Source organism: Methanosarcina sp. UBA289, assembly GCA_002496565.1.
In the GTDB taxonomy this organism is placed as follows: domain Archaea; phylum Halobacteriota; class Methanosarcinia; order Methanosarcinales; family Methanosarcinaceae; genus Methanosarcina.
The window spans coordinates 57,672-173,014 of sequence record DAKJ01000009.1; the positions used below are offsets into that span (position 1 = coordinate 57,672).

Consider the following 115,343-nt stretch of genomic DNA (forward strand, 5'->3'; position numbering starts at 1 on the left):
CTGGTCTTAGACTTCAAAAAATATTTCATCATTCAATCTACATTTCTCCATATTTTTATATTGTCATTTACCTTATTTTCTGCATAATATCTTTAATCATATTTTTTTTCTAGATCACATCTTCAACAATAAATCTTTATAATAAAATGTAATAAGTGTTTTTACTGTATAAAATTTTGTATAGTTGTTGCTTTAAAGTGTTTTATAGTCGTTGATTATAATTTAAACTTCTTCAATCCCGGAAAAGTGTCTTTATTGAACCTAAGATAAAAATGAAAAAATAATCCGCTTTTAAGTAAAATGGCCGAGGATAATCTAATGGCTAAAGAAGAAATATATAAGGCTCTATTTGAGCAGTCCAATGATGCAATTCTTATAACAAATGGGGAGCATATTCTGGAAGTTAACCCTAAAGGCTGTAAACTTCTCGGATATGATAGGGCCCATCTTGAAAAAATTTCCCTCCTTTCTCTGTTTACTGAAGAATCTCTTCCCAGCTTCCAGAATGCATTGAACGCAACTCTGGAGAACAGATCGGCGTTTTTTGAGACGAAGATCAAAAGGTCAGATAATAGTATCCTCGATGTAGAGGTTAATTCCTTAGCCATGTGTGACCAAAGAAAAACTCTCCTGATAATCATCCGGGACATAACTTTGCGTAAAGAATCAGAACGTTTGGTTCAAAAAGAAAGAGAGATATTGAGTGCTTTACTGGAAAAAAGCCTTTGCGGAATATTGTTAATCGAGGCTTCTAGCCATAAAATAGTTGATGTAAACACCATTGCAATTAAAACGATAGGGAGATCAAAAGAAGAGATTGTCGGAAATATATGTCACCAATTTATCTGTCCTGCAGAGGTTGGAAAATGCCCTATCAGTGATCTTGGACTGAGTGTGGATAACTCAGAAAGAAAGATCATCAATGCTCAAAAGGGAGTCATCCCGATACTTAAGAGTGTGGTTCCAGTAACTATAGAGGACAAAGCTTATTTTGTTGAATGTTTCATTGACCTTTCCGAGCGTAAAAGAACCGAAGAGAGACTCCTCCAGGCAAAACTGGAAGCGGAAGCTGCCAGCCGCACAAAGAGTGAGTTCCTTACCAATATGAGTCACGAGCTGAGGACGCCTCTTAACTCCATTATTGGTTTTTCGGATATCCTGCTCGAAAAAGTTTTTGGGGATCTCAACGGAAAGCAGCTAAAATATGTTAATAACATCTCTGTCAGCGGAAAGCATCTCCTTGGACTTATAAACGATATCCTTGACCTATCAAAAGTAGAAGCCGGAAAAATGGAACTTAACTACAGTGAGTTTTCTATTGGCTCGGTTTTCGATGAGGTGAAATCCACTATCTTGCCCCTTGCTCAGGTTAAATCCCTTGAAATGGATTTTAATATGGATCTGGATATTGGAGATATTCAGGCGGATAGAAGCCGCCTTATTCAGATCCTTTATAACCTCGTAAGCAACGCTGTCAAGTTTACCCCGGAAGGAGGAAAAGTCTCTGTCTACTGTAAAAAAAGCGGAAACAGAGCTATATTTTCGGTCACAGATACGGGAATAGGTATATCTTCTGAAGATCAGAAATACCTCTTTGAGCCTTTCAAACAGATCGATTCGGGCATGAACCGGCAGTACGGAGGTACTGGCCTTGGGCTTGTTCTGGTAAAACAGTTTGTTGATTTGCATAAGGGCAGAGTATGGTTTACAAGTGTTCAGGGAAAAGGGTCATCTTTCATATTTGAGCTGCCCGTAAATGGTCTGGATGAAATGGAAAAACCGGATAATATATTCAAAGATAGTGCCACCAAAGTTGGGATATCTGCTAACTTCTCAGGATGAATAATTTCAGATTTTAATACGGTATAGTTATAGGAAGGCTTTTCCCAGCCCCGGCGGTGAATAATGCATCATTTATTCTGAAACCGAGGATTTGAGGAGAGATGATTGGTAATCTTCTCTGCAATTAAGGAGGGTCTATATTTTCTCACCTCGAATACAAAGCTGTTTTTCACATTCCATCTCTGGATCACGGCTTCGAGCAGGCTTTTTCGCACCACCCAGATCATCGGGAAATCCACGAGAGATCTCAACCTGTCCACACTTTCGGCCCAAATTTCCCCATTCAGTTCGAAGCGGCCTATTTCATCGATTACAACAATGTCTTGATCTACTTTTTCCGAGGTTAAAAGGGCATTTTTTCCATGAAACACCCCGTCAGGGTTGAAGTAAAAGGGACCATGCCTAATCCAAGCCCTGTTTTCTTTGTTGCAGAGTTCAACTGATTTTCCTGTCCAGAGATCCTTTACGGAAAAGCCGTATCTTGCACCGTTCTTTATTTTTCCGGGGGCCAGGATTCCTGAATAGCGAATTCCTTTTGCTCCGAGGAAGCAAAGGGTTTGGGTAAGGAGGGTCGTTTTCCCCTCGCCTGGCTCCCCGGTTATTATAAATATCGGTTTATGGGCTTTATGTTCCGGATAATTCCCATTTTCTGAAATCATTTTTTCGGACATTGTTTTTCCTCACATATTGTATTTTTCAATTTAATTTTAGGGACGTTCTATAGGCCTTTTTAGGGACAGTTCTATCTACAGTTCTATTTACTGTTTTATGGGCTGTTCTAGGCTGTTCTATAGCTGCCTCACAGACCATTTTACTGATAATTCTCAAAAAACTATATATATATCGATATGTTTATCTGAACATAACGGTTGCGCAATTCCGGAATATATCGAAAAAGAAAATGCTATTTCACCTTCAGATTTTTCAGGAGCTTAGAATGATACAAAATGAATTTTCATTGTCATTATGCGCGCTCGCACTGGTTTTTTGTGTGCTGCTCTCGACACTCCCGGGCCAGGCTCTTGCAGCCGGAACAGACTCCTCCTGTACGGTCGAGCGAACGCTTCCGCCATCTGTGGCTCCGGGTTCGGAGTTTGAAGTGCAGCTGAATGTTTCGGGTTTTGAGACAGGAGGCATTGTTGAAACACTTCCACAGGGTTTCATCTATCTCAATAGCTCCCTGCCTGAAACCCGGGTGCGGGTTGAGGGGCAACATGTCATTTTTGCTCTTCTTGAAGAGGATAAAGTAAGCTACAGCGTAAAAGCCCCTGCTTCAGGAGATGGAATTTTTAGCGGGGAGTGGGAAGAGGTTCTCGGACAGAAGAAAGGAAAAGTACAGGGTAATTCGGAAGTAGTTGTCTCATCCTCCTCTTATTCCAAATCTGGGGACTCAACCGGCAAAGCCCGGGATATGGTCTCTAATCCCGGGAATGCCTCTGACCAAAAACCCGGCAGGTTGCCTTTTGCAGGCCCAGGACTCCTGGGAGGGGCAATAGGATTTGCGGCTGGGTTCAGGGCTCTGGAAAAATCCCGTAAGGAAAAGAAGGGAGGAATTTTGTGAATCTCAAATCCTTTAAATTCAGAATCTTAAAAGAAAACTCTTTGCAACCTGTACGCTCATGGTTTTGCTTATTATTTATCCTGGGCCTTTTTTTGCCGGCCTGTATCCTGCCTGCAGGAGCAAGCGTAATTCCCGGTGATTCCAGCGGTGACACCTGCGTTTCGGACGAGGAACTTGCAAGCTCCATTTTATCCCACATGGAATACAGCTATCTTGGAAAAGAAAGGCCTCATCTCTCGGCGGAAGAATTATCCCTTTCAGCTCACAACTTCAGGCATATTCCTTACGGCAGAGTAGTAATCCCGGTTTCCTCGGAGAAAGATTTCATCACGCCCAACATCTGGTACAAAATGGGAGTGCCCACAGGCTCTTTGATCTATGAAGGACTTGTAACCCGGAACAGGGACGGCAACTACGACTCCTGGCTTGCAGAAAGCTGGAGCTCCTCAGAAGACGCGAAGGTCTGGACTTTCCGGCTCAAAGAAGCAAAATGGCAGGATGGAGAAACGGTAAACTCCGAAGATGTCAAATTCACCCATGATTACCTCAAGGATAAAAAGCTCAAGCTTGCTTTTGTGCTCAACTCCGTTGAGAGAGTCGAATGCCCTGATGCGCAGACCGCGGTCTTTTATCTTGAAAACCCGGATCCGACCTTCCCGGATAGGCTTTCTCATTCCCCGGGCATTGCCATCTTTCCTAAACACATCTGGGAAAACGTTGAGAATCCCGCAAGCTATGACGAATACGCGTCCGGCGATACCCACTTTATAGGGTCGGGCCCTTTCAGATACAAAGCGGCCGAGAGAGGCCAGTACTTCCTTCTGGAAGCAAGTGAAGCCTACCACGGGGATAGCCCCTATGTAAAAGAGGTGGCCCTGAAACTGATCCCGGATGCTTCAAGCCGGCTCTTTGCGCTTCAAAGTGGGGAAATCGACGTGCTGCCCGAAATAACTCCCGTAGAGGCAGAGAAACTCAAGGGTAAAGATAACATAAAAGTTTACAACATTCCGGATGCTACGGGCTATGAAATCGCCTTTAACTGCGAACAGTTCCCAGCAAATGATCCCCTCTTCAGGCAGGCCTTAAGCCATGCCGTGAACCGGGAAAATGCCGCTAATATGCTGGGGAACGCGGAACCTACTGAGACCGTATTCCTGCTCCCGGATCTTGCGCATGATTTTGTAAACCCGGACTACATCGGGAAATATGACTACGACCTTGGAAAGGCAAGGGACCTTTTTAAGGTCTCAGATAACTTTTCCGTGGATTCCGATGGAAAGGTCCGGTATAAAAACGGGGATCAAATTCACCTGAAAATCCCGCTCGGAGGTAAGGCCCATATGAACAGGGCTGATGAAAAACTCCTGAACGTCATAAAAATGGACTGGGAGGAAAAACTGGGTTTTGATGTGGAATTAGAGGCCGTCCCAGAGGATATCTATCTTGAACAAATAGGAGAGAGTCCAATCTTCATCGATGGCATGCCCGGCACCATGCACGACGATTTGGAAGACCTGAATAATTTCTACAGAAGCCCTGCAGGCAGCAACTACTACCACTACGACAGCCCCGAATATAACCGGCTGATGGAAGAGTTGAAAAACACCGCTGACCGGGACAAAAGGAAAGAAATCGGGTACCGGATGCAGGCCGTCCTGGCCGAAGACGTACCCACCATTCCGGTCTGCAGCACGGGTACGCTCGTGGCTTACCGCACTGACCGTTTTACGGGCTGGGAAAACGTTCTGCCTTTGCAGGCTGGAATCCTGGATAAAAAGGTCTTTTTGAACATCAAACCCGTGAGTTCCCAGGCTTCCTGAATCGAAGTTTGCGGACGCTTAACTCAAAGCTCGTAGATACCTCAATCGATGAGGGCGGTTTAAGCTGAGTTTCCGAATCAAAAGCGTATATCTGAATTGAAAAGGCATGGAGGGAAAAAAAATGGTTTTAGAGATTGGGAACAGGTATATCCTGAGAAGGTTTTTCTCAGGTCTGCTGGCTTTCCTTCTCAGCATTACCCTTACTTTTTTCCTCCTCCGCTCTTTGCCCGGGGATTATATGACCGATTTGCTGCTGGAAATCGGAAGATATGCCCCTCCTGAACTGGTAGCTTCCTTCAAACATGAGGTTGGACTGGATCTGCCCCTGCCAAAGCAATACCTCCTCTACCTTACGGGCATCCTGAAAGGCAACTGGGGACATTCTTTTGAATATGGGCTTCCGGTTTTTTCCCTTATCCGGGAAAAACTATACTGGACTCTTGTGCTGCTTTTACCTTCGACTCTCCTTTCTGCTGGCCTGGGCATAGGGCTCGGAGCCTGTTCGGGCTGGAAAAACGGTTCGAAAACGGATGCTTTCCTCCTCCATTCCTTGGTTTTTGTAGGAGCGGTTCCTTCTTACTGCTGGGGCTTTGCCGGGCTTTTCATATTCAGCTTCCGACTGGGGCTACTGCCTTTTGGGGGCTACGTGAGCCTGCCGAGTACGGAACCTGCCGGGCTTTTCCGGCATGCCCTCCTGCCCGTGTTGACCCTTACCCTCTGCTCGGTTCCGGGGATCTATTACCTTATGCGAAACTCCATGCTCGATACCCTTGGGGAAGATTATATCCTGGCCGCAAGGGCAAGAGGTTTTTCCGAGAGCCGGATTCTTTTTCAGCATGCTCTTCCTAACTCCGTCCTGCCCGTGCTGACCATGACCTCTCTGCACTGCGCCCACATGCTTGCGGGCAGCGTCTTCATAGAGACCGTCTTTGCCTGGCCGGGGCTCGGGCTGCTTACATTTTCCGCTCTCGAAGCCCATGACCTGCCTCTTTTGCAGGGGATTTTCCTAGTTGATACCCTGCTCACAATCATCGCCAATCTCACCGCCGATCTACTCTATCCCCTGATAGACCCGAGAATCAGAAGCCGAATTAGGGGGGAGTAAGCTGGCAGGAGGAAGTAAGCTGTTTCGAGAAAAAGCCTTTCTTGCTGGACTTGCCCTTTTGCTGCTTTATCTGCTCGTAGCCCTCCTGGCTTCCTGGCTTGCTCCTTATGACCCTTTGGAAATAAGCGGCAGCCCCTGTGAAAGCCCGAGCCCGGATCATTTTTTTGGAACCAACGATTTCGGGCAGGATCTTTTTAGCATGCTGCTTTTGGGGAGCCGGGCCACTCTGTTTTTCGGCTTTCTGGGCGCCTGCATCTCCACCGGGCTGGGTACAGGCCTGGGAGTCTTTTCAGGCTTTTTGGGCGGCCGCACTGACAGGGTGATTTCAGGAACTCTTGACGTGCTCATGACCATTCCCCAGCTGCCCTTGCTCCTTGTGTTGAGCATTTACCTGAGGCCGGGACTCTATCTCCTCTGCGGGGTTATGGGGCTGCTCGGGAGCCTGACGCAGGCCAGGATAATCCGAGCAAAAGTACTCTCTCTTTCCACGGAAAATTTCGTATATGCGGCAAAGGGCCTGGGCCTCAGTGATTTTCATATCATGTTCAGGTACATTTTGCCTTCAGTCTTCCCACTTACGCTTGTAAAATTCCTGTTTGGGGCCCAGCACTATATGCTGCTCGGGGTAGGGCTGAGCTTCCTCGGGCTTGGAGACCCGGAAATTGTGGACTGGGGCCAGATGCTACACCAGGTATATTCGGGAGGCGGTTTTGCTCTTGGGTTGTGGAACTGGTTTTTACCTCCCTGTTTTGCAATGGTCGGGCTTTCTTTTTCCCTTTCCCTGCTGGGTTACAGCCTGGAGCCCTGGCTTTCCCCGCAGCTGAGACATGAAAAACAGACCTTCTTTGAATGTGATTGAGGAACTTTCGGATTCATGAGATTTTTCCAAAAGTGTGAGGACTGTTCAAATCAATTAGTAATTTTCAAACTCAGAAGGACTTTCCAAAGCAAAGAGGAATTATTCAGATGGAGCTCATAGAAATAAAAAGCTTGAAAGTAACTTTTCCGACCGAAGCAGGGCCTGTTAGGGCTGTGGATTGCGTAGACCTGCAACTTGGAGTGCGGGAAAAGCTCGGGCTGATCGGGGAGACCGGGTCCGGTAAGTCCGTGCTCACCCATGCGATCCTGCGTCTGCTTCAGCCCGATGCCCTCTGTGAAGGGGAAATTCTTTATCAGGGCAGGAATCTCCTAGGCCTTGCCCCGACCGAAATGCGCAGGCTCAGGGGCAGGGAACTTGCTCTGATCCCGCAAAACCGCGCTTTAAACCCCCTGCAAACGGTTGGAAAACAGCTCCTTGAAACCCTCCGGCAGGCGGGATATTCTAAAAAAGAAGCCGCAGCAAAAATGCCCGAATTGCTTCGCTCGGTCGGGGCGATTGACCCTGATTCCTGGACAAAAGCCTATCCCCACGAATGCAGCGGGGGAATGTGTGAGAGGATTGTGATTGCGCTCTCCCTTGCATTTTCCCCTTCCCTTCTGCTCGCAGACGAGCCTACGAAAGGGCTTGATTCCCTGAACCGGGCCCGGATTATAACCTTGCTTGGCGCAGTAACGAGAAATCAGGCCTTGCTCTTTATCACTCACGACCTGGAGGCTGCGGCTATGCTTTGCACCCGGCTTGCCCTGATGTATGCCGGGGAACTTGTGGAACTTGGAGATAAGGACACAGTTTTTGAAAATCCCCTGCACCCTTATACCCGGGGTCTGCTTTTTGCCCTCCCGGCAAGGGGCATGCAGCCTATTCTAGGTCGGAGCCCTCCTTTAACAGCTTTACCCGATGGTTGCAGGTTTCATTCCCGCTGTCCCGGAGCTATGGCCCGTTGCCGGAGGCAGCATCCTCCCCTGTTTGATACGGGAAACAGACATTTTTGCAGGTGCTGGCTCTATGTTTGAGTTGATTTGTGCATACCAGCGGCAATTTGTGTATGTTCAGGATTGTGCATACCTGAGGTGATTTGAGTATGTCAGTGGTAATTTGTGCATTCTTGAGGTAATTTTATGCTTGAGGTAAAAGATCTGACTGTTAGTTTCATGACCGGTCCCTCGATAGATAAAGATCGAAAACAGAGCTTACGGGCCGTTGACAGAGTGTCATTTTCCCTGAAAAAAGGCGAAGCTCTGGGCCTGGTAGGGGAGAGTGGTTCCGGAAAAACGAGCCTGGGGCTTGCCCTGCTCCAGCTTATCCGGCCAACTTTCGGAAGTGTGTGCTTTTGCGGGATCGAGCTTACGGCTTTGGACGGCAGGGCTTTAAGGGAAATCAGGCCACGGATCCAGCCACTTTTTCAGGATCCGACTTCTTCCCTCAATCCCTGTATGCGGATTGGGACAAGCCTAGAAGAGGCCCTGAGGCTGAAAGCTCCGCTTTCAAAGGAAGAGGCAAGGACCGATGCCCTGAAACTGATGGAACTGGTAGAACTTGAACCGGGCCTTTATTCTCGCTATCCCTTTCAGTTAAGCGGAGGGCAGAACCAGAGGGCTGCTCTTGCAAGAGCCCTTGCGCTGGAGCCGGATTTACTTGTGGCCGACGAACCTACCTCCGCTCTGGATGTCTCGGTGCAGGCCCAGATCCTTGGCCTGCTGCAAAAACTCAGGCAAGAACGGGGGTTGACCCTTCTTTTTATTTCCCATGACCTTGAAGTCGTGAAAAAGATGTGCGACAGGGTAGCGGTTATGCATGCGGGAAAACTTGTTGAACTCGGGAAAACGGAAGAGGTTTTCAAAAACCCCACACATCCCTGCACAAAAAGCCTGCTTTTTCCGGATTTGGAAGTAGGACCGGTTCCGACCAAACGGAGTTTTTCCAAGGCTGCAGCCAGGATTCCGGATGAAAAAGGTTTCTCCGGTCTCGCTGCCTGGACTGCGGCCCGAGGAAAATTAAACTCATGTTTTTCAGGAAACGGGCCAGAAATTTCCGGTTTTTCGCTGTTGTCATTTTTGAAAGAAAAGTTCAAACCCTGCAAAAAAAGAATGCAGCAGGAGCCAAGATGGGAAAATGCAAACAAAAATGAAGAACTGGTTGAAATTTCAAAAGGGCATTGGGTTTTGAGCCCTTCTAGTTTTTCTATCTTAGACTGAAAAAAACAGGCTCAAAACTATCCTTTTTTTCGGTTTTTCAGTTGGTTTTGCAGCCGGGTTTGGTAGTGTGCCAATTTTCTGTAAAGTCAAAAATTAAGAACTTATTATTAAAAAGTTATCATGTAGAAAATTCATATCTAAAAAACGAAATTATATACAGATACAAAAACTTGATTCCAGATTTACAGCGAATTCGCGACATTGACGGATTTCCTAATAACTTCAAACATAGAATATTTAGCAATGTAGATGATTATTTCTATATGAGATCATCGCTTAATGAAATAAGGAATATTTCCCCTAATTTCACTAAAAAGGATTATAACAGGCTGTCTCGAAACTATGCCCGATCGTACATTTGGACTAGAAGCCTCATAATCTTTATATTTTTTACAGAACTTAATCCAGTGTTCTACCACATTTAAAAAGTACGATCAAAAGCAGCAATTTTTACTTCCGTTAAACCTAGAAGAAGCTGGAAATTGGCCTTCTATAGCTTCTCCAGGAATTGAAGTATATTGATTCTTAAATATAGAAGTATTTTTGAGTTAAGCAGTTCTACAGTAACTTCATGGTTGTATTAGCCAATTATTTAAGAATAATGAATTAGAATTATCGCTTTCATTATTATTTTCTTCTTTGTCAATAAGAGAGTTGTGCTGCATAAAATAGTTTATAATAACAATGCTTACTAACGTTCGGCCCAACTTTTAAAACTGTACTTTAATTTTGTTTTAAATTATAATTTAATTTATATATTTGAACACTCATATTGATTTTCACGTTTTTCTGAAGCTCTTCTCTTTCCTATATCTATTTCTCTCGCCCACCTTATCCATGCTTGCATAGAATTATTTATACTGGTGTTGACTAACACAATAATTGAACATCTTAACCAAAAACCGATTACAAAAACATGATATTTCATAACATTTTCAATACCTTTCATCCAAAAATACAGGAAGCTCTCAAAACTCTTGGTTTTACAAAACCCACAGAGCCTCAGGAGAGGTCATTTCCTCACATAATGGATGGAAAGCATACTCTTTTGATAGCTCCTACAGGTTCCGGCAAAACCGAATCAGCCGTGCTGCCTGTTTTTAACAGTATCCTGAAAAAGAAGCGAGAAGCCAGAAAGGGGATATCAGCCCTTTATATAACTCCTTTGAGGGCCCTTAATAGGGATATGCTTTCTCGCATTGAGATCCTCGGGAAGTTACTCGATATCAAGGTTCAGGTTCGGCATGGGGATACTCCACAAAGTGAAAGGCAGCGCCAGTCAAGAAACCCTCCTGATGTACTGATCACAACCCCTGAAACCTTGCAGGCAATGTTTACTGGCTCTCGTCTGCGCCAGAACCTCGAAACTGTAACCCATGTCGTAATAGACGAAATCCATGAGCTTGCAGGTTCAAAACGGGGTGCTCAGCTCGCTGTCGGGCTTGAGAGGCTTGTGGAAATCTCAGGGGAGTTTCAGAGGATCGGACTTTCTGCAACAGTCGGGAACCCCTGGGAAATTGCTAAGTTCCTGGCAGGCAATGGAAGGGATTTCACTGTAATTGAGGTAGCCCTGTTGAAGCTGCTTGAGTTTGATGTGGTCAACCCTCAAGTTTCAGTCGAGGGGGAGATCCAGGATAAAGAAGTCCTGAAAATTGCCAAAACAGTAGGTTGCGAGCCCGAATTTGCATCTCACCTGCTCTGCATCCGGAAAATTATGGAAGATAGCCAGTCAACTCTTGTTTTTGTAAATACTCGGCAGAGTGCCGAGGCTCTGGCTGCCGGTTTCAGGAAACTTGGGACATCCATAGGTGTGCATCATGGGTCGCTTTCTTTTGAAGCCCGGGTGGAAGCTGAGGAAGCTTTCAAATCCGGAGCCCTGAAAGGTCTCATCTGCACCTCGTCAATGGAGCTTGGAATCGACATCGGAAACGTCGATCAGGTGGTCCAGTACGGGTCTCCTCGTCAGGTTTCAAGGCTGCTCCAGAGGGTAGGAAGAGCAGGGCATAAGTTGCATTCGATTTCACGGGGCACGATAATTTCTATGGAAGTTGACGACACTGCAGAAAGTATGGCAATTACAAAAGCTGCACTAGAAGGCAGGGTTGAAGAGGTTTCTCCGCATATAAAATCTCTGGATGTCGTGGCAAACCAGATCGCAGGCATGGTTATGGATTTTGGCGAGGTTGATATTGATAAAATTCTCAGGATTCTTCGGCGGACGTACCCATTCCGGGATCTGCAGCTGGAGGAACTGCAAAGAGTTGTGGGTCAGATAGGAGATTACAAACTTGTCTGGCACGAAAAAGGCTCAAACGTGCTGAAAAAACGGAGGAAAAGCTGGGAATACTATTACGAGAACCTGTCCATGATTCCAGATGAAAAGAAGTACGAGATCTACGATATTGTTAGCGGGAAATCGGTCGGCGTGCTGGATGAAGCTTTTGTCGTGAATTTTGCAGAACCGGGCGCCGTTTTCATAACGAAAGGGTACATGTGGCGGATTGTTGAGATGCCAGACCGCGAGCAGGCAAAAGACAGGATCAAAGTCGAGCCTGTGGAGGGCATGGGAGAGGTTCCAAGCTGGACCGGCGAAGAAATCCCTGTGCCTTTTGAGGTAGCCCAGGATGTAGGAAAGCTTAGAGCGGAAATTGCAGCCTTTATCCGCGCAGAACTTGACGACGAAGCCATTGCTGAAAAGCTCAAGGCAGAATATCCCGTAGCAAGGAACGCCGTGCTCGAACTGATCCGCCTGGTGCGCGAGCATGTAGAAGGAGGCTTCCCCCTGCCTGACGCAGATACAATCGTGATCGAAGACGAAGGAGACGCTGTGACTTTGAACGCTTGTTTCGGCCATAATACAAACGGCACCCTTGCTCGAGTCCTGACCTCGCTCCTTTCAGCCCGTTTTGGGAGCAGTGTCGCCCAGGAGGTAGACCCGTACAGGATTCGGATGACCCTTCCACGCCGGGTAGGCCCTATGCAGATTCGAGATATGCTGCTTTCCCTTCGCCCTGAACATGTTGAACCGATCATAGAAATGACCCTGAAGAACACGACTCTGATGAAATGGAAAATGGTCCACGTGGCCCGAAAATTCGGAGCCCTGTCCCGGGACGTTGACTACGACCGGATAAGCATGAAAAAGCTGCTGGAAATCTACCAGGGTTCCTCGATGTACGATGAGGTCATTCGGGAAATCTTCCACGACCTGCTTGACGTCCCGAGGACAAAAGAAGTCCTTACAAGACTTGCAACCGGCAAGATTTCAGTCGAAGTTTCCCAGCCAACCCCAATCGGTTCAGCTGGCTTTGCAATGAAAAAAGACCTGGTCGCGCCGGAAAAAGCCGACCGTTCAATTGTGCTTGCCCTTAAAGAACGCATTATGAATGACAGAATCGTTTTATTCTGCACGAACTGCAAGAAATGGACCTCCCGCCGGCAGGTCAAGAGTGTACCTGAAGAAATCGTTTGCCCGGTCTGCGAATCCAGGATGATTGCAGCCCTCAAACCCTGGGAAGAAGAGGAAATCAACCTTGTCAAAAAACAGGCAAAAAAGGTCAAAGTCTCCTCCGAAGAAAAGAAACGGATACAGAGAGTTTACAGAAATGCAAGCATAGTCCGCTCGCAGGGAAAAAAGGCAGTTATTGCGCTTGCCAGCCGTGGAATTGGGCCTGATACGGCATCAAGAGTCATTGAAAAAATGAGGGTAGACGAAGAGGCGTTTTACAGGGATATTCTGATTGCGGAGAGGAATTATGTGAAGACGAAGAAGTTTTGGGAATGAAGGGTGAAGGATTGGCTCAGGCAATAAGATATATGTTTGACTTTTCTTCTTCTGTGTATCTGTGAATAACTCCTATCTTTTTTCTAACTAATGTTGATATTGTTTAATTTCTTGATTTATTTTGATCAAGTATTGTATACGATAGTTTCTGATTTCATATTCTATAGATTATATTTGTATATAATTGAATAGATATTAAAAACTCTCTTTCTCCGGTGAGGTCATTTTTATTGGAAAGCTCCGAATTGGGTGTTTGAAGGAGATGAACAATTCTAACAATTCTGCGGATCTATTAGAAGGCTTTGAATCATTGAAAAAAGGGGATTACAGTAAGGCTATTTCAGAGTTTGAAACAGCTATGAAAAGTACAAAAGTTGGTGTTAAATGCAAAGCTAAAATAAACATAGGAATTTGTTTATATGAACTTCAAAAGGAGACTGAAGCTAGAGAATATTTAATGGGTTCGTTAAAAATAGATAAAAACGACAAAAAAGATTTAAACTACAATACAGGCTTAGCATACTTTTATCTCGAAAATTATCTGAAATCTATTCTGTATTTTTGTTTAAGTGATAATCCCCTAAAAGATCTTAAAATTGGGCAATCATATCTTGACTTTTCAAATCTCCTTGATAGGTTGGTACAGAATAAAAAGCAAAATGAGTCCAAGAAAAATAATTTATATGAATCGATTTTAGATGAGTTAAAAGTAAAAGATTCAAACTTAGATAATTTGATCTCGAAAAGTAAAAGCATTGATCCGGCTTATGAATGTAAAGCCGACTATCTTACTTTGCTGAAGTCTATCAAAGGAATAATTTCTGAACTAAAAAGTAAAAGTTTTGATTCTTTGGATAAATCATTTGAAGATCTAATTTTAAGAACACATCATTTGGGTATATAGTATCTAGAAATTGGTAGAAAAAAAATTAATGATGAATTTGTGGAAACTGTTAATAAAAATTTTAATAAAAATTTTTGTAAAAATAAAAATCTTTGCAATTTTGACCAGTTTAAAGTGGATAAAAAATATGTAGAGAATTATATAAAAAAGAACTTAGATAAACTTCTCTACAATCTGGGGATTGCTTATTCCGGTCTCGAAAATAACGAAAAAGCTATAGAAGCCTTTAATCTTTCCACCAAGGTTAACTCAAATTATGCTCTTGCTTACAACAATAAAGGTAATATTTTTGTGAAAATGGGAAAATATGGAAATGCAATAGAAGCATACACAAAAGCCACAGATATAAATAAAAAATATTCTATCGCATATAATAACCGAGGTCAGGTTTATTTTAATATTAAGGACTACAAAAAATCTCTTGAAGACTTTGACAACGCTATTGAATCAAATCCATCAAATTACAACGCCTGGACTAATAAAGGCGCAGTCTTTTTTTATCAAAAAGAGTATGGAAAAGCGAAAGAAGCTTTTGAAAAGGCTCTTAAATTAAAGCCTGATTACGCTTTAGCAAATGTTTATCTTGCTAAGATTTTTCTGTATCTTGGGAGCTCCGAGCTCTCATATGAAAAGATCAACAAAGCACTTGATTTTGATATAAGAAATGCTGATGCATGGAGACTGAAAGGCCAGCTCCAGCTTAAAGATAAAAAGTATGAAGAGGCTGTCGAATCTTTTGACCATGCATTTCAATACTCAAAGGTGGATTTATTTCTTGTACTTTGGAAAGCTTACGCTCATTATCTAGAGGTGCTTGATCAAGAGTCTCTTTCGAGCGAGAATAAAGAAGAAAAACCACAGGTTGTGTGGTCTCGTGAGACTAAATCTATAGATGAAAGAGTTATAGATGTCTCCAAAAAGGTGATTAACTCTCTACCCCTCAAACCAAATAATTCTCAATCTTCAAATAGATCTTCCGACAAAAAGGAGGATGAAAATTCTAAATTTAAAAATGAGCATTATTCAATCATTCGGGAACTGGAAATGTACTCCTCTGTTTGTTGTAAGGGAAAGGAGATTCCCAGTCACGTTGTACTGGATATGTTAGCCGATTTCTTCTTTTGGGTAAAAAAGAATATAGAACTACTTTTTTTACCTATTTTTAGGTATTTTTTAATTAAATCCATCTCTTTCAAGATCATAGAAGAACATTTCAAATTAATAAATTCAACTTTAGTCAAGATTAAAGGAAAATATTTGAAATCAATAAATTCAACCTTAGAAAATTATGAACTTGAGAATGTTAAGTCTTACGTTCTATATCTCTTAGGATGCCTTTACTATAAAGTAGGCGACTATTTCGAGGCTAAAATTTACCTTGAAGAGTGCATAAAACAGGGTCCAAAACATATAAAAAAATCTGCTTCTCCACTGTTTGATTATATTTCAACCAACTATATACGGTCTCCCTGGTGGACATGGTGGTTATCTTCCCCCACTTATCACTGGACAAAAAGAGTTATTTTTACCTTTTCTTCATTTGGATTTATTGTTTTACTGTTATTCCACCCATTTATATATTCGATCTTATTCAAATTTATCTATTTAAGTCAATTTAAGGATTTTTTTATAGAGACAAATATTACTTCCAATATGACCAATAATATTACTTCCAATATGACCAATAATACAACTATTCCAAAAAATCTTACTGAGACTATCACTGAAAATAAATCGGTCTACAATAATACGCTCACTAAATCTAATGAAATTTTCGTGAATTTTGATTCTTTCCCTGTAAACAATATCCTATATTATGTACTTGTTTCGATTCCCATTTTCATTTTGTTTTCTCCTCACATCTCAAAGCTTACCTTCAAAACTCCACCTGTAGAAATGGAGATGAAAAGCCCAAAGGACTTTGAGTTTATTTTATATCCGTGTTTGATGGATGACGTTGTAAGAAAGATAGATGATATCCCTGAAAGCTAATTGTTCTACTACTGTTTTCAAAACTAAAGTACGACCTTCAAGAAATGGACCTCCCGCCGGCAGGTCAAGAGCGTCCCTGAAGAAATCGTCTGCCCTGTCTGCGAATCCAGGATGATTGCAGCCCTCAAGCCCTGGGAAGAAGAGGAAATCAACCTTGTTAAAAAACAGGCAAAAAAGGTCAAAGTCTCCGCCGAAGAAAAGAAGCGGATACAGAGAGTTTACAGAAACGCAAGCATAGTCCGCTCGCAGGGAAAGAAGGCGGTTATTGCGCTTGCCAGCCGGGGAATTGGACCTGAAACGGCGTCAAGGGTGATTGAAAAATGAGATTGGACGAAGAGGCGTTTTACAGGGATATTCTGATTGCGGAGAGGAATTATGTCAAGACGAAGAAGTTCTGGGAATGAAATTAAACTTTATTAGGACTTACGCACTTAAAATACAAAATCAAGCACATTCGGCTTTGTGACTGATTTAGCATTTTATACAGTTGAAGGTCTAATGCTGTTAATTTTTAAGTTCACCGGCGTAGGTCCTATTTATTAATTGTATAAATAAAAATGATTTTAAGCCACTATTTTATGAAACACACTTAATCTCGTAAAAAATGCTAAAGGATATATAACACTGGGCACGTAATTTTTCACGATGTCTGCGGTAAATATTAATCCGAACTTCTTTAATCATGATGCACAAGCTGGAGGTTTTTTTCCCGTCACACACATAAATCCGGGTTTTGACATAGATGCATTCATCTCTGGGCCTGGCAAAAATATGTTAGTCGAAGGTATTAGGGGAACAGGCAAAACCCATGTTCTTAAAATGATTTCTTCAAGATGCATTGATCGTTATCCTGAGAGAAAAATTTTACCTATTTATATTTCTTTAGCCAAAGTTTCTGAATGGCAAGGAAGTGATATCCGTCTCTTCCGTATTCAATTATATGCTAGCATTGTAACAAGTACATTATCTATCATAGAAAAAGAAAAGGCTAGAATTGCGGTTCAAAAAAGAGAAAATGGAACAGCTATTGAAACTATAAAAAGAATGTTTGGGTTAAAAGGCGAAAATGATATCGATGAACTAATGAAGAGAATTAAATCTCTCAATGATACTTTAATTGGGCAATTAACCTATATTCCAGATAAGATTCTGAATAAAACGAAAGCCGAAAGTCAGGTGAAATCTAGTTTTTCAGCTGGTGAAAAAGTTCAGGTAACATTAGAAGACTTTTTCGCAAACCTAAATGAAAAAGAAGTTCAGTATGTCGGCAAAACGTTAGCATACGAAAATGCTGCAGGATTTATTATTGAGTTTTTTAGACAATTAAAACAAATCTTGAATTATAACTATGCTATTCTTTTATTGGACGAATGTTCTGAAGCTTCAGAAGAAGCTCAAATAGAAATATTCAGACTTCTTAAATTGATAAGAGGCGCATTTACTTCTGATATGGAAACTAATTATGTTTACTTTTTTGCTTCAGTTTATCCTCCTTATGCAACGAAGTATCCCTCGAAAACAAAGGGTGTTTCTTTCAATTTTGAGCCCGGACAAGATGCTGGTGTTGAATACTTACAATTAGATGAATTGTCAGATGAATATGAAGCTTTTTTTCATGAGCTTACAAGAAAAAGATTAGAATATGTTTTTGGAAGGTATGTTACAGATCCAATTTCCGAGATATTCGAAAATGAGAAGGCATTTTTATTGGCAGCTTATTGTGCAAACGGGATACCTCGGAGGTATTTAGAGATTTTAAAGCAGGGTTATGACAACTTGTGCCAAAGATCTGGTTCTGAAAAAGAACTTAAAAAGATTTCACAAAAAGACGTGGAGTCTGCAGTTCAGACTATTGCTGCGGGTCAAATCCTTGCTCAAAATAAGCTAGATGATGATGACTTCAAAATAATTGAAGAAATTAGCAAACGAATTCGAACCCGAAATAAGAAGACCGAAACAGAAAATAAAGATAAGCCTGAGCCGATCCCTGCAAATGTGTATTTTACTATTAGTAGATCTCAATTTAGTAAACTGACTAATCTTTTACTTCAGGGTTGCATTCATGATAAGGGAAGAACGAGACTGAGAAAATATTATAAAGAAGAGGGCGCTCACGGTATTTTACTTATGCTTGATTTATCTTTAAGTCTTTATGATGGCGCTGTGGACAAAAGAAGAGCTTTAGATATATTTAAACAGGATCTCAAAGACAACGCAAAAAGTGGATACCTATACTGTCAAGACTTTGATTTAAATCAATTTGATTATTTAAAACACAAATAAGAGAATTATTTAAAAAATTTCTTACAACCTGCGATGAATATTCTATCTGTTTTGGAATCGAGTTTTTTGATGAAATTCCTTGCAGGCGTGTCCAGAAAAAATTCAAACATATTAGAGTCCCAGTTCTTTCTTGAACTCAGAAAGGGATGTCAGTTTTTCTTTTTTCCGGTGCTCATAGCTTTTATCTACGAGCTTTCTTTCCTTGTCAGTGAGTATACAATCTATATCTACCATATGCTCTCTTCCGCCTGTCAGTTGTTTTTTGATAGAATCGAGTTCCTTTATTTCATATCAGTATAACTTTAAATGATCAGAAACAAAATATACTGACATGGAAAATGCTGCCCGGCACAAAGATTTGTTCGAAAAAATCTCTTCATTCCTTGAAAAAGAAGGAGCAACGAAAGTAGCTGTTTTTGGCTCTTATGCAAGAGGAGAAGAAAAGCCGGAAAGCGATATCGATATTCTTGTGGAATTTTCTGAAACTAAAGGTCTGTTAAACCTTGTAAGAATTGAAAGGGAACTCTCAGAGTTAATTGGAGTGAAGATCGATTTGCTCACCGAAGAATCAATAAGTCCATACCTTATTGATGGAATTAAAAAGGAAGCAAAAGTGATCTCGGCATGAAAAAGTGACTTGGTTTACCTCAGCCATATCCTGAATTCAATTGAACGTATTGAAGAATATACTGAATATGGAAAAAGACGATTTTCTATCCAGAAGCCTGGTTCAAGACGGAACGATCAGGCAAATCGAGATTATAGGTGAAGCTACCAAAAACTTATCCAAGAATCTTCGGGACAAATATTCCCACATTCCCTGGAACAATATTGCAGGCATGCGAGATAGATTAATTCACCATTGTTTTGGCGTCGATCTTAAGGCAGTCTGGAGTACTGTGAAAATTGATATTCCTACTTTGAAAGATGAGGTTCTGGCTATACTCGATGATCAGGAGACTGAGAAATAATCAAAGTCTCAACACTTTGCTTTTTAATAACTTTGATCCTTATCCTGTGTCTCATTCTACTAATTTGAGCCATGTTGTGGTGGAAATATAATAAAAAAATGATCAATACACGCTTATTTCTGATTCAGAAGTCTCAATATACACGCTTTCTCAAAAATTTCCCATAAATTATATCGAATATAAAAAATAATGGAAATCTTATAATACATCCATTCCTAATTTATACAGTCATAGTTGGACTTTTAGGGGCGTGTATATGAAGAAATACATCTATATTATATTGTTTATTCTGGTAGTTGCACTGATTGTTAGAGGTTTCGCTGGATCACAAAACGATGAAAACACTTCTCAGATTCGACCAAATTCACCGCTAAATACCTTCAAGTCAGCCTACCAGGACATTGCATGGGGAACTAATGTTCAGAAGCATTTGAAGATACTTAAAACAGACTTGGACGGTGTATCCAACGCTACAAACAATTCTGATTATACCACGCTCGCAGTTTATGCACAACAAATAGTAAATGATACTCAGAACGCCACTCAGGAAAATGATCAATATACCGTATCTCCCAAACTCCAAGATGCGCAGAATGAATGGCGGGAGTCTCTTCAGGACTATAATTCTGCAGGTCAGTTTTTGTTGCAGGGAGCAAATGAAGCGAAAAATGGTACTGGAGGGCTTGAAAATTTTCAAAAGGCCAGTACATTTCGCAATTCCGGTACAGATCATCTTAAGAGAGCTTCTGAGTTAGCAGGAATAACATAACACTTTTCTTTTTGAAGCATGGAAGAGGTATTGAAAAACTGTCGCCCCTACCCGGGGTATAATCATTAAATAAAAGTGTTTTTATATAATACTGTTTTGTTGTAAAAATAGCTTTTTTGCTTGAATCCGACTTTCGGCAGGTAAATTATGTTTTTTCTTAATATTCTGATGATCACGTTTTCGCTGGAGACTTTAGCATATATACTCTTTATTTAATTTCCTGCACGGGCTTCATAAGGCTTAGGTAGAATCTAAGCGCTTCTAATCTGTGCTGATTAATAGAAAGCTCGCAGTTATTATTCCTATAGATAAATAAACTTCAAAACGGCGGCTTAATTGGAGAATTCGAGGAACCTGGGGCGAAAATATAATAAAAAGATATATCTATCCGGGTTCTGTTGATTTACAGGTAGCTTTCGGATACGTTGACAGGTTTAGGCTGCTAAATATCTTTTTTCGTGTATCTTGGAAAAGCCGCGCTTCAGCGCAAAAAACAAACATTTTAAAATAATCGCCTTTTATTAAATATTAATATGCTAATTCTTATATATTTTTGGATATATGTTTTTATCACCATAAATTGCTTGTTTGATAAGCAGTTGGGCTAAAAAACTAACAAAATTGGACAATTAATTGTTTAAGTTCAATTTAGATCCAGCTTCTTATTTTACTTAATGCTGTACCTCAAGTAAATAAGTCTATTAATAAATACTAGGAAAATCCAGGAATCAGGATTTACAAAATAATGGGTTGAGAATAAATGAAGTGGGGGAGTAAATCATACATAGGATTTTTAGCTTTTATAACTCTTCTCTCGCTTATAATTATCTTTTCATATAAGTTCGTATCTACGCCATCATCTATTGACTCCCATACAGAATATGCATATGTACCAAACGGAAAAAGTGACAATTTATCTGTAATTAATACAACCACAAACGAAGTTGAATACTGTGCGGATGTAGGAGATGATCCAGAAGGAGTTGCAATCGCCCCTGACGGAAAAAAGGTATATGTGACGAATAGTTACCTTAATACTGTTTCTATAATTGATACAGCAACAAACAAGGTTGTAGCAAAGGTGCCTGTAGGCGCCAATCCTATGGGAGTTGCAGTTACCCCGGATGGAAAAACGGTGTATGTAGCGAACCATTACAGCAGTAATGTTTCTGTGATTGATACAGCAACAAACAATGCCAAATACCATTTAGATGTACAAATCTATCCTACGGGAATTGTGGTCACGCCTGATGGAACAAAGGTATATGTGGCGAACCTGCGCAGCGGCACAGTTTCAGTGATAGATACAGCATCCCTCAGTGTTTTAAAACATATAGATGTAGGAGTCAATCCTTATGGAGTTGCAGTAACCCCGGATGGATCAAAAGTATACGTGACACATGATGATAGCGATAAAGTATCTGTAATTGATACAACAACCAACGTTGTTGTTGCCCAGGTGGAAATCAATACAGGTAACAATACAGAAAAAAGGGTAGAATTATCTCCTCACGGCGTTGCAGTCAGTCCTGATGGGACAAAGGTATATGTGGCGAACCATAAAAGCCCTAACAGAGGAATTTCTGATACTCCTAGAGGCAGTGTCTCTATAATTGACACAGCAACAAATAAGGTTACAGATATCATACATGTAGATAAATGTCCTTGTGGAATTTCAATCAACAAAAATGGAACAAAGGTATATGTGGCAAATAGTGACAGCGATACTGTCTCCGTGATTGACACCGCAACAAACAAAATTACTGCCACTGTGCCTGTAGGAGATATGCCTTCTGCCTTAGGTCAGTTTATAGGTTCTCCTCCAAAAGTTCCTGAGCATAACCCTATTAGGGAATCTATCAATAGTGTCATTGAATCAATTAGTAGAACCATTTTCAGAATTAATGAAGTCATTAATGGTGTTGAAGGATTGATTATTGGAATCATTAGTACTGTTTCTTATGGGATATTATTAGACTCCATATCTCCGAGCGTAACAGAAATATTAGAGCCTAGAGTCAGAAAGAAATTAAAACCTCTATTAGATAAGATACTTAATAAAAAACAGCTCTAATTACTGAAAGTACAGAAAAAGAAAATAATTATCTATCCATGTTCAGGATGGAACTATCAGAAAAATTTAGACAATAGATGAACAAAATAACTCTCAGTTGCTCATTTTCCAGGCTCTATAATTTTCCAGTTCATCTTTAATAAAATTAAGTGCAAAAGCAAGCACAGCGACATCATCCACAAATCCGATTAAAGGAAAGATATCTGGAGCAATGTCAACTGGACTTATGAGATACAGAAAAGCGAGGATTAGCACTAATGCTGTCTTCTTTGGAAGTGGGTATTTCCCTTTAAAGGAATCTAGTAACATAGAAAACAATAGTCCTAAATAATCCCAAATTTTTCTGAAATCTGCTGAACGATAACGATAGTCTCTTACTTCTTCAGGAAAACCCAGGCTAGTATCAGAAGCTTTGTTTGGACTGATATTAAAATGTTCAAGATTAGCGTCAATCTGCTTCGTTCTGACATTATTGACTTTATCCATAATAATCCTCCAGTTTTATATTGAGTAAAATATAGGGAATTTTTATATTAATTACTCTATTGAACCTCATTTCTCTTTTTTGCATCAGTTAAGGTGATCAATGGTTGTTCCATAAAATTGAGATTTACCTTTCTAAGATGGTACCATTAAATTCAGTATACTTTTCCAAGAAAATATGACCACAGGTTAACAGGTAAAAAACATATTAGGCCGCAGTAAAAATCAAAAATGCTGTCATTATCTGATATACTGTCATTATCTAATATGCTTCATTATCTAATATGCTTCATTATTTAATCCGAAACAATTTAGAAACAATTTAATTATTGAAAACCCGAGATACCGGATTTCTTGATTTCTAGCTTGACAGTCCCGAGACTAAGTGGTTTAACGTGCACCTGATAAATTCCGTTTTCTTTCACGGAAAATTCCGGACGGTAAGGGAGATAGCTTTTTCCGGAATGTGTCAATACAAATGTACTTTGGAACGCAATATCGGAACCTTTGCTTATCTTCACATCTATTTTCTCGGGACCATTAGGATTCTCAATCCAGAGTTTATAATGTACACCTTCATTCAGTTTAACCTGGAAATCCGACTCCTGAGATACGGACTCTGAAATGACAGTATCTTCACGTCCCTGAAATGAAGCAACCGTATAAAATAAAACGATCAATATATAGAGCGGTATAAGACTCCTGGACTTTTTTGGCTGTTCTGGCATTTTTCTCCCCCACTCGACAGCTTAAGTGATCAGATAACTTGCATCAATCGCTTTCATTGAAAGATATTCTTGATGCATTTTTTCTTACCACAATAGAATTGTAGTTTTCCAGGCGAGGCTTTATTTTGGGTCCTCTGCAACGCGCAGGACAATCTTTCCGCGAGCATGGCCAGTTTCACTCATTTCATGTGCTTTTCTAGCATCGGTTAGAGGAAGCACGGTTGTTACGATAGGCTTGATTTTCTGTTCATCTATTATAGCTGCGATTTGAGCTAGTTCTCTTCCGTCAGCCTGAGTCATGAGCCTATCTGCACGTACTCCGTATTTTTCTGGAACTCCTTCGGGAATGCTAGCTACAGTAGTTACCAGGAATCCGCCGGGCTTTAATACACCCCAGGATCTCTCTAACGTATCTCCTCCTATCGTATCCAGAACAACGTCAAGGCTGCTCACGATTTCTTCAAATCGCTGGTTCCTGTAGTCTATTACCTCATCACAGCCTATACTCTTCAAGAACTCAGCGTTTTTACTCGATGCAGTGCCGATAACGTATGCGCCTTTCCACTTTGCGAACTGGACTGCAAAGGTTCCGACCCCTCCCGCGGCGCCGTGAATAAGCACGGTCTGCCCACGCTCAAGTCCTGCAATATCGAAAAGTGACTGCCAGGCAGCCAGGCCAGCAGTAGGAATAGCAGCACTTTCGATAAACCCGATACTGCTGGGTTTTAGCGCTATCTGTGTAGAACTGACAACCGTATATTCAGCATATCCTCCCTGTCCTGCAGATGCTTTTCCAAAAACTTCGTCTTCAGGCCGGAAGGAATCTACTCCCTGCCCTACCATATCTACAATACCTGCAACATCAGATCCCACAGTCATTGGCAAGGGCAGTTCCATATAACCTCTACGTATCTTCCAATCTATTGGATTGACCCCGGCGGCAACAACTCTAATCCGAACCTCACCCGGTCCTGGCTGGGATTCAGGAATTTCCTCATATTTCAGAACGTCGGGCCCCCCAAACTCATGAATCCTTATCGCTTTCAGAATTTCACCTCAAAAAAGAATATTTAACAAGTTATATCTTATTAATTCCATTTTAGCATGCATAATTCCGTTTTAGCATTCATCTAAATGATTTAGCAAGAACTGTAACGAAAGCAAAATTCGCCATGTGCAGTTGGAAATCCTGTATTTGTGAAGTTATCAAAGGGATCAATAATTCCATCCCTATAAACTCCCCCACTGTTGTTGTTGTGTTTAATTTCTCCTTCTCTTACGCTGTCTGATTGATCTACAGTCGCAGAACTCTTATTCCCTGTTCCGGCGTAAAATTGAGTGTTTAGAGTCTGGAATATAAGAATTAAAATAAATATAAAAGAAAGCATAACTCTCCTCAAATTAACCCCCGCCATTTATATTTTCATTATGCTACTTTAATGTTCCCTTTTTTATAAAACAAAGTATAAATTATTAATCCTTACGCTTTCTAACTATACTTACAAATCTAAAAATTCAAGTGAAGCTAGAATTACAAGATCAATAGGGAAGCAGACTTCTGATTTCGATCTAGACAGATTATGAAGACAGATTATAAAGATAGATTAAATTTAGATTTCTATTTTCCTAATTCCTATTCCTTTGAACGCACTTTCTAACTCTTGAGTTAATTTTTTATAACAGTATAATTTTTTTATGTATGCAATCAGTTCCAAAATTTAGACCGTTTCTGATGAAAAATGCTGTCAATATACGTTATAGTAACAGTTACACCGTCAGGAAAAATAAACCGGATAAGAATGAAAAAGGGTAATATTATTTTGAGCGTTTAGTTTTTTCGTCTTATTTTTTAAGACTGACCTCAAAGTTTGGAGTTACTGGAGCTGTGAGCAATCTATACTATCCAATCTAATTAATCTAACCGATTAACCAGTTAAATTGGCCTAACTAATCTTACCGATCTAACTGATATTAATCAGTTCCCTCGGTTCTGAAACATCCTGCGATACTTTACATAAATTCTTTATATCCGGTTATTAACTCCGAAAATTGCTGCAAAAACAAAACCTCACGTTTTCGTGTAAAATTTAATAAGGGATTTACCATGATGCGCGTAAAAGCAATCTTGAAAAATATTTTTGTAGTAGTTCTCACGCTTCACCTAATGACTGCAGGTAGTGCAGCCGCTAATATAATTTCTGTAAATAACGGTGCTGGTCAAACTACAGATTTCACTACTATCCAGGCTGCTGTATCTGCTGCAAATCCAGGTGATGAAATAGTTGTCAAACCCGGTATTTATGAGGAGAATATTGTAATTAACAAAAGAATATCTATTGTTTCCGAATCTGGAAATTTCTCAGATACTATAGTCCGGGCAGCCGATGTTTCTCAAGATATTTTCGGTGTCTGGGCAAACGGCGTAAGCATTAAAGGTTTTGGCATAAGTGGATCCAACTCCGCAGGCATTCATGTTTTTGAATTTACTGATTGCAGCATTGAAAACAACAAATTGTTCAATAACAGCTGCGGTATTGATCTATATATAATGAGTTCAGGAAACACGCTTGATAATAATGAAATTTCAGACTGTGTGACCGGAATCAGTCTTGGTGGCAGCTTGTACAATAATTTGAGTAATAATCTAATATTAAAATGCAGTAATGGAATTTCACTTTTTGACTCCTCCAATAATATCTTGGAGAATAATACAATATCTCAAAATACAGAGGGTATTTATCTCACAGGAGAATCAAATGGGAATACCCTGATAGGTAATACTATAATTCTCAATAAGAAGTCAGGACTGCACATTTACGAAACTTCAAACAATCTAATTTATAATAACTGTTTCAATAATACGGTAAACGTTGAATCCCAAATGGATTCGGACACAAACTTATGGAATATAACTAAGACCAAGGGTATTAACATTGCTGGGGGACCTTACCTCGGAGGCAATCTCTGGGCAAGACCTGATGGAACTGTATATCCAGAAAAAACCAGGGATGTTGATCTTGACGGAATTATTGATTCGCAGTATAATATAGAAAGCAGCCAGTTCATAGATCATCTTCCTCTCAAAGGAGTAGAGTCAGTAGTGCTTACCGTAAATAACAGTACAGGACCAGTTGCGGATTTTACCTCGATCCAGGATGCAATAGAGAACGCATTGCCAGGTGACACGATCCTTATTTATCCGGGAGTCTATGAAGAAAACATCGACATATACGTAACAAATCTGACCCTTACCTCCGAATCTGCTAGTCGTGGGGACACCATTGTCAAGGCAGCTAGCAGTCTAGATGATATATTCTATATTGTTGCGGACGGAGTGACAATTCATGGGCTGAACATAGTAGGGCCTATAGATTCCTACAGTGCAGGCATCCATCTTAATGGAGTTAAGTACTGCAATATCGAAAGTAACCAACTATCCAACAGCAACAACAACACTATTCAAGATATTTTCAGTGGGAACAGTTCCTCACCTTTCAATAACTCAGGTTCGAATGCAGGATTTGGAATCCGACTTGATTCTTCCAGCAGTAATCTCCTGGGCAATAATACAGTCTCAGGGAACGGAACCTCAATTCTCCTGCGTAATTCCACGGAAAATATGCTTCTTAACAACTCGGCATCCGGCGGCAATCATGGTATCTGGATAGATTCTTCAAGCAATAATACGCTGGATGGAAATATTCTGTCAAACAATAAAGTCGGAGCCTTTCTGAAAACTTCAAGCGGAAATGTACTTAACAACAGTAAGGTCTCAAACAATACAGACTCTGGTATCAATCTGTGGTATTCGGTCGGAAACACGTTAAGCAACTCTACGGCCTCGAAAAACAAGAATTCTATCGTTCTAAGGAATTCCAGTGAAAACCTGCTTAATAATAACACGGTGTCGGATAACGACTACGGAGTCTGGATGTACTCTTCGAGTAACGATAATGAACTGAACGATAACAGGGCATCAAATAACCAGATAGGTATCCACGTGAAAGGATCAAGTGGAAATACGCTTACAGGCAATACTGCATTAAACAGCACCGGATCCGGAATCAGTGTATGGGATTCGGTTGAGAACGCAATAATTAACAATGCAGCCTCGAACAACTATGTCTCGATTTATCTGCAGAATGCCAGCAAAAGTACACTTTTTAGTAACGTGGTATCCGGCAGCAATTACGGGATGTGGATTGCCTTTTCCAGTAACAACAACCTGAGTGATAATAGTGTATCGAATAACAAATTCGGTTTCTATTTGAAAAATTCTAGTGATAATAGGCTGTCAAGTAATCAGGCAAATTCGAATTCCAGGTACGGAATCTATCTAGGTTTCTCAAGGAATAATATCCTGAACAGTAATAAGATCATTTCAAATTCGGAATATGGGCTCTACCAGTGGGATTCGGGAAATAGCTCAATCTATAATAATTATTTCAACAACGCAAAGAATATCTTCCTTCAAGGCTCAAACACAGGTACGAGCTTGAATACAACCCTAACACCGGCAAAGAATATTGTTGATGGGGTTTACCTTGGTGGAAACTTCTGGGCTACCCCAAAGGGAGATGGCTTCAGCCAGACCCATGCGGATGAAAACGGTGACGGCATTTGTGATGTAACTTATGCCGTAAATGTAGAGAGTATAGATTACCTGCCTCTTGCAGGCTCTCGTACCACAAATTAATCTTTAGTGCTGCAAAAGAGATATCCCGACTGTCAGCATATAGACAGCAGGATAACTGGCACGACCGAAAATCAAGGCTGTACAGTTTCCTAATTGCTCTCTGAAGAAACTGTACAGTTTCTCAGGAATTCTTCTTTTTAGCATCCTAGAACAGAACGTCCAGCAGATTTGCTCCCAGACCTTTTCGTAGACAGTCTGACAGCGCGAATTATCCACTAAGCTAATCGGCAAGTATTTAGCTTACCGGATTCCAGAGTAAAAAGCTTAAGTAAAATAGAGAAAACATTTAACAAGATTTCATGACCGAGTTTGAACGCATGCTTGTAAACTCATTTAATGCATACATTGAAGAAAACGGGATAAGAGCTATTTCCTATAGGCTTAAACAGCATAGATTCACTCCGCAATTCCTTGATGTTCTTGTAGATTCTCTTAATCCGGACTTATACCTGGGAATCGAATGCAAAAGCATTTCAGTGGAAAAAGGTGCAAACGCACTTTACTTCTCTCAGCACTTTACCGTAGATAAAAATGGTATTCATCAGATAGAAAGGATTTCGGACTACCTGAATAAATCAGGGAGACGTGGGTTTCTTGCAGTGGAACTTCGCCTGGGACCCGGACATGGCAGGGAAGCATACATGGTTCCCTGGAATGAACTGCAAAAAAAATATTATTCTCAAGACCTCAAACTTACATTGCAGGAGATCCGAAGTTTTCCAGAAATCAAAAGAGAAGGAAAAGACTATAGAGTTGATCCGAGAGAATGGGAAAGAAAATAAGGTTGGGAATAGCACTTAAATTTAGGTAAGTAAAAAGTCATGGAGAAAATAATGTCTGAGACAATGAAAGCACTTCATAAAGAAGCAGCAAAGTGTGCCGAAGAGATTAAAAAGTACAAATCAGTCCACGTTGTATCCCATATTGACGCTGACGGGCTGACTTCTGCAGGAATTATTTGTACTGCACTAGAACGGAGTAATTTTGACTATACAACACGCTTCGTCAAACAGCTTGATGAAAAAGCTCTTGATGCCGTCGCAGATGAAAATCATGATATTGTCATTTTTACAGATTTGGGAAGCGGGATGTGCGAACAGATAGAATCTCGCGGAATTCATGCAGTGATCTCAGACCATCACCAGCCCCAGGGAAACCATAAATTTCACCTGAATCCCCATATCTTTGGAGCAAACGGTTCCTATGAACTGAGCGGCTCGGGAACTACTTACCTGCTGGCTTCAGCACTTGGAAGAAATAAGGATCTCTCCTCACTAGCCATAGTAGGAGCAGTGGGGGATATGCAACATCTAAAAATGGGACAGCTTGTTGGGATCAACAAAGAAATTCTTGAAGAAGGAGTTAAAGAAGGCATTCTCCAGTTCAAAAAGGACCTGGCCCTATTTGGAAAGCAAACCCGCCCTATTTACAAATTGATGCAATATTCTTCAGACCCTTATCTTCCTGGGCTTACAGGAAACGAGGAAGCCTGCATTGAGTTTCTTCATTCCCTTAATATTTCCTTCAGCCAGGATGAACACTGGAGACGCTGGATTGACCTTGAAACCCCGGAAAAGCAGAGAATTGTCTCAGGACTTGTCCAGTACTGCCTGAAATCAGGGATGCCTTCGTATAAGATCGAGCGCCTGATAGGTGAGGTGTATGTCCTTCTAGGAGAAAAAGAAGGTACGGAAATGAGGGACGCTTCCGAGTTTTCTACCCTTCTTAATGCCACTGCACGATACGACCATGCCGAGATAGGACTTGCAGTCTGCATGGGAAACAGAGAAGAAGCTTATGAAGATGCCCGCAAATTGCTTGCTGAACATAGACAGAACCTTGTTAACGGGCTCATATATGTTAAAGAAAATGGAGTCGTCCAGCTTGAAAATATTCAGTATTTCGATGCAGGCTCGGAAATAAAAGAAACTATAGTTGGAATTATTGCAGGCATGAGTTCTACGCTAGTTGAAAATAGAAATCTTCCTATTATTGCTTTTGCAAAAGCCGACGGAGGGATCAAAGTCTCAGCCAGAGGAACGCAGGATCTGATCCGCAGGGGAGTTAACCTTTCAGAAGCAATGTCAGTAATCTCGGCTGAAGTTGGAGGTGCAGGCGGCGGACACGATATCGCAGCAGGAGCAACTATTCCCAACGATAAAAAAGAAGAATTTGCAAGAAAACTGGATCTGTTTATCGGAGAACAAATTCGAAGAAAGGCAAATTCAAAGTAAAGAAGCCAGTTTTCAAAAATATACATAGAGAAACTGAATTGAATAGAAAATAAAAGCTCAATAAAAACGAAGAAATTTTAAAATAAGGTCTACCATTGAGCCTTAAACCAGATCTTCAATCCTGCTCATTTCTTTGAACGGAATTAGCTGTGACATTGCACTTGTATCTATGGCAATCCCATATTCCTGTACAACAGCCATAGGATTTGTACCTCCTATGACGACTATTCCGAGATGGTCTCTCTCGATTGGAACGTCCAGAACCCGTGTATTTGGTTCCCCAACTTCCAGAATTCCACTGAAGCCTGCATCCAGAAGATCAGAAAGACAGCTTTCAATTTCATCTCTTGCAACCATAGGAGCTTCCCTGAGATTTGCAAGAACCTTACCTGAGCCTGTCCTGAGCATTTCAGACACAGAAGTAATACCCTGTGACATCAGGATTTCAAGTGGATCTACAGTCGTACTTACATAGGTCAGCACATCAGTAAAACGCACCGGAATTCCGTTTCGAATCTGAACAACTCCTCCAAGTTTGGGGTTTACAGGAATTCCTGCCTTGAGCAATACTCCGTCTATAGTAATGCTGCATACTGTCCCGATGCCTACCTTTCCCTTTTCAATAGTTAGGTCTCCGATAGATTCTCCCTCGGAAACAATTTTAACATAGGGAGTCACCGAAAGCCCGCTTGAGATTACCATCTTAAAGATCCCAAGCACATCATCCAGATCTTTTTTATCAATAAGAGAGAGATTAAGTATAATATCTCCGTCCATTTTTATAGGGTCAAATGTGGTCCTGTACATGAGATCCTTTATTCTGGACGACGTAAATTGAATACGGTATCCACTTTTTTGCATTTCAAACCTCAAGTAATTGAAGGTATTTATACCTATTATAAGTTATGTATTGGTTACCATAATATATTCTTGGGCCTTTATTATTTATTTCCAAGACTATCACCTGCTCTTAGAATCAGGTTCTACTCTAAGGCAGGAAAGATAAAGAAAAGATTTCTGAGAGAACGGTATGGAAAGATAAAAAATAAAAGTCCAGTCTATTTAAACTGGAAAATAGCCTTATTCTCGAAGCACTCCTGTTAAGAATCCTGTAAAATCCTGAGGAGCAGTCAAGAATCTCAGTTTTTCAATTCTATGTACTAGCTCATACATACTTTCTCCAGAGCTAAGTCCTATTTCATTGTGTTCAAGTGGTTTAAGGTGACGGATATGTGGGATATTTCTATAAAGGGGATTTTTGACAAAACCATCTTTAAGCAGGAAATAAGAAGCTCCGGAAAGTCTTTTAATAGGCTCATAAACCGAAGAAAAGTCGCGGCAAACCCAGTTTGCCATTTCAAGAGTTTTATCGGAAGCGTTTATGGTCACATGCCCGTATCCAGGGGGAACAAGCACTAAATCTCCTTTTTCTGCTGTTATGACTACAACATCCAGAACGAGATCTTCCTCTCCGGTTTTCACTTTTTGTAGAAGATAAGTAGCAGAACCTTCAAGTACCTGATAAATTTCAGGATAGTAGATGTTTGTTCCTGGAACACGCGGATGGTAATGACCTACAGTTTTAATATATTCCGATCCAAGCATTGCGGGAGGAATTACAGTGATGTCATATCTCAGGTGATGAGCTTTAATTGTTTCAAGTTCAGAATCGTTTTTCGCAAGGTCCCGGAACATGTAGTACACATCGCGATTTCGTACCTCTGTTTCTTCAAACCACTCCCTATCAAACACTACGTCTTCCATATCATGGAGTTTTCGGACGTCTGCCATTGTGACTTTATCCCCGAACTTCATTGTAACTTCCATTGAATTCCCCTTTCCTACCAGAGCATATAGTTATTCGAATTACAAACAATAAATTGAAATTAAACGCGCCAATACATTACCAAGCTAGACTATCAGAAACAGTACTAAAAGTATAATAAACTAACTGATGTTGATATTATTGGAGCCTGATTTTTTTACTTTTTGTTATTCTGAACCTGAGAGGTTATACCTATTAGATATTCAAAGCTTTCTCAACCATTTTAGGGTAGGTGAGCTCTATAATAGTTTTCAGATTAACTGTATCTTCTATGTTATATTTAATAAGTGTATTCAGAGCTTCACGATCTCCTTTCTCATATTTTTTCCAGAGCCTTACGGCATCAAATCCTGTTATTCCCTCGGTACCATCGCTTCGGGTGATCCCGAGAAGCTTTTCAATGTTTTTTAAACCTCCATTATACCCTATTCGCCTTAAAGGATACATAAGGTCTATGTGGAGCTGATTGAACTCAATTTCTGGAAATTCGGATTTTATGAAAGGTAAATCAAAACGAGCGCCATTGAAGGATACAAGTAGCCTGTATTTTGAGAACTCTTCTACAATGTCATCAAGATTAATATCTTTTATATACGTCTTTGATTCTTTTCCATCATAGATTCCAACAATGGTTATTTTATCCCGAGATTTAGAGAGGCCCGTTGTTTCAATATCTACAAATGCGGCAGAATCGGAAAATAAAGAATAGGCTCTCCAGTGTTCTGCAGAAGGAAGGCATTGTGAAAAAAAACAGTAATCTTTTGCTGCCAAGTGTTCAGAAGATTTTCTTACCTCCTCACAAATTCTGGCCTTTCGCGATGAAGGTATGGAGATCCTATCTTCCATCTCAAGAAATTCTTTCCAGGTGTGTATACCTTGAGCCCAGATTTTTTTTTCAAGGCTCTTTCCTACACCTGGAATATGAATGTATGTATTATTCAGCATGTTTCCCCTGAACCATTTGGGGATAATATTTAATAAAAATACTGCATGAAATCAGTATTCTAAAGAGAAAAACAACAAATTCAAGAACTAATATAGTATAAAGTGCGAACACAGAGACTAATAATAGTATCTGTAGCTGACCGGTAATAAAGAACCATACTACAGAACAAATTTTTAAATATTGAAGTTCCAAAATTAGTCTAAATAAATTGTTTAATACAGGTGTCAGTTAATGACTAAAATTTCCGTGATTGGTGCAGGGAATGTAGGGGCGACTACAGTCCAACGGCTAGCTGAACTTGAGCTTGGCGAAATTGTCATGACAGATATTGTGGAAGGGCTGCCGCAAGGAAAAGCCCTTGACCTTATACAAGCAGGGGCAATAAAAGGTTATGACACGCCAATACTTGGGACTAATGATTATGCAGATATTGCAGACTCTGATCTTGTAATTATTACAGCAGGGATTGCAAGAAAACCCGGAATGACTCGGGAAGATCTGATTAAAACAAATTCGAAAATAATATCTGAAGTTTCTAGGAACATTGCAAAGCATGCTCCAGAATCCATAGTAATTAATGTCACAAATCCGCTTGACATTATAACCTACATAGCTATGAAAGCAACTGGTTTTGAGACAAAGAAAGTATTCGGGATGAGCGGGGTTCTGGATTCGGGACGTTTTGAAAGTTTTATTGCAGAAGAACTAAAGTGCTCGAAAAAAGATGTACAGGCGATGGTTATAGGAGGACACGGGGATCTAATGGTACCTCTTCCTCAATATACAACAGTATCAGGAGTTCCGCTCACAAACCTGCTTCCAGAGGACAAAATTGCCAGAATGGTAGAGAGGACAGTAAATGGAGGAGCCGAGATTGTAGAGCTCCTTAAACAGGGCAGTGCTTTTTATGCCCCATCGGCGGCTATTGTCTCAATGGCTGAAGCTGTGATTAAAGACTCAAAGAGAATTCTGCCTGCTTCGGCTTACCTTGAAGGGCAGTACGGACAGGAAGGCATTTACTTCGGTGTACCTGTAAAGCTTGGAGCATCCGGAGTCGAAGAAATCCTTGAACTCAAGCTCGATGAAAGCCAGTACGATATACTCAGGAAATCCTCAGAATCTATTCGAAATGTCATTTCAAAGCTGGAAATATAAAAGAGAAAACTGGAATAAGAGATTTGAGATTCAAAATGGTTAGATTAGAGTAAAAAGAAAGGTTATAAAACGATAAAGAGTTCTGCTCACAGGTAATTCAGAAATTACTTGTGATTTACCTGTGAACAAGAAAATTATCAAAAGATATCATTCTCAATGTGGGACAGCTATAGGAAAGCAGTAAATAAGCTGTAAATAAGCTGTATACTTTGATAAATAAGAGCAAAAGCAGCTTAACACACATTTAGAACTCCCTCTTCTTAACTCAAACTTTGAACAAAAATTAAAAAACAAGACTATTTTTACCTCTCGCTAGTTTAAATAAGAAGATTTATTATAATAAAACTGAGATTCCATTTTTACCTGGAAATGTGAGATAAAACTGCAATAATATAATCGGCAAAACTGTAAGATATATAAGTATGTTTTTCATATAAGGTTAGGAGAAAGATTTAAATTAATTTACAAAGCAGGGATATAATGCGCGCAGAACTTACATCACTTTTTGGTTTAAATATATACACAAACGCTGGTGTTTATGTAGGGAAGTTGCAAGACTTCGTGATTGATATAGAAGATCAGAAAATTACCGGGCTTGCAATTTCGGATATTAATAGGGAACTTTTTGACCTGACTAGCAGAGGCATAATTATTCCATACCGATGGGTTATAACGGCAGCAGATATCATTATAGTAAGAGACGTTATCCAGAGATACAAAAAGAGAAAAGAAGATTAAACAAATCTGAAAGGGTACATGAAAGACCGGGAAATTTATGCTGAGATGCGCTGTATTCCTCCGGTGGTTGTGCGCGCGGACGGCAGGAATTTTAAAAATACACTTAGGGGCTTGGGCTTTGGAAAACCCTATGACCAAAATTTCGCCAGGGCGATGGCGAATACTGCAGAGCTTTTTATTAAGAAAAGTGGTTTAAGCCCTCTCTTTGCCTATACTTTTTCGGATGAAATTAGTTTTCTTTTTATGGAACTTCCCTTTGAGGGAAGAGTAGAAAAAATTGATTCTGTCACCGCAAGCTTTCTGGGAAGTGCACTTATGATAAATCTGCAGCTTGAAAGCCCTATAGCTTTTGATTCCAGAATAGTAGCTCTTCAAAAAGAAGAGATTCCTGCGTATTTTCACTGGAGGCAGCTTGAAGCCTGGCGCAATTTTGTGGCAGCCTGGGGATATTATACCCTGAGGAATGAAGGAATTGATAAGATTGAGGCTTCAAAATATCTCAGAGGAAAAAAAGAATGGGAGATCCATGAAATGCTTTTTGAGAGAGGAATCAATCTTACAATGCTTCCTGCCTGGCAAAGGAGGGGAGTCATTATTTCAAAAGAAGAATACGAAATCTCTGGCTTTAATCCTGTACTTGACAAAGAGACAAAATCTCTGCGCAGAAAGGTCGTTCAAAACTGGGAAATCCCGAATTTTAAATCCGAAGAAGGTATGATGTTTTTACAGAAACTTATTAATATGAATTAAGGGTTTGAGAATAAGAAAATAAAAGGAACGTAGAGGCAATGGACAGACTCGAACTTATAAAAAGAAATGTTCAGGAAATCGTAACTGAAGGAGAACTTGAAGAGCTTCTTAATAAAAAAGAAACTCCCCGTGCCTATGTTGGATACGAGCCTAGCGGAAAAATCCATATGGGGCACGTTCTCACAGTAAATAAACTAATTGATCTTCAAAAAGCCGGATTTAAAATTACTGTCTTGCTTGCGGACGTGCACGCTTATCTCAATCGGAAAGGCACACTGGAAGAAGTCCGAAAGATTGCAGACTATAACAGGCGCTGCTTTATTGCCCTCGGGCTTGATGAAGAGAAAACCGATTTCGTTTATGGGTCTGACTATCAGCTTGGAGCAGAGTACATGTTAAATGTTCTCAAACTTTCAAGGGCAGTAACTCTGAACAGGGCTCGCAGGAGCATGGATGAAGTAGGGCGTGCTATGGATGATCCAACCGTTTCTCAGATGGTATATCCACTGATGCAGGCTATTGATATTGCCATGCTTGGAGTTGATGTTGCAGTTGGAGGCATTGACCAGAGAAAAATTCATATGCTTGCCCGTGAAAATTTAAAGAACCTCGAATTTGAAACTCCAATCTGCATTCACACGCCAATCCTCTTAGGATTAGATGGAACCAAGATGGCTTCATCAAAGGAGAATTTTATTTCGGTGGATGACACTGAAGAAGAAATTTATAGGAAATTTAAGAAAGCTTACTGCAAGATAGGAGACAAGGAAGAAAACCCGATTCTTGCCCTTTTCCGCTATCATATATTTCCCAGATACGAAACTGTTGTCATAGAGAGACCTGAGAAATTTGGTGGAAATATAACATACACGAGTTACGAAGAAATGGAAAATGCTTTTGTAGCAGAGAGTGTCCATCCAATGGACCTGAAAAATTCAGCCGCAAAGTATATAAATGAGATATTGGACCCTGTCCGAAAAGTTCTGCTCTAAGTTTTGAGATGGCCGAGCTCTCCTCGGCCACTTCAGAGAAAAAAATAGATGCATAGGGTTTATTTCCAGAGTATATGTTCAAAATATGAGAACATATCCACATAAGATTTGTTGCTTAAAAGAAGAGACTTTTTTAGAAAAGGATAAAGCCTCTGGATAAAACGTTATATAGCTAAAGGTCATAGAATATTTTAAGGGTTGCTTAGCTATTCAGGGTGCTTTTATGAAATACATTTACCAGGACTCTACGGAACTGCCTATACAGCGGGATTTCATTGAGGATCTGAAAACTTTTTTAGATATAACTTCTCGAGTAATCCCTCTGGAAAATTCCATAATAGAGATAAAGTGCAAGCAGAAAGAAACTCTTCATGAATTGAAGAGCAGAATAAAAGGAATGAATAATTTTGAAGAGAAACTTGAGACTTTACTCAGAAAATTGGTAAATGAAGTTGATATAGAGGATGTCATACCCTGTACTAACGCTGTCCTGCAAAACTGCAGTGAGAATATAGGGAAAAGAAGAGAAATCCTCAAAGCCGAGTGCACAAAGATAGAAAATGAGACTCCTGATAAATATAGAAAATTTGAAGAAAAAATACTTGAGGTTCTTAGCAGTTTTTTAATCTCAGGGGTTTACGGAGCTGAAAAGAGATTTGAACTTTCAAGCAGTACAAACGGCATTTCAGGAGAGATGGAAGGCTGGGTTTCGGGTTTGCAGTACCATTACAAGCTTGGTTTTACAGAAGAAAACCTGACAGTAGAAAAACTGCTTGGAGGCTTAATACTGCCAGGGCGGACGCGGGCAGGCATCCTGCGAAAAGAAGAAAAAATAAAAATGCAGAACCTTTCCGAATTTATTGTAACTTACCTGGAATATGATACTCAGAAAAACGTACGTATAGGTATAGAAAACAAAAAAGCAAACCGAAAATTCAGGATAGAAGGCGGTGATCACAGGTATTTTGTATATGAAGACGACAAAGAAATCACCGCTGATAAAGAGCTTGGGGCTTTTGTTGATATGGGAAGCCTGGAAAAAACTCCTGAAAAAGTTCAGGCCTATTTCAGGGCAAATATTCGCACTTATACCCTTTCAAAAGTCCTCCTTGATGAAGAGGATGCCATTTCCACGAATCAGATCTTCGACTGCCTGAAAGTGATTGCCGAGCAGTATGGAGTAATCGTTCAGGAGTGCCTGGCAAAAGGACATAATAAAGAAGAGATAACCATTAAAATGGAAGAAGCTGATGGCACACGGACTGAAAAGTATATAACAAGATCTGAAATCTACACTCAACTTGCAGAGGTTGGAAGTGAAGGTATCGAGATTGCAGGGATACTTGGCGTTGATAGCAGAACTCAAATCAAAGACAAAAAATATTTTATTGTTTAAAATTTTCTTGAATTTTATTTTTTTGAAATTTAAGTACTATTTTAAGAGTTAGATCAAATTTTAAATTTTGATAATATAATTCTCTTTTTACTATTTCTTTATCAATTTTACATTGCAATATTTAGCATTTCGGGATTTTTATTTAAAAATTAGACCGAAATGTCTCAAAAATAGAAATATTGTTATAAAAATTTACATATTTATATAAAAATTTATATATTTATATAAAAATATGATGACCTAATCTCGAAGATGAAGAGCATAAATGAAAAATTCTGAATAAAAAATAGAAATCTAATTATAGAGAACTACCGTAGGGAGTGGAATAATAAAGTCTTGCATCTGGAGAATAAACTTTAATATAGAAAGAATATGATAGATTAAATTTTTTATACTTATAAAATAATTTTAGGAAAAATATAAATCAAGAGAATTGAGACCTTTCGACAAGACATAAAAATTTTAGACAACAAGGATTTTGTGTGGAGCAAAAATTTTCAGGACCTGTACAGACGTACCGGGAATTTCGGTTTACGGATGTAGGGTGGAGGCCTATAAAAATGAAAGCTAATTTTTTTAGTTCTGTAATTTCTGTATTAGTTATAATGTTAATAATTTCTGGGATGATCCCAGGCATGGCATTTGCTGCAGATGAAGAGGGAACGGATCCCGGCGATTCTACTAGTGATCTGATAATTGAGGATATTTCATGTGATCCAGGGAATCCAGAATTAGGAGAACCCGTAAATGTTGCAATAAAAGTAACAAACCAGGGAACTGAAGTCTCAGAGCCAACAGAAGCAGTGTGCAAAATAGGAGACGAAGATCTGAAAAATATACCAATACAGGAGATAAAGCCAAAAGACAGCTTAATAGTCTCATTTACTTGGACTCCGAAAAAAGAGGGTACAGTAGATATAAAGGCAACGTTGGAAGATAGCGAGAGAACGATTCAAGTAGTAGTGGGGAAAGAAAAGTCTGCAAATCTAATAATAGAAAGCCTTTCCATTGATCCAGAAAATCCTAAATCTAATAGCGAAGTAACCGTTAATGCATTGGTTAAGAATGTGGGAACTGCAGCCTCGGAGCCAACAGAATTAACGTACGAAATCGGAGAACTAGATCCCAAAACGGAAAAAGTAGATAAAATAGATTCGGAAGCTAGCTCGTCAATCTCATTTAAGTGGACTCCAGATAAAGAAGGCACAGTAAACATAAAAGCAAAAGTTGAAGATAGCGAAAAAACGATTCAAGTGGTAGTGGCGAAAGAGAAATCTTCGAACCTCGCAATAAAAAGCCTATCCATTAACCCTGAAAATCCAAAGACTAATAGCGAAGTAACCGTTAGTGCATCGGTTAAGAATGAGGGAACTGAAGTTTCAGAGCCAACGAACATAATATTTACAATAAATGGAGACGAAAAAAAAGAAGTAGTGTCTGAAATAGAGGCTGGGTCCGAACAATCAATTTCTCACAAATGGACAACTTCTGACAAGGAAGAAACTGTAACAATAAAGGCAGCTTTAGAAAACGTAGAGAATAGTGAGAAGGAAATTACTGTAGAAACTATAGGGGAGCCCACAGAGGATCCTCTTCCGGATCTGATAATTGAAGACTTATATCCAGAGTCATCAACACAACCTGAAGCCGGAAAACCTTTTAACTTTACTGTGAAAATAAAGAATGGGGGAACGGCAACCGCCAGTAGTAGTACTGCAAAATACAGTTTTAACGGAACTTCAGAAGGTGAAATTTCTATCCCTGAACTTTCAGCAGGGTCAAGTACAAGTGCAGGATTTTCTTTTACCCCTGTAAATGAAGAAAACATAAATGTACTCGTGGTTGCAGATTCAGGGAATACTGTTAACGAAAGTAATGAAGAAAATAACGAAATGTCAAAAGTAATAAACATAAAAAATGAGCTTCCGGACCTAAAAATAGAGTCGATTTCTATGAGTCCTGAAGAGCCGCATCCAGGGGAGAATATAACATTTACTGTAACAGTGAAGAATGACGGTTATGCAGCGGCTGGAAGTAGTGAAATTAATTATTATATCAAGGGAAACAATGAAGATTATAAGGGAGTTACATCAGTACCAGCCCTTGCAGCAGGGGAGTCTGGAGTAGGCACTTTTTTCTGGACTCCTGGAAATCAAGGGCAAATAGAAATAAAAACCGTCATAGATCCCGGAAATGCCGTCTCCGAAAGTGATGAAACCAATAATGAACTCAAAAAAACAGAAACCGTATATGAAGAGATGGTTTCAAGCAGTGATGGAGGAAACGAAAGTTCCGAGTCCTCCAGCAGCAGTTCAGGAGGTGGAAAATCCAGTTCCTCCAGCGGTGGTTCAGGAGGAGCAATCGTCTCTAAAGAACCAGCAAGCAATGTAGATGCTAAGGAGCTTTCCACCAAAAACGTTCTAAGTGGTTATCACGTCAAGTTTGATTTTCTGGAAAATGCCACATGCATTGCATATATCGCATTTGATCCAATAAAGACATTAAAGAAGACAACGACAACTGTAGAAATGCTTAAAGATAAATCTGTTTTTGTCTTAGAAGTCCCTCCAGGGAAGATATATAAGTATGTGAATATCTGGGTAGGAAATCATGGAGCAGGAGTTGCCGATTATTTTGAAAATGGAGTTATAGAATTCAAAGTCGAAAAGGACTGGCTTGAAGAAAATAATATTAAGCAGTCACAGATAACTCTTCAATGGTACAATGAAGGCTGGCAGCCTCTGGATACCGAAAAAGTAAAAGAAGATACGAATTATGTTTATTTTAAATCAGAAACACCTGGCTTTTCCTGCTTTGCAATAACCAAATATACAGATGACAAAAACGTATCTGAAACCAGTGGGCAAGAAGAAGAGGGAGTTCTGACAAACTTGGATGATGAAGCAAAAACGGATGTCCACAATGTAAGCTCAGAAAAGAGTAGCAAAATCAAAAACCCAATGGGAAAGGCCAAAATACTTATGGCAATCTCTTTGCCCCTGTTCTTGATTCTTGTAGAATACTTTGTAATGAGGAAAAAGATTTGAAAAACTTTTTCTTCAGAATTTATTTTTTATTAAGTACTATTTTTAGAAACAGATTACTTTTCTAACTTCTCATTAGAGCAAAGTTACCGTCAAACTGCCCCTTTTTCAGCCAGAACAGCCCCGATTACCGAGCCAATTATACCTATCACAGCGGTATGAGCTACGATGACCATAGTAATTATAAATGCAGAGGCAGCGACGAATCCACCAAGAATAGGAGCGTCTCTGAGTAACGATCCAAAAAATCCCCCTAGAAGAAAACCCGGAATAATCATGAAAACGGTCATCAGAACTCCAGTCTTAAGCCCTCCTCCAGAGCCTCCGTCTGCATAATAGCCTCCTAAAAGGCCTCCCAGTAAAGGAGCTATGGAATTCACAAATGGAATAAAATAGAAAATAAAAGTGCATACCATACCTATCAGTGCGCCACCCAAAACTCTAGCTATTATTTTCACCCCCAATAACCAAGTAAGCACAAATCATAGTTATTATAATAACATTGATTTAATTATTCATAAATATATAGTTGATAATTAAATAATTTATTAAAGGTATTTAGCTAATTTATTTTAGATATTTAAGTAATTCATTTTTAAAGGAAGAATTAGTACTTTCCGGATTTTTATGCTTACTACCGAAATTAAGAACAAAACTCGAATAGTCATTTTTAAGCTTCAACCCCAGAAGGAAGAAGGCAAGCACGAAAGAAATACTGTTTGCAACGATCAGAGCTGGATCTTTTACTATGATACCGTGAAACATCCAGAGAAGCATACCTGAAGTAGAGCAAAGCAACATCATAAGAGACACGTCTTTTGTAGACTTAGTAGTCAAAGCTCTTAGAAGCTGTGGAGCAAAAGCTACAGTTGTAAGCGCACCTGCAACATAACCGATCATGGGGATTTCACTTCCCGAATTTAGTTGGGAGCACGATACCCTTTTAACTACCCGAGTTTCCTCTCTAGAGAATGGTGCCCTTTTCGTTCCGCTCAAAAGGGTTGAATTATATGAAGATAATGAGCTGAGCTAAAAAAGGCTAAAGCTCCCAATTTAATAAAATAAAGAACGCCAACACATTAATAAGTTATTATTATAGTTAGGAGTTACGAGAGAAACAGGAAGTTATGGGTTACGAAAAAAACAGAACCCTGATATAAGTGTATTCCCTAAAACTCTAAGGGGATATGGTTATGATGGAAGATTGCCTTTTTTGCAAGATAATAGCGGGGAAAATTCCTTCAGAAAAGATCTATGAAGATGATGCCGTTTTTGCATTTTTAGATGTTTTTCCAGCGAGTGAAGGGCATACTCTAGTGGCTCCTAAAAAGCACTTCATCAGGTTTACGGATATGGATGCGGAAAGTATTGCTTCGCTTTTTGAGGCTGTAAGGAAGATTACAGCTGCAATCGAGAAGGCATTTTCGGCAGAGGGATCAAATATTGGAATCAATAATGGAAAAGTTGCCGGACAAGAGGTTCCCCATGTACATGTACACGTAATTCCTAGGAAAAAAGGAGACGGCGGGAGAGGAATAAAATCAATAGTATGGACTGAGCCTGATACTACCAATCTGAAAGAAATCGCAGAAAAAATCAGGAGAGCGCTCTGAAAAGAAAGACGATTCAGGATAAGAAAAGGAATTTCCATATAGAACTTCTCAGATAGAGTTTTCAATAAGAAACGATAATATATTTTTTGGAATATAACGAATTTGGGGAAAGATGACAGGAAGAACTGTTGTCAACTTCTTCTGTCTCTCTTACTTTGGGGATAAGAATAATGGCAGAAATGGAAATTGATGTTAGGGGGCAAACCTGCCCGATTCCGCTGGTAGAGTGCAGAAAGGCCTTAAAGAAAGCCTCTCCAGGGGATCTTGTTATTGTTAAAGGGACACATCCGGCGTCAAGAAAGGAAATTCCTATGGCATGTGAAGCGATGGGGCTCAAAGTGTTGGGTATTGAAGATAAAGAAGGAGGTAAAGAGTGGGAGATAAAGATCCAAAGATAAGCCGGAAGAGGAATGAAAATGGGAGAAAAGACGGTCATTATCCTGCACAGTGGCGATATGGATAAGGTATACAGCGCACTTATAATTGCTAACGGAGCCTTAGCAATGGGTATGGAAGCCTCCATATACTTTACCTTCTGGGGGCTGATGCGCTTGAAGAAAGGAGAACTTGATAAGGGGCCACTTTCCAAAATGAATATGCTGGGGCTTGGCAGGCAGATGATCAAACGAAGAATGGACAGAGCCAATGTTGCTTCACTTGAAAGACTGATGAATGATTTCAAGGAACTTGGTGGAAAAATAATCGCCTGCGAGATGACAATGGAGATCATGGGATTAAGTAAAGAAGATCTTCGAACGGATTGGATAGATGAATGGGGAGCTGTGGGTTCGTATATTCAGGAAGCAAGGAACGCTAATGTAACTCTCTTTATCTGAGGCTTAAAGAAATTTAGGATCTCATTTAGCCTTGATTTTAGGGTTTAAATTGTCACGAGAATGTAGATTTTTCCATAATTTGACCTGGTTTAGATGTAGTCAGCTAATATTACTATTCAGGAAATTACTACCCAAAGAATTTATTGGATTGAAAACCTTGAAACTTACTGGAGAACCTGAGATTTAACTGAAAAATTCAAACTTAATTATTTCAAATGGGGAGGGAGAAAAAATATTTGAGAATGTAACATATCTTGACAATGCCGCATGCACCCGGTTGGATGAGCGGGTACTTGAAGCAATGAAACCCTATTTTTTTGATATCTATGCAGTAGCAACATCAGAATTTGGCTATTCTATGGGTATAGATGCAAAAGAAGCACTTGAAAGGTCCCGCGAAAATATAGCTTCAAAGCTTGATGCAAATTCGGAAGAGATTATCTTCACTTCAGGATCCACTGAGTCAAGCAACACCGCGCTGAAAGGAGTAACACTGGCTCTTAAAGAAAAGAAAGGAAAGCATGTTATTGTCTCGAAAATCGAAGATTTTCCTGTGCTAAATACTGCAAAAGCCCTCGAAAGACAGGGCTTTGCTGTGACTTTCCTTGATGTTGACTCGGAAGGATTTGTAGATCTTGAAGAGCTTAAAAACGCTATTACAAAGGAGACGGCTCTTGTCTCAATTCAACAGGGGAACCAGGAAATAGGGACAGTGCAGGATTTGAAAGCTATCTCAGAAGTATGTGAAGAAAAAGATGTTCTTCTGCACACAGATGCCACTCATAGTTTTACCCGGCTCCCTCTCAATGTAAAGGAACTGCCCGTAGACCTGATAACTATGTCCGCCCATACCATCCACGGCCCAAGAGGAATAGGTGCTCTTTACATCAGGAAGGACACTCCGATAACTAAGTTCATGGATGGAGGTTTTCAGGAGTTTAACCTCAGGGCAGGGGTAGAAGATATTCCATCAGCCGTCGGTTTTGCAAAGGCTATAGAACTTGTAACCGAAGAGGAAAACAGAAGGCTAAAAGCGATGAGAGATCGCGTAATTGAGAAATCCCTTTCCGAGATTCCGGAAGTTACCCTCAACGGAAGCTGGGAAAAACGCCTGCCTCAAAATGCAAATCTGACTTTCCACTACGTAGAAGGCGAATCCATAACTTTGCATATGGATATGAGGGGTTTTGCAGTAAGCACGGGCTCGGCCTGTTTTAGCCGCTCCCTTGAAGCCAGCCATGTAATCAGGGGTATAGGAGGAGATCACGAGAGAGCACACGGTTCTGTACGCTTTACCTTCGGGCGCTATAACCGTATGGAAGACGCTAATGCAGCAATTGAAGCAATGAGTGAGATCGTAGCAAGACTCAGGGAAATAAGCCCCCTTGCAAGAAAATGAGTGGATCGATGGAAAGAAAGCACACAAGGGGAAGCAGACTATAGGCATTTTAGACGATTTAGGCATTCTAGACGATTAGGAATAAAAATTAGAGAGAAAGAGAGAGTGAGACAATGAAGTTTCCTTACAGTCAAAAAGTGCTGGAACATTTCAAGAACCCACACAATGTTGGGCAGATCGAAAATCCTGACGGAAAAGGCCTTGAAGGAAGCCCGGCTTGCGGAGATATGGTAGCGGTTTACATTAAAGTAAATCCTGATACTAAGGTTATTGAAGATATAAAATTCGAATCTTACGGCTGTGCATCAAATATTGCTACCGCGTCGATTATAACAGATCTTGCACGTGGAAAAACTCTCGACGAAGCAAAGAAAATAACATGGAAACAGGCTTCGGAGGAACTTGGAGGGCTTCCTCCAATCAAAGCCCACTGCTCAGTACTTGCAGTTGAGGGTCTGCGAGCCGCAATCAAGGATTATGAGGAAAAACACGGGCTTGTAACCGAGAAAGAGCCTACAACCGAGGAAGTTATTAAGAAAAGACTAAAGCATGTCATGAACCCTCTGACCGGCCTTGATATAATTCGCACGAATCTAATCCTTAAAACGAGTATCGAGGACGGGGTTGTGAGAGTGGTTGTAGACCTGCCTGCAAACCATCAGTTTGCTCCAGCGATAAAAGAGGATATTATGGAAAAACTGGGGTCTTTGTGGGATGTCGAAAAGGTTGATGTTGTGTTTACAGCCTGATTATCAGGTGAGATCCGATCCGGTTAAAAATGAAGAGAGGAGTCTTTTCTCCTCTCAAATGAAGTTTAGCTCAAATAAGCTCAGAGATGAGAAAGGCTTCATGAATAAATAAAATTTTGGCTATATGAAACAAAAATCAAAGTGTAGAGTGGGAATTCTAAAAAGGAGTTTGATACAAAGCTGGAAACCTGGAGGTTTTAAGACGATAACCCGCAATAAACCTATAATCTTTGCCCTGCTAATAGTGTCACTTCTTGCTATGTAGACGGATTTTGCAACGGCAAAAGAGACAACAATAGTTGTAAAAAGTGCTGATACCCCTGCTAACAGGGTAGTTATTTTCAATGCATTTTCGCCCGAGGAAATTGAGATACACTCAGGAAAAGTGTTACCTGGACTAATTTTAAGAAGCCAAAAGGATCATTAGTGCTTGTAAGTGCCGATGAGCTTTAGGAAGAGACAACGTTTACTCCAAATTCCATAAAGATAGAAAAGGTAGTGACTATTTCGTGGGTAAATTACAAAAAGCCAAAGGGACCCTCAGTGCTTCAGAGTGAGGATGGTTTGTGGGAAAAACAAACTCTTAACTACGGAAAAGCATTTTCATATACATTTAAAGATTCAGGAACTTACACATTTAGTCTAGAAGGAGTCCCAGAAGCAAAATCTACTGTTGTAGTAAAGTAAAAAAGATATATTGTCCAAAAAGTTGAAGAAACTCACAATAAGAATCCGTGTTAAGAAACCCAATAAAAACCTAAAAAATTACCACCTACGCAAAAACATAGAGAAATATAAAATAGATGTACGGTAGTGGGGGATTTACTATTTATTCATGAAGTGAAATCAGTCAGTGTAAAGTTGAATAATCAGGAAAAATAAGTAACGGTTTATTTCTCGAAAACATTTACAATATTTTTTAATATTTCCCAGATAGGAGTTTGCTGAGGGCATTTTCTTCACATTGCCCGCACTCCGTACATTTTGAAGCCTTTCCTGCTTGGAAGTTTTCATCCATAAAATTGTACTGGATTTGACACATACTCTATGGATAAGAGTCAGCGGTTTCATTAAATAGCCAGATTATCATGGAAAGAAAAGCCTATATGTTTTATTCTCCCATCTTCAATAGAGGATTTAAGGAATTTGAAGGTTCCTTACATAATTACAAGGGTCCAGAAGTCACTGTTTAGCGCGTGAAGCAGATTAAAATCTATATAATCTCTCCTGAGCCTTTCAAGTTGCTCATTTAAATAACGTATAGTTGACACCGCGATCTATGGCGTAGCGAATTATATATGCAGCTTTTTCCTTGTCGGCTTTTGAGTTGTCTCCTTCAAGTGTAGGAAGCCTCATGGTATCGAACCCAAGTATTGAGACACTTTTCTTCGTTTGACCAAGCTTTCTGTATAGCATATACGCCTACCCCTCAATATAAAAATGAGAGATTCACGCCCTAACCAGACCCTTAATACATTTTGTCAGGATAGAATATAACACTCTATGGGTTCAGCAGCAGGACATATGTAAGCAAAAAGGAGTTCAATAAAAAGAAAGGAAAATATCTGGGGAAGTATATGAGGAGTGATTGGACTTAATAAGGAACTCAAATCAGAGCTTAATGTCAAAGAAACAGCATAATAACAGGTATTATATAAAAAGAGCCTAAAAATAGAATGGGGATTACGGTAGAAGAGGAGAGATATCTTTGATGAGTTATAGCATCGAGTACATAAGAGAACGCTTAAAAAGTATTCTTTTTCTGATCAGGAAAACTGCCAGATAAAGAATGTAAATAGGTCTCATATAGGTAAAGTCTCATCAAGGCAGATTTTAATAATGAAAAATCATACACAATAAGATTTCATTCTGAACTCCTTGAAGGTGTATTTTTGGACAAGGGAATCTTAAAGAAAGCAATACTAGCCCTCTTACTGCTCACAGCAGGAGTATTTCTGATTAGTATTTACTGGGCAGATATTGTACCTGTTCTGAGAGAAAGCTTGAAAATTCTTAGCAAAACCAAAATAAGTTATTTCATTCTGGCATTCTTAGCCTACCTTCTGAGTGTATACTTATTCGCTGTCCGCTGGCAGCAGGTTCTCTCCTGTCTAGGCTATGATCTTAAACCTACAGATCTTGTTCCCGTTATTTTCGGAGGGATATTCGCAAATAATTTAACTCCGGCAAGCAGGGCAGGAGGCGAACCACTACGTATAATTTGGGTTAATAAGCAGTTTGGAATAAGTTATACTAATGCTTTCGTGTCAATTCTCTTTGAAAGGTTGGTTGAAGCAATACCTATTACCATGCTATTAATTTATGTTCTATATTCATTCCCTTCGCTAGATATCAAATTCTTGCCCGTAAAAACTAGTTTTAATTTAAGCTCAACCTATTTGTTGCTTTTAGTCTTCCTCGTAGTAGGAGTCATAATATGGATTTTCCGAAAAAAGTTATCTTCACTTCTCGAGAGTATTTATGAAAATTGGAGACAACTTCGCAAATCGTTTGTTTCTGTTCTTCTTTTATCCTCTGGAGTCTGGATTCTTGACATAATACGTCTCAAGCTGATTGCTTTAGCTCTAAATCTTCCTCTTTCTCTATACTTGATTGCAACAGCCTCTATTTTATATCTGCTGCTTGGAAGCCTGCCAATAACCCCTGGAGGACTTGGAATAGTGGAAGGCGGTCTGATCTCTGTCCTTCGCTACTTAGGATTATCACTCGCCTCAGCAAGTAGCTTCGTCTTTCTTGAGCGTTTTATTTCCTTTGGGCTCAGCAGCGTGATTGGATTCCTGTGCCTGTTTTATTATGGAGGGTTTAAAATATGGAAAAATATAAAATCGCACTGATCAGTGACTGGTATTTTCCAAAGGTAGGAGGAATCGAGTATTCCATGCACACCCTTGCTAAAACTCTGAGCACGTATGGATATGAGGTAAATGTCATTACAAGGAGCTATCCGGGCGTCCCTGAATACAGTATAAGAGATGGGGTATCAGTGATAAGGGTCAAAGGTAGACCTTTACCAGGGCAGAGTCGATTTCTCATGCCCAGTGCATACAAAGAACTCTTCAGTCTTTTGAAGAATGGGAATTATGAGATTGTCAACCCTCATGGGCTGGATTCTCCACTCAGCATGGGAGCTCTTCTTGCATCCAGAAAGCTTAGAATTCCTGTAGTTGTTACTAATCATTCCCTTGTGGGAAATACGCCATATCATTCTTTCCTTTATCTTGCAGGCAGATTGCTTCTAAAAAATACTGACGCTATAATTGCTGTCAGCTCGGCAGTTGAAAGAGATTCAAAACTAATGACAGAAAAACCTATTTACCGGATTTTCAATGGAGTTGATTCTGAAGATAAAATCGTCAAAGTCCCCCTTCCTATTAATACTGAAGGAAAACTCGTCATCGTCACGGTTGCGCGTATGACAAAAAAAAAGGGTGTTCAAAACATTGTAGCTCTTGCCCCTTCCCTTCTGGAAAAGCATAAAAATTTGCTATTTGTAATGATAGGAGACGGCCCACTCAGGGAAATGCTTGAGAGTACGGTAGAGGAAGCAGGTTTATCCGGAAATTTCTATTTTACAGGAGAAGTATCCAGGGAAAAAGTGCTGGGGTATCTGGATCAGGCTGATATTTTTGCCCTTCCCTCGAGTAATGAGGCTTTTGGAATTTCAATTCTGGAAGCAATGTCAAGAAAAGTTCCTGTTGTCGCAATGAATAATAGTGGGGTTTCGGATATCATCAAGAACGGAGTAAACGGTTACCTTGCAAACAACCTTACCGAATTTTCCTCCTTCCTAGAAAATTTGATAGAAAACCCAGCCCAGCGAGCCTCCTTTGCCAGGGAGGCTTTAAGCGGGATTTCAAATTATGACTGGAACCGGATCTGTGAACAGACAAGCAGAGTATATACAAGTGTTATTTATGAAAAATATCACAATAACCGTTGATGTGGAAGAAGATTGTCCTCCCGTGCTTACAAGTACGAGAGGAATGGAAGAAGGGTTGCCTGAGTTACTAGACCTTTTCAAAAAAGAAGGGATAAGAGCAACCTTTTTTGTTACCGGAATGATGGCTGAGCAGTATCCTGATCTTATAGACAGAATTCCGGGAGAAGGACACGAGCTTGGATGTCATGGATATACCCATGCACGTTTTGACAGGATGGAAAAGGAAGAAGCAAGGCTTGCTCTTAAACAGGCTGGAAAAGTTCTGAGGCAGTTTGAAAGGAAACTGGTCTCTTTCAGGGCTCCAAATCTCCAGTTCCCAAAAAGTTACCTCGGACTTCTGGAAGAAGAAAATTTCCTGTACGATTCCTCTATTGCATCATATAAGCCTCCGTTTCTCCGGAGCAAAGTAAAAAGCAAAATAATAAGGATTCCTGCGACGATTACGTCTTCATTTATAAGGCTGCCTCCAGGACTTTTCATCCCGCTAATCAAGCACTGGGAGTCTCCGGTTATATTTGTTCATCCCTGGGAATTCGTGGATATGTCAAACACGCCCATACGCCTGGATTGTAGGTTCAATACTGGAGAAAAAGCCCTTAACAACCTCAAAATCCTGATTCGCGCTTTAAAAGCTCAACACTACATCTTTTTAACTTTGCAAGAAAGAGCAAAACTTGAAAAATATCAGTGACTCCCTGAAGAAGGTAAATACAATCCATTTTTTCTGTAAAAAGTTCTGATTAGGAAAATGGTTCAGAACTCTTATTGATGTAGAATATAATAGAAATATAATTGGTTTTGGGATGAGCTCCCAATCTGCAAGTTAAAGATCAGGTCGCTTTGCCTTGCTGACAGAAGTGATTATTGGGATCTGCATTTTTGAGATCATACTCATTCCAGACCTCACAAGAACCGCAAATGCATTTTCTATCAAATTTAAGGTCCTGGCATCGGGCTTCACCTATAGAACAGTATGCTCCCGGGAAGTTTTCAGGATTAGGAACTTCACCTGCTGGCATATTCTCCATTGCTTGTTTTGAACTCCTGATTTTGTCTTGTGCACATTTACTGTCAGCCTGAACCGGGCACTGTGGGCATCTACATCTGCTAATATTTTCCCGTTCATAAGGAACTATAAAATCTGCATCCCTTTCAAAAGTTACATTTCTGTCTCGAGGTGTTATAGAGTCACTTTCTCCGATTGATGTATCTCTTCCTTTATTCACATTATTCCCCCAAATTAAGCTATTTAAATAAAAACTTAAAAAAGATCAAAAAATAGAAGAAATTAAGAAATATAGAACTTACTTTACAAAATAATTAAAAGTTAATTTTAAGATTTATATTAAACAAATTATGTCGCTCTACCGTGCTGACAGAAGTGATTATTTGGATTTATCTCTTCGAGACCATACTCTTTCCAGACTTCACAGGTACCACAAATGCATTGTTTGTCGAAATTAAGGTCCTGACAGGTAGCTTTTCCTGTGGAGCAGTATATTCCTGGAACGTCCTCAGGATCTGGGACTTCTCCTCCGGGCATATTTTCCATTTCCTTTCCTGAACTCTGAAGTTTTTCCTGAGCACATTTACTGTCGGCCTGAACCGGACACTGCGAACACATACATTTTTCGATATTTGACCGTGCATAAGGGACTAAAAAATTAGTACCTCTCCCCTTCTCTTCTGTAAAGCGGTTTTCTGCCTCTGTAAAAGATCTTTTCTCAGTCGGCTTACCTTTATTTGTATCCATCTTATCCCCCAAATAGAGAATATATAAGGTTAATTTTATAATTTTTACTTCATTGTAGTTTAAGAGATCGAGAGAATAAAAGCCTTTTCAGTTATAGAACGAGTATAGAGTAATCATAGAATGAGTAGGTAATAGTGTTCTGAAGAAGTTACTTTACTTATAATCAAATATATTTCAATTGGAAAATACCGAAAAAAAGCAGGAAGAAATTAAAGTTATTTAATAAATGGTAATGAAAACTTCAAGATTTTCTCCTTGATCAAAGTTATTTAAAAGTCAGAGATTTAGAAAGCTTCCAAAATAAAGTATCTCCAGATAATAAGATTTAAGAAAATAAGAAATTAGACACATTCGTAAACCAATTTCGAGAACTGCGAGCCAGCTTCAAGAAAGGAATTACGCAGTTTAACTGAAGAACCAGTCGCATGAGACTTCATTACTACTTAAGCTCGTAAGTCCTGTTAAGAATATCCCATAGAGATATTAGATTGAATAATTGAGGAATTTACTGTCCCTGCAATCCGATACAAGGCTTTACGAATGGGTCACCATTTGTTTTCACTTTATCATGCCAACCTGGTTATCACCAGTCGCCAAACCAGTTACAATTTCCTCCGAAGAAGCAGCTCTCTCCGAAGAAGTATTTGAAGAAGATATTGAAGTCAAAGTCGTCACATTTACATTTTTTCTTGCAGTCACATTTATCCTTGTGGCAGTCACACTTATTCTTCCAGTCGCAGTCACACTTATTCTTCCAGTCACAGTCACACTTATTCTTCCAGTCGCAGTCACATTTATTATTCCAGATGCCTGCACTGGCTGATGTAGCTGTCAGTGAAGCTACGAAAAAGACCAGCACTAAAGCACTCATTGTCCTTTTAAGTATTCCCATTTGTATACACTCCTCCAATTTGATACGACTTTAAAGCTGTTGGTAATCATTTTTGTCGGTAATTGCAGCATTCAAATATTACTTTATCAGTTAACCATCTATCTAGTTTATAGATGGAAGATACGTACTATTAAATTTTACACAGCGAATTTTACGCTCAGTTTAAGTGCTGAAAAAAATATATACCGATGAAAATGATCTCAAGTTACCCCAACAAATTGTACGTACAACAGGAGATTATACTCAAAGAATATAATAGATATAGAAATATAAATTAGAAACCATTATTAATGTAAAAGATATATTTAATAATATATAATTTGTAGTTTATTTTAAAGGGGTTTTATAATTACATACTTTATTATTGTGATTAGTATTATTTTTTGTTAATAACGTACTTCAAAACTCAATTTATGCTTAATCCAAAGAGCCTTCATGATTGATCCAATATTCGAAATTGAATTGATAATTCAAAAGATGAAGTTCAAAAAACGGGTTTAGAATTACGTAATAACCTGCAAGTCTGTCTGAGTCTTTGCCTAAAAAATGATAGAAAAAGAAGATTATAAACAGGATTCATTTTTAATGTGATTAGAGCGATCTAATAAGTATTAGGGCTACTCTCACTGAGATAAGGGGACAATAACGGGCTATGTTTGCTTTTTAAGAATACAAGTATGTAATATTCATAATTGAGCAAAGGGTAGTATAGTTCTTTAGGGGTATAAAAAGGAGCTCTAAGTAAACATTTTTATCCAATTTATGGCATAATTCTACTCATAATTTTGTTTGTAATTGATATTGTTCTGCAAACCCCTGAAGAACCCATTGTAATGCTACGCCGATTTGCAGGAGCATTAGCTTATTTGACGATGTTCCTTGCAATGATCTCATCCGAGTACATGGCCAGAATGAGAAAAATATCAGGACTGCCTTTTATAAAAGCCCACCACAATCTGGCTAGAATTGGAATCCTATTAATTTCTTATTCACCCACTGACTTTTGTATTACAGGGGCGAGACATTCAGATATTTTCCCCAATTTCTCCGACAAATATTTATATTGTATTAGGAGAGCGTCCGGCTCTTTATCTGCTCCTTCTGGTTGCCGGAATTGCGATATACAGGAAGAAATACAGGAACTGAAAGCAAGTTCACAATCTTAGTTATCTGGCCTTCTTGCTGGTTTCAATAAATGCGGTGATGATAGGCGCTGACTTCAGATTTAATATAATGAAAATACTTGCACTTGCAATGGAAGTTACTGTGATAGCTATGTTTATACAGAAAAGGTCAGCATCAGGGCAAAAAAGGTATAAACAACTAAAAATCCAGAACAAAGCCGTATGTCAACTGATATAATGCAAAAATATATAAAAGTAAAAAATATATTGTCTATAGATGATTGAACTTTCGGTAATTGTAGGCTCAACAGGTGTACTTCTGTTGCTGCTGGCCTTTTTTCTCAATCTATTTGAAATACTGAGACAGGATACGAAAACCTATGCAGTTCTTAATGTCGTGGGAGCAGGGCTTTCGTGTTATGCATCAATTCTTATTGATTACATGCCTTTTGTAATTCTCGAAGGAACATGGGCACTTGTAGCCTTTACAGGCTTAGTTCGGCTGCTCAAGAGACCAGACAGGGAATAAAAAACAGGATAAGGACTGATAGCAAAAAATTGCAAAGAAATATAAAGGAAAATCATGGAACAAAATATTTAACCGGAAAAACGATTGTTTTAAGCTAAACTTCTATTCGTGTCAGCAATTTTTCAAATAAATTCTTTTATGAGTATGTTCCCTCACCTTTGGTACTGCCTGCCATCTTCCAGTCGTAATCATGTCCCAGTTTGGTTCCGGTCAAATTTTCATTCTGATTTCTAACTGACTGTAGACATTAAAAATGCATAAATAATGTAATGAATACCGGAAATAGTTGAAAAAAGATAAGTAAGAACTGTAAACTGTAAAATTACAAGTTTGCAGCCTCACTTTTAAGCTGAAATCTCTAATCGAAACTTACTTCTAAGCTGAAATTTCTAATCGAAATAATACTATGCATTACTCATACTTCATTACTAACATTTTACTGTCAACAGTTACGTCAAATTACCTATTTCCAGCCGCCATATTCCTGACCGTAGACACGTTCTCAGTAATGTTGCACGTAATGTTTTTAGTTATTATTTGAGTAGTGTCACCCATATTTCGAATTATAATTACCTTTCCAGCTACATTACCCGTTTGCCCGCTAGTTCCGGTTATATTGTCCATTTTTCCATCCGTTCTAGTTAGGTTATCCGCGTCTCCGATTATAGCAGTATTTTCGTCAGTTTCGAGAATATAATTCATTTTTTCAGCTATTCCCATGTTATCGATTCTTTCGGCCATTGAAGCCATCTTATCCATATCTATGAATACAACCATGCGTCCGGTCATGTTACATACCATGGGTCTAGTCATGTTTTCCGTTCTTCCAGTTACATTCTCCATTCTTCCGGTCATGTTCCCCATTCTTCCGGTCATGTTCTCCATGCGTCCGGTCATATTTTCAATTCTTCCGGTCATGTTCTCCATGCGGGCGGACATGTTCCCCATTCTTCCGGTTGTTTCGGAGATATTACACATCTTTCCAGCCACTTCGGCCATACTACCCATGTTTCTGATTATAATCATTTTTTCAGTCAGATCATATTTTAAGGTCCCAGTAAAACTCCCATTCATGAGTACATTTATGTTCTCCGCTCTTCCGGAGGTTCCGGTCATGTTCTCTGCTCTTTGGGCAATTCCGGTCATGTTATCCATATTTCTGGCTGCTTCACATTTCATGGTTCCAGTCACATTTCCAACCATGAGCACAGCCATGTTATCCATTCTTCCAGCTATTCCTGCAGCTTTGTCCATTCTTTCGCCCATTCTGGCAGTTGCAGCATCCATCTTTCCGAACATAACCATTTTTCCGGGCATATTATCTATTTTACCGATAATAATCGCGCTTTCGGTCATATTACCCATATCTCTGATTATAATGACCTTTCCAGTCACATTACATGTCACAGGTCCGGTCATATTTCCAATTCTTCCAGTTACGTTCTCCATTCTTCCGGTTATGTTATCGGTTCTTCCAGTAACATTGTCCATAGCAACCATAACCGCATTTCCGGTCACGTTACATGTAATGTTTTCAGCTGTATTTCCGGCCATAATCATATTCACGTTATTCATGTTCTCGGCCGTATCAGTCTGTGCTTGTACAGATACAACAGACAATGTTAGACACAGTACAAGTAGAGAAACTATTAATTTCACTTTCATTCTTTACCCCCCGTTACGAGCTTGACCATCGGATCGCTCATGCACTAAATTAAATAAAAAGTAATTTAATATAAATTCGATATATAATAAATGATCAGCTTATAAATAATTAATCTCTATTAACTATAGAGACTAGTTGGGTTTTGAGGATCGGATGGCATAGTAAAAGTAATCATTCTGTCATATATTTATAAAATTCATCCCAAAATTAGAGATTATCTCTATGAATGTTATGTTCTGAATAATTAATCGAATCATTGATCATGAAAATAGTTATGGAACTACACTAGTTAAGAATAAAATTGATTGTGAATGAGCTTATCATATGTAATATGACAGATATTGAGTAGCATATGTAGAAATAACAAAGAAAAATCGTATTTAATGCTTACCTCAAATTGTCTGTAATCAAGTTTTTGCTTTCAGATAAACATTGTCTAAAACTTCTTTTGAGCTATCTACCACATTTTTTACGTATTTTGATGTTTTCAGATTCATTCTTCACCAGATAAACGGCACAAGACGGTATCTTACCTTCTTTTTGTATTCTCTATATCCTGGAAGATCCTAGTAGAGCATTACTGTCTTCGAAATATGTGCGGAAAATAAAAGCTACAGCAATTAACAGTGCAGGGATCAGTCCGTAAAGGGAATCAATGATGAACGGAGCGCAGCCATAAAACAGAATCATACCGACATAACCAGGGTGTCGGACAATGGCATAAGGTCCTGTGGAAATAACCCTGTGTTCTTTCTCTTTTTGGACGCGGACTGCAGTTTCAAAAAACTTGTTTTCGACCATTGCCCAAACTAAAAACCCCCAGCCCACAACGGAAAATATTACTCCAGCAACCAAAAACTCCATCCCGATGCTGGGAACACGTAATTTTCCCACATCGAGACCGCATACAATAAACATTATGAAAAGAAACATGAAATAGAACACCGCAAACAGCTTATCCCATCACATCATTTTTCCCATTTCATTTCACTCCGTGCTTTTATGATCTCCGGATTGAACTTAAGGAAAATAACCATGTCGAAGAGCAACGAGATGAAATAAAGGCTAAAGAAAAACCATGCTCTAGGCAGGTCAACTCTACCGGCAGAAAGAAAAAAACACCACTATAAACAAGAATAGGACTGAAATAACCTATGCAGCCCTTTTGACAACTGCATCCCAGAACAATGCATCTTTTTCCACTTAAACCCTAGGAATAAATTGTTTATGGTGTTCAAAAAGATTTTGATAGTTAAATTCGGGGCCTGCGGAGCTTGGCAGGAATTTAACCTTTTCCCCATAAAACAGCCATCCTTGACATTCCTTCTTCGTTACCGAAACCTTTAATATCTAAAAGATGCATGAGAAGAATACACATCACTTCTATACATCTTTATGCGACTGTGGTTTAGTGGCTATGACCTGAGCTTCCCAAGCTTAGAACCCGGGTTCGAATCCCGGCAGTCGCATTGAATACGTTTTTAAATCAGCCCTTTTTAGATTCAGACTTAAATCCAAACTCTATTTATATCCTAACTTTTTTAGACTTAAATTTCGTTTTAAGCTTTAATTTCTTTCTAAAATACTGGTATTTTATCTTTATTTGAGCCTTCTTAATTTTTAATATTATTTTTTAACAAAATCTTAAAAAGGCTCATAGAACTCCCTTCTGGAAATTCACTTCTCTTGCTAGGTTTCCTACTTAGATGCCTTCTCTACTTAGATATTCTCTCTACTGAAACCTCTCCTATCATTCCTGCTGAGAGATATCTGCTGTTTTAAATTCTGGAAAGATCTTCAAGTAAAATCTTTTTCCTGTAGCCCATACCCTGAAATATTGCTACAAGATCTCCTTTATCGTCAGTTATGTTTACAGTATATGTTGAAATTTTGGGATTTATTGAGGTTTCTTTTGCCTCGGCTGTGAGGACTTTGCCTGTTGCGGCTTTTACGAAAGAAATGTTTGCATTGATAGCAACAGCAACATTGCCGTACGCATTTGAGGCTGCAGCAAAAGTAAGATCTGCAAGGGTAAATATTGCTCCTCCCTGAACGGTTTTCAGAGCATTAAGGTGCTTTTCCTCTATATTCATGATGGCTTTTGCATATCCTGGGGAGACTTCCAGAAGTTTTATTCCTGAAATTGCAGCGAAATTATCTTTCTTAAAATACTCTTTAATATTTTCCATGTAATTACTCCAGTTGTTGTACGTAAAGTCGTGCTATATTCTTCATATTTTTAGTTAAAGTTATTCTCTTAAATGTAAACTTCCTCTTGGATCTCCCATTTTAAGAGAAGGAAAAACTCTATTTCTGAAATTTGAGGGTGCAAAGCGATAAGACCGGGAATATAATAAATAGTATAGAGAAAAATTTCAAAGCGTTCTTTTCGGAGAGAGGGTAATGGCTCGATTCATAAAGCTTGCGGAGCTTTTTGAGAAACTTGAAAAAATAACATCCCATAAGGAAATCGTCAGTAAAATTGCTAAATTTTTTTAGGGGCTTGAAGGGAAGGAAGTAAAGGACAGCTCATACCTTTTTCTCGGGAGCATAGGCCCTGCCTTTGAGAATACGGCACTTGGAGTAGGGGATAAGCTTGCTTTAAAAGCTATTGCCGGAGCTTATGGAATTTCCGAAGAGGAGGTTAAAATAAGATATTCAAGGACAGGAGACCTTGGAGATGTGGCCTTTGAGATAAACCGGGGAGAAGAAAAGTCGCTGGAAATTGATGAGGTATTCGGAAGTCTCAGAGAGATAAAAGAAGCCTCAGGAAAAGGCAGCCAGGAGGAAAAGACCAGACTGCTTTCCAGTATCCTTCAGCGGGCCAGCCCTGAAGAAGGAAAATACATAGTCAGGATTGTGCTTGGGAAGCTCAGGCTCGGGTTTGGGGACCAGTTTTTGCTTGAGGCATTCTCTATTGCTTTTACAGGGGACAAAAAATATGCTGTCAAGATCAAAGAAAGCTACAGCGTCTGTACTGATATAGGAGAGCTTGCAGAGTCCCTTGCAGAATACGGTCCAAAAGCTCTTGGGCGCTTCTCGATAAAACTGGGCCGGCCTGTCAGGTCAATGCTTGCGCAGCGTGTGGAAACTTTTGAAGAGCTTGAAGAAAGAATCCCAGGAAAAAAAGCAGCCGAAGAAAAATATGATGGAGAAAGGGTGCAGATCCATAAAAACGGAGAAGAAATTAAAGCTTTTTCTCGAAGGCTTGAAGATATAACTGCCCAGTATCCCGATCTTGTGGAAGCGGTCAAGAAAGGTATTCTAGCGGAGAAAATCGTGCTTGATGGGGAAATCCTTGCATATGTTGAAGGCAGGAAAGCCGACGACTCTACTGAAGAATTTTATTCATTCCAGAGACTGATGAAGAGGCGTAGAAAATATGAGGTTCAAAAATATACTGAAATCTGCCCTGTTGCCGTATTCTTTTTTGATATCCTGTACCTTGAAGGAAATTCGCTCCTGAAGAAATCTTATCCGGAAAGACGAGCTCTCCTTGAAGAACATGTAAAGGAATCGGAAATTCTTCGCCTGACTAGAAGAATTATTACGGATAATCTGGAAGAAATCGAGGACTTTTTCAATGAGGCTCTGGAAAAGAGACTCGAAGGAGTTATAATCAAATCTATGGACAGGAACTCGGTTTACGAGGCAGGAAAACGGAGCTGGCTCTGGCTCAAATGGAAAGAAGAATATGCTGGAGGAATGAGAGAGACCTTTGACCTTGTAGTTGTAGGAAAATATTATGGCCGGGGAAAAAGGAAAGGCTCATTTGGGTCACTCCTCTGTGCAATTCTTAATGAAGAAGAACAGCGTTTTGAAACTTTTACAAAAGTAGGAACCGGGTTCACAGAAACGGATGCGAAAGAAATCGATAGCCTGCTTTCAGAGCATATTATTGCCGAGGCCCCGAAAGATGTATTCATAAAAAGTAGAATGCTTCCGGATATCTTCGTTGAGCCTGCTGTAATGATTGAAGTACTTGGTTCGGAAATAACGGAAAGCCCAGGCCACACTGCCGGACAGGAAGAAGGAGAAACAGGACTTGCTCTACGCTTTCCTCGCTTTTTACGCATAAGATATGATAAAGGGCCTTATGATGTCACCACACTTAGAGAAGTCAGGGATTTGAAGGAAGGTAAAGGCGTTTGATGACTTGTGGAAGGAAAAGAGAGAAAGAAGAAACTTAAAAAGAAAATAAGGGAAAAGAAATAAGGGGCAGGGGGAAGCAATTGAGAAATCGCGAGATTGCTGAGTTATTTTATGAGGCTGCTGATATTCTAGAGTACCAGCAGGTTGAGTGGAAACCACGGGCTTATCGGAAAGCTGCTCAGATGATAGAAAATCTTGGGGAAGACATCGAAAAAATCTATGCCAAAGAAGGAAAAACCGGGCTGACAGAGATCCCAGGCATCGGGGAGTCAATTGCCGATCACATTGCCGAGTATCTGGAAACAGGCAAGGTGGAGAAATTTGAAAATCTTAAAGGGAAAGCTCCTTCAGGCACTGTGGAATTGATGGAAATTCGGGGACTTGGGGCAAAGAAGATGAAAAAGCTTGCCGATGCCCTTGGGATAAGGACGCTCTCAGACCTTAAAAATGCGATTGACACCCACAGACTCAGGAGGCTCGAGGGCTTCGGAGAAAAAAGTGAAGAAAATCTGGCAAGAGCAATTGAACAGTATGAGAAAAGCCATGCCCGGATAGCTCTCGGAAAAGCGCTTCCACTAGCAGATGAGGTCATATCCGCTTTAAAAGACCAGTGTGAGAGTACAGGCTCTAAAATCGACCTCTCAAAGATAATCTACACTGGCTCGCTTCGCAGGTTGAAAGAGACAATAGGGGATATCGATATCCTGGCAGAAGCCGATAAAGGAGAGGCCTTGAAGGTAATGAATTGTTTTGTCTCCCTTCCGGATGTCGAGCAGGTGATCTTAAAAGGAAGCACAAAAAGCAGTGTGATTCTGAGAGAAGGGATAGCTATTGACCTGAGAGTAGTCCCGCCTGAAAGCTACGGAACATCTCTTCAGTATTTTACGGGCTCAAAGGAGCACAATATAGAACTTAGAAATGTTGCCATCAAAAACGGTTACAAACTTTCGGAATATGGGCTGTACTTAAAAGAATCCGGGAAACAGATTGCAGGCAGCAGTGAAGAAGAAATTTATGAAAAACTTGGACTTGCCTACATCCCACCCGAGCTCCGGGAAAACCGGGGAGAGATTAAAGCCGCTTCAAAAAATTCCCTGCCCAAACTGATAGAAGCAGGCGATCTCAGGGGAGATCTCCATATGCATACAGAATACAGTGAGGGAAGAGACAGCCTTAAGACCATGATTGAAAAAGCAGAGGCTCTTGGTTATGAGTATATCGCAGTAACCGATCATTCCCGCTCCCAGAAGGTCGCAAACGGCCTGGAAATCGAAAAATTAAAAGATCAGTGGGAAGAAATTGGCGAACTCTCAAAACAATTCAAGATAAAAATTCTCAAAGGATCGGAAGTTGATATCCTGAGAGATGGAAGCCTGGACTATCCGGATGAAATTCTCAAAGAACTCGATGTTGTGGTAGGAGCCGTACACTCCGGTTTTGCATTACCTGAGAGGAAAATGACTGAAAGAATTATTACGGCCCTGGAGAACAGGTATCTTGATATCCTTGCCCATCCTTCAGGCAGGCTGTTTGGGAAAAGAGAGGCTTATGCCGTCAATTTTGAAAAGGTTTTTGAAACTGCCGCTGCAAACGGAAAAGTGATTGAGATCAACAGCCAGCCTTCAAGGCTTGACCTTAATGATGAGCTGATCCTGCGTGCAAAGAACTTTGACCTTAAATTCTGTATCTCCACCGACAGCCATTCTACTAAGGGTCTTGCTCTCATGCGATACGGGCTCGGACAGGCGCGGCGTGGCTGGCTCGAGAAAGAAGACGTTGTTAACACCTACCCCTACCCCAAGCTTAAAGAAGTTTTCAAAAAACATAGACCCAGCCAGTGACTGGCCTGTGCCGCAACTGTAGCGTCGGATGATCACGCCATTGCTTGGTGTTTTCGGTCAAGCCCTTTTTGAAAAGGGTTGTGCCACAACCGTTGCGCCGCTTGACCACGCCGTCGGAAGGGGTTTTCGATTAAACATTTTAAATCAGCCGTCCTAAGTGAGTTGAAAATATAGCCTTTCTTGCCCGTAATTCAGCCCTCTTGAGCGAACGAAGTGAGCGAAAAGGGAACCGTCCTCCCGAGACGGGACTCGGGTGACGGGACTCGGGGCAGAAAGACTAATAAAGGAGTAAAAGTTCAAATTGATACAAACCCCATTAAAAAATCGATAAAAGGTAATAATATGGTTTCAAAGGACCTTCCCTTCACGAAAGAGGAAATTCTGGAAATAATAAAAAAGTATCCCACCCCGTTTCATATCTACGATGAAAAAGCCATTCTGGAAAATGCAGAGAGAATGAAGGCAGCCTTCAAGGAAGTACCTGGATTTAAAGAGTTCTTTGCAGTAAAAGCCCTTCCAAATCCCTTTATTCTCAAAATTCTCAAAGATGTGGGCTTCGGTGCGGATTGTAGCTCTTTGCCGGAGTTAATTCTTGCCGAAAAAGCAGGAATGAACGGGGAAGACATAATGTTCAGCTCAAACGATACCCCCTCTGAAGAGTTCTTAAAGGCAAAAGAGCTTGGAGCATACATAAACCTTGATGACATAAGCCATATTGACTACCTTGAAAAGTATGCCGGACTTCCAGAAATTGTTTGTTTCAGATATAATCCTGGCCCCCTTAAAGAAGGAAATGCCATTATAGGAAAGCCGGAAGAGGCAAAGTACGGCTTCACTAGAGACCAGCTTTTTGAAGGTTATCGCATACTCAGGGACAAGGGAGTAAAGCGTTTTGGAATGCACACAATGGTGGCCTCGAATGAACTAAATGCTGATTACTTTGTGGAAACCGCAAGAATTCTCTTCGAGCTTATAGTTGAAATCTCAAAAGAACTCAACATAAAGTTCGAATTTGTTAACCTCGGCGGAGGCATAGGCATACCCTACAGGCCTGAAGAGGAGCCTGTCTCCTTCGAAGCCGTGGCAAAAGGAGTCAAAGAAGCTTATGAAGCCACAATAACAGCCAACGGGCTTTACCCGCTCAAAGTTTTCCTAGAATGCGGCCGTGTAATCACAGGTCCCTATGGCTACCTGATTTCCCAGGTTAGGCATCTCAAGCATACCTACAAAGACTATGTTGGGATGGACTCCTGTATGGCAAACCTGATGCGGCCGGGCATTTACGGGGCTTATCACCATATAACCGTGCTCGGAAAGGATAACGAAGCCCCTGCCCGTAAATATGACGTAACCGGCTCCCTCTGCGAAAACAATGACAAGTTTGCTATCGACAGACCTCTTCCGGAAATTGAAATAGGAGATATCCTTGTAATCCACGATACAGGAGCTCACGGGCACGCCATGGGCTTCAATTATAATGGAAAATTACGTTCTGCCGAACTCCTTCTTAGAAAGGACGGAAGTGTTGTGCAGATCCGGAGAGCCGAGACAATTGAGGATTACTTTGCAACCCTCGATTTTGAAGCCTTGAAGGATTTCAAGTAAGAAAATTCTTCAGCAAAAATCGGAAAATATTCCGAAAGAGAATTAACTAAAGAACTAAAGACAGGTGGGTAGCAGGTAAGTTTCATTACGGGATTCCGCTATTGGATCTCACTGCCGCACCTGAATTAACCCTTATTACAACCCTTACTTACACGAGTATTTAGGACTTATGCACTTGAAGTACAAAACCAATCGTAACAGATGTTGTGGTCAAATTCGCGTTTTAGACAGTAGAAGATTTTGATGTTATTGATTTCTCTGTTCAACTGCTTAAGTCCTATTCCCTATAAATCTAGAAAGTCAAAAAATATGATCATCATACTTCAGAGAAGTCATCTCCATACTGTCTGCACTCCTGCGCACTTATCATCCCACAACTCAAAAGGCTCAGTGATTCAAATATACCTTCACCTACACTTATTCCTTTTAGAGCGCACTTCTTCACCAAAAGGTCGTAAAGGACTTCATTTTCGTTTTTAATAAAGTCACACATTTCCGAAATAAATTCATCCGTTACAAGTGGCTCTTTTTTGTTTACCCAATTATCAATTGACTCAATCAGATATTGGCGCATAGATTTATTCTTGCCAAGATCCATAAGATTCATAAAGGCACATTCATCTATGCTTAGAACCCACTTACCAAGTTTATACTTAAACATATCTCCATTATTGTCTTCCAAACATACCCCTCCACAATAATTGAATTCTCATAATAACTAGAGAATTCATGATATTTAACTCATCATAGGGCATAAGCTGACTGGTATTTAACTATGCACAATAGCCTACTATGATAGAATTTATCTTTGGACAGTTAAAGGTTTAACTGAACCAGCAGCAAGAGATTGCGAGTTTTACTTTTCGCAAAATTATTTGGATACTGAGAACAATATATTAATGATTAAATATGACTCCTGAAGAAGCTGCTAAAAGAAAAGAAGAATGGGTCTCAAAGATGAAGCGCGAAGGTAAAATGAAAGAGGATATGACCGAAGACCACAAGGCCTGCCTTAATGCCCTGCAGAACCCTGTACGGAGAAACATCCTCAAAGCCCTGGTAAAGCAGAAAAAATCGCTGGAAGAAATTAAGACAGAACTCAAGCTCACAGATTCTCAGGCGAGTTACAACCTTATTATGCTAGAAAGTACTCTATGTATTGAAAAAGAGGAAAGTGAAGGTGTATATTATATCCTGACTCCTAGAGGAAAAGGATATATGGAAAATGTGGAAATGAAAAAGTAAAGGTACTTGGACTCAGTAAAAGTACACGGACTCAGCAGATAAATTTGGCAGATATTCCGAATCATTTTTTGCACATTTTTTTGCATTCTTATTCTCTGGAATCTTGAATCTTTGAATTTATCTGTTTTAAAAGGGCAAGGGGAGATTCAGAATCAGAATCATTAGTCTGATTGAGTTCTCCCGGACGTAAAAAATCGACGGTTTAAACAACCTTAAATATCCTCATATTTTTTCAGAATATCCTCAAAGGAATCCACGACAGCTTCAAGTTTTTCTCTACCAAGCCCGAAAGTGCTAAGTTTGAAATATTTGGTGAGCCCTGACTTAATGCCGTGAACATTGCGGGCTTTGAGCTCCTTGTAGAGGAAGTATCTTCCGTTCTTGACCTTCTCGGAAATCTCATAGAAACGAGGGGCTTCGAAGAACATAAGGTCATGAGAATGGGGTTTTTGCCCACGCTGGATAAAGCCCATTTCTTCTAGCCTTGCCGAAAACCAGCGGGTGTTTTCGACTTCCTGGTCCCAGTTTCTAACACGCTTTACAACATCCGGGAAGGATGCAATAAGGGTCATAACTGTAGCGCCCCTTGCAGTGCACCCCAGAAGTTCAACTTCTTTTACCTTGCTGTGTTTGGATTTTCTGAACACAATAGGAGCATATTCTTCACTTACCCCGAGCACTCCGACAGGCCCTGACGCAGCCATCGATTTATGCCCGCTGCCTACAATAAAGTCGGCACCTATTTCTTTTGCAGATACCGGCATTCTTCCGACTGCGTATGCGCCATTCAGAAGGAGGGGGACATCGTATTCATGGCAGACCGACGCTATCTTTCCTGCATCTGGCAGGTTTCCATAGCTTCCGTCAGGATATGTTACAAGTGCAAGCGCAGGCGGTTTTCCACTTTCCTTTGTAACCTCTTCGATTGCTGTGGCATACCCTTCAGGGTCAAGGTAATAATCGGGGCTGCCTGAATGCGGTACGGTTTTGATATTCAAGCCGGCTCTTTCGGCTGCAACATATGAAGAGTAATGGGCAAGCCCGTCAAGCACAATCCAGTCACCCGGCTTTCCAATAGAATGCATGACAGCAAACTTGGACTCCCGAGCCCCATTTGTAACCCTTGCTTCATCACAGCCAAGAAACTCTGGAAGGGCGTTATGTACGAAATCATAAATTGGAGGTTTTTTTATTTGGTCCAGAACTCCTCCGCAAAAATCGCATACAGAGTACCCGTCTCCCCATTCTACAAGAGCCTGTTTTGCAGCCTCGGTCAAACATCCGCCTGTTTGAAGAGGATCGATGTTTATGCTGCCAAGGGTCTCTCTTTTTATAAAACCGAACTTCTGAAGGGATGAGTCATCAAGTTTCATTTTATTTCATACCTCAAGTTATCTTTCATACATCAGTATTAGTTACAGATTAACCTCAACATTAGTTACAGATTAGTTTATAATTTTTAACTTGCAAATGCAGGAAATAATCTTTGAAATAAAAAAATCTGAATTATTCAATCCAGTTTAATGCTTTTACCCTAATTCCGCGTTAAGATTTTTTATTTACTCTGGATACGCATAGATTCATAAAAAAGTATTCCAAAATCTATGATATTTGAAGATAGCAAAGGCTCCTTAATAAATATCAAGAGCCCCCTGCTGGAAAGATTCCGGATTTACCGGAAAAAGAAAGCAAAACGCCTTTAAAAAGACGTTATGCGACCATTTTTCAGCTATTTCAAGCGTTTACTGCCTTGTTAAATACATCAGTAAACTCGTCGCACTGAGCAATTATTTTCGAAGCAGCGTCCTTTAAGACCTCAATAGGGTTTGTACCATCGGTTTTGATGTAAAGGATCGGGTCACTGATACTTACGTATTTCATATCATAGAAGGCAATCTCAACCCTTTCGTCTTTAATCAGAAGATCCTTGAGCAGATTTAGAAGGGTATGTGTCTCGCCTTTGAACTCGACTTCAAGCTCATTGTCTGTTTTGGAAAGAATATTCAGTTGCATTGGTGACCACCTGTAAATGGTAAGTAATGTAATCTACTGATAATTTACTGTGCAGAAGTCCATGCCTGTAGGAGAAAGAAATTACTGGATCCCTTTCCCGTACTCGGTTGAGATTTTGCGAGTTTCGGTCATATTGCATACAGGACATTTAAGCTTTTTCCCTTCGAGCACAAGTTCTCCTCTGCAATTTGAACAGTAAGCTTTTACAACTCCAAGGGAATCTTCAGCTGTTGTCAGGCGCATTCTTTCAGTATCAATAACCCTGGCCCTGATTATATCAAAGTGCCTGAACTCATCTGAAAGTCTCTTAACGTAAGAGTCCCGCACATTTGACACGTGGACGTCTCCAGACCGCACATTGACAATTTCCCTGTCTTCTTTGCCTTCTATTCTTGCAACTTCTACCATTGCTCCGGATTCGCGCACGTCAGTTATCTTTCCATAGACAATATCCCCTACTTTAAGAATATTCGGAGTTATCGTGCTTGGCCTGACCGAGACTACTCTTGCTTTCCTATCAATAATTACTATTCCGGTAGCTGTAGAGTAAATATCTCCGGCAGACACTGTTGTTCCTTCCCCGGACTTGAACTCCTCAGTCGTTCCAACAAGCTCTCCAGGAAGCACAAAATCACCTTTCTCAAGTTCTTCTTCTGGAGTCTCGACTTCGTAAGGAGTCCTGGATTCAGGCATGTCCGACCTTTCCCTTGAGCCTTTTTTCTGATAAGGGAACCTTCTTTTTTTGCCCTGGTCTCCCCTGAACTGGTCCTTTGACTGCTCCCTGGACTGCCCTTTAAACTGGTCTCTGGGATGTCCCCTGAATCGTTCTCTTGATTGGCTCTTATATTGATCCCTAGACTGTTCCCTCGGTTGACTTTTAACAGCCTGTTCCCTGGGCTGGGCCTTAAACTGATCTCTTGACTGACCTTTGAATTGATCCCTGCTTTCTGAAGCAATTTGAGTCACCTTTTCGGCAACTGGCTTTCCTTCACTCGGGCCAGTCAATTTTTTTCTTGTAGTTTTACTTTTTCGAATTCTAATCATGATCCCTCATTTGGACTATCTTTAGTAGTCGATATAAATCGTAATCACAGCAACTATCAATGATATGGAATACTGTAGCCATTCAATAAGATACTGTAGCTATTCAATATGATATTAACACACTCAATTGACAGATAACTAACCTCAATAGATGAGATAGATTATCACATTTGTATTATCTGTCACTTTTGCCTCTATTGACGCACCGTATGGTTTGGTAAAACACAGGCATACTAATTGTAATCAGTGTTATAGTTCGCCTTTAGAGGTAAAATCCTGACACTGTCTCTATAAAGTCTGATACCTTATAACAGTACCTGCGTCTGAATTATTCAGAGACCTTAATCCTGTAGATCTCTACTTCAATAACCTCTCGTTCTTTTTTATGGAAATTGAAGGTTCGTTTTATAGGGAATTTCGCAACGTAGGAGTGTGTAATGATTGCAGGCTTAATGAACTTTTGGATAAAAGCAAGGCTTCCGCGGTTGTGAATTGAATATATCACTTCACTTGTTCTTAACGCTGACGAAAGGAAAGGCCTGTCCCTGCCTTTCACTCTTGCCCCGAAAGGTGGATTCATAACCGTCGTTTTTACATGCCCTTTAACGTCGGCAATGTCTGATAATACGAACTCGACCTCTACTCCAAGTTTTTGGGCATTTTTTTGTGCGGTCTCAAGTGCTTTTGAATCCGTATCATACCCCACAACCGTTCTGGCTCCTAGAAGCTTCGCCCCTATTGCAAGGATTCCAGTACCGCAGCCCAGATCCTGCACCGATTCATCAAGATCTCCCTGCATATAAGCAAAGTGAAGAATTTCCGCAGCTAGAAGAGGAGGTGTCTGGTACTGCTCCAGCTCAAGTTCAGGATTGGAGAAGTTTTCCAATTCTTCAAGCAGCATCTCAAGTTTTCTCTGTTTCATTTCCTCGACTTAAATTCCCTATTTATATATATTTTAATTCTTTATTTATATATTTTGATTTGGCATCTAGATCTAAACTTATTACCTGGACATTTCCAACCGTAAAAAATTACACTGGTTCTTCGGTAATTTCGTCCAGCACAAGCTTTTCCCAGTCTCTTTCTCCAAGCACGATCTCAAACTCCTGAGGAGTAAGCATAGGAGAGGGAAAACGCCCAACTTCATCGATTGCAAGCCTAGGGCAGGCAGTATTCACGAAAGCATCTACCTTGAACTGAAGAAGCTGATCTGGAGTTACAAGATCAATCAGAATAAGGTATGCCTCTTTTCCGTGCTTTTTTGCAAGCGCTTTCAAGGAGAAAGCCAGATTCATTCTTTCCTGCCCGTTTTTGCTTGAGACGATTATCCCAAAAACTTCCGCATCCAGGGACTTTGCAATTACTGCACTCCGCTGGCGAAGGATTCTTGAAGGATCTACCTCGCGAACTTCTCCGGAAAAAGGATCAGCTGCAAGAACCCGCTTTTTTGTGGAAAGGGATACTCCTAAAGGATGAAAATCTCCGCTTCCGATATACAGGTATTCGTCACAGACCTCAGCCCTTGCTACCGAAAAATTGCAGCCGAGTACCTGGCCTGGATATGCAAGCCTAGAATCCCCATGCCCGATTACGCAGGTCTTTCCATTTGCCTCCAAGACAGTGCAGGCTTCAGGGAGTTTATGGACATGCTGAACCGTAGTAATCAGCCCTATAATCTGCCCTTTAAGTTCAGATGCTGCCTTTTCAACAACCGGCCGAATGTCAACTGCAGAACGCGTTTCTATGAAATAGACCTTTTCGGAAAGCTTCGTATCCTCAAGCTCAGCGTGCCCGAAGTGGAAAAGAATATCAACCTTTTCGAGCAGGGTTTTATCTAAATCGCACGCCCCAAAACATGGGTCTCCGGAAATGATAATCTCAGCCCCGGTAGCTTTTTCAACTATTTTTGCGAGCTCCGGACTTTTTCTTTTAAGCCCCTCAGGAAACTGAAAGCCTACGGTTTTTGCGCCCAGTTTATCTATTACACTGATAATATATTCAGGCCTTAAGTCAAAAGCGTCACTCATTCCCAAAGACATTCTTGATCTCCACACCTTTCTCGCTCACGTCGATAGTAACGAGAATTTTGGGCTCAACTCCGAGCTCCTTTATTTGTAAATAGCCGTCCCCTCTTCCGATAACAGAAATTACATCCAGAATTTCCACACCCATAGTTTTTAGGGCTTTTACGAGTGATATCAGAGTTCCGCCAGTACTGATGACATCATCCACGATAATTACTCTGTCCCCTTTCTTGAGCCCGTTTATGTAGAGAGCTCCTTTCGAGTACCCTGTACTCTGAGACAGTTCCACTTCTCCTTCAAGGAAATAAGGCCGCTTTCGAATAATAGTCAAAGGAATTCCTGTTTTCAGAGAAAGGGCATTTGCTACAGGAATACCCATAGCTTCTATAGTAAGAATAGTGTCAACTTTTTTAATATCGGTAATCTGGAGAATATATTCGGCGATCTCTTCAACCATATGGGGGTCTATGGATGGTACACCATCAGAGATAGGATGGATAAAGTAATTATATTCTCCTCGCTTGATCACAGGAGAATTAATGAGTGAGGTTTTTAGTTTTTCAAGCATGGTATTAACTCTTTTTTGGCCGTTGCGATATTTCCTGTAAGTAGTATTCCAGAGAATATTATTCTATCGTGTTTTAAGCAAATTGTTTTCCTGGAGCAGGTTAAAAACATAAAGGTTGAGGAGCTACATGACGAACCAACTTTAGGGAAAGTTCAAAGTACTTGATATAATTTTGGGATCATGCAGAGTGTCCGAAGCCCAGAAATAAACACCTACAGAGTATACTACACATTATTATACTCACGCATTACTATATCGACCACAATGCGAACACACCTGGGAAACCTTTCATAATAACACTATCGTGTCGCTCCCAGCATAACTGTTTATGTCTCAAGGCTCCAAGTTGATCGATATCTTTTTTAGCCCGATCACTGAGCCAGATTTCTGCGCCTTTGATGGACCCAACCACGCGGGAGGCAAAGTTCACAGTATCACCGAACACGTCGCCTTTCTCTACTGTCATAGATCCAATATGAATACCTGCACGGATTTTGACCAATGGATGGCCCGTATTCCCCTGTAATTCCCTCGCGTAGTCCAGAGCTTGGTCCACAGACTTAAAAGCCGCCATGAAACTGTCACCCATAGTTTTAATTTCTCGACCTTTGAACTTGTAAATCAGCCTTCGGCTTTGAGTAAAGTGAGCACTCCTTACTTTGTCCATAGCTTCATCCTTAATTTCGTCTCCTAGCACCGTTGAGTTAACAACATCGGTAAACACAACAGCCAACGTAACTCGATCGCCTCCAGCCCACTCTTGGAAATTCCCCGTACTCGTCTCACCTTTGGCCGACATGACGAATACATCGAAATCCCTATGGCGGTCAGCAGATTTGTCCATAGCTTCGACTTCTGACCGGAAATTAATACGTTCCTTTGGATCGGCCAGTGATACTGTCCCTCCACAGGGACAGCCGAATGTCATAATTCCTTTGTTATGGAGTCTCTTTACATAGTAGTCTGGCACTGGATCTCCACATTCTGGACACACGAAGAAATGCAAGAGTTCCACGGTTCCATCCAATGCTCTACGTTTTGTATGAGTCAGGACAAACTCCTCAAAATGGAATCGAGTCTCTGGACTAGCCTGCTCATCGAAGAAAAGAGTCAAGCGACCACGTGCCTCGTCAAATTCGTGCAGGTAGAGACCACACTTACCACCCGCCTCGGCGGTAAAGACAGCAGCGTTTCGCCACATCTTCCCCCTCTCGATAATAAATAATTCACTATGGCTCAGCCTCACTGCCAGAGTTGAGTAAAGGCTCTGGACTGGGCCATCGAAGGTGATAGAAACCTCCGAGCCTTTTGGCTCGGGTGCATCTTCATAGTCGCGATTAAACTGTGATGGAAAAACAAGATAACGACCGTCATTCGCATTTTCCCATAGCGCCAAGTCATGACAAATTAGTTCCTCCACTGTAGCGTGCAACAGTAATTGCTCTTTGCCAGGGCCCTTAACTTTTTGCTCATCAGGAACAAAGAACTTACCAGCTAAGACGACTTCTTCAGCTATTGAACCAAGACCTTCAGGCTCCCCCTTGGCCTGGTTGACCATTGCGGAAGCATAGGCGTCTAACAATTCTGGCTGGAGTAAAATATAACCTCCAAAACTCAGTTGACGGATCAAGTCACGGTTTTCGAGCCTCCCAACGCATATGTTAAATTGATCTCGGAGATCGGTCACCTTCTCAGTCTTGTCAGGATGATCGTGGGCAAAATCTATATAAAGTTCATTCAGTGACGCCAAAAGCCGACCTGTTTTCTTTACTTCCAGCAAGTATGACTTAATATCGGCAAACAATTGTGAAGATGAAACCTCCGGCAAATCTTCCCAAATAATCGCCTGCTCGATCGCTGCTCGTAATTCTTTGACATTCCAACCTTCCTTGGCGCTGGTCTTGAAATAACCATCAAAATTAAATTCCTTGAGGATTGACTTCAGTCGATCCTCACTAATAGACACACCTCCGCGATCATTACGAGCGGAAACTAGAAACTTTTTCATGGAATCTCTCGAAGTTCCCTGGCGCTGTTGTGCCACGCGCAAGGCGCGCTCCCAGTGCCGGACACCTGCCAGAGGGTCAATTTCGCTACGGGCATCGAACACCACGAGTGCCACAGCCACCTCGTTAAGGTGTAATTGGTGGATAATACGATAGCCTGGCTGTCCGGCCAGATCCCACAACAACGCCTCGCGGGTCTGTGTAATGTTGCTGCCGACTTTTACCTCTTGCGAATCAAGTGTCCATACATGTCTTCCAGGAGTAGAATCTGTAGCCTCAAAAGGCTGGTTGTTAAGAACCAAGCTAAGGCCGGTTTTACCCACTCCCGTATCACCTACCAACACTATCTTGGCATTGATGTAATGGGCGCTAGGCTCTGAAACTTGACCAAGCAAAATATTGGGATCCAGTTCCCATATGTGAATAACTCGATCATTTTTTATCTCTGGAGTATTGGAGTCAGACCCAACCGTGGCTAGAAGAGGCAGATGTGGGTGGAAAGCAAGGCTTGGAAATCTTTCGTACCTATTGACCGATCGGCCAGGAATTATTCCAAGACATTCCCCTGTATCTACGCTCCATAGGCGGCTCTCGGCATCATCACCCATGGAAGCAAGAATTCGCCCATCACCCAGAAAAGCGACACATCTAACATGACCAGTATGTCCCTCGAGCGAACGTTGCAATCGCCCGCTGTCCCATTCCCAAAGTCTCAGTACCTTATCAAATCCTCCAGTTACCAAGGTACGATTTTGTAGGTCAATTGCTATACTGACGACCCAGTTCTGATGCGCCTCAAACTTACGGATCAGCTTCATATTACTAACTTCCCACTGGATAACTGAGCCAATACTTCCGACTGCTAGCTTTTTGCCCGCGGAATCAAATGCAACAACTAAAGCCGAGTTGGGGCTACCATCAAGTCTATCTAGCAGATCGCCACTTTCTGCCAACCATAGATTTACTAGACCAAGATCGTCACCTCCGGCCAGTATCTTCCCCGTAGGATCAAACGCCACGCTGTAAACCCTGTAGTGTCCATCTCTTTTCATTTTACGTATGAGCTTGCCAGTTGCAGACTTCCACAGATTGACTGTATTATCGCTACCACTAGCTAAGGTCCTGCCCGTCGGATCAAAGGCGACACTATAGACCTTGCCTCTATGTCCTCTAAGTATCCTTAGGCACTGACCAGTCTCGGTATCCCACAACCGGATTGTTTTATCCTCAGATGGCGATGCTAATATCTTCCCATTCGGCGACCACGCAATACGTCCAATAAAGCCAGTGTGCCCCCGCAGCGTGCTTACAAGCTTCACGCCCAGCGGAAGGTTTTTTCGTATTTCTTCGTCGGCGAGTTGCCATTTCTCAATAAAGTGATCATCCATGCGCATAGGATTTGTTTGCTCTTTATTAAAATTTTCTAAATTTACTGAAGTTGTTATATATTAAGTAATTTATATATAAACAAATACAAATAAATTAAAAATATGTTCTGGCAAAAATAAAAACGTTTAAACATTAATATAAAAAGTGATTGGTATTAAACGTGAAAAAGTAAGGTAAAATTAAAGAGTAGCTGAATAATTACGGAAGATCAAATGAACTCAGGAAAAGCCAATGGAAAAAATAAAAAAGGAAGAGAAAGAGGAAAATATTAGGATTACTGGAATCCTCAAATATATCTGATTAAACCTTTTATGCGGGTTTAGGTCCGTTAGTTAAGTTGCCTGTTCCATCAGCTCCAATTTTCAAGAGATTAGTATGACCTGGAGGATCAAGCAGCCCTAGGACTACATAAGGGTTATTATTCGCCTGTTTCATTTCAGCCAGGGTATCGGCATCAATGTCAAAAACTGCAATTACCGAAACAAGTCCTTCTGTATCCCAGTTTTCCTTATCCATAAGCCAGAGATCGGCTAAATACTTCGAGACCCATCCTGGATCATCGGCTTTTGCACCGGAGTTCACATTGACAACGTCAAAATTAAATCCTAGGACTACTGCTTTCATAGTTCCGGCATTTTTATCTGTGACCACGAAAATACCTGCAGGAGAACCTCCAAGAGCTTCTTTTTCGTCATCCGTCAATGAAGATACCCAGAGACCTCCTTTGCCCGGAGTCGCGTCCCAACGCTTTACGAAAACGTCTTCTTTGCACCAGTTAGGGCAGGAGAAAACCGTATAACTTACGCCTTCCTCAAGAGGGTAGTTTTCTTCCATCCAGTTTGCAAGCACGTGACCGCTCGAAACTCCCGGACAGAAATGATTGTGCAGCTCAAGGCACTGCATAAGCTCATAATCGAGCTTTCCGGTAGACCAGCCATTCGAAATTGTAAGAATGGCAAATTCGCGCCCGTCAAATACTGTTGCATTTACCTTTTCATTCCATGCAGCTCTCGATTTCGGAGTTTTCGAAAGTGTATCAAAGTTTATATTTTCCGTCACCTTATAACTGATTTCGCTTTTGTTTTCATAAGAGACCTCGATATAAGTACAGTTCCCGCTGCATTTATCGAAGAACGCAAACCATAAAGGACTATTCCTTGAGTTCTGGACAACAAGGAGATTTTTTGTGTACAGAAGATCTCTCTCATAAAACTCTGAATAGAATTCATCCAGGAAAGTATAAGACTCTGCAGGAGAGCCTATATCCGTAATAATAAGTGTATTTTCTGGTCCAACAGCTCCAAGATCTGCTTCGGCTGCAGCAAAGACCTGAGTCATTAAGCCACAATTATCAACATCGGCTGCCGCCCCTGGAATAGGACCAAGGGAAAGAATGAGGGCTGTCAGGAAGACAAGATAAATGACTTTCGCTTTGATTCTCTTTATATTCATCACGCCTTCTCCTATCATGATTTTTCCTCCACTAATCATTAAACCGATTTATTCATTATCTAACCGTAAAAATAGCACTTACTCGAAAATAGTGCTTAATTGGTAAGATAAAGGTCAAACTTAGTAAGTAGTAATATTACAAAGTATAATAAAAGTATTAAATAAAACTTTTGGATTTTGTTAACATTGTGAATATAAAAATGCTATGCGCGAAGTGAAAAGGTGAAAGAAAAAATAAATAGAGAATAGGATGGGATAAAATCAAAATCAATTAGCCTTTATAAAATTATATTGAATACAAAATAAAATAAACGTGGGAAATTATTAGTAAATTAAAATTATATAGGTATAAATGTAAATAAAATGAATTTGTCTTTTTTTTGAAATCAAGACATGATATATAATAGGGGAGTTGGAAATATAGTGGAGGAAATGACATCTAGAGAAAGAGTTCTTGCAATGCTCAACGGAGAACCTGTGGATAGAATTCCGGTAATTTCAGGATCTGCAATGGTAGTAGAATACATACAAAAGAGTGGAGTAACGTGGCCTGAATATCACAGGAATGCTGAAATGATGGTAAGTGTTGCAAGCCTGATGCATACGGATGCAGGGATTGATAATATTGTTGTGCCCTTTGGCATGTTTATAGAATCTATTGCCCTTGGACTTGAAGTTAACATGGGAGCAATTGATATACAGCCTTCAGTCAGAAGTGCCTTTGAAAAACCTGAAGATGTAAATTATGAACACTTTCTTGAAGACAGATATGTCCAGACTACAATTGAAGCCATAAAACTTGCAAAAGAAAAATTTCCTGATGCAGCAATTTGCTCTTTTCTTGTAGCTCCTGTCACTTTAGCGGGAAATCTTATGGGAGTAGAAAAACTTCCTGTGCTCAGTCTAAAATGCTTGAAACAGGAAAAGAAGATGAAAGAAATACAGGAATGGATCTCTACCGCCCTCCAGATAAACAAAATTTATGCGAGGGCCTGTATCAAGGCAGGAGCAGATGTGCTTTATTACTCAGATGCCTCTGCGTCTCCTAGTCTTGTTATGCCACAGTTTTATTACAACGCGGCAGTTCCTGCGACAAAGGAACTTGGAGATTTCATCCATTCTCTGGGGTGTCCCTGGGAACTGCATATCTGTGGGCAAACACTGCCAATTATTGAGGGTATGGCCTCCACTGGAGCAAACTGTCTCAGTATAGAGCAGGCAGTCAAGATGAATGAAGCAACAAAACTTGCAGGTAAAGTACCAGTGGTTGGGAACGTGACCCCACTTCTTATGATTGAAGGTACAGAAGAACAGATCACAGGAGCAGTTAGGAAAGCCCTTGATGGTGGAGCAAAGGGAAGTATGCTTGGTTGTGGAACTCCCCCTCTCAGCACTTCTGACAGGCTTAAAATGTGGGTCAGAGCCGCAAAAGAGTGGTCAATCGAGAACCTGTAAACTGGTCAGAAGAATTTGACATTTGGTAACAGATTCATTAGAATAATTAGCATACCTGAACCTCCAAGTTTAATAGGAGCTTGGAGGTTCAGGACACCTGCTCTTCCGTTCTATATAACTCGACGATAATTAATTTTATATTTTATAGTTTATATAGCGGATCAAAAAGTAAAAACTTGATTATTTAAAATTTTATTTCTTTGGAACTCATGTCCCTAATTGTCAATCAACTATTATCAATAACTTTTGTCAATCAAGTTTTTGACCTCAAAATTTTGGCATAAGCTAGAAAAAGAGATTAGTGAAAATTAAGGACAGACAATAGTATCAAACAGCCCTACTACTAATTCTGCCAGTTCCTTGCTTTTTTCAGTTGAAGTCATCAGGGTGTCAGCACGGGTAGCATGGCATCCAATTTTCTCAAATGCGAATTCATCCGCCTGATCTCGTTCATCGAAAACAAAGACATCCAAGAAATCCTGATAATATTCCGCAACCCCCATTGAAGAGACCTCAAGCCCCGACGCCTGCATCAATTTTCCGGCAGGCCCGCTTACAGGGGCATTGCCAATTATTGGACTGATTGCCACGACTTTTTTCTTTTGCAGCAGATTTTTCATGCCTGGAAGAGAAATGATAGGCCCTATACTCGTAATAGGGTTACTTGGACCTATTAGGACGTTATCGTCATTTTCCAGGGCTTCGAGCACCTTTGGAGAAATTGAAGCTTCGGAAATTCCCGTTATGTTAACATCCAACACTTCGGGTTCTCCATGCTTTCCGATCCAGAAATCCTGAAAATGCAGAATCGCTTCAGGGGTTTCTATATAAGTGGAAACAGGATCATCAGACATGGGCAGAATCTTTGCATCAATTCCGAAAAGGGAAGCAAGCTCTAAAGTCGCGTCTGTAAGAGAGATTCCACTTCGTATAAAATTAGAGCGGATGATATGGGTTGCTCTGTCACAGTCCCCAAGCTTCATGCTCTCCGTGACACCCAGTTTCTGCATACGCTCATAAGTCAGAAATGTGTCGTCTTTTATGCCCCACCATCTATTCCGATCGATCTGACCTGATAACAGATAGAGCACTGTATCCAAGTCAGGACAAATCAGATTTCCCGAAACCCAGAGGTCTTCGGCAGTATTTACAACAACGGTCAGTTCCTCCGTTGGGAGGATCTCCTTGAGGCCATCAAGGAGTTTTGGAGTTCCGGTGCCGCCTGAAAATATAATCATGATAATACCTTTTCCGGCTTTCTATTAAACTTTCGGGTAACGGTATTTCTGCAAAATCTACAGTACCTGAGTAATAGTAACAACAATATATAATGAGATCTGTCTAAAGAATAATGAAGGTTGTCCTTGATCCTGTACACGGTTATATAGAGCTGGACGACTTAGCTCAGGATCTTCTTTCCATCCCTCAGATGCAGCGCCTAAGAAGGGTCAGACAGCTTGGGTTTTCAAACCTCGTTTACCCTGGAGCTAATCATTCTCGTTTTGAACACTCGCTTGGAACAATGCATCTTGCCTCCATGCTAACTAGAAGTCTCGATTCGATTGAAGAAGATAGGAAAACCGAAATAAAAGCTGCTGCTCTTCTGCACGATGTAGGGCACGGACCTTTTTCTCATGTTACCGAGAATGTTATAGACAAATACACGCGGCGCAGGCACGATGATGTAAAAGAAATCCTGGGAAAGGGAGAAATAAAGGAAGTTTTGAGCAAATATGGAATTTCTCCAGGAAACCTTGTAAAGCACATAAAAGGAGAAACCTCTCTGGGGCAGATCCTTAGCAGCGAGATTGACGTGGATCGAATGGACTATCTTGTTCGAGACGCCCATTACACAGGCGTAGCCTTCGGGGTCGTAGATTACAACCGCCTGATAAATCAGATGAATTTTTATGAGGATAGACTCGTTGTAGACTACGGAGGATTGAAAGCTGCCGAATCTCTACTGGTCTCACGTTTCTGGATGAACGCGTCTGTATACTATCATCACGTAACCAGGATCTCGGAAGCTATGTGTTCCAGATCGGTGGAGTACATGATAGAAAATAATGAGCTTGATCCGTTCAAGCTCAGGCAGATGGATGATATAGACCTTGTTGCGTCCATGAGAAAAGCAACCGGATACGCAGGAGAACTTTCACGGCTGCTGGATGCCCGTAAACTCTATAAGCGGGCACTATACGTAGGCCTGGTAGATGTAGGAAAAGCCGTACTCAGACATCGCGACCGGATACGAAGGGTAGAAAAAGAGATTGCAGAGCTAGCAGGAATTGATCCTGAGTATGTGCTTGTAGATATTCCGAAGATGCCTGAAATGGTGGAAATGCAGGCAATGATAAAGACTGATCACAAAATGATCCCTCTTAATGAAGCTTCCCATTTTGTATCTATCCTGCAGGAAGCTCATATGGATAACTGGAGAATGGGGGTATATAGTCCGAAAGAGCACTGTGAGGCTGTAGGAAAAGCCGCCAGAGATTATTTTGAGGTTAAAAAGCCCATAAAACAGTTTAAACTAAGTGATCTCTGAAGGTAGAATAAAAGAAAAATAGAATTTAAAAAAGGAACTTTAAGGGCAGAGGTAGGAATTTGTTCCAGATTAAACGAAAAGTGGGAAAAATCAAAATTGTACTTGAGGTAAAAAAGGTCGGAGAAGATTACCTGCTGACCCTTACAGGTGGAGAAGAACATGTGGGAGCTGTTGCCGTAGGGCTTTTTGACGAAAAAAGTCAGAGAGCAAGTTCATCGGTAATAACAATGTCCGGTCATCGAGAAGAATATCTTGCCCTTGATGGGGCAAGGAAGGTAAGCAAGGCCACAAGGAGGACTTCGGTATTTGTTGCCGGAATACACCAGGATAATATAAGCTCTGAAGAAATAAGGGATATAGTCTCAACTGCAGGAGAAATGGTGGAAAGCTTCATTGCCTTTTACGAAAAAGGAAACGAACTGGAAGGGCAAGATAAAGATTTGAAATAATTGACGGCAGGATAAAATGGAGATAACGGTAGGAATCAGCGGAGCCTCAGGGGTTCAGTATGGAATTCGCCTTCTTGAAGTACTGGCGGAAAGAGGAATTAAAACCCATCTGGTTTTGACGGATGCCGCAAGCCAGATTATTGGGATCGAAACGGATTACACGCCAGAGGCAGTGGAAAAACTTGCAACCTGGAGCTATGCCCAGAAGGATTTTTCAGCGCCAATTGCCAGCGGCTCTTATAGGACAAACGGAATGGTTATCGCTCCTTGCAGCATGAAAACCCTTGCAGCCGTAGCAAATGGGCTATCCGATACTCTCCTTACGAGAGCTGCAGATGTCTGCCTCAAAGAGGAGAGAAAACTTATACTGATGACCCGGGAAACTCCGCTTAGCCTTATACACATTGAAAATATGCTTCGGGCTAAAAAAGCAGGAGCGAGTATTCTTCCAGCCTGTCCGGGCTTCTATTCGCGACCTAAAACCCTTGAAGACCTGATAGATATCATGGTAGGAAGGGCACTCGACCTGCTCGGGATAGAAAACGAGATCTATCACCGCTGGAAACAATGAAAAGAACCTCATAGAATCAGGGAAAAATTAGGAATTCCAGAAAGATAAGTCAGAAGAAATTTTGATTTTCCGAAGAAAATTTTTGAGAGATCGTGTCACAGGCCTATGTTCTAACGAAAGCTATATAAAGGATAATCTCCTTTGAGAGGAAGTACCCCTTGGGATAGTAGGGTAGCTTGGTCCATCCTCGAGCGTTTGGGACGCTTGGACCGCGGTTCAAATCCGCGCTATCCCATTTACATATTTTTCTAATGTATTTATTCTGTATCTAGGTTAGAATTATTATTTTCGAACTCTGAGATTTTTTCCTTCTCTCTCGCTATCATTTATAAGTACTTGATTATTGATCAAATGACACATGACTATGTTTTCCATTAGGAGATAGGCATCTAGTTTTAGATTTTCTTTGACATGAAAATGCCTGTAAATGTTTTCACTTATTTGTGCTTGTTACTCGAAGAATACCATGCTCATTTTTCATAATTTATCCATCCCACTTTTCACAGTAAATATTCGTTTTCGAAAACGTTGCAGATTTAGGTATCCAGAGAAGAATCCAAAACATTCCCAAACATTAAAAAAATTTTTATACATAAACATACTAAATATATTAAGAAATTGGAGGAAAGAAAAGTGAATTTTTTGGAGAAAATGGATATTTTCTGGTACCAGTTGGGTAAATTAATCAAATTATCAGTATGCATATTTCTTCTGCTAATTTTAGTTTGGACACTGTCTAGAATAATGGAAAGCATCCTCCAGTAATGAATAGTATTTAGCCTAATGGCTTTCAGCCACAATTTCACTTAAATATCAGAACCAGACCCTCCTCAGCTTAGCGAAGTTTTCACATAGCTCAAACCAAACCAAAAATCCACAACAGTGAGAATCACATCATAAAATCCAGAGTACTCCAAAAGGCCATATTTGCTTTGTTTTACTAGATTTGAAAGCTGCCTTTATTGCAAGCTTTCAGTAACTTACTTTCAGGGCTCATTTTCTACAAATTTCTTTTTTGAAGTTTCCGTTTAACTGAATATCTGTAATATAAAAATTATACTTCAAAGAAAATATAGAATAAGATAAATAATTGATTGAGCATATTTAGTAACAGATTATGAAAAACATTTATAGCGATGTACATATAATATAAATTTGAGCTGTATAAATTACGATGTTGTATAAGTAGGGGAAAAACGGGGATAAAATAAATTAATTTGTACTCGGGTAAAAAATTTTTACCTTAAAACGGGTACTCAAAAACAATACATTTTGAATATTTAAATTATGATTTAGAGAAAACCGCTGTACAAGTAATACACTTTTGGCATTTTGTATTAACCGAAGAAAAAAGAGAAATTTTGTTGTTAAGAGGGTTTTAGCCTGGCAAATTATCGGGAAGACAGCAGGTTCTCTTGGTTATTTTTTATGAACCTAATATAAGGAAGGCAAATAATCTTTCGCTAGCAGGAGAAAATTCTCCGGTTGAGGTTTATGAAAATAATAATACCTGTACTTTATGAAAGTGAGGTAATATCGTGAAAATTAGTCCAAGAGTGGTATATCTGTTAATAGTCTTTAATTTTCTGATGATTATGACATCAAACGTAACAGTTGCGGATACCCTGGAAGCTGGGAAATTAACAAAGGTAGCCTCCAATGTTGCGTCTGATTCAAATCCAGTTTGGTCTCCAGATGGGAAAGAAATCCTTTTCTCACGGGAAGATGGGCTGTATAAGGTATTTTTAGGTGGTTCGGGAGAAAAGAAGCTTACCTCTACAATGGGAGATAATTTTACTTCCTGTTATGCATGGTCTCCAGATGGAAGCAAAATTTCGTATATTGAAAACAGATACGATGACACTAATGGGCCGACGAGTGATTTATGGGTAATGAATGCAGACGGGACAGGAAAAACCCAATTGCTCGACACAGCGTGGTATAAATATTATTATATATACACCTGGTATCCCACAGGTTCAAAAATACTCTACGCTGAGATTTATGAAGAGATTGGGGGCTCCTATTGGGAAATGGATTCCGATGGATTCGATAAACATACCCTTGGGAACATAGGTATTGCTAGCAGTATTGCCCTATCACCCGATGCATCAAAAATAGCAGTTTGTACGCATGGGCCGGCTGACATTGACTATTATATTGATAGTGGAAAGATAGGTAAAGATTTGACCAGGTCTCAACCTGGATTAATTGCTCATCAAACTCAATCCAAGCAGTCACAGATATGGTCTCCAGATGGTTCAAAAATAGTATACTATGCAGGGGAAGGTGAATCCTATTATGAGGGTGGAAACTCGGAGATATATACGATAAAAGCTGACGGGACCGGAAAAACTCAAATTACCTCAGACTCGGCAAATGCTAATTCTCCTATATTCTCACCGGATGGAAGTAAAATCGTATTTGTATCGAATAAGGCTGGCAGTAAAGACATATGGATTATGAACGCCGACGGAAAAAATAAAGCGCAGCTAACATCAGATTCAGCATCGGATTCGTTTCCGGTATGGAGCCCAGATGGCAAAAAAATTGCTTTTTGGTCTGATAGAGAAGGAAAAAATAGTATATACATTATGCCAATAGAAAACGAAAACTCGCCAATTGCTGCCTTCTCTGCATCTCCAACTTCAGAAAACGCACCGCTGAAAGTTAGTTTTACTGACAAAAGCACAGGAGCACCCACCTCATGGAAATGGAGCTTTGGAGATGGAAAATCTTCAACATCCAAGAGTCCTGCATATACCTACAGTAAAGCCGGAAATTACACTGTCAGTTTAACGGTAAAGAATGCAGCCGGAACAAATACCAAAACAATAGAGAATTATATAACTGTAAAAGCAGCTCCACAAAAACCGGTTGCTGCTTTCTCTGCAGCGCCTACCTCCGGAAATGCTCCACTGAAAGTAACATTTACTGACAAGAGTACAGGCTCACCTACATCATGGAAATGGACTTTTGGAGACGGAACAACTTCAACAGTTAAGAATCCTGTACATACATACAGCAAGGCAGGAAAATATACTGTCAGCTTAACAGTAAAGAACGCTGTCGGAACAAACACCAAAACAATAAATAACTATATTATCACAACCGCTTTGAAAGCTCCAGTTGCTGCTTTTTCTGCTGCTCCGACCTCCGGAAAAGCCCCACTGAAAGTGCAGTTTACCGACAAGAGCACAGGATCACCAACTTCGTGGAAATGGAACTTTGGGGATGGCACATATTCAACAGCCAGAAGTCCTGCGCACACATACAGCAAGGCAGGAAAATACACTGTCAGCTTAACAGTGAAGAATGCTAAAGGCAGTAATACTAAAACTATTTCTGGCTATATCATAGCCTCTAAAAACAAATAACTAAGATTAAAAAAACGAAAGGGTAAATTTCAAAGGATAAAGAAGGAGTAGTAATCAAATTTGGAAAAAATTTCAGGTTATCTAAAACAGTTAGATAACCATTTTTTGAAGAGTGTTTATGCTCCGGCACATAGATTCCTCGTGATTTGGAAGATAAGTGAACTGCAGAAAAACACCCTTGGATTTCCTTTCTCCACTCTTTCTCACACTTTCCTTTATTATGAGATATAAATAATTAAAGTAAGATGATTATGAAGTTTTTGTATAATTAAACTTGAGTGGTTACCAAGCTCGAATAATCAAATAAAGAATGGGTAAAATATGAATAATTAAGAGATCAAAAATATATAAGAGGAATAAGTATTTTATATTAATCCAAAAAATACAATTATTCTCCTTATTACATATTTTTTTATTAACAGATAAGAAATATTATATCCCGAGTTATCTAAGTAAACAGTAGAGTATATTTTCAGTAAGGTCCAAGTCTAAATCTAAATCTAAATCTAAATCTATCCAATTATCGGACTCGAGATAAGCGAAAGCATCTTAAAAATTGAAGTATGTATTGACTATACATTCGACACATAAAATAAAAATATTGATATTATAATTTTTTTTATATTCTGTTTCAATAGTTTATCTCTGTTTTTTATATTATAAAGCAGTTTTTTATAGTCTAGTCTGGCTAATGAATTTATTTTTGTGGCGTCTCTTCTTGATTATACCTTATAATAAAGCACTAAATGTATAAGTTCAGAAGTATTTTATATCTGGACACCAATCATTAAATGATTTCTGTATCTGTAAAAAAGTTGAGTGCCTGCAGATTAGTCTTAAAACATCATTAACCGGACAAAGGCTCGGTATTATAATACTTTTGATTGCAGGCTCTGGAAACATAAGTGGTTGGTTACAGAAAGCCATATCCCATAGTGAAATAGGAATGAATATTGGAAAGGAGTGTGAATAGGTGGAAAAAAGTCGAAAGCTTTTAAAAAAAACGGTTTCTAAACTATTATTTACTATCTGTACATCATTGTTGTTGATATCGCTGTTTTCATTTACTGCGTTAGCTGGAGATGTAGATTTAAACCAGGAGGCAAATTCTGATAAAATATCAGCAAGTTTGTCTTCAAAAATTACTAAAATTCCAGAGACTGAGCAAATTCCTGTAATTATAATGTTATCAGATCAGAATATCGCATTTAAGACTGCTGCTGGGAAATCTCAAATTGAGAATAATCAGAAAGATCTGATAAAATATCTCGAGAGTGAGAAATCAAAAAACCATGTACAAAAAATAAAATCTATTAAGATTATTAACGCTGTTGCAGCTAGGGTAACACCGGGAGTTTTAGCTTCTCTTGCCGGGAGACCCGACGTTCGGAAGATTGAACTTGATGAAGTTGTTTCTATAGTAGAACATGCCGAGACATCCTCCGAAAAAATAGAGGCAGCGACTACCCAGCAGATAAAGGCATCTACAAATGCGTGGGGAGTAGACAAAATCGAAGCACCTGCAGTCTGGCAGCGGGGTATAACTGGAGAAGGGATAACCGTTGCTGTTATAGATACGGGAATTGACGCAACACATCCTGACCTTAACGACCTTGACGACAATCCCAATACAAACGATCCGAAAGTTGTAGGCTGGGTTGACTACGTAAACTCGAGGTCGTCTCCATATGATGATAATGGGCATGGTACTCATGTATCCGGGACCATTTCAGGAACCGGTGCTAACGGTGTGCAAACCGGAGTTGCACCAGGTACAAAGCTGATTGAAGCAAAAGTATTCGATGGATACGGTTCTGGATATTTATCTGATTGTATTCTTGGCTTTGAGTGGGCAGTTGCTAATAATGCCCGTATTATAAGTTTTAGCGGTGGATCATCAGCACATAGTTCGGCGTTTACGACTACAATAAACAATGTTGTTACAGCAGGTATAGTTCCTATCATAGCGGCTGGTAATAACGGCGAGTATGGATCTGGCTCAATCACGTGCCCCGGTGATGAACTTAATTCGTGTACTGTTGGTGCAACAGATTCTTCCGATGTAATAGCATATTTCAGCGGTCGGGGTCCTGTTACTCTTGATGGGCAGACATACATTAAACCCGATGTATCTGCGCCCGGAGTAGATGTCACTTCAACACTTCCAGGTGGCGGATATGCAGACTGGTCCGGAACTTCCATGGCAACACCGCATGTTTCCGGCGCTGCAGCATTAATTCTGGAAAAGAGCCCGACTATGAAGCCTTCTGCGGTAAAGCAGAAATTAGAAAGTACAGCAGTAGATCTTGGATCGGCAAGAAAGGATAATGATTATGGTTCAGGCCGGATCGATGCATATGATGCAGTATTCGGCGGAGTACCTGTTGCAAACTTTTCTGCAAAACCTACCGAAGGGAAAGCACCATTAACGGTTGCCTTTACTGACAAAAGTACAGGAAACCCCACGTCATGGAAATGGAGTTTTGGAGACGGGACATCTTCAACCCAGCAGAATCCAACGCATAAGTATTCTAAAGTAGGGAGATATACTGTTAAACTTACAGTAACAAATGGTGGAGGCAGTAACACATCAACAAAAACAAATTATATAAAAGCGGTAACAAAGCCGGTTGCTGCATTTTCTGCGACACCCACCTCAGGAAAAGCGCCATTAACGGTTGCCTTTACTGACAAAAGTACAGGAATACCAACTAAATGGAAATGGACTTTTGGAGACGGAGCATCTTCAACAGAACAGAATCCAAAACATCAGTATTTACAGGAAGGAAAATATAAGGTTGCACTTACAGTAATCAATGTGGCAGGCAACAATACGACAACAAAAGCAAATTACATAAATGTGACAACAAATACCAGGCCAGGTATATACTCTCAAAACAAATAAGTCCTAAATCGAAAAATGATAAAAATATCAAGGCTAAAGGGTAGTGGGGGAATTATTTATCAAATCTGACAAAAAGGTCACCTTTACCTTGTTTGACCAGATTTGAGAGTTGACATTTTCTTTGTGATTTAGAGTGACTGATCTTATTATCTTATTTCTAGTTGTCCGAGAGTTATTTAATCGGAAAATCAGGCACATTCCCCACCCTATTGGAAACTGGTGAAACTCACCTATGCCGGACTACACAATTTGAAAGCCCAATTATTTCCACGATATCACTATTATCCGGAGAATGAATAATCATCTGTCCTTTCTTAAGATATGGAATTCTCCTCTCGTATTCTTTCGGGACTTTTAGAGAGGTGATAGCTGTATCGTTGTTGAGGTTAAGGATCAGTTTCGTATTTATTTGCTTGAAAACCGTATCATCGATATCCTGGGGGTCCTGGGTGATCAGGAAAAGACCAAGTCCTTCTTTTCGACCCTGGCGGGCTGCGTCTGCAAAACGAGAAATAATAAGACGAGAATGTTCCCCGTTTGCCTTCGAGAGGTATCGATGGGCTTCATCCAGGGCAAGGATAATAGGAGTTTCTTTAATAGCTTTTTCTCCTGTGGTACTTAATTTGTTGTCTACAATCAAGCTCATTATTGTGAGTACTATGAGGTCGCGGATTCTGGGAGCGCTTATGTATTCGGTCGGGAAAACTGAAACCTGTCCTGGCTTGAAGATCTTATCCAGAAGGTCAGTAATTGAGGTCGCATCCCGGTCGAAAACCTTCGAGAAGAAGGGATTTCTCACTCTCCTTACAATTCCGTCATATGAGGATTCATGAAGCTTTCCACTGTCAACGTAGTAGGAACGAGTACCTTCATTGTCAATATGATTGATAAAATTCTGGTAAGTATGAAGCACGCTTGATTTGAAGAAATCTCCAAGAAGTACTTCAAGCCCTATGTACTGGAGTTCGGACATTCCGGCTGCTGCAATAAGCCAGGAATTGTGTTCTACAAGCGAAAAGGGAATTGTAAACTCAATCTGCTCGGCTCTGGACTTATCCCCGGGATATTTCTGCCCGTCAACTTTCGCCACGAAAGCCTTTGTAGAGAGAACCCGACCATAAGTTACATTTTCGGATTCGAAACGGAATTTGTCGTTCTCAGTCAGGGTCTCGTTGTCCTCGAAAAGCTGGGAATATTCATCCTGAGGGTCCATGATTACCAAACAGGGATTTTTCCGGGCCTTATCAGGAGAACTCCGCAGCCTGTATCTGTTGTTTTCATTCAGGAACTGACGGAGGATATTCTTTGAGAGAAAAGTTTTTCCTGTCCCTGTGCTCCCGCAAATAAGTATATGCCTGAAAATAAGAGGGTCACCCATTGAATAGTCGTTTCTGAGATAGTATGCAACCGTTTCAGGCTCGGAATTAGTTTTTAAAAGTTCGCCGCCTACGCTCAGGTGACCGAGAAAAATTCCTTCTTCAGGAATATTGAGCCCTGTCTGGACTTCAAGCCTGTCAGTAACAGGCAGGATAGGAGTATTAGGGTGGGGAATCCGGTCTGCCATACGCCGAGTGAGTTTGCCTTCGGTCTTCCGGTAAAGAATACAGAGCGGATCAAGACAGGCAAGGAACTTGTAATCATCTTCATTTACAGGGTTTCCAAGAGCACTGAGCATACGCCTGGAGTGAATCTCAGTTGCGTCGTCTACCACAAACTCCTGCCTGTACTGAAGTTTTCCCACCCTGGCAAAGAGTTTTTCTCCATTTTCATAAGGCACGACTACATATGTGCCTAGCCTTATCTCATCCCGACGGGCTGATGTAATATAGCCTGTGATTACAGCTCCTGAGGGAGTCAATTCAAGGGGCTCTATGCCTGTAGTAACAATCCCGAAAGCCTCTGAAACTGGAGAAGCCTTCAGGATGTTATCGCTATAACTGGCAAAGCTTTCAAAGGGGAAAGCTTCCTGTACGGAACGCCCAAGAACTTCAGATTCAAGAGAGAGATCTGATAAAGGCGGAGAAGAAGTCTTAGACACAGAAGAAGTCTTAGATAGAGAAGCAGTCTTAGATAGAGGAGCAGATTCAAGAATTGCTTCAGCAGGAACTGAAAAAAGATCGGATTCAATATCAGATTCAATACCGAATCCAATATCGGGTTTAATATCTGATTTAATATTGGATTCAATATCTGATATAATGTCAGATTCGGTTGGGATAAAATCCGGTACCTCCTCTGGACAATCTTTCCTGAGAGTATCGGACAATGGAGCTTGCAGTGTTTTATCGTTATCAGGTGTGAATATCGGAGTAACCAGGTTGGAAGCTCCTTCAAGGTCAAGAGATTTCACGAGCTCGCCCTTATCGCTGCCTTCGGCACTTATCTCGTCAGGGCTTTCCTTTGAACTTGGAGTTTCTTCCGTTCCTGAATCCACAGGAACTGGATTCTGTTTCGGTTTGTAAGAGTTAAAAGTAAAAATATCGACATCTTCATATTTCATTTATCTTACCCCACCGAGTGTCATTATAAGTGGTATCGGGATTCATGTTTTCAAAGAATTTATCGATCTCTTGCCTCTCCACCTTGCGGATTTTTGCCAGATGGTCTGCCTTTGTGAGGGTAAGAGGAAAACCATACAAAGAAAGGTCAAAGAGCACTTTTTTGGTAATTTGCATGCGGAGGAAATCGTCCTTAACAAGCCCATATGGGGCTTCTACCTTGAAGACAATATCTTTAGAGGGTGCATAAAGCATGAAAAAACAAAGAGCATAATCCTCAGACGGGAAATTGTGCCTGAGTTCCTGCTGGAGCGGATCTGCGGCTGCAAGGGGTGAAGTCCCGTCAAGCAACTTTTCATAAAACCTCTTGGGCTGCAAAAACCAGTTGGTGTAAGTAATGTAAGCATTCTTGGAACCATTGTGCTTGCCATTCTTCCTGTTATTTCTCGAGTTCCTCCCCTCATGTCCTGAGGCATTATCAACTTTTTCTAAGGATAGAAGATTCTTGAAAAACTGGGAGTCAAGCATCCAGGGAAGGTCGAAAGCGTTCCCTTTTTTCCGGATGCTGTCCATAATCTGCACGTCAGTAGGATTTTTTACAAACCCGATCACAGGCTGCCGATTTTTAAGGAAATGATCCATGATATCAATGTAATTCTGGAGGATTTTTCGGGCGTCGGTGTTCTGCCGAACCCTTACTTCCTCATCGTCCAGCACCATCCAGTACATTAGCTGTTTTGGATAAATCGGCCCGTCCATTATGAAAAAGCTCTCAGGTTCGAGCTTGTCTTTCATGAAAAGAATATGTTCGGATTCTGCCAGGTACATGGCAAAACTGTGCACCATATCAGGGGCTTTTCTTTTTAACTCATCAGGTGCGATTGTAACCAGTTTTGCCCTTCCAAATCCTTCATCAAAGGTTTCCCAGCCTGCTGTAGCCTGTATGGACACCTTCAGAGAAGAAGAATAAGCAGCACATACGATTGTTCGAAATCTTTGAATATCGAGATCAGTAGGCGTTGCAGCCAACCCACAGTGACAGAAATCTACAAAAAGTCCGCTGTCATAAGTCTTTGGGTTAGTACTTCCGCTGTCACAAGCATAAGTAAGTGGATACGGATCCTCGCTCTGTGCCATCAGCTCAGTTCTTACAATCCCTCGAAAGAGCCTGTCTATGGCTTTAAGAATGACCTTCCCATCTAGCTCCAACTCCTCAAGTAGAGAATAGATATCCGCAGCCGTTTTTACCTCCTCAGATTCAAACGAGCGGTCAATCTTTTTTGCAAGCTCCGAGATCTTATGCATATGCACAGGCTCAAGGGTCATGGATAAAAGATACTTTGAGGAGTTTATATATTTGTTGAGTGGAAAGCGGATATAAAGGAACTAAGCAAAGATTTGAACTTCCTTAAACCTAATGTTCTGAAGTGAACTAAAAATGGGGTTTTAATAAAGATTGCAGGAACATAAATATCTGTGACTCTGATAAGCCCATAGAACTGATGACTATCGTCCTTTCCTCAACTAAGCCTTACCGGGTTTGAAGGAATTTCATCCTTTTCGACCACAACCGCCGTGCCATATGCAAGCAATTCAGTCATTGTCTGGCCAATCTCTGAAGAATCGAACTCGACACTTACTACTGCATTGGCCCCAAGAGCCTCTGCATGTTCTTTTAATCTGTCAAGTGCCTGTTCGCGGGACTGATTCAGGAGTTCGGTGTACTCGTGGATCTCCCCACCGACAATTGACCTGAGGCCAGCGGTTATGTTTCGTCCTAGCCCACGGCTCCTCACAATCAATCCCCACGTAAACCCGATGGTTTTTATGATTTTATAACCTGGTAAGTACGGTGTACTGACAATAATAATATCTTTTGTCATGGCATCCCAGCATATTGATCAAATTAGCACTTTATAAATGTTAATTCTACTTCTTTAACTAATATGATTGAGAACATACATATTAATATTGGTATGTTGGGTACAAGAGTCCACATAAAATATTATCAAAACAGATAATATTTGCTCCGACAATTACAATCCTAGTATCCTTCCAGCATATTTTGTCGTTTATCAGGTCGATCTGCTTTCTCAATTATTCAATTCTTACTTGCTACAAAACAATTGAGTTAAGTATTGAGAACAGTTATTTCAAACGACAGTATATTTATATTAAGATATTCTTTTAATTAGCAAACGGCTCTCAAAACTTAAACTGTCTTTTGCTAGAGAGGTATTTGTGGATTACACCATACAAATGTCATATTAAGTAAAGGAATATCTTGGCCGAAATTCACATAAAGTTTGAGATTTTCTGAAAACAGAAAATCGCCCCGAGATTTAGAGCCTATCCTAAAAGTCGGTATCTACTGTAACCCTTACAGTATGCAAGATGAAAGATCATAATAGATACTCTGAGATCATAGTCAGATTGTGACTTTTCAACATATATTATGGACTTGTCGATAGACTCTCAAAAACAGAGGGAAGTACATTGATGAAAACGGGAAAGAGAGGAAAACAAAGAAAACAAAGTCGATCTGGTAATGGACTACTTAATATTATGTTAAATCTTTTCGTAAAATCAATGAGACTACTATTTAGTTTTTCAATTTACTTACTGAAACTAATGTGGCAATTGCTTAGATTCCCGATGTATCTACTGTACATGTTTACAAAACGACTTGTTAAACCTATATGGCTACTGCTTAGTTTTCCAATTCGCTTACTGTATAGGTTTATAAAACGACTGCTTAAGAAAAATCCATCAAACTCAGCACTAAGCACATTAGCAGAAATCGACGAAATGGATGGATACAGATTTGAAGAATTTGTGAAGTACGTTTATGAACAGTTAGGATATTCAGTCTGTCAAACTCCACGATCAGGGGATCAGGGTGCAGATCTGATCCTAACATCAAAAAAAAGAAGAACCGCTGTTCAGGTAAAAAGATACACGGGGAAAGTCTCAAACAGTGCAGTACAGGAAGTCGTAGCTGCAAAAGGTTTTTACAAATGCACTGAGGGTATAGTAGTTACAAATAGTTATTTTACCGATTCCGCCAAACAATTAGCTAAAGCGAACTTTATTGATTTAGTTGATAGAAATGAACTTGAAAAGATGATCAATACTATTCTGAATTAAGAATACTCCAAAATAAGAGATTCCTTATTGGATATTTATTGTCATACTTTTATCAATTATTCATAAGATCATATTGATTATCGTCATTTTAAGTGATAATTTATATAATTGTTCTTTTAATTAGTAACTTACTCGAATATTTGAAATTTCTATCACTATAAAAGGCACGTGTGTTACACTATGTAAATGTCATACTAAACAAAGATAAATCCTAAAAGATAAACTTTGTCCAAAGTTTAGATGAAGTCAGAGAATTTCATGAAAACAGAAAATCGTAGAGCGTTTCAATATTTATTACGCTTCCAAATAGTACTATATTCAATACTAATAAAGTATGTGATTACAGAGCCAAAGATTTCGTGGAGTTGGACTAAATGAGCATAGTATGGCTAAGAAAGAGAATAGATGCGCTCAAAAAAGCAATAAATCCATTCACGGTTATATTTTGGATATTTGCGTCTGTGACTGTAGCCCTGGTATTGTTAGTGTTGAAACGAAAGAAATGCAATGAAAAATAATTATATTAATCTTTTTTATCCTAAAAAATTATGTCCTGAAGCTGCCTGGCTGGGCCTAGCCTGGCGTAGGATAAATTAAGTCATGAATGTTTAATCCAGCTTACTTGATCTACTAATTCTTAATTCGTCTCTGATCTCTGACAGTTTACCTCGAGCAGAATTATATTCACTTCTTAGATTTTCGATATCTGCTGGTATAGTTTTCATCCTTGTCTCTACCAGTTCTCTCATCTGCTCGTTTTCGATCTCATCCGATAATTTGCAGCTTAAATCTTCTTTAATTACTCCAACTTCTTCAATAAATTCATTAAATATATCGATTGAATCTGTCATTTTCAATTCTCTAGCCACGGCTTCCAGACTCTCTAATTCGTCTATCAGAGCATCTGCACTCCTATCCAAATCGTTCATTTTCTGTTCTAGCTTAGTTAATCTGGACATTATATCCTGTTTAGCTAATTCAGACAATATACTTCCCCCCTTAAATGCTACAACGAGATGATATTTATTATAGTAACAGTAAGATTTTAAAGTCCCTCTATAGTTGTTAAGAACTAAAGTCCCTGTTTATCTGTTAACGACGACAGTTTTTATATTCACAAATTCTTTGAGCCCATAGTGGGAAAGTTCTCTCCCTACTCCGGATTTCTTGATCCCACCAAAAGGAATCCTCGGGTCGGATTTGATCATTCCATTGATAGACACAGATCCGGATTTTATTCTTTTTGCCAGACTTTCGGCCCGATACAGATCTCCAGACCAGATTTTCGCCCCGAGTCCATACTCTGTAGAATTTGCAATCTCCACGGCTTCATCGTCATCTTTTACCGTAATCACCGGAGCAATTGGCCCGAAAACCTCAGTCCTGCATACTTCCATATCCGTACTGGCAGCAGGAATGAGGGCAGGCCTGAAGAAGAATCCCTTTTTATGCCCTTCTCCATAAACATGAAGTTCTGCACCTTTCATTTTTGCGTCTTTCAGGACTCTTTCAAGACTCTCTAAAAACTCCTTCTTTGCAAGAGGCCCGATATCGGTCTCCTCATCCATAGGATCTCCAATCTTCAGTTCCTTCACCCGGCGTTCAAATGCCTCGATAAAATCCGCAACAACATCTTCTACGACAATTAATCGTTTGGCAGCGATACAGCTCTGTCCGGCATTTAGAAAACGGGACTTTACAGCCGCCTGAGCAGCTTTCTCAACGTTTGCATTCTCAAGCACAATGAAAGGGTCCGAGCCTCCGAGTTCAAGTACTAAAGGCTTGATAGCTCCCCCTGCAAGTCTCCCAATTTTTGAGCCCGCGCCTACGCTGCCGGTAAGCGAAACTCCGTCTACCAGTTCTTCTTTAAGAATTTGCATGGCAATTTTCGAGTCAATTAACAGGGTATTAAAAACGTTTTCAGGAAATCCGGCCTCAATAAAGACTTTTTCAATTTCCAGCGCAGACTGTGGCACGTTTGAGGCATGTTTGAGCACACAGACGTTGCCCGCACAGATCGCAGGCACTGCAAACCTGAAAACCTGCCAGAATGGAAAGTTCCAGGGCATGATCCCAAAAATCACTCCAAGAGGCTCAAAAGTCACGTAACTTTTCTCAGCTCCTGTATCCACAATTTCATCCTTCAGGAGTTCGGCCGCGTTTTCCACGTAATAATCACAGAGCTGAGCGCATTTCTGAACTTCGTTCTTTGACTGCCTGATAGGTTTTCCCATCTCTTTCGTGATAATTTCGGCGTAAGTATCGGTGTTTTTTCGAAGAATCCCGGCAGCAATCTTGAAATGCTTCGCCCTTTCCTCCGCAGGCAGTGAGCCCCATACGGAAAACGCAGCCCTGCAATTTTCAATCCTGGCTCTACATTCCCCAATAGAGAATGAATTATAGGTCCAATTTACCTCTTCCGTGTAAGGGTTAATGGATTTAAGTTTCATACTCTCCCCCAAAAAAGAGCTATTACTAGTATTGAGATTCCCAGTATTATAAATTAAGGAGAAATAAAAAGAGAAAAATAGAGAAGAGGAAAAAGAGAAGAGAAAAAATATCTGAAACTTGACTGTAGCTGAAACTTGATTGTAGAGATCTACTTCGGGAAAATACTGACTGTTTATTCAAATAACCGCACAAGTCCTGTATAGATTATTTCAACACTCCATTTTTCCAGAAAAAGGGCTTTCCAGGCTTCCTTTCAAACTTTTCAAATACGCTTGGATAAAGAGCAGGATACTTTGCTTCCCCAAGAGGCATACAGAACATCCTTTTCGGATAAGACGAATCTCTGCCAAATCCTATGACAATAAAGAAAGGAAGCCTCTTTTCCCTGGCAAAGACCTGATAACGTTTTAATTGCTGAGGGTCGGACCACTGGAGTTTGCTCTCAAATAGGCTGGACCTGAACTTACACTCAACACAAAAAATTTCGTCTTTCGGGAGATAACGGACAATAAGATCCGGACCGGCATCCGATTCCACAAATCTGTCGTGCTTCCGCGTAATATCTGTGCTCCACTGCACAATCGAGAAGTATTTGTCATCAAAAAGGCTCACAACGTATTTTTCAAAATCATTTCCCTTTTCTATGGATTCGTCCTCTTTCAAGACTTCAACTACTCTTTTAAGTTTGCCAACAAACCCCGTAATAAACCCCCTAAACAGTACATAGAAATAAATTATGTTTCATTGTTTTAAAACATATCGACAACCTGATGATCTGAAAGAAAACGCATATGAAATTCTTCGAATAACAGGCACAAAAATATGAAAGTACTTGAGAGGACTTTCATGCCAAATAGAGAAATATTTTAGTATATTTATAAATGGAATGGTGTGAACAGAAAAAAAGTGGGCACAGTAGGCTGAAACATGAAAACTACTCATAGCAGCTTTTTATACTGGGATCAGGCAAACCTGAATCCTGACTCAGATTTTTACATAGATTTCTAATAAGTTTTCCCTCAATTTTCCCTCAATTTTTGCCATAATTTTCCCACAAATCTTTCCAAAATATTTTCACAGATTTTTCCAAGAAATCTGTCCGGAAAACCTTAATCTAAAAAAGAATATACTATATTGGGGATAAATTTAAAACTTAATAAAAATAATCAAAATCGAATTAAAATGCAGGGTTTATGCCTATGGGGAGAGGGCCGAGAAATTACGAGGAGAAGCTGATAACTCCGGAACAAGCAGCTGAGATTATGGAAGAGGGCTGGAAGCGAGCAGACCTGCACGTTCACACCACCTGTTCTTTTGACGTGCTTCCTGTAAGAGACCTTCATCCTGAGAGCCTTTATGAGAAAGCTCTAAAGATGGGAATGGATTACGTTACATTTACAGACCACGAGACAATAGAGGCATATGAAATTCTCGGGTGGAACCGTGAAAAGCTCGTCCCAGGGGTTGAAATAAGTGTGTATGACCCGGGATTTGCAGGGCACGCTCTGCATATTAATATTTTTGAGCTTAACAGAGAGGAATTCTTTGAACTCATGGAAATTGCGGAAATAGAACATGACCTGAGAAACTTTATCAAATATCTAAAGCGGCATAAACTTCCTTTTATTTATAACCACCCTTTCTGGTTTGAGTTTCACAGTGAACCTAATCCATCTTCAGTACCCAGGCTGGCAAAACTTTTTCCTGTACTGGAATACAATATGCACGAACTCAAGCAAAAAAACGAACTTACAATTGCTCTTGCAGAGAACCTTGGCAAAGGTATTGCTGCGACAACCGACACTCATACAGGGAGCTTAGGGAAGGTATACACTCTCGCAAAAGGAGATAATTTCAAAGAGTTTTTCAGAAATATAGCAATGGGAAAAAGTTACATAGTTCCCGAAGACCTTACTAGAGAGCTTTTGATCGATGAGATGAACACCTGGATAGATCTCATTTTTGAAAAAAGCCAGAAAAACAGCGATATAAAGAACTACCTTACGGGAATAAAATCCCTGGATACAATGGTTAGAATTTCGAGAAGTGAATTGTTAAGTTACTCTCCGAAACTCAATAGAACTGCAATGAACCTGCTTTATAGGATCTCAAACACAGGGCTTCCTGCATCATTCTACCTTCATTCTGCAGAGAATCTGGCAAGGGAGATTGAAAGACAGATCGAAATAGAAAAACAAGAGTAAAAGCATTTTTCTTATTTTTTCAGTTTAATTTAAACTAGATATTTTCTAAACTAAGATTTTCCTTAATCTGTTTTCTGAATGAATTTGAAAAAAATCAAAAGATTTATATTACGAAATTGTTTAGATTCATTAGCATAAAAAATGATTTTTTTGTGTTATTTTTACCTATTTCTAAAGAAAATAATGTTAATAGATATGTAGAGATGAAGGAAGAGAGTACATTGAGATCACAGTAATTTAATCATGGCTTCATGCACAGTGCTATATGCGACCTCTGTTGCTGTAGAAAAAACAGGTAACCGGAATATTCCAAAAACCTCGCTCAAAAATGAGCTTTTAATTGGCTCAAAAGTGAGCTTTACCAATACACATAAGATTCAGATGCAGAGCCGCAGAGATCATTCAGAAAATAATTATGACCATTTAATACTTTTAGAGTCCAGAAAAACTTAAAACCGGGAAGGCAGCGGAATGAGACAGAAACAGTATTTTACAGGATCAGGATTTAGGGCAGGATTGAAGCGGGACATAGTTATTGTAGTGCTCATTCTTACCCTTTGTTCAAATATACTTCCTGCAACAGCAGAGCAAGAAGATTCTGAAAGTAACCTTACCGTTTCAAAAGAAGGATTTTTTGATCGGTTTATTGCATACGTAAAGAGTCTTTGTCCCGGAGAAACAAGAGAAACGCAAGACTCAGAAGCAATCTCCGGAGCAGCAATAGCAGATACGCAGCAATCAGCAAGTTCTGAAGAAGCGATCCTGAAAATCGCAACCCCGAACGTAATAAAATCTGCATCCTTGATTGGAGATTCAAATCTGGGGATTTTTGCCCATCTTTCAAACCCACCGCTTATGAAAATGGACGCTGAAGGGCACCTTATCGGGCAGCTTGCAGAAAGCTATAATGTCTCGGAAAATAACACCTGCTGGACCTTTTACCTTAGGGACGACCTCTACTGGAGCGACGGGGAACCAGTGACTCCCGAAGACGTTGAGTTCTCAATCCGCTACTACGGGAAAGAGACGCCCTGGGCAAGCTGGATTAACGATACCTTGGAAAGTTCTACGGTTTCGGACGCCGACAATTCCGTAACCTTCAGATTTAACAAGCCTTACACCCGTATTAATCTGGAGTTTGCAACCTACAATATCCTCCCTGCCCATGTATGGGAAACAATAGAAGACCCCATGAAATACATAAACGAAGGCCCATACGTGGGCTGCGGGCCCTACTACCTCAAGCAGATAGACCTTAAGGCCGGAAAACTCGTTTTTGAGAAAAACCCATATTGGAAAGGGAAGACTCCGGAATTCGGAAACGTGGAGATCCACTTTTATTCAAATGTGGACGTAGCCACTCTGGCCCTTGAAAAAGGGGATGTTGATACTTATTACAAGTACGCAAGCTCTTACCCCTATCCCAACATAAAACAGCTTGAAAAGACCGGAAATTTCGACTTCCTTGAGAAAACAAACATCGGACTTGCCTTTCTGGCCCCTAATTTAAAGAAAGCCCCATTTTCGGACCTCAAATTCAGGAACGCGCTTTCCTATGCCATTAATTACGAGGAAATTATCAGGCTTGAGACTCTCGGGTACGGGGAAGTCCCTAACTGCGGTTTCGTGCCTCCATCAATGGAAGGTTTCAAGGAAACAGAAAAACTGGAGTACAGCCCAGAAAAGGCCAGGGAAATTCTGGAAAAGGCAGGATATTCGGACAGTAACGGAAATGGAATCCGTGAAGGAAAAGATGGGAAGGACCTCAAACTTGAAATCCTGATCAAGCCTGATAGCGCCCGCGTAGGCGAGCTTCTTAAGGAATACCTGGAGGAAGTGGGCCTTGCCGCAGACCTGAGGACTGTGGATGAAGATACGTGGTTCACCTTAAAGGACAGTTATGACTATGACCTGACTGTAACCCGCACCACACCCTGGGGTATGCTCATGCACGCAAGCTGGGGGAGCGGCTATTTTGATTCCAGACGGACAGGCCAGGGAGTTATGCATAATCTTGATGATCCTGAGTTCCTGCAGCTCTGCGATGACATCCTCGCAACTACCGACCCTGAAGAGCTTCAGGGCTATGCATACGAGCTTCAGGACTACTATGCAGAGAACCTGCCCGCAATCCCCCTTTATTGGAGTAAAGTGATCACTCCCTTCAACACGCAGTTCGAAGGTTGGTATGCGGACCCCCTCTACGGGATCTATAACCTGGATAACTTCGTGAATGTAAGGAGAAACTCTGCTTAAGGAGAGAGTTGTATGGAGTGGACAAAGAGCAAGTTGCTCGGTATTGCAGCCCTTTCTATACTATTTTTAGGCGGGATTTGCCTGGTAATCCTGCCTTCAGGGGATGAAAGGGCTTTTGGAATCGAAACTCCGGAAGCGGACGCAAATGCTTCTGCGAAACCTGAAAAAGTCCTGAAGATTGCAACCCCGAACGTTATAAAATCCGAATCTCTGGTAGGAGATTACTACCTAGGCATCTTTGCCCATCTCTCCAATTTTCCCCTAATGCAAATGTCCGAAGACGGCAAGATAATTGGCAGGCTTGCCGATCATTATGAAGTCTCGGAAGACCATAAGGAATGGACATTCTATATTCGGGATGACCTTTACTGGAGTGATGGGGTAAAGGTGACCCCCGAAGATGTACGGTTCAGCATGCTCTACTACGGAGAAAAAGACCCGGCCGGACGCTGGATAAACGATACTCTGGAAAGTTCCTCCATTTCGGAAACCAACAATTCCGTGACCTTCAAATTTAACAAGCCTTACACCCGCATCGACCTGGAGTTTACAACCTACATGATCATCCCAAGGCATATATGGGAATCAATTGAGAATCCCATGGAATACTCAAGTAAAGGCCCATACGTAGGCTGCGGGCCCTATTATATAGAATCCGTAGACCTGAACACCGCCCGGCTCATCTTCCAGAAAAACCCTTACTGGAAAGGCAAAACCTGTACCTTTGATAAGGTTGAGGTGGACTGGTATGCAAGTGAAGATGCAGCCTGCCTGGCCCTTGAGAAGGGAGAAGCCGATACCTATTACAAATACGCCTCTTCCTACCCATATGCAAACATCGAGCGCCTGGAAAAAACAGGGGATTTCAGCTTTGTTGAAAAGGACAGTACCGGGATCTGCTATCTAGGAATTACCTTAAATGAAGCTCCCCGTTCAGACCTGCGGTTTCGGGAAGCTCTGGCTTACGCTATAAATTACGAAGAACTTATGCAGCTCGATACTCTGGGCTATGGAAGCGTCCCCAACAAGGGACTTGTTCCCCCAGGCATGGAATACTACAAACCTACGGAAAAATGTACTTATGACCCGGAAAAAGCCAGAGAAATCCTGAAAAAGGCAGGATATGAAGACCGCAATGGAAACGGGATCGTAGAAGACAAAAAAGGAAAAGATATTCTTCTGGAACTCATGATCTGCCCAGGCTACGAAAGGGATGCCGAGCTTTTCCAAGAGTACTTCCGTGCCGTGGGAATAGACATTGAAGTCGAAAACGTTGATCAGAACACCTACATGGACCGAAAAGACACTTCCAGGTATGAGCTTGTCTTTTCGAGAACTACGCCCTGGGGAATGCTCATGCATTCGGGACTGGGCACCGGGTACTTTGATTCCAGGCGCTACGGTTACATTGAAGACCCGGCCTTTACAGGACTTTGCGACCAGATCCTGAATACGACGGATTCCGATACTCTGTGCTCTTGTGCGTACTCCCTGCAAGATTACTATGCGGAGGAACTGCCTGTAATCCCGGTTTACTGGAAAAAGGTTGTAACTCCCTATAACAAAAAGTTCGAAGGCTGGCACTACAACAACTTGGATGGGATTTACACCCTGGATACCTTCCTCGATTTACATGAGGTATGAGGCAGGAGCAACCTTTGAAGGCAATACTTTGAAAACAGTAAGTGGTACGATGCGTGAAGTAGTTAGAAAAACACTCAGGTATGCGACTTCCTTTCTCCTCATAATCTCCCTCAACTTTGCACTCCCGAGGCTCATGCCAGGGGATCCCGTAAAGAATCTTATAGGAGAGGACGTCTACGTTTCAGAGGCTGTAATGGAAGAGCTGAGAATCGAGATGGGGCTGAACAGGCCGCTTTACGAGCAGTTCACTGCTTACATCGGAGACCTCCTCCGGTTTAACCTGGGTTACTCATATCACCTTCACAGCCCAGTGGCCGAGGTTTTGAGGGAGAGGATTGGCTGGACCCTCCTTTTTGTGGGGGTTTCCATATTTCTGGGAGCAGCCCTGGGAACCCTGCTCGGGGCATATGCAGGCTGGAAACCGGAAACAAAGGCAAACCGTCTCATATGCTACGGCTTTATTGCGCTTTCCTGCACACCTCCATACTTCCTTGCCCTGATTTGCTTGGATATCTTCGCCTTTGAACTGGGGCTTTTTCCTTTCAAGGGATTTTATGATGTCCCGACCCCTGGAAGTGTTATGTATCACATGTTTTTACCGGTAACTGTGATGGCCCTCTTTTCCGCCTCCAGGAACTTCCTTATAATGAGGGGGAGTGTCATACAGGAAAAAGGACAGCTTTATGCCCTCTATGCCCGGGCAAAGGGCCTTTACGATATATCCATTCTTTTCAGGCACGTCATAAAGAATGCCTCCCTTCCTATCATTACCCTGCTGGCCCTTGATTTTGGTTTTCTCTTCAGCGGAGCCCTTTTCACAGAGATCGTTTTTTCCTTAAACGGCATGGGGACACTTATCTACGATGCAATAATCGGAAAAGATTACCCCGTTCTTCAGGGATCTTTTCTGGTAATAGCCCTTGCAGTCTTGCTTGCTAATATGCTCGCGGACTTGCTATATGCGATTGCTGACCCAAGAGTTAGGAGGCCGACATGATGCAAAAGGAAGCATACCTGCAGGAAAGTACCCGGCGTTGGAAAGATTCTATAGCCCATTATTTAAACTTCGATATCTGGAAATATGAAAGAACCTTAAAAAAATTAAATCGGGAAGGGCTTTTTCTCTTCGCCTTTTTCCTCGTCCTTGCCCTGTTTCCGTCCCTTTTTGCTCCTTACTCCCCGACTGAACGTTTCATTTCCTATGAATCGCCATCGATTGCCCATCTCCTGGGGACAAATGACATCGGAAATGATATACTCTCGGAACTGGTTTACGGGACCAGAATCTCGATGATGGTGGGCTTTGCCTCGGCCTGCATATCAACCTTAATAGGCCTCATGATAGGGCTTTGCTCAGGTTACTTCAGGGGGACTCTGGACGAACTACTTATGGGCTTTACCGACGTTGTCCTGACAATTCCTAAGATCCCCCTGATCATAATCCTGGGTGCTTTCCTGCACCCGAGCATCTGGACCCTTATTCTTGTCCTTGGGCTTCTTTCCTGGGAGTCCATTGCAAGGGTTGTACGCTCAAAAACCCTGCAGATAAGGGAAGCAGGTTATGTTAAAAGTGCCCGATGCATGGGCTTTTCTTCGTTTCATATCATGAGGTCGGAAATCTTCCCGAACCTCACTCATGTCCTGCTGCCCAAGTTCATGCTGGCAACGGCTTCGGCAATGATTTCCGAAGCCTCGCTTTCTTTTCTGGGGCTTGGGGACATAAGTATGAAAAGCTGGGGAATCATGCTTTCCTTTGCCTTTTCCCGGGGTGGTTTTATCAGAGACATGGGGTGGTGGTACATACCCCCTGGGGTCTGCATCACGCTCTGTGTAATGTCCATTGCACTGATAGGGTTCGGTTTCGAAGAAAGAGACAAAGAACGTGGAAATAGAGGAGTGGATGCAGAATGAACACCCTGCTGGAAGTAAAAGATCTCAACGTTTCTTTTCAGGGAAATGAAAACGAAACTGTAAATGCAGTTTCCGGCCTTTCATTTTTTATCAGGGAAAAAGAAATCCTGGCCCTTGTGGGGGAGACTGGCTGCGGCAAATCCGCTGTCGCACATGCGGTTGTGCGTCTGCTTCCTTCGGAATCAAGAGTTATGGGGACAATAAAGTTCGGAGGAAAAAACCTTCTCGAACTGAGCGAAAAAGAGATGTCCGGGCTCAGGGGAAAAGAGATTTCCATTATTTTCCAGAACCCTTCTCTTGCTTTAAACCCGGTATATTCCATAGAGCACCAGCTTGCAGAACCCCTCCGAATTCACGGGCAGAAAATGAAAAAAAAAGTGAAAAAAACGGAGGGAAAGAAAGAAAATAATGCCCTTTCAAAAGTTGTAAAAGCCCTTGAGTCCATGGGTTTTTCAAATCCACATGAATGTATGAGATACTACCCTTCCTGGTGTTCAGGCGGGATGAACCAGCGCTTTTTAATAGCAGCCTCGAACATGCTTGATCCAGTCCTTCTCATAGCAGACGAACCCAGTAAAGGGCTTGACAGGAGCCGCGTAGCCGAACTGGAAAACGAACTGAAAGGACTTAAAGAAAGGAGTGGAACCTCCATGCTCCTGATAAGCCATGACCTCAGCTTTGTGCGTCGGCTTGCGGATAGAATTGCTGTGATGTATGCGGGAGAAATCGTTGAACTTGCCGAACCGAAGCAGTTTTTTGAAAAGCCATTTCATCCCTATGCGCTTGGCCTGCTAAAAAGCCTTCCAGAGAACGGTTTTATCCCTATCCCGGGTTCATCTCCCTCACTTAGCAGCCTGCCAGAAGGCTGCAGGTTCCATCCGAGATGCTCTTTTAAGGAAAAACGCTGCATGCAGGAGCATCCCGAACTTAAAGAAAGCAAGGGAAGGGCAGTGAGGTGTTTCCTGTGGGCTTGATTGCCAAAAACCTTGCCAGGACTTACAGAACCGGCCTTTGGAAAGAAAAGTGCATTTTTCGGGGTGTTACTTTTGAGCTAAAGTCAGGAAAAACCTTTGGGCTCATGGGGCCTTCAGGAGAAGGCAAAAGCACCCTTGGAAGAATTGTTGCCGGGCTTGAAAAACCTACGGAAGGCACTGTCTGTTTTAACGGAAAGCCCCTTTCCGGGATGAAAAAAGCCGAGTATGCGGCTTTTAGGCGCAGTGTCCAGATGATGTTTCAGGACCCAACTGAGGCTTTTAACCCAAGAAAGAGAATCGAGCAGTCGATTTTTGAGGTTCTGAACCTGCTCAAAACTCCAGAAACTGAACATGCCCTGAGGACAAAAAAGATGCTTGAGACTGTAGGCCTCTCGGAAGAGCTGCTTTTTCGTTATCCTTCCCAACTCTCTGGCGGCCAGCTCCAGCGCCTTGCCCTCGGTAGAATTCTCCTGCTTGAACCCGAATACATTGTACTTGACGAGCCAACCTCGGCCTTAGACGTCTCGGTCCAGGCCCAGGTTCTTCACCTTTTAAAAAGGGTTCAGGCCGAGCAAAAAATTGGCTACCTCCTGATCTCCCATGACGAGGCTGTAGTCCACTTCATGGCCGACAGCTATGGGATTATTAAAAATGGACAGTTGAACATTACGGACGCTTGATGCAGCTGTTGACCATAAAAAAGTGCAGAAAAAAGAATGTGGAAAATGAAATGACAATAAAAGTGAAGAACTGAAACAAAAAACTGAAACAAAAAACTGAAACAAAAGAAGGTTTACCATGGAAAGATTAGCAGATGCACAACCTCTCCTGGAAGACAAAAGCCCCTTTCTCAGGGACCTTGCTGCAAATTTTAAAAAAGGGCAGGTCTTTCAGACAGCTCTTGAGCTTGACGTTTTTGCAAAACTCAAGACCCCAAAATCTCTAGAAGCCATATCCCGGGAAATAGATACAGATGCGAGACTTACTGGCAGGTTTCTGGACGTGCTCGTTGCCCTTGGCCTCCTTGCCAAAAACGACGGAGTCTACATAATACCGGCAGACCTATATCCTTTTCTTGCAACAGGAGAGCCTTATTTTTCAAAGCAGTTGCTCCTGTCAGAAGAAGAACAGCGCAACTGGTTGAACCTGAAAGAACTCTTGAAACAGGGCCCCTTTAAGAAGGAAAAGCCTGATTTTCAATATTTCTATGACAGAGAATCTATGGAATTAATTGCAAGATCAGCCTTGCTCGGAAGGTTGCAAAAGATCCTGAAAATCGTTATCGAACTTCCCGAATTTCAGGAATCGAGGCGCCTGATAGACCTTGGAGGGGGGCATGGTCTCTTTGGGATAGGGCTTGCCCAGGAAAACCAGGACCTGGAAGTGGTTATCTTTGACCGCCCGGGAATAGTAGAACTTTCCAGCGAATTTATTAAGAAATATGGAATGGAAAAGCGCATAAAAACTATAGCAGGGGACTACATCACAGATGAACTGGGGACTGGATATGACCTTGCCCTTGAGATCTCCTCTTTTGAAGGTAACCTGGACCAGGCCAGGCAGTTTTTTCAAAACGTGGAAAAGGCCCTGCGGCCTGGAGGACTTTTCATAATTCAGACCTTTGCAATTGAAGCCAATAGGACCGGCCCTCTGCTCCCTCTTCTTCATGACCTGTATAAAAAGATGGAAGGCCGCAATATGTACATGATGGACAGGGCAGAAATTATAGGAATCCTTGAAGATACCGGATTTGAAGAAGAAACTGTAATCGTATTTCCCAAAGAGATGTCCTCGCAGCTTATTATTGCAAGAAAAAAGAGGGAAAAACTAGAAAATAGTTGAGATAAAAAGAAAAGGATTTAAGAAGTTCTCAAAGTCCAACTTAGAATTTCTGTCGGAACTTGAGGAACCCCTGTCAGGATTTAAAGAACTCCAATCAGGCTTAAAATCCATTTAGAGACTTGAAGAATCAGCTTAAGAATTAAGAATCTATTTCAGGCGTGAAAAACTCAAGGATTTTCTCCGGGCTTTCAAGCACGGTTATCCCCTGCAAACCTTTGACAATCTCAACATTGCGCATATCCACATCCCTGACCAGGACTTCCACAGGCCCGCCTTTGATAGCGCCATAAGGGCAGAGTTCCTTACAGATTCCGCAGCCCTTGCACTTTAGGAGCTCTATCTGGTCTGTAGAGCCATTTTTCTCAGTGATTGCTCCCTGAGGGCAGTTCTCTCTCGGAGGGCATTCTTCACAATGCCTGCACAGTTTCCGGTCAATATTATAGGGCATTTCCGAGATGATTGAACCTTCGATATCCACGGGCACGATGTAAACAGGCACTCTTCCTTTCACAGCTTGAGCAACGGCATTGGTAACAAGGGAATCCGCAATCCCATACGCAATCTTTGAAACCGTGTTTGAGGTTGCAGGCGTAACGAAGAGGGCATCGTACCTGTCAAGACCGAAACGCCCGACCTTTGGAGAACTCGAACCCTGCTCGCTTTCCCGAAAGATTTCTTCAAGGTAGTCTCCTCCGGAGATTTTAACAAGCTTTTGCTCAAGCCCATACATACGTAGCACCTCCTCTGCAGCCCTGGAGATAAATGTGTTTACGGAAACCTCGGGGTTTCGGAGCTTGATTTCCTTGAAGACCTGGTAACTGCGGTCCAGGAAATGTCCGGCACCTGTAATGCCCCACGCAATTCTCTGAAAACTCATGAGAAATAGTCATACCCGAGGAGGATAATATAATTTTCTAAAAAAGGTTCGGAATAATGAAAATGAGAAGTTATAAACTTTAAAAGGGAGCCCTATCAAAGCCAAAAAAAGATTCACAGCCCCAGAACTTCATAAATCAGTTTCATAGCTTTTTTCTCGTTTTCTCCTCCGCATCTGGAAGCCAGCGACTCATAATGACGGATCAGTTCGAGATATTTCTCCTCTCCTGAAAGCTGGTAGCGAGTTGCATGGACAGTAGCCTCAAGCACGGCATTGAAGCCGCGGTTAGGAGCTGGAATTGCTCTCCTGTTCGCCTCACAAAAGCCTGCCCCGAACGGAATGAGGTCGGATACCACAGTCTGTTCCGTATTCTTGAAGTTGGTGCACCTGAAAGCCACCCAAGAAATGGCTGATTTCAGGACAGGGAACTTTTTCCCACCAATATCCACAAAATCGAATTCGGAAGGTTCGATATCAAAAAAGGTGGAACGTACAAGGAGCAGGGAGTCATATACCACGTTTGCTACAAGAAAACCTTCCCGAACCAGGTTTTCCCCGGTTTGGCTGCCTTTGAAAATCCGGACAAAGGTCTTTTTGTTTTTCCTGATAATCCCGATAGGGGCCGCATTGGGAGTCTCAAGCCCCGTACTTACGATTGTCTCAGAGATACCTGCCAGAATCCCATATTCAGAGAGGTCAATATCTGGTTTACAGCTATCTCCGGATTCATCAAATTTTTTCAAAAACGTAGTCCTCCAAGAAGGGCAATAAAAAGCCCTGCAATAATAATATCTGCCGTAGAGCCCGGATTGATCCTTTTCTCCAGAAGCTCGGAATCAAATTCCTGCACTTTAGGAAGAATGGAAGCAGAATCCTTTGCGCTCTTCCCTGAAATTTCCCAATCTGAAAGAAGTTCGCCTGCTCTGGAAGAGACGTAATCTGCAGTTTCGGTATCAAATTTGATCTGGATAAAGGTATCCCTATTCCTTGAAAGCAGTTTCAGAAAAGTGTATACTATAGCCTCATTGATTCCTGTGCCCGAACAGTTGGAAACTGAGCCGCTGGTCAAAGCTTCTGCTCCGCAGTTTCGCGCCTGCATGAACTCAAGAATGCTTCTTGCGCCCTCAAGGCAGCGTCCGAAGCCCGAAGTCCACTCATTTGCAATCAGGTCATATCCCCTGGATATATCCATAAGCTCGTAAAGGGTGACGTCCTTTGCTCTGAGCTCGGCTGTTGAATCCGGATCTCCAAGGCTGAATTCATCTACATCGTTAACTCTGACACCTGCCACTCCAAAAGCCCTGTAGAACTCAACAGCATCCTCACAATCCGTTGCCTGAACAAAAGCGTGTGCACGTGAAGTAAGGGCTTCTAATTCCTCAAGTAAGAGCTTAGAAGGAATTTTTTCGTAGGAATTGAAGAGATCTCCTGCAGCCATTGAAAGTGGGATAAGTAGCAGAAAAGCACCGAAATGGGTATTTCCCCCTTTCTGCCAGGCAGAGCTTTCGCAAACCGCGCTTCTGATAAGTTCACCTACTCCGTCCCTGCTTTTTGCAGCTAGTTCGAGAACAGGATACACGCTTACCGAAGAAGCTACGAAATGCTCAAAGCAGGTATCAGGATAATTATGCTCCCTATCCACGTTTCCTGGCTTAGGAGAGGCCGAAACCTCAAGCAGCATGGCAAGCTGGGCACAGCGAGCAATAAAACTTGAAATCTGTGGGTTTTCTGCCCGTCCAGGTACCGGGCAGGTGAAACCAGTATTAATGGGATTCATTTACCGGAATTCTGGCATGGTCCAGTACGTATTTTGCCAGTTGTTGTTTAAGCTTCATGTATTCTACATCAGAGAGACCGATTGTGTTTAAAACCCCATCCCTGATCCAGCAGGGCTTGGTGATTTTACAGCACCAGACAAGGCTTCCGAAGCATGTGTCTCCGCCGTATTCCAGCATTGTGCCTTTGGCAAAATCAAGCTTTGTCCTGGCGAACTCCTCTGCCGTATATCCCAGTTTTCGGAACTTTTCATGCACAGGACAGGGTTTTACAGGCAGGCAGCAGAAAGCCAGCCCTCTGAAGTCCCCTTCACTGCAAACGTGCTTGGGAGCATTATACCAGCCTATTGATCGCTGGTAAGAGGTAACGTTTTCTACAAGTTCCTGTATAAGCCCGGAATTTTCAAGTACTCCTCTAGCAACAGAGACCATATCAGCTCCTCGGGTAAACATCTCCTTTGCAGCCTCAAAATCCTTGACCGAATTGTTTCCGATCAGGAAGAGTCTTGTGGCGTCCTTGTAATTGAGGATTGCATCAAGATCGGTCCCAAATCCTTCCAGCCCGGCATCAACATGTATGATATCCGCACCCGACTTATCGATAAGCCTTGCAAGTTCGATATCGTCGACCACGTTTGCCCTTACTTTTACTGAAAGCACGACTCCGGTTTCCTTTATCGCCCTGATCCACTTTGAAAGCCTTGGAAGATCATGGAGAAGAGCTTCTCCCAGCCCGACTTTGAGCATTTCGGGCTGCCTGCAGTGAGCGTTTAACTCAAGAATTGCTCCCTCTTCTTTGACAATTTTTGCAGCTTCAATGAGGGGTTCAAGTGTAGCACTCCTGACATTTACTGCTACGGCACTTCCGGATGTTACTGCCCGGATCTCCTCTTTTATAAGTTCCATAGGTTCATCGGAAATGAACTCTTTTCTACCCCGGGCTACGAGAGCTGAGGCAACATCTATTGAAGCCTTATCCAGATTGAAGGCTCCAAGAATTACCAGCCCGGCATTGTTTGCATACTGGTTGGCAAAAGCACTATCGACAGTTCCTGCCATAGGCGCCAGTGCAATGGGGTTTCTAAAACGTACATATCCAATATGCAAATCGAACAGACAATCACTCATGTTTTACCTCTTGAAAAATAAGCCTGCAAAATGACACAAAATATTAGCTACTGCCCGATATTAAAGTACCGATAAGATTTTTTCGGACAAGCCATGGAGACGGAAAAAGTCTATCCATAGCTTATGAATTACAATGCATATATATTAATATTTTGACGCGCCTAAAACACACAAGATTTATATAAATAAAGAAATTGTATACCGATAACTGCCTTGAAAAATTATAAATATAAAATGCAAAAAAATATAAAATAAAAGAGACATCTCGGATTTATAGAAAAACATATTCAGTTATTCACAGATACGATTTTCCAAAAAATATATATAATTAGGAAATATATAGAGGCTACCAAAAGGTAATATGCGAGAGAGGCTGGATGGCTGACGGGCCTTCAGGTCTGAGGAAAGTCTCCCCACCACTCCGGATACACGAACATCTGTAAAGGATGTCGGGCGAGAGCCCGGGCCCTGGCACAGAAACGAGAACCACCCTCTGAAAATGCGATGATGCGAAAGCTGAGGTCTCAGGGAAAGTGGATGAAACGGCGAATCCTCGTGGGTGCAAGTTGGAAATCGGGAGGAAAGAGCATTCCGGACTCTCCCGATTGTTTTAGAAAACGCATAGCCGAATGCCGTCACTGCAAGAGTCTTAAGGACCATTTCCTCTACTGATTGGTGGCAGGAAATCTTTGCAGGAACAGAAGGGAGCTTACGTGCCTCACTCGCATAAACTTACTTTCTTTTCTTCCCTTTTTCTATTCATTTTCTCTCTATTTCGGATTCCTTATTCAGTTTTCTATTCGTTTTTCCTCATCTCGGTTTCTTCATTATCTTTTCTATTCTTTTTATTATTGCTTCTTTATTCATTTTTTCTGTATTCTCATTTTCCTTGTTTTTCCCCATATTATCTTCCTTTATTTTTAAATCAGTCCTTATCGGTTCCTTCCAGTTTAAGAAACTTTATTTTGGAAACAGATTCAATCAGGCAGAAATTCAGTAGTAGCCAACGGATATAATCTTTATAATTTCTATTGACTACCACTTCATCCAGATACTTATCTAAAATATCTCTGTTGCTAACAGCCAGTTTAAAAGAGATCTCAGGAAAGCGATGCATTATTTTCTCCAGTTTAAGAGAACTGGCAAGGTAACTCCCGAATTCCTGCCTGCAGGCGGACTCGTAGGCTTTGAGGCTACTTAACTTCAGACTGTACATAACAAGGTTGGCAACAGTCTCTGCAGCAAGCTGTCCTGATCGGATAGCATATGAAATGCCTTCTCCTGTGAAAGCATCGACAAACCCGGCAGCATCTCCGCTTAAAAGCAGCCTTGAACTGAGAGTTTTTCCTTTTATCCCTCCCTTGGGAATAATATGGGAACGAACTGGAAAGTCACCTGACAAGCCGTTTTCCTCCAGAAAATCCAGCAGTACCTTTTTCGGATGCCCAAGATATTGAGCTGTTCCTACAATACCTGCAGAATAATATCCTGCATGAGGAAAGATCCATCCATATCCTCCTTGTGCAATCCCGAAATGAATATTTATAGTGCTTGGAAACCGACTCCTTATAGTCTCATCTTTATCAGGAATTTCCGACACCAAACCCAGCCCGTATTCTGTTTTTTTATCTCTCGGCCTTACCCTATATTTAAGAGTCCCACCTGAACCTTCTGAAATAAGGACGAACCTTCCCAGATAGGTGTTATCAGTGGTTCGGACTTCAACCCAATCTTCTTTTTCAATCAAGTCCAGAACCTTTTCCCCGGTATGAACCTCAATTCCAGTTTCCCTGGCTTTCTCAAGCAAAAAATTATCAAAAATTTTTCTTGAAATCAGTACGGCTAAGTCCGTTTCTTTCGTTCCTTCTACAAATCGACCTCGAAAATGAACCCTTACCTTTGAGATATTTCTCTCGATTACGGACTCAGGTAGCTTGAAATCCAGGCAAGATAAACCATAAGAAGAAAGAGCTCCCCCGCAGGGTTTGTATCTGGGGAAATTTTCTTTCTCGATTAAAAGGGTTAAAAGTCCCCTTTTCCCGGCTGTCCTTCCTGCCGATGCTCCAGAGGGTCCTCCCCCTACTATAATCAAATCGTACATGCTAAGCCCCCCGCTTACGGAATAAGTGAAACTTTATAAAGGCAGGAGTAAACTGCCCTTAAAATAGATATAATGGCTGGAGCGATAAAAAGGTAAAGGAAAGAAAAAGAGTACTCTAAAAAGTTCTTATTGGTTTTATTACGTGAGCTTGAACCTTATGAAGAAAAAGAGAGAGCAAGCAATTAATGACCAATAAAGATAACCCTTATAATCAATACTTGAATCCATAACATCAAGAGATTTGCTTAAAATCTCTCTGTTTTCTAAACGCCTTCTGAATTACCTGAGTTTGAAGTTTAAAAGACACCAGCGCAGGTAATCCTTATAATCAATCGTGAAATCCATAACCTCAAGATATTTATCAAGCATTTTATTACTTGATGTGAAAATCTTAAATGTCCGGTCAGGGAAACGATGCATTATCTTGGAAAACATAAGCGAATACTTGAGGTGAGTTCCAAACTCATTCCGGCAGAGAGTCTCATATTTGCTTAGATCTTTCAGATTTTTGCCCTGTAGGCAAACCCCTGCAACTGTCTCAGCCGCAAACTGCCCTGAACTGATGGCATAGGCAAGCCCCTCACCTGAAAAAGCATCGACAAATCCGGCAGCATCTCCGCTTAGAAGGACCCTTGAACCCATTACTTTTCGCTTAAGTCCTCCCCAGGGGATCTTGTGCCCGTGAAGTTTATACTCTCCGGAAAAGCCATTTTCCTTCAGAAACTCAAGCATGGACTCTTTCGGATGTGGAAAATCCTTGATAATCCCGCCAATTCCAACGGAATAATAGGTTTTATGAGGGAAAATCCAGCCGTATCCGCCGCCTGCGGCCCCAAAATGCAGTTCCGTGGCTTTTCCCAGGCGCTTTTCAATTTCACTCTCGTCGGCAGGAACTTCAGTGACAAGGCAAATTCCATATTCGTCTTTATTATCCGTGGGCCGTACACAGGTTTTGACAAGTCCTTGAGCGCCTTCTGCAATTATCGCGAATTTTGCCTGGTATGTCCCCTGCCTGGTATCAACTTCAATGCAGTCAGGCATTTCCCTGCAGCACAGAGCTTTTTCTCCTGTATGGACTTCGATCCCCGTTTCTTTTGCCTTTTCAAGAAGGAAATTGTCAAATTTGCTCCTGGATACGAGCACAGATACCCGATGATCCTTGTGTACCTCGATTGATTGATCCCTGAAAATGATCTTTGCCCCTGTAACACCCCATTCAATAATATCCTGAGGAAGTTCAAAATCGAGATAAGACATCGCATGCTCTGAAAGTCCACCTCCGCAAGGTTTGTATCTAGGAAAATTTTCTTTCTCAAGCAGAAGTGTTTTTAGTCCAAGTTTTCCTGCCCTTCTTCCAGCCGAGGCTCCGGAAGGACCACCACCGATAATGATTACATCATACATGCAAGTAGCACCTTCAAAAGACCCTGAAATATCCTCATATTATATGTGTGTAATTGGAAGCATTTAAAGTGTTGATATTAGTTTAAAATTACGATAGAATGGGGAAGGCAAATAAAATGAAAAGAAATTCTGGGTAAATAAGACAGATCATTGGCAAATCAAAGAAAGGTTCTCCTGAGAAATAAGATTGATTTTCAAAATAAATATAGAAGATTTGTTTTTTTATTGATTCAGCTCAATTTTTAAAAGTTTCAAAAACATCAAGGACATTCTGATAATTCACTTCTGTTCCGAAGCAGCCGTCCCTTTCCATAGGAATTCCGTAACTTATAACTCCCTTACCTTTAAGCGCACGCATTACCTTGTTGATTTCGTAATCGCAGGCGATCATAAGGACACCGTCGGCACTTTCCATTTTAAGGATATTCTTTACATAGGAGGAACCTGTAACAATGAATAATCTATACCCATATTTCTCAGCATCTTTTTTCAACTGAGTAAAGACGCATTTCCCGCAGGATTTACACTGTATCCCTGTCTGAGTAGAATAAGCCGGGCAGTCAAGACTCCGCATGCAGTGTGGAGCCAGAAGAATCCTCTTTTTTGTTTTTGCAAAATCAGACTTATAGGCTCGATTTTTCAGAGATGCCATCCATTTATCCAGAACTCGTGTATCGGAAAATTTAAGGAAAATGTTCCTTAGAGGCAAATAAAAAAAATCAAGTACATTTGCGAAAAAGCCTGCAAGGTACACGTTTCTTGTAAGACTTCTTTTACTGACAACCAGAGCTATGCCAGAGAGAATAAGGGAGGTGACGATGAAATAAAAAAGAGTTTTTCCAATGAAATTATACATTGCACATCTCCATTTTTTGAATAATTTCCTCAACATTGGCTTCAGTATTGAAGCAGCCATCCTTTAGAAGAAGAACACCCTGGACTGGAACAAAAGACACAGCCTGCATATCCTCGGAAAGCTCATTATAGCAGGCAACGCCTATACAAGCTTCAGGCCTGTATTCCTTAAAGATTTTTTTAACAAAACTTCCCCCAGGCACTACAAAAACCTGGAAATTGCACCTATCGGCAGCTTCGGAGATTTTTGAAACATCACATAATCCGCATCTTTTGCATTCATACCCGTGAACCGGGTCGCATCTAGCTTTACAGCTCGGATGACGCAGGCATTGAGGAAGAAGCAAAATTTTCTTTCCTTTAACACGCACGAAATCATCATACATGGCAGCATTCCGAACGTCAATGAGGATATCGTCAACAAGGGTATCCCTAATCCTAAAAGCTCTGCAGAGCCATTTTGAAGGGGAATAAAAGAGGTAAAGCATGAACAGAATGAACCCTGGAAAAATAATCCTGTGTTTTTTAACTGAATATGCCCCTATGAACAGAGCGATCCCGATTCCTACAAGAGAAAAAAGAACCAGATATATAAAAATTTTTCCAAGGAATTCATAAGGAATGTACATGTTGATGGGAAAGCAATTATCGGTATTTAAGTTTTGCTATATGAAAATAAAAAGAAAGAAAAGAGAAATAAAGAAAGCTGGAGATCCAGCCTTTACTCTTTTAGCTTACCAGTTTTGAAGTCTAAAACCTCTGCTTTTGCTCAAACCTTTTCTTAAAAGATTTGAAAGGTCAAGCCTTTTTTAAAATGGTTTTACTGAGTTTTGAGGTTTAGAGCCTCTGCAACCAGCTCGATGACATCTTCTACAACAATGTCAGCTTTAAGGGCATCCCGACCATCCGAGAGGTTCCTCTTACAGAAGGGACAAGCACTAGAGAGGATGTCTGCATTGGTTTCAAGGGCGTCCTTAACTCTGGCTTCTCCAATTGCCACAGCAAGATCACCCATTCCTGCCTTTACACCACCTCCAGCTCCGCAACAGCGCTGGAATTCTTTTACCCTGTCCATTTCAACGAACTTAACGCCCGGAATATGGGAGAGCACATACCTGGGAGCATCAAAGACGCCAACATGGCGGCCAAGGTGACAGGGGTCGTGATAGGTAACTGTCTTGTTAATAGACTTTTCCCATTTGATTTTGTCCTCTTTTATCAGGCCTGCGAGGAATTCTGTGATGTGAACAACCTCAAAAGGCAGTTCTTTACCTAGAAGCCTGGGCCAGTCGACCTTTGCAGCACGGAAGCAGCCTGCACATGCAAAGAGAACCTTTTTGGCACCTTTTTTCTGAAGAGCTTCTACGTTATGTTTTGCAGCTTCGTGGGCTACATCCTGGTAACCTATTTGGCCTGTCCTGATAGGGTTTGAACCGCAGCACCATTCTTCTTCCCCAAGCATGGCAAATTTAATGCCCAGCTTGTTAAGCACACGTGAGGTCGCAAAGGCAAGAGAAAGTTGCTTGTATCCTGCAGTACAGCCAGTGAAATAGACAATATCTGCTTTATCTGCAATTTTCACATCTGGGGGAACCCAGGCAAGCCTGTCCTTCTGGTCAAGCATGTAAGCATTATGGTACTGCTTTATTGTTTTAGTTGTACCAGCCAGCTTTCCATAAGGCCCGATTCCTTTCTTGACAAGGTTTGCCCTCATGGCTTCCCAGAGTTCCACGGTGTTAATACCTGCCTCACAAACGGTTCCACAGACACCGCACGTAGTACAACCGTAGATATCGTCTTTGAATTCTTCAAGTTCGGACTGAGGAATTTCCTGCGGACCAAAGAGTTTTGCTTTAAACCCGTAGGACTTGTTCATGAACTGCCTCCAGCGCAGGATTTTATCCCTGGGGGCCAATCCTGGTTTCCCACCGGAAGCGTCATAA

Annotated in this window: 96 protein-coding genes, 2 tRNA genes, 1 other RNA gene and 2 pseudogenes (1 of these 101 only partly in view); 57 read left to right on the top strand and 44 right to left on the bottom strand. The window is 40.9% G+C overall.

The window, feature by feature from the left end; translation table 11 throughout:
• Window positions 1-318 precede the first annotated feature (318 nt).
• A complete protein-coding gene (locus BP549_RS03085) occupies window positions 319-1,842 on the top strand; it encodes a PAS domain-containing sensor histidine kinase (protein WP_292378048.1) in 1,524 nt (507 codons plus the stop codon).
• Between the two features lie 68 nt (window positions 1,843-1,910).
• Here the strand turns inward: BP549_RS03085 and BP549_RS03090 are convergent, their stop codons facing one another.
• Window positions 1,911-2,513 carry a nucleoside-triphosphatase gene (locus BP549_RS03090; protein WP_292378050.1) on the bottom strand — a complete coding sequence of 201 codons (603 nt, stop codon included), beginning with the start codon at window positions 2,511-2,513 and terminating at the stop codon, window positions 1,911-1,913.
• Window positions 2,514-2,779: 266 nt separating this feature from the next.
• On the opposite strand from BP549_RS03090, the gene BP549_RS03095 reads away from it, so the two are divergent.
• The 11 genes and pseudogenes from BP549_RS03095 to BP549_RS03145 all read left to right on the top strand — a co-directional run bounded on the left by BP549_RS03095 (window position 2,780) and on the right by BP549_RS03145 (window position 18,366).
• Window positions 2,780-3,403 carry a hypothetical protein gene (locus BP549_RS03095; protein ID WP_292378052.1) on the top strand — a complete coding sequence of 208 codons (624 nt, stop codon included), beginning with the start codon at window positions 2,780-2,782 and terminating at the stop codon, window positions 3,401-3,403.
• Window positions 3,400-5,223: an ABC transporter substrate-binding protein gene (locus BP549_RS03100; protein WP_292378053.1), complete on the top strand. Its 1,824-nt coding sequence runs from the start codon at window positions 3,400-3,402 to the stop codon at window positions 5,221-5,223. The genes BP549_RS03095 and BP549_RS03100 overlap by 4 nt, the downstream gene beginning before the upstream one ends.
• Window positions 5,224-5,344: 121 nt before the next feature.
• A complete protein-coding gene (locus tag BP549_RS03105) occupies window positions 5,345-6,328 on the top strand; it encodes an ABC transporter permease (RefSeq protein WP_292378055.1) in 984 nt (327 codons plus the stop codon).
• 19 nt (window positions 6,329-6,347) lie between these two features.
• Window positions 6,348-7,187, top strand: a complete 840-nt coding sequence (locus tag BP549_RS03110) for an ABC transporter permease (RefSeq protein WP_292378213.1) — start codon at window positions 6,348-6,350, stop codon at window positions 7,185-7,187.
• A 107-nt stretch (window positions 7,188-7,294) separates the two neighbouring features.
• A complete protein-coding gene (locus BP549_RS03115) occupies window positions 7,295-8,221 on the top strand; it encodes an ABC transporter ATP-binding protein (protein ID WP_292378057.1) in 927 nt (308 codons plus the stop codon).
• Between the two features lie 105 nt (window positions 8,222-8,326).
• A complete protein-coding gene (locus BP549_RS03120) occupies window positions 8,327-9,403 on the top strand; it encodes an ABC transporter ATP-binding protein (RefSeq protein ID WP_292378058.1) in 1,077 nt (358 codons plus the stop codon).
• A 916-nt stretch (window positions 9,404-10,319) separates the two neighbouring features.
• Window positions 10,320-13,187, top strand: coding sequence for a DEAD/DEAH box helicase (locus BP549_RS03125; protein WP_292378061.1), 2,868 nt, complete (start codon window positions 10,320-10,322; stop codon window positions 13,185-13,187).
• A gap of 262 nt (window positions 13,188-13,449) precedes the next feature.
• Window positions 13,450-14,091, top strand: coding sequence for a hypothetical protein (locus tag BP549_RS03130; RefSeq protein WP_292378063.1), 642 nt, complete (start codon window positions 13,450-13,452; stop codon window positions 14,089-14,091).
• Window positions 14,092-14,130: 39 nt separating this feature from the next.
• A complete protein-coding gene (locus tag BP549_RS03135; RefSeq protein WP_292378065.1) occupies window positions 14,131-16,083 on the top strand; it encodes a tetratricopeptide repeat protein in 1,953 nt (650 codons plus the stop codon).
• Window positions 16,084-16,113: 30 nt separating this feature from the next.
• A pseudogene (locus BP549_RS03140) lies at window positions 16,114-16,487 on the top strand (helicase); the annotation flags it as partial.
• A 241-nt stretch (window positions 16,488-16,728) separates the two neighbouring features.
• Window positions 16,729-18,366 (top strand): hypothetical protein, encoded by a 1,638-nt coding sequence (locus tag BP549_RS03145; RefSeq protein ID WP_292378067.1) that lies wholly within the window; start codon window positions 16,729-16,731, stop codon window positions 18,364-18,366.
• A 111-nt stretch (window positions 18,367-18,477) separates the two neighbouring features.
• On the opposite strand, the gene BP549_RS03150 is transcribed toward BP549_RS03145, so the two are convergent.
• Complete coding sequence (locus tag BP549_RS03150; protein WP_292378069.1) at window positions 18,478-18,600, bottom strand: hypothetical protein; 123 nt, start codon at window positions 18,598-18,600, stop codon at window positions 18,478-18,480.
• Window positions 18,601-18,697: 97 nt separating this feature from the next.
• On the opposite strand from BP549_RS03150, the gene BP549_RS03155 reads away from it, so the two are divergent.
• The 4 genes from BP549_RS03155 (at window position 18,698) to BP549_RS03170 (ending at window position 22,180) form a co-directional block, all read left to right on the top strand.
• Entirely contained in the window at window positions 18,698-18,994 is a 297-nt protein-coding gene (locus BP549_RS03155; protein WP_292378072.1) for a nucleotidyltransferase family protein, read from the top strand.
• Between the two features lie 67 nt (window positions 18,995-19,061).
• Complete coding sequence (locus BP549_RS03160) at window positions 19,062-19,337, top strand: DUF86 domain-containing protein (RefSeq protein ID WP_292378075.1); 276 nt, start codon at window positions 19,062-19,064, stop codon at window positions 19,335-19,337.
• Window positions 19,338-19,593: 256 nt separating this feature from the next.
• Complete coding sequence (locus BP549_RS03165; RefSeq protein WP_292378078.1) at window positions 19,594-20,106, top strand: hypothetical protein; 513 nt, start codon at window positions 19,594-19,596, stop codon at window positions 20,104-20,106.
• 760 nt (window positions 20,107-20,866) lie between these two features.
• Window positions 20,867-22,180 carry a YncE family protein gene (locus BP549_RS03170; protein WP_292378080.1) on the top strand — a complete coding sequence of 438 codons (1,314 nt, stop codon included), beginning with the start codon at window positions 20,867-20,869 and terminating at the stop codon, window positions 22,178-22,180.
• A gap of 93 nt (window positions 22,181-22,273) precedes the next feature.
• Here BP549_RS03170 and BP549_RS03175 read toward each other — a convergent pair whose 3' ends face one another.
• The 4 genes from BP549_RS03175 to BP549_RS03190 all read right to left on the bottom strand — a co-directional run bounded on the left by BP549_RS03175 (window position 22,274) and on the right by BP549_RS03190 (window position 24,806).
• Window positions 22,274-22,666, bottom strand: coding sequence for a YkvA family protein (locus tag BP549_RS03175; RefSeq protein ID WP_292378083.1), 393 nt, complete (start codon window positions 22,664-22,666; stop codon window positions 22,274-22,276).
• 323 nt (window positions 22,667-22,989) lie between these two features.
• Entirely contained in the window at window positions 22,990-23,391 is a 402-nt protein-coding gene (locus BP549_RS03180) for a hypothetical protein (RefSeq protein ID WP_292371755.1), read from the bottom strand.
• Between the two features lie 120 nt (window positions 23,392-23,511).
• Window positions 23,512-24,441 carry an NADP-dependent oxidoreductase gene (locus BP549_RS03185; RefSeq protein WP_349682330.1) on the bottom strand — a complete coding sequence of 310 codons (930 nt, stop codon included), beginning with the start codon at window positions 24,439-24,441 and terminating at the stop codon, window positions 23,512-23,514.
• 89 nt (window positions 24,442-24,530) lie between these two features.
• Entirely contained in the window at window positions 24,531-24,806 is a 276-nt protein-coding gene (locus BP549_RS03190; RefSeq protein ID WP_292378086.1) for a hypothetical protein, read from the bottom strand.
• A 689-nt stretch (window positions 24,807-25,495) separates the two neighbouring features.
• On the opposite strand from BP549_RS03190, the gene BP549_RS03195 reads away from it, so the two are divergent.
• Complete coding sequence (locus BP549_RS03195; protein ID WP_292378088.1) at window positions 25,496-28,087, top strand: right-handed parallel beta-helix repeat-containing protein; 2,592 nt, start codon at window positions 25,496-25,498, stop codon at window positions 28,085-28,087.
• Window positions 28,088-28,090: 3 nt separating this feature from the next.
• On the opposite strand, the gene BP549_RS03200 is transcribed toward BP549_RS03195, so the two are convergent.
• A complete protein-coding gene (locus BP549_RS03200) occupies window positions 28,091-28,318 on the bottom strand; it encodes a hypothetical protein (protein ID WP_292378090.1) in 228 nt (75 codons plus the stop codon).
• A gap of 68 nt (window positions 28,319-28,386) precedes the next feature.
• On the opposite strand from BP549_RS03200, the gene BP549_RS03205 reads away from it, so the two are divergent.
• Window positions 28,387-28,869 (top strand): hypothetical protein, encoded by a 483-nt coding sequence (locus tag BP549_RS03205; protein WP_292371760.1) that lies wholly within the window; start codon window positions 28,387-28,389, stop codon window positions 28,867-28,869.
• A gap of 51 nt (window positions 28,870-28,920) precedes the next feature.
• Window positions 28,921-30,321, top strand: a complete 1,401-nt coding sequence (locus tag BP549_RS03210) for a single-stranded-DNA-specific exonuclease RecJ (protein WP_292378091.1) — start codon at window positions 28,921-28,923, stop codon at window positions 30,319-30,321.
• 102 nt (window positions 30,322-30,423) lie between these two features.
• On the opposite strand, the gene nrpRII is transcribed toward BP549_RS03210, so the two are convergent.
• The 3 genes from nrpRII to BP549_RS03225 form a co-directional block, all read right to left on the bottom strand.
• Window positions 30,424-31,182, bottom strand: coding sequence for a global nitrogen regulator NrpRII (gene nrpRII / locus BP549_RS03215; protein ID WP_292371764.1), 759 nt, complete (start codon window positions 31,180-31,182; stop codon window positions 30,424-30,426).
• A gap of 219 nt (window positions 31,183-31,401) precedes the next feature.
• On the bottom strand, window positions 31,402-32,148 hold the full coding sequence (locus BP549_RS03220; RefSeq protein ID WP_292371765.1) for a glucose-6-phosphate isomerase family protein: 747 nt from the start codon (window positions 32,146-32,148) through the stop codon (window positions 31,402-31,404).
• 193 nt (window positions 32,149-32,341) lie between these two features.
• Window positions 32,342-33,091, bottom strand: coding sequence for a ribonuclease H-like domain-containing protein (locus BP549_RS03225; protein WP_292371766.1), 750 nt, complete (start codon window positions 33,089-33,091; stop codon window positions 32,342-32,344).
• A 232-nt stretch (window positions 33,092-33,323) separates the two neighbouring features.
• Here BP549_RS03225 and mdh point away from each other — a divergent pair, with 232 nt between their 5' ends.
• The 6 genes from mdh to BP549_RS03255 all read left to right on the top strand — a co-directional run bounded on the left by mdh (window position 33,324) and on the right by BP549_RS03255 (window position 41,170).
• Complete coding sequence (gene mdh, locus BP549_RS03230; protein WP_292371767.1) at window positions 33,324-34,247, top strand: malate dehydrogenase; 924 nt, start codon at window positions 33,324-33,326, stop codon at window positions 34,245-34,247.
• 480 nt (window positions 34,248-34,727) lie between these two features.
• Entirely contained in the window at window positions 34,728-34,985 is a 258-nt protein-coding gene (locus BP549_RS03235) for a PRC-barrel domain-containing protein (RefSeq protein WP_292371768.1), read from the top strand.
• 18 nt (window positions 34,986-35,003) lie between these two features.
• Window positions 35,004-35,735 (top strand): tRNA(His) guanylyltransferase Thg1 family protein, encoded by a 732-nt coding sequence (locus BP549_RS03240; RefSeq protein ID WP_292371769.1) that lies wholly within the window; start codon window positions 35,004-35,006, stop codon window positions 35,733-35,735.
• Window positions 35,736-35,773: 38 nt separating this feature from the next.
• Window positions 35,774-36,727: a tyrosine--tRNA ligase gene (locus BP549_RS03245; protein WP_292371771.1), complete on the top strand. Its 954-nt coding sequence runs from the start codon at window positions 35,774-35,776 to the stop codon at window positions 36,725-36,727.
• A 223-nt stretch (window positions 36,728-36,950) separates the two neighbouring features.
• Entirely contained in the window at window positions 36,951-38,123 is a 1,173-nt protein-coding gene (locus tag BP549_RS03250) for a chromosome segregation ATPase (protein WP_292378092.1), read from the top strand.
• 560 nt (window positions 38,124-38,683) lie between these two features.
• Window positions 38,684-41,170, top strand: a complete 2,487-nt coding sequence (locus tag BP549_RS03255; protein ID WP_292378095.1) for a CARDB domain-containing protein — start codon at window positions 38,684-38,686, stop codon at window positions 41,168-41,170.
• 89 nt (window positions 41,171-41,259) lie between these two features.
• On the opposite strand, the gene BP549_RS03260 is transcribed toward BP549_RS03255, so the two are convergent.
• A complete protein-coding gene (locus BP549_RS03260) occupies window positions 41,260-41,646 on the bottom strand; it encodes a DUF5518 domain-containing protein (RefSeq protein ID WP_292378098.1) in 387 nt (128 codons plus the stop codon).
• Window positions 41,647-41,734: 88 nt separating this feature from the next.
• Entirely contained in the window at window positions 41,735-42,067 is a 333-nt protein-coding gene (locus BP549_RS03265) for a SemiSWEET family sugar transporter (RefSeq protein ID WP_292371779.1), read from the bottom strand.
• Window positions 42,068-42,360: 293 nt separating this feature from the next.
• Between BP549_RS03265 and BP549_RS03270 the strand changes: the two genes are divergently transcribed.
• The 6 genes from BP549_RS03270 (at window position 42,361) to BP549_RS03295 (ending at window position 46,451) form a co-directional block, all read left to right on the top strand.
• On the top strand, window positions 42,361-42,780 hold the full coding sequence (locus BP549_RS03270; protein ID WP_292371781.1) for an HIT family protein: 420 nt from the start codon (window positions 42,361-42,363) through the stop codon (window positions 42,778-42,780).
• Between the two features lie 170 nt (window positions 42,781-42,950).
• On the top strand, window positions 42,951-43,178 hold the full coding sequence (locus BP549_RS03275) for a sulfurtransferase TusA family protein (protein ID WP_292371783.1): 228 nt from the start codon (window positions 42,951-42,953) through the stop codon (window positions 43,176-43,178).
• Between the two features lie 18 nt (window positions 43,179-43,196).
• Window positions 43,197-43,616: a DsrE/DsrF/DrsH-like family protein gene (locus BP549_RS03280; protein ID WP_292371785.1), complete on the top strand. Its 420-nt coding sequence runs from the start codon at window positions 43,197-43,199 to the stop codon at window positions 43,614-43,616.
• A gap of 232 nt (window positions 43,617-43,848) precedes the next feature.
• Window positions 43,849-45,015: a cysteine desulfurase family protein gene (locus BP549_RS03285; RefSeq protein ID WP_292378218.1), complete on the top strand. Its 1,167-nt coding sequence runs from the start codon at window positions 43,849-43,851 to the stop codon at window positions 45,013-45,015.
• A 113-nt stretch (window positions 45,016-45,128) separates the two neighbouring features.
• Window positions 45,129-45,764 carry an iron-sulfur cluster assembly scaffold protein gene (locus BP549_RS03290; RefSeq protein ID WP_292371787.1) on the top strand — a complete coding sequence of 212 codons (636 nt, stop codon included), beginning with the start codon at window positions 45,129-45,131 and terminating at the stop codon, window positions 45,762-45,764.
• Window positions 45,765-46,307: 543 nt separating this feature from the next.
• Window positions 46,308-46,451 carry a hypothetical protein gene (locus BP549_RS03295; RefSeq protein WP_292371789.1) on the top strand — a complete coding sequence of 48 codons (144 nt, stop codon included), beginning with the start codon at window positions 46,308-46,310 and terminating at the stop codon, window positions 46,449-46,451.
• A 558-nt stretch (window positions 46,452-47,009) separates the two neighbouring features.
• Here the strand turns inward: BP549_RS03295 and BP549_RS03300 are convergent.
• Window positions 47,010-47,180, bottom strand: coding sequence for a hypothetical protein (locus BP549_RS03300; protein WP_292371791.1), 171 nt, complete (start codon window positions 47,178-47,180; stop codon window positions 47,010-47,012).
• 476 nt (window positions 47,181-47,656) lie between these two features.
• Here BP549_RS03300 and BP549_RS03305 point away from each other — a divergent pair, with 476 nt between their 5' ends.
• The 3 genes from BP549_RS03305 to BP549_RS03315 are packed head-to-tail and all read left to right on the top strand — an operon-like array spanning window position 47,657 to window position 50,416.
• Entirely contained in the window at window positions 47,657-48,619 is a 963-nt protein-coding gene (locus tag BP549_RS03305; RefSeq protein WP_292371793.1) for a lysylphosphatidylglycerol synthase transmembrane domain-containing protein, read from the top strand.
• A complete protein-coding gene (locus tag BP549_RS03310) occupies window positions 48,595-49,725 on the top strand; it encodes a glycosyltransferase family 4 protein (protein ID WP_292378102.1) in 1,131 nt (376 codons plus the stop codon). Before BP549_RS03305 ends, BP549_RS03310 begins: the two co-directional genes overlap by 25 nt.
• Complete coding sequence (locus BP549_RS03315) at window positions 49,700-50,416, top strand: polysaccharide deacetylase family protein (RefSeq protein WP_292378105.1); 717 nt, start codon at window positions 49,700-49,702, stop codon at window positions 50,414-50,416. The genes BP549_RS03310 and BP549_RS03315 overlap by 26 nt, the downstream gene beginning before the upstream one ends.
• Window positions 50,417-50,555: 139 nt before the next feature.
• Here BP549_RS03315 and BP549_RS03320 read toward each other — a convergent pair whose 3' ends face one another.
• The 3 genes from BP549_RS03320 to BP549_RS03330 all read right to left on the bottom strand — a co-directional run bounded on the left by BP549_RS03320 (window position 50,556) and on the right by BP549_RS03330 (window position 52,370).
• Complete coding sequence (locus BP549_RS03320) at window positions 50,556-50,951, bottom strand: DUF2769 domain-containing protein (RefSeq protein WP_292371799.1); 396 nt, start codon at window positions 50,949-50,951, stop codon at window positions 50,556-50,558.
• 128 nt (window positions 50,952-51,079) lie between these two features.
• The gene (locus BP549_RS03325; protein WP_292378107.1) at window positions 51,080-51,478 is read right to left on the bottom strand and encodes a DUF2769 domain-containing protein; all 399 of its coding nucleotides are present in this window, start codon (window positions 51,476-51,478) and stop codon (window positions 51,080-51,082) included.
• A gap of 583 nt (window positions 51,479-52,061) precedes the next feature.
• The gene (locus BP549_RS03330) at window positions 52,062-52,370 is read right to left on the bottom strand and encodes a hypothetical protein (protein ID WP_292371803.1); all 309 of its coding nucleotides are present in this window, start codon (window positions 52,368-52,370) and stop codon (window positions 52,062-52,064) included.
• A gap of 1,401 nt (window positions 52,371-53,771) precedes the next feature.
• Between BP549_RS03330 and BP549_RS03335 the strand changes: the two genes are divergently transcribed.
• Window positions 53,772-54,023 (top strand): CBU_0592 family membrane protein, encoded by a 252-nt coding sequence (locus BP549_RS03335; protein ID WP_292371805.1) that lies wholly within the window; start codon window positions 53,772-53,774, stop codon window positions 54,021-54,023.
• 459 nt (window positions 54,024-54,482) lie between these two features.
• On the opposite strand, the gene BP549_RS03340 is transcribed toward BP549_RS03335, so the two are convergent.
• Both BP549_RS03340 and BP549_RS03345 read right to left on the bottom strand, forming a co-directional pair.
• A complete protein-coding gene (locus tag BP549_RS03340; RefSeq protein ID WP_292378109.1) occupies window positions 54,483-55,589 on the bottom strand; it encodes a hypothetical protein in 1,107 nt (368 codons plus the stop codon).
• A 649-nt stretch (window positions 55,590-56,238) separates the two neighbouring features.
• Window positions 56,239-56,622: a methyltransferase family protein gene (locus BP549_RS03345; protein WP_292371808.1), complete on the bottom strand. Its 384-nt coding sequence runs from the start codon at window positions 56,620-56,622 to the stop codon at window positions 56,239-56,241.
• Between the two features lie 464 nt (window positions 56,623-57,086).
• Here BP549_RS03345 and BP549_RS03350 point away from each other — a divergent pair.
• Window positions 57,087-57,158, top strand: a tRNA-Gly gene (locus tag BP549_RS03350).
• A gap of 309 nt (window positions 57,159-57,467) precedes the next feature.
• Here the strand turns inward: BP549_RS03350 and BP549_RS03355 are convergent.
• Entirely contained in the window at window positions 57,468-57,878 is a 411-nt protein-coding gene (locus tag BP549_RS03355) for a PaaI family thioesterase (protein WP_292371810.1), read from the bottom strand.
• 355 nt (window positions 57,879-58,233) lie between these two features.
• On the opposite strand from BP549_RS03355, the pseudogene BP549_RS03360 reads away from it, so the two are divergent.
• From BP549_RS03360 to BP549_RS03370, 3 genes and pseudogenes are all read left to right on the top strand, one after another.
• A pseudogene (locus BP549_RS03360) lies at window positions 58,234-59,841 on the top strand (ATP-dependent DNA ligase); the annotation flags it as partial.
• A gap of 80 nt (window positions 59,842-59,921) precedes the next feature.
• The gene (gene polX / locus BP549_RS03365; protein ID WP_292378112.1) at window positions 59,922-61,682 is read left to right on the top strand and encodes a DNA polymerase/3'-5' exonuclease PolX; all 1,761 of its coding nucleotides are present in this window, start codon (window positions 59,922-59,924) and stop codon (window positions 61,680-61,682) included.
• Window positions 61,683-62,024: 342 nt separating this feature from the next.
• The gene (locus BP549_RS03370) at window positions 62,025-63,287 is read left to right on the top strand and encodes a diaminopimelate decarboxylase family protein (protein WP_292378220.1); all 1,263 of its coding nucleotides are present in this window, start codon (window positions 62,025-62,027) and stop codon (window positions 63,285-63,287) included.
• A gap of 316 nt (window positions 63,288-63,603) precedes the next feature.
• Here BP549_RS03370 and BP549_RS03375 read toward each other — a convergent pair whose 3' ends face one another.
• A complete protein-coding gene (locus BP549_RS03375; RefSeq protein WP_292378115.1) occupies window positions 63,604-63,969 on the bottom strand; it encodes a hypothetical protein in 366 nt (121 codons plus the stop codon).
• Between the two features lie 227 nt (window positions 63,970-64,196).
• Here BP549_RS03375 and BP549_RS03380 point away from each other — a divergent pair, with 227 nt between their 5' ends.
• Entirely contained in the window at window positions 64,197-64,532 is a 336-nt protein-coding gene (locus BP549_RS03380; RefSeq protein WP_292378116.1) for a winged helix-turn-helix domain-containing protein, read from the top strand.
• A gap of 212 nt (window positions 64,533-64,744) precedes the next feature.
• Here the strand turns inward: BP549_RS03380 and pscS are convergent, their stop codons facing one another.
• From pscS to BP549_RS03420, 8 genes are all read right to left on the bottom strand, one after another.
• Entirely contained in the window at window positions 64,745-65,905 is a 1,161-nt protein-coding gene (gene pscS / locus BP549_RS03385) for an O-phospho-L-seryl-tRNA:Cys-tRNA synthase (protein ID WP_292378119.1), read from the bottom strand.
• A 361-nt stretch (window positions 65,906-66,266) separates the two neighbouring features.
• The gene (locus BP549_RS03390; protein WP_292371820.1) at window positions 66,267-66,545 is read right to left on the bottom strand and encodes a DNA-directed RNA polymerase subunit L; all 279 of its coding nucleotides are present in this window, start codon (window positions 66,543-66,545) and stop codon (window positions 66,267-66,269) included.
• Window positions 66,546-66,626: 81 nt separating this feature from the next.
• The gene (locus tag BP549_RS03395) at window positions 66,627-67,589 is read right to left on the bottom strand and encodes an exosome complex RNA-binding protein Csl4 (RefSeq protein ID WP_292371822.1); all 963 of its coding nucleotides are present in this window, start codon (window positions 67,587-67,589) and stop codon (window positions 66,627-66,629) included.
• Window positions 67,590-67,917: 328 nt separating this feature from the next.
• Window positions 67,918-68,511: an METTL5 family protein gene (locus tag BP549_RS03400; RefSeq protein WP_292371824.1), complete on the bottom strand. Its 594-nt coding sequence runs from the start codon at window positions 68,509-68,511 to the stop codon at window positions 67,918-67,920.
• Window positions 68,512-68,620: 109 nt separating this feature from the next.
• Window positions 68,621-69,628 carry a diphthamide biosynthesis enzyme Dph2 gene (dph2, locus tag BP549_RS03405; RefSeq protein ID WP_292378122.1) on the bottom strand — a complete coding sequence of 336 codons (1,008 nt, stop codon included), beginning with the start codon at window positions 69,626-69,628 and terminating at the stop codon, window positions 68,621-68,623.
• Entirely contained in the window at window positions 69,609-70,181 is a 573-nt protein-coding gene (gene hpt / locus BP549_RS03410) for a hypoxanthine/guanine phosphoribosyltransferase (protein WP_292378124.1), read from the bottom strand. The genes dph2 and hpt overlap by 20 nt, the downstream gene beginning before the upstream one ends.
• 250 nt (window positions 70,182-70,431) lie before the next feature.
• Complete coding sequence (locus BP549_RS03415; protein ID WP_292378125.1) at window positions 70,432-73,575, bottom strand: adenylate/guanylate cyclase domain-containing protein; 3,144 nt, start codon at window positions 73,573-73,575, stop codon at window positions 70,432-70,434.
• Window positions 73,576-73,885: 310 nt separating this feature from the next.
• Window positions 73,886-75,046 carry an FmdE family protein gene (locus BP549_RS03420; protein ID WP_292378127.1) on the bottom strand — a complete coding sequence of 387 codons (1,161 nt, stop codon included), beginning with the start codon at window positions 75,044-75,046 and terminating at the stop codon, window positions 73,886-73,888.
• A 414-nt stretch (window positions 75,047-75,460) separates the two neighbouring features.
• Between BP549_RS03420 and BP549_RS03425 the strand changes: the two genes are divergently transcribed.
• Window positions 75,461-76,483 (top strand): uroporphyrinogen decarboxylase family protein, encoded by a 1,023-nt coding sequence (locus BP549_RS03425; protein ID WP_292378130.1) that lies wholly within the window; start codon window positions 75,461-75,463, stop codon window positions 76,481-76,483.
• A 308-nt stretch (window positions 76,484-76,791) separates the two neighbouring features.
• On the opposite strand, the gene cofD is transcribed toward BP549_RS03425, so the two are convergent.
• Window positions 76,792-77,721, bottom strand: coding sequence for a 2-phospho-L-lactate transferase (gene cofD, locus BP549_RS03430; RefSeq protein WP_292371834.1), 930 nt, complete (start codon window positions 77,719-77,721; stop codon window positions 76,792-76,794).
• A 113-nt stretch (window positions 77,722-77,834) separates the two neighbouring features.
• On the opposite strand from cofD, the gene BP549_RS03435 reads away from it, so the two are divergent.
• From BP549_RS03435 to BP549_RS03460, 6 genes are all read left to right on the top strand, one after another.
• Entirely contained in the window at window positions 77,835-79,031 is a 1,197-nt protein-coding gene (locus tag BP549_RS03435; protein WP_292378131.1) for an HD domain-containing protein, read from the top strand.
• 59 nt (window positions 79,032-79,090) lie between these two features.
• Entirely contained in the window at window positions 79,091-79,480 is a 390-nt protein-coding gene (locus BP549_RS03440; RefSeq protein ID WP_292378133.1) for a hypothetical protein, read from the top strand.
• A gap of 16 nt (window positions 79,481-79,496) precedes the next feature.
• Window positions 79,497-80,051 (top strand): UbiX family flavin prenyltransferase, encoded by a 555-nt coding sequence (locus tag BP549_RS03445; RefSeq protein ID WP_292378135.1) that lies wholly within the window; start codon window positions 79,497-79,499, stop codon window positions 80,049-80,051.
• Window positions 80,052-80,211: 160 nt separating this feature from the next.
• A tRNA-Pro gene (locus tag BP549_RS03450) sits at window positions 80,212-80,286 on the top strand.
• A 1,303-nt stretch (window positions 80,287-81,589) separates the two neighbouring features.
• Window positions 81,590-83,428 carry a PKD domain-containing protein gene (locus tag BP549_RS03455; RefSeq protein WP_292378136.1) on the top strand — a complete coding sequence of 613 codons (1,839 nt, stop codon included), beginning with the start codon at window positions 81,590-81,592 and terminating at the stop codon, window positions 83,426-83,428.
• Window positions 83,429-84,611: 1,183 nt separating this feature from the next.
• Window positions 84,612-86,333, top strand: coding sequence for a S8 family serine peptidase (locus BP549_RS03460; RefSeq protein WP_292378138.1), 1,722 nt, complete (start codon window positions 84,612-84,614; stop codon window positions 86,331-86,333).
• Between the two features lie 226 nt (window positions 86,334-86,559).
• On the opposite strand, the gene BP549_RS03465 is transcribed toward BP549_RS03460, so the two are convergent.
• From BP549_RS03465 to BP549_RS03475, 3 genes are all read right to left on the bottom strand, one after another.
• Complete coding sequence (locus BP549_RS03465) at window positions 86,560-88,833, bottom strand: ATP-binding protein (RefSeq protein WP_292378141.1); 2,274 nt, start codon at window positions 88,831-88,833, stop codon at window positions 86,560-86,562.
• Window positions 88,823-90,157 carry a DNA double-strand break repair nuclease NurA gene (locus BP549_RS03470; protein ID WP_292378143.1) on the bottom strand — a complete coding sequence of 445 codons (1,335 nt, stop codon included), beginning with the start codon at window positions 90,155-90,157 and terminating at the stop codon, window positions 88,823-88,825. Before BP549_RS03470 ends, BP549_RS03465 begins: the two co-directional genes overlap by 11 nt.
• Window positions 90,158-90,351: 194 nt before the next feature.
• The gene (locus BP549_RS03475) at window positions 90,352-90,714 is read right to left on the bottom strand and encodes a heavy metal-binding domain-containing protein (protein ID WP_292378145.1); all 363 of its coding nucleotides are present in this window, start codon (window positions 90,712-90,714) and stop codon (window positions 90,352-90,354) included.
• Window positions 90,715-91,639: 925 nt separating this feature from the next.
• Here BP549_RS03475 and BP549_RS03480 point away from each other — a divergent pair.
• On the top strand, window positions 91,640-91,978 hold the full coding sequence (locus BP549_RS03480; protein WP_292378146.1) for a restriction endonuclease: 339 nt from the start codon (window positions 91,640-91,642) through the stop codon (window positions 91,976-91,978).
• Between the two features lie 608 nt (window positions 91,979-92,586).
• On the opposite strand, the gene BP549_RS03485 is transcribed toward BP549_RS03480, so the two are convergent.
• The 3 genes from BP549_RS03485 to BP549_RS03495 form a co-directional block, all read right to left on the bottom strand.
• Window positions 92,587-92,964 carry a hypothetical protein gene (locus tag BP549_RS03485; RefSeq protein ID WP_292378148.1) on the bottom strand — a complete coding sequence of 126 codons (378 nt, stop codon included), beginning with the start codon at window positions 92,962-92,964 and terminating at the stop codon, window positions 92,587-92,589.
• A 99-nt stretch (window positions 92,965-93,063) separates the two neighbouring features.
• On the bottom strand, window positions 93,064-94,428 hold the full coding sequence (locus BP549_RS03490) for an NAD-dependent succinate-semialdehyde dehydrogenase (protein WP_292378151.1): 1,365 nt from the start codon (window positions 94,426-94,428) through the stop codon (window positions 93,064-93,066).
• Window positions 94,429-94,633: 205 nt separating this feature from the next.
• A complete protein-coding gene (locus tag BP549_RS03495) occupies window positions 94,634-95,092 on the bottom strand; it encodes a hypothetical protein (protein WP_292378152.1) in 459 nt (152 codons plus the stop codon).
• Window positions 95,093-95,622: 530 nt separating this feature from the next.
• On the opposite strand from BP549_RS03495, the gene BP549_RS03500 reads away from it, so the two are divergent.
• The 8 genes from BP549_RS03500 to BP549_RS03535 all read left to right on the top strand — a co-directional run bounded on the left by BP549_RS03500 (window position 95,623) and on the right by BP549_RS03535 (window position 105,260).
• Window positions 95,623-96,633: a PHP domain-containing protein gene (locus BP549_RS03500; protein ID WP_292378155.1), complete on the top strand. Its 1,011-nt coding sequence runs from the start codon at window positions 95,623-95,625 to the stop codon at window positions 96,631-96,633.
• Between the two features lie 471 nt (window positions 96,634-97,104).
• Window positions 97,105-98,889: an ABC transporter substrate-binding protein gene (locus tag BP549_RS03505; protein WP_292378156.1), complete on the top strand. Its 1,785-nt coding sequence runs from the start codon at window positions 97,105-97,107 to the stop codon at window positions 98,887-98,889.
• 12 nt (window positions 98,890-98,901) lie between these two features.
• On the top strand, window positions 98,902-100,533 hold the full coding sequence (locus tag BP549_RS03510; protein ID WP_292378158.1) for an ABC transporter substrate-binding protein: 1,632 nt from the start codon (window positions 98,902-98,904) through the stop codon (window positions 100,531-100,533).
• Complete coding sequence (locus BP549_RS03515) at window positions 100,487-101,530, top strand: ABC transporter permease (protein WP_292371867.1); 1,044 nt, start codon at window positions 100,487-100,489, stop codon at window positions 101,528-101,530. Before BP549_RS03510 ends, BP549_RS03515 begins: the two co-directional genes overlap by 47 nt.
• Window positions 101,527-102,444, top strand: coding sequence for an ABC transporter permease (locus tag BP549_RS03520; protein ID WP_292378160.1), 918 nt, complete (start codon window positions 101,527-101,529; stop codon window positions 102,442-102,444). The genes BP549_RS03515 and BP549_RS03520 overlap by 4 nt, the downstream gene beginning before the upstream one ends.
• Complete coding sequence (locus tag BP549_RS03525; RefSeq protein WP_292378163.1) at window positions 102,441-103,418, top strand: ABC transporter ATP-binding protein; 978 nt, start codon at window positions 102,441-102,443, stop codon at window positions 103,416-103,418. The genes BP549_RS03520 and BP549_RS03525 overlap by 4 nt, the downstream gene beginning before the upstream one ends.
• Window positions 103,400-104,098: an ABC transporter ATP-binding protein gene (locus tag BP549_RS03530; RefSeq protein WP_292371874.1), complete on the top strand. Its 699-nt coding sequence runs from the start codon at window positions 103,400-103,402 to the stop codon at window positions 104,096-104,098. Before BP549_RS03525 ends, BP549_RS03530 begins: the two co-directional genes overlap by 19 nt.
• A 118-nt stretch (window positions 104,099-104,216) precedes the next feature.
• Window positions 104,217-105,260 carry a methyltransferase gene (locus tag BP549_RS03535; protein WP_292378166.1) on the top strand — a complete coding sequence of 348 codons (1,044 nt, stop codon included), beginning with the start codon at window positions 104,217-104,219 and terminating at the stop codon, window positions 105,258-105,260.
• Window positions 105,261-105,399: 139 nt separating this feature from the next.
• Here BP549_RS03535 and BP549_RS03540 read toward each other — a convergent pair whose 3' ends face one another.
• The 4 genes from BP549_RS03540 to BP549_RS03555 all read right to left on the bottom strand — a co-directional run bounded on the left by BP549_RS03540 (window position 105,400) and on the right by BP549_RS03555 (window position 109,040).
• Window positions 105,400-106,137: a dihydromethanopterin reductase (acceptor) gene (locus BP549_RS03540; RefSeq protein ID WP_292371878.1), complete on the bottom strand. Its 738-nt coding sequence runs from the start codon at window positions 106,135-106,137 to the stop codon at window positions 105,400-105,402.
• Between the two features lie 113 nt (window positions 106,138-106,250).
• Window positions 106,251-106,880, bottom strand: coding sequence for a DUF447 domain-containing protein (locus BP549_RS03545; protein WP_292378168.1), 630 nt, complete (start codon window positions 106,878-106,880; stop codon window positions 106,251-106,253).
• Window positions 106,877-107,914: a triphosphoribosyl-dephospho-CoA synthase gene (locus BP549_RS03550; protein ID WP_292378170.1), complete on the bottom strand. Its 1,038-nt coding sequence runs from the start codon at window positions 107,912-107,914 to the stop codon at window positions 106,877-106,879. The genes BP549_RS03545 and BP549_RS03550 overlap by 4 nt, the downstream gene beginning before the upstream one ends.
• Window positions 107,901-109,040, bottom strand: coding sequence for a methanogenesis marker 9 domain-containing protein (locus tag BP549_RS03555; protein WP_292378173.1), 1,140 nt, complete (start codon window positions 109,038-109,040; stop codon window positions 107,901-107,903). Before BP549_RS03555 ends, BP549_RS03550 begins: the two co-directional genes overlap by 14 nt.
• A gap of 365 nt (window positions 109,041-109,405) precedes the next feature.
• On the opposite strand from BP549_RS03555, the gene rnpB reads away from it, so the two are divergent.
• Window positions 109,406-109,764: RNase P RNA component (gene rnpB / locus BP549_RS03560), an RNA gene on the top strand.
• A 201-nt stretch (window positions 109,765-109,965) separates the two neighbouring features.
• Here rnpB and BP549_RS03565 read toward each other — a convergent pair.
• The 5 genes from BP549_RS03565 to hdrD form a co-directional block, all read right to left on the bottom strand.
• On the bottom strand, window positions 109,966-111,141 hold the full coding sequence (locus BP549_RS03565; protein WP_292378176.1) for a geranylgeranyl reductase family protein: 1,176 nt from the start codon (window positions 111,139-111,141) through the stop codon (window positions 109,966-109,968).
• Window positions 111,142-111,420: 279 nt separating this feature from the next.
• Entirely contained in the window at window positions 111,421-112,545 is a 1,125-nt protein-coding gene (locus BP549_RS03570; RefSeq protein ID WP_292371889.1) for a geranylgeranyl reductase family protein, read from the bottom strand.
• 235 nt (window positions 112,546-112,780) lie between these two features.
• A complete protein-coding gene (locus BP549_RS03575) occupies window positions 112,781-113,401 on the bottom strand; it encodes a DUF116 domain-containing protein (protein ID WP_292371891.1) in 621 nt (206 codons plus the stop codon).
• Window positions 113,394-114,029, bottom strand: a complete 636-nt coding sequence (locus BP549_RS03580; protein WP_292371894.1) for a DUF116 domain-containing protein — start codon at window positions 114,027-114,029, stop codon at window positions 113,394-113,396. Before BP549_RS03580 ends, BP549_RS03575 begins: the two co-directional genes overlap by 8 nt.
• A gap of 191 nt (window positions 114,030-114,220) precedes the next feature.
• Window positions 114,221-115,343 carry the 3' portion of a dihydromethanophenazine:CoB--CoM heterodisulfide reductase subunit HdrD gene (gene hdrD, locus BP549_RS03585; RefSeq protein WP_292371896.1) on the bottom strand. It continues 107 nt past the right edge of the window, so the window shows 1,123 of its 1,230 coding nt (coding positions 108-1,230); its start codon lies beyond the right edge, outside the window — the gene reads right to left on this strand; it ends in the stop codon at window positions 114,221-114,223.

Bases quoted from the DNA above. Each gene is read 5' to 3' on its own strand.
- BP549_RS03085 (WP_292378048.1), top strand. From the start codon at position 319: ATGGCTAAAGAAGAAATATATAAGGCTCTATTTGAGCAGTCCAATGAT.
- BP549_RS03090 (WP_292378050.1), bottom strand. From the start codon at position 2,513: ATGTCCGAAAAAATGATTTCAGAAAATGGGAATTATCCGGAACATAAA.
- BP549_RS03095 (WP_292378052.1), top strand. From the start codon at position 2,780: ATGATACAAAATGAATTTTCATTGTCATTATGCGCGCTCGCACTGGTT.
- BP549_RS03105 (WP_292378055.1), top strand. From the start codon at position 5,345: ATGGTTTTAGAGATTGGGAACAGGTATATCCTGAGAAGGTTTTTCTCA.
- BP549_RS03115 (WP_292378057.1), top strand. From the start codon at position 7,295: ATGGAGCTCATAGAAATAAAAAGCTTGAAAGTAACTTTTCCGACCGAA.
- BP549_RS03120 (WP_292378058.1), top strand. From the start codon at position 8,327: ATGCTTGAGGTAAAAGATCTGACTGTTAGTTTCATGACCGGTCCCTCG.
- BP549_RS03125 (WP_292378061.1), top strand. From the start codon at position 10,320: ATGATATTTCATAACATTTTCAATACCTTTCATCCAAAAATACAGGAA.
- BP549_RS03130 (WP_292378063.1), top strand. From the start codon at position 13,450: ATGAACAATTCTAACAATTCTGCGGATCTATTAGAAGGCTTTGAATCA.
- BP549_RS03145 (WP_292378067.1), top strand. From the start codon at position 16,729: ATGTCTGCGGTAAATATTAATCCGAACTTCTTTAATCATGATGCACAA.
- BP549_RS03150 (WP_292378069.1), bottom strand. From the start codon at position 18,600: ATGGTAGATATAGATTGTATACTCACTGACAAGGAAAGAAAGCTCGTA.
- BP549_RS03155 (WP_292378072.1), top strand. From the start codon at position 18,698: ATGGAAAATGCTGCCCGGCACAAAGATTTGTTCGAAAAAATCTCTTCA.
- BP549_RS03160 (WP_292378075.1), top strand. From the start codon at position 19,062: ATGGAAAAAGACGATTTTCTATCCAGAAGCCTGGTTCAAGACGGAACG.
- BP549_RS03165 (WP_292378078.1), top strand. From the start codon at position 19,594: ATGAAGAAATACATCTATATTATATTGTTTATTCTGGTAGTTGCACTG.
- BP549_RS03170 (WP_292378080.1), top strand. From the start codon at position 20,867: ATGAAGTGGGGGAGTAAATCATACATAGGATTTTTAGCTTTTATAACT.
- BP549_RS03175 (WP_292378083.1), bottom strand. From the start codon at position 22,666: ATGGATAAAGTCAATAATGTCAGAACGAAGCAGATTGACGCTAATCTT.
- BP549_RS03180 (WP_292371755.1), bottom strand. From the start codon at position 23,391: ATGCCAGAACAGCCAAAAAAGTCCAGGAGTCTTATACCGCTCTATATA.
- BP549_RS03190 (WP_292378086.1), bottom strand. From the start codon at position 24,806: ATGGCGGGGGTTAATTTGAGGAGAGTTATGCTTTCTTTTATATTTATT.
- BP549_RS03195 (WP_292378088.1), top strand. From the start codon at position 25,496: ATGATGCGCGTAAAAGCAATCTTGAAAAATATTTTTGTAGTAGTTCTC.
- BP549_RS03205 (WP_292371760.1), top strand. From the start codon at position 28,387: ATGACCGAGTTTGAACGCATGCTTGTAAACTCATTTAATGCATACATT.
- BP549_RS03210 (WP_292378091.1), top strand. From the start codon at position 28,921: ATGTCTGAGACAATGAAAGCACTTCATAAAGAAGCAGCAAAGTGTGCC.
- nrpRII (WP_292371764.1), bottom strand. From the start codon at position 31,182: ATGCAAAAAAGTGGATACCGTATTCAATTTACGTCGTCCAGAATAAAG.
- BP549_RS03220 (WP_292371765.1), bottom strand. From the start codon at position 32,148: ATGGAAGTTACAATGAAGTTCGGGGATAAAGTCACAATGGCAGACGTC.
- BP549_RS03225 (WP_292371766.1), bottom strand. From the start codon at position 33,091: ATGCTGAATAATACATACATTCATATTCCAGGTGTAGGAAAGAGCCTT.
- mdh (WP_292371767.1), top strand. From the start codon at position 33,324: ATGACTAAAATTTCCGTGATTGGTGCAGGGAATGTAGGGGCGACTACA.
- BP549_RS03235 (WP_292371768.1), top strand. From the start codon at position 34,728: ATGCGCGCAGAACTTACATCACTTTTTGGTTTAAATATATACACAAAC.
- BP549_RS03240 (WP_292371769.1), top strand. From the start codon at position 35,004: ATGAAAGACCGGGAAATTTATGCTGAGATGCGCTGTATTCCTCCGGTG.
- BP549_RS03245 (WP_292371771.1), top strand. From the start codon at position 35,774: ATGGACAGACTCGAACTTATAAAAAGAAATGTTCAGGAAATCGTAACT.
- BP549_RS03250 (WP_292378092.1), top strand. From the start codon at position 36,951: ATGAAATACATTTACCAGGACTCTACGGAACTGCCTATACAGCGGGAT.
- BP549_RS03255 (WP_292378095.1), top strand. From the start codon at position 38,684: ATGAAAGCTAATTTTTTTAGTTCTGTAATTTCTGTATTAGTTATAATG.
- BP549_RS03265 (WP_292371779.1), bottom strand. From the start codon at position 42,067: ATGATCGGTTATGTTGCAGGTGCGCTTACAACTGTAGCTTTTGCTCCA.
- BP549_RS03270 (WP_292371781.1), top strand. From the start codon at position 42,361: ATGATGGAAGATTGCCTTTTTTGCAAGATAATAGCGGGGAAAATTCCT.
- BP549_RS03275 (WP_292371783.1), top strand. From the start codon at position 42,951: ATGGCAGAAATGGAAATTGATGTTAGGGGGCAAACCTGCCCGATTCCG.
- BP549_RS03280 (WP_292371785.1), top strand. From the start codon at position 43,197: ATGGGAGAAAAGACGGTCATTATCCTGCACAGTGGCGATATGGATAAG.
- BP549_RS03290 (WP_292371787.1), top strand. From the start codon at position 45,129: ATGAAGTTTCCTTACAGTCAAAAAGTGCTGGAACATTTCAAGAACCCA.
- BP549_RS03300 (WP_292371791.1), bottom strand. From the start codon at position 47,180: ATGCTATACAGAAAGCTTGGTCAAACGAAGAAAAGTGTCTCAATACTT.
- BP549_RS03310 (WP_292378102.1), top strand. From the start codon at position 48,595: ATGGAAAAATATAAAATCGCACTGATCAGTGACTGGTATTTTCCAAAG.
- BP549_RS03315 (WP_292378105.1), top strand. From the start codon at position 49,700: ATGAAAAATATCACAATAACCGTTGATGTGGAAGAAGATTGTCCTCCC.
- BP549_RS03325 (WP_292378107.1), bottom strand. From the start codon at position 51,478: ATGGATACAAATAAAGGTAAGCCGACTGAGAAAAGATCTTTTACAGAG.
- BP549_RS03330 (WP_292371803.1), bottom strand. From the start codon at position 52,370: ATGGGAATACTTAAAAGGACAATGAGTGCTTTAGTGCTGGTCTTTTTC.
- BP549_RS03335 (WP_292371805.1), top strand. From the start codon at position 53,772: ATGATTGAACTTTCGGTAATTGTAGGCTCAACAGGTGTACTTCTGTTG.
- BP549_RS03345 (WP_292371808.1), bottom strand. From the start codon at position 56,622: ATGTTTCTTTTCATAATGTTTATTGTATGCGGTCTCGATGTGGGAAAA.
- BP549_RS03355 (WP_292371810.1), bottom strand. From the start codon at position 57,878: ATGGAAAATATTAAAGAGTATTTTAAGAAAGATAATTTCGCTGCAATT.
- BP549_RS03370 (WP_292378220.1), top strand. From the start codon at position 62,025: ATGGTTTCAAAGGACCTTCCCTTCACGAAAGAGGAAATTCTGGAAATA.
- BP549_RS03380 (WP_292378116.1), top strand. From the start codon at position 64,197: ATGACTCCTGAAGAAGCTGCTAAAAGAAAAGAAGAATGGGTCTCAAAG.
- pscS (WP_292378119.1), bottom strand. From the start codon at position 65,905: ATGAAACTTGATGACTCATCCCTTCAGAAGTTCGGTTTTATAAAAAGA.
- BP549_RS03390 (WP_292371820.1), bottom strand. From the start codon at position 66,545: ATGCAACTGAATATTCTTTCCAAAACAGACAATGAGCTTGAAGTCGAG.
- BP549_RS03395 (WP_292371822.1), bottom strand. From the start codon at position 67,589: ATGATTAGAATTCGAAAAAGTAAAACTACAAGAAAAAAATTGACTGGC.
- BP549_RS03400 (WP_292371824.1), bottom strand. From the start codon at position 68,511: ATGAAACAGAGAAAACTTGAGATGCTGCTTGAAGAATTGGAAAACTTC.
- dph2 (WP_292378122.1), bottom strand. From the start codon at position 69,628: ATGTCTTTGGGAATGAGTGACGCTTTTGACTTAAGGCCTGAATATATT.
- hpt (WP_292378124.1), bottom strand. From the start codon at position 70,181: ATGCTTGAAAAACTAAAAACCTCACTCATTAATTCTCCTGTGATCAAG.
- BP549_RS03415 (WP_292378125.1), bottom strand. From the start codon at position 73,575: ATGGATGATCACTTTATTGAGAAATGGCAACTCGCCGACGAAGAAATA.
- BP549_RS03420 (WP_292378127.1), bottom strand. From the start codon at position 75,046: ATGATAGGAGAAGGCGTGATGAATATAAAGAGAATCAAAGCGAAAGTC.
- BP549_RS03425 (WP_292378130.1), top strand. From the start codon at position 75,461: ATGACATCTAGAGAAAGAGTTCTTGCAATGCTCAACGGAGAACCTGTG.
- cofD (WP_292371834.1), bottom strand. From the start codon at position 77,721: ATGATTATATTTTCAGGCGGCACCGGAACTCCAAAACTCCTTGATGGC.
- BP549_RS03435 (WP_292378131.1), top strand. From the start codon at position 77,835: ATGAAGGTTGTCCTTGATCCTGTACACGGTTATATAGAGCTGGACGAC.
- BP549_RS03445 (WP_292378135.1), top strand. From the start codon at position 79,497: ATGGAGATAACGGTAGGAATCAGCGGAGCCTCAGGGGTTCAGTATGGA.
- BP549_RS03460 (WP_292378138.1), top strand. From the start codon at position 84,612: ATGTTATCAGATCAGAATATCGCATTTAAGACTGCTGCTGGGAAATCT.
- BP549_RS03465 (WP_292378141.1), bottom strand. From the start codon at position 88,833: ATGAAATATGAAGATGTCGATATTTTTACTTTTAACTCTTACAAACCG.
- BP549_RS03470 (WP_292378143.1), bottom strand. From the start codon at position 90,157: ATGACCCTTGAGCCTGTGCATATGCATAAGATCTCGGAGCTTGCAAAA.
- BP549_RS03475 (WP_292378145.1), bottom strand. From the start codon at position 90,714: ATGACAAAAGATATTATTATTGTCAGTACACCGTACTTACCAGGTTAT.
- BP549_RS03480 (WP_292378146.1), top strand. From the start codon at position 91,640: ATGGATGGATACAGATTTGAAGAATTTGTGAAGTACGTTTATGAACAG.
- BP549_RS03490 (WP_292378151.1), bottom strand. From the start codon at position 94,428: ATGAAACTTAAATCCATTAACCCTTACACGGAAGAGGTAAATTGGACC.
- BP549_RS03500 (WP_292378155.1), top strand. From the start codon at position 95,623: ATGCCTATGGGGAGAGGGCCGAGAAATTACGAGGAGAAGCTGATAACT.
- BP549_RS03505 (WP_292378156.1), top strand. From the start codon at position 97,105: ATGAGACAGAAACAGTATTTTACAGGATCAGGATTTAGGGCAGGATTG.
- BP549_RS03510 (WP_292378158.1), top strand. From the start codon at position 98,902: ATGGAGTGGACAAAGAGCAAGTTGCTCGGTATTGCAGCCCTTTCTATA.
- BP549_RS03515 (WP_292371867.1), top strand. From the start codon at position 100,487: ATGGGATTTACACCCTGGATACCTTCCTCGATTTACATGAGGTATGAG.
- BP549_RS03520 (WP_292378160.1), top strand. From the start codon at position 101,527: ATGATGCAAAAGGAAGCATACCTGCAGGAAAGTACCCGGCGTTGGAAA.
- BP549_RS03525 (WP_292378163.1), top strand. From the start codon at position 102,441: ATGAACACCCTGCTGGAAGTAAAAGATCTCAACGTTTCTTTTCAGGGA.
- BP549_RS03535 (WP_292378166.1), top strand. From the start codon at position 104,217: ATGGAAAGATTAGCAGATGCACAACCTCTCCTGGAAGACAAAAGCCCC.
- BP549_RS03540 (WP_292371878.1), bottom strand. From the start codon at position 106,137: ATGAGTTTTCAGAGAATTGCGTGGGGCATTACAGGTGCCGGACATTTC.
- BP549_RS03550 (WP_292378170.1), bottom strand. From the start codon at position 107,914: ATGAATCCCATTAATACTGGTTTCACCTGCCCGGTACCTGGACGGGCA.
- BP549_RS03555 (WP_292378173.1), bottom strand. From the start codon at position 109,040: ATGAGTGATTGTCTGTTCGATTTGCATATTGGATATGTACGTTTTAGA.
- BP549_RS03565 (WP_292378176.1), bottom strand. From the start codon at position 111,141: ATGTACGATTTGATTATAGTAGGGGGAGGACCCTCTGGAGCATCGGCA.
- BP549_RS03570 (WP_292371889.1), bottom strand. From the start codon at position 112,545: ATGTATGATGTAATCATTATCGGTGGTGGTCCTTCCGGAGCCTCGGCT.
- BP549_RS03575 (WP_292371891.1), bottom strand. From the start codon at position 113,401: ATGTATAATTTCATTGGAAAAACTCTTTTTTATTTCATCGTCACCTCC.
- BP549_RS03580 (WP_292371894.1), bottom strand. From the start codon at position 114,029: ATGTACATTCCTTATGAATTCCTTGGAAAAATTTTTATATATCTGGTT.